This is a genomic window from Streptomyces sp. QH1-20 (assembly GCF_041283565.1).
GTDB classification, from domain to species: Bacteria; Actinomycetota; Actinomycetes; order Streptomycetales; family Streptomycetaceae; genus Streptomyces; species Streptomyces syringius.
This window is the reverse complement of the sequence record NZ_CP166299.1, coordinates 7,602,496-7,717,838: the sequence shown is the minus strand read 5'-3', so window position 1 is coordinate 7,717,838 and position 115,343 is coordinate 7,602,496. Positions and strand designations below refer to the sequence as shown.

The window sequence follows — 115,343 nt, the reverse complement described above, 5'->3', positions numbered from 1 at the left end:
GTCCACGTGCGGTGTCGGCTCGTCGACGTGCAGGGTGGGCGGCAGGACACCCCGGTCCATGGCCATGACCATCTTGATCACACCGGCCACGCCGGCCGCGGCGGCGGTGTGGCCGACATTGGACTTCAGCGACCCCAGCCACAACGGGCTGTGGGCCGACCGGCCCTGGCCGTACGTGTCCAGCAGGGCCTCGGCCTCGATGGGGTCACCGAGGGTGGTGCCCGTGCCGTGCGCCTCTACGGCGTCCACATCGCGGGCGGTGAGCCCGGCGGTGGCCAGGGCCTGCCGGATCACGCGCCGCTGGGCGAGCCCGTTGGGCGCGGAGAGGCCGTTGCTCGCCCCGTCCTGGTTGGTCGCGGTGCCGCGGACCAGCGCCAGGACCGGGTGTCCGAGGCGGCGGGCCTCCGACAGCGGTTCCACGAGGATCGCCCCGACGCCCTCGCCCCAGCCGGTGCCGTCGGCCGACCCGGCGAACGCCTTGCAGCGCCCGTCCGGTGCCAGCCCGCCCTGCTGGCTGAACTCCACGAACGCCCCCGGGGTGGACAGGACGGTGGCTCCCGCCACCAGGGCGGCCGTGCAGTCGCCCTGCCGCAGGGCCTGGACGGCCAGGTGGAGGGCGACCAAGGACGACGAACACGCGGTGTCGACCGTCACGGCCGGCCCTTCGAGGCCGAACGTGTAGGCCAGCCGGCCCGAGGCGACACTGGTGGAGGTCCCGGTCATGAGGTGACCGGCGGTGTCCTCGGGGGACGCGGTCAGCAGCGGCAGGTAGTCCTGGCCGGCGATGCCCACGAACACACCGGTCCGGCTGCCCCGGACCGTCTCCGGCGACATCCTCGCCCGCTCGAACACCTCCCATGCCACCTCGAGGAGGAGGCGCTGCTGCGGGTCCATCGCCAGGGCCTCCCGCGGGCTGATCCCGAACAGGAGGGGGTCGAACTGGTCGGCGTCGCGCAGGAAGGCGCCCCGGCGGACGTACGTCCGCCCCGGCCGGCCCGGCTCCGGGTCGTAGAGGCCCTCGACGTCCCAGCCGCGGTTGGCCGGGAAGGACGAGGTCGCGTCCCGTCCCGAGACGAGGAGGTCCCACAGCTGCTCGGGGGAGGCCACGTCGCCCGCGTACCGGCAGCCCATCGCGACGATCGCGATCGGCTCGTCGGTGACGGGCACCGCCCGCACCGGTTCCGCGGCCTGGTCCTGAGTGCCGTCCTGAGTGCCCGTCAGCCGGGACAGCAGGAGCGCGGAGAGCTTCTCGGGGGTCGGGTGGTCGAAGGCCGCGGCCGGGGAGAGACGGACACCGGTGGCGGTGGCGAGCCGGTTGCGCAGCTCCATCGCCGTCATCGAGACGAACCCCAGATCGGTGAAGGCCCGGGTGGCCTCGACCTCCGCCGCGGAGGCCAGGTTCAGTACCACGGCGGCGTGCTCGCACACCGTCTCCAGTACCACCCGTCGCTGTTCGGGCGCGGGGAGTTCCGCCAAGTGCTGGCGGAAGGGGGTGGACGCGCTGTCGTCGTCCTCCCGCGCCGGAGTGTCGGCGGCCGCGTCCAGCCAGTACCGCCGCCGCTGGAAGGCGTGGGTCGGGAGGTCCACCAGCCGGCGGTGCGGTCCGAGGTGAGAGGACCAGTCGACGCGCACACCGCGCACATGGGCTTCGGAGACGGAGGTCAGGAAGCGCCGGAGGTGTCCCTCCTCGCGCCGCAACGAGGTCAGCACCACGCCGTCCGTGGCGGCGTCGTCCAGGATCTGCTCCACCGACACCGCGAGCACCGGGTGCGGGCTCATCTCCACGTACGTGCGGTGTCCGGACGCGAGGAGCGCGCGCACGGTGGGGTCGAAGCGGACCGTCTCCCGCAGGTTCCGGTACCAGTAGGCGGCGTCGAGCCCCGAGGTGTCGGCCACGGCGCCGGTGACGGTCGAGAAGAAGGGGATCCGGGCCGCCCGCGGCGTGATCGGGGCGAGCAGCGACGCCAGTTCGGCCTCCAGCGTCTCGACCTGGGCCGAGTGGGAGGCGTAGTCGACCGCGACGCGCAGCGCCCGTACCCCTTCGTCCTCGGCGAGGGCCAGCAGCTCGTCCAGCGCCTCGGGGTCGCCCGAGACCACGACGGAGGAGGGGCCGTTGACCGCGGCGACGGCGAGACGGGTCCCCCACGCCTGGAGCCAGTCCCGTGCCCGGTCCACGGGGAGGGCGAGGAAGGCCATGCCACCGCGACCGGAGAGGCGCTCGGCCACCAGGCGGGACCGCAGTGCCACGATCCGCGCGCCGTCCTCGATCGACAGCGCGCCCGCGACGCACGCGGCGGCGATCTCGCCCTGGGAGTGGCCCACCACGGCGCCGGGTTCGACGCCGTAGGACTGCCACAGCGCGGCCAGCGAGACCATCATGGCCCACAGCGCGGGCTGCACCACGTCGACGCGGTCCAGTGAGGCGGCGCCGTCGGCGCCGCACACGACGTCGACGAGCGAGAAGTCGACAAGGGGGTCCACCGCCGCGGCGCACTCGTTCAACCGGTCGCGGAAGACCGCCGCGTCGCGGTACAGCTCCGCGGCCATGCCCACCCACTGGGCTCCCTGGCCGGGGAAGACGAACACCGGCTTCCCCGGGTCCGTCGCGACGCCCTCCACCACCTCGGGGGCGACGCGCCCCTCGGCCAGGGCGTCGAGGCCGGTGACGTAACCGTCCAGGTCGCCGGCCAGCACGACGGCGCGGTGGTCGAACAGGGTCCGCGACGTCAGCAGGGAATGGCCGACGTCGAGCGGTGAGAGTTCCAAGCGGTCGCGCACGTGGTCGCGCAGCCGGGCCGCCTGCTCCCTCAGCCCCCGGTCGGTCCTCGCGGAGACCGTCCACGGCACCGGCCCGGCCGGCTCGGTGCCGGGGGCAACGTCGGGGGCGTCCTGTTCCGTCTGCTCCGGCTGCTCGGCCTGTTCCAGGATCAGGTGGGCGTTGGTGCCGCTGATCCCGAACGAGGACACGCCGGCGCGGCGCGGACGGCCGGTCTCGGGCCAGTCACGGTTGCCGGTCAGCAGCTCCACCGCGCCGGCGGACCAGTCCACGTGCGGGGTGGGTTCGTCGACGTGCAGGGTGGACGGCAGGACGCCGTTGCGCAGCGCCATGACCATCTTGATCACACCGGCGACGCCCGCGGCGGCCTGGGTGTGGCCGATGTTCGACTTCAGCGACCCGAGCCACAGGGGTTGGCCGGCCGGCCGGTCCTGGCCGTAGGTGGCCAGCAGCGCCTGGGCCTCGATGGGGTCGCCCAAGGTGGTCCCGGTGCCGTGGGCCTCGACGGCGTCCACGTCGGACAGGGCGAGCCCCGCGTTCGCCAGGGCGGCGCGGATCACGCGTTGCTGTGCCGGGCCGTTCGGTGCGGTCAGCCCGTTGGACGCGCCGTCCTGGTTCACCGCGGAACCACGGATGACGGCCAGCACCGGATGCCCGTTGCGCCGCGCGTCGGACAGCCGCTCCAACAGCACCAGACCGACGCCCTCGCCCCACCCGGTACCGTCCGCCGCCGCGGCGAACGCCTTGCAACGGCCGTCCGCCGCCATCCCGCGCTGCCGGCTGAACTCGACGAACATGCCCGGTGTCGCCATCACCGCCGCGCCGCCGGCCAGGGCGAGGCCGCACTCGCCGGCGCGCAGGGACTGCACGGCCTGGTGCAGCGCCACCAGCGAGGAGGAGCAGGCGGTGTCCACGGTGACCGCCGGGCCTTCGAGCCCGAAGGTGTAGGCCAGCCGTCCGGACATCACGCTGGCGAGGTAACCCGTCGAGTAGCCCTCGAAGTTCTCCCGGGCGCCGCGGACCAGGAACGCGTACTCCTGGCTGCTGGTGCCGACGAAGACGCCGGTCCGGCTGCCGCGCAGGGAGGACGGGGTGATGCCGGCGCGCTCGAAGGTCTCCCAGGAGACCTCCAGCAGCAGACGTTGCTGGGGGTCCAGGGCCAGCGCCTCACGCGGCCCCACCCCGAACAGACCCGCGTCGAAGGACGCCACGTCGGCGAGGAAGCCGCCCTCCCGCGCGTAGGTCTTCCCGAGCCGGTCCGGGTCCGGGTCGTAGAGGCCGTCCACGTCCCAGCCGCGGTCCTCGGGGAAGGGCGCTATCGCGTCCTGCCCGGAGACGACCAGGCGCCACAGGTCCTCCGGCGACCGGACACCTCCCGGTAGCGAACAGCCCATCGCCACCAGCGCGATCGGTTCTCCGGCGGCGTCCTCCAGCTCCCGCAGGCGGCCCCGCGTCTCGTGCAGGTCGGCGGTCACCCGCTTGAGGAGGTAGCGAATCTTGTCGTCGGTCACCATCTGAAACCACCTTGCCGAGAATCGACCGATGTCCGGTCAGGAGATGCCAAGTTCCTTGCCGATGAAGTCGATGAGTTCGTCGTCGTCTGCCGAGTCGAGCTCATCCGCGACGGTGGTTCCGCCGGTCCCGCTGTGCTGTGTGCCGGCTTGCTCGCCCCACTTCGCGGCGAGGAGGCGCAGCCGGGCCGCCACCCGCTCCCGCTCGGTGTCGTCCAGCTCCGTCGCGGCGAGGCCCGCCGCCCAGTCGTCGAGCCGGGCGAGGAAGGGGTCGGCCGGCGCGCCCAGCTCTGCGAGGAGCACCGCTTCGATGTGGTCCGTCATCACGACCGGTGTCGGGTAGTCGAAGACCAGGGTGGCCGACAGCGTCAGACCCGTCGCGGTGGTGAGGCGGTTGCGCAGTTCCACCGCGGTGAGCGAGTCGAACCCCAGGTCCTTGAACGAGCGCTGGGGGTCCACGGCCTCCGGCGTCGCGTGCCCGAGGACGACAGCCACCTGCTCGCACACCGTCGCGAGTACGGCCTGGCGCCGTTCCTCGGGTGCGAGGAGGCCCACGCGGCCCCGTAGCGCGTCCGCCGCCGGGGGCGGTCCCGCGTCCGCCGCGGGGACGTGGACCAGATCGCGCAGCAGCGCGGGGAGGGCCCCGCTCCCGGCTGCGGACCGGAGGGCCTTCTTGTCGAGCCGCATCGGCAGGGACACCGCACGGTCGGCGGCGAGGGCCGCGTCGAGGAGCGCCAGGCCGTCATCGGTGGACAGGCCGACGACGCCGGAGCGGCTCATCCGCTCCCGGTCGGTGCGGCCCAGTTCCGCCGCCATCCCGCCGTCGCCGGTCCACGGCCCCCAGGCCAGGGAGGTGCCGGGCAGGCCGGCGCTCCGGCGGTGCCCGGCCAGCGCGTCGAGGAAGGTGTTGGCAGCCGCGTAGTTGGCCTGGCCGGCGGTGCCGAGGGTGCCCGCGGCGGAGGAGAAGACGACGAACGCGGACAGCTCGCGGTCCCGCGTCAGTTCGTGGAGGTTCCAGGCACCGTCGACCTTGGGCCGGAACACCGTGTCGATCCGCTCCGGTGTCATCGACTCCAGGACGCCGTCGTCCACTACGCCCGCCGCGTGCACCACGGCGCTCAAGGGACGCTCCTCCGGTATCGACGCGAGCAGCTCTGCCACGGCGGCCCGGTCGGCCACGTCGCACGCCACGGCCGTGACCGTCGTCGCGCCGGACGCGGTCAGCTCGGCCGTCAGCTCGGCCACGCCGTCGGCGTCCGGTCCGCGGCGGCCGGCCAGGACGAGATGCCGGACGCCGTGGGCGCGGACCAGGTGCCGGGCCACCTGGGCGCCGATCGCCCCGGTGGCTCCGGTGATCAGGACGGTCCCCGTGGAGTCCCACGCGGGGGGCATGGTGAGGACGATCTTGCCGATGTGCCGGGCCTGGGCCAGGAACCGGAAGGCCTCGGGTGCCTGCCGGACGTCCCACGACGTCACCGGGACGGGTTGCAGTTCGCCCTGCTCGAACAGCGCGAGGAGGTCGGCCAGCATCCGGGCGATGCGCTCGGGGCCGGCGTCCATCAGGTCGAACGCGCTGTAGGCGACCCCGTCGTAGCCGGCCGCGACCTCGCCGGGCTCGCGGATGTCGGTCTTGCCCATCTCGACGAACCGGCCGCCCGGCCGCAGCAGCCTCAGCGACGCGTCGACCAGATCCTTCGTCAGGGAGTTCAGTACGACGTCGATACCGCGGCCCCCGCTCGTCGCGCGGAAGCGCTCCTCGAACCCGCTGTCGCGCGAGGAGGCGAGGTGCTCGTCGTCGACTCCCCCGGCGCGCACGGTGTCCCACTTGGCGGGGCTCGCCGTCGCGAACACCTCCGCCCCCAGGTGCCGTGCGAGCTGCACGGCGGCCATGCCGACGCCGCCGGCCGCCGCGTGGACGAGCACCGTCTCCCCCGGCCGGACACCGGCCAGGTCAACCAGGCCGTAGTAGGCCGTGAGGAACACGACGGGGACGGAGGCGGCCTGGGTGAAGGACCACCCTTGGGGCATCGGGGCGAGCGTGCGGTGGTCGGCGACCGCGACCGGACCGAGGCAGGCGGCGGCCAGTCCGAACACCCGGTCGCCGGGGGCGAGACCGGTCACGTCCGGCCCCACCTCGGTGACCACGCCCGCGACCTCGCCGCCCAGCGCCCGCCGGTCGGGCACCATGCCCAGGGCCATGACGACATCACGGAAGTTCAGCCCGGCCGCGCGCACCGCGACCCGCACCTGACCGGGTGCCAGCGGGGCGGCGGCCTCCGGGGACGGTGCGAGGACCAGGTCGTCCACCGTGCCCCCGCCGGCCAGGTCCACCCGCCACTCCCGTACCCCCGGCGGGGGCAGCAGGGTCCCCTGCGCCATCCCCCGGGCCAGCCTCGGCACGAGCACCCGCCCGGCGCGGAGGGCGAGCTGGGGTTCGCTCCCGTTCGCCGCCGCCGGGAGGGCGGCCGTCGAGTCGGGGTGGGCGTCCAGGTCGACGAGCACGAGGCGCCCCGGGTGCTCCGACTGTGCGGAGCGCACCAGCCCCCAGAGCGTGGCGGCGGCCAGGTCGGTGGTCTCCTCCCCGGCGGCGGACATCGCGCCACGGGTCACCACCACCAGCCGCGCGGCGAGCAGTCGCGGGTCCGCGAGCCAGGTCCGGAGCACGTCCAGCACCCGCCCGCACAGGGCCCGCGCGTCGTCGGCGCCGTCGCCGCGGCACGGCAGGAACACCAGGTCCGGCACGGGCTCACCGGCGTCGATCGCCGCGAGGAGCGCACCGGGGTCCGCGAACGCCGGGGCCGTGAGCCGGCCCGCCAGGTCCTCGTCCCCGAGCACGGCGCAGCGGGCGGCGGTGGCCGCTGCCGCGGGGGCGGCCGTGGGCGGCGCCCAGTCGATGTGGAACAGCGCGTCATGGGTGGGCGCGGGCCGGAGGCGGTCGGCGGAGACGGGACGGGTGATCAGCTCCCCGACCGACGCCACCGGGGCACCGCGTTCGTCCCACAGGGCGAGGGACACACCGTCCGCGCCGGACGGGGTCAGCCGGGCGCGCAGCGCCGGTGCGCCGCTGCCGTGGAAGGACACCTCGCGCCACGCGAACGGAACCCGCAGCGGAGGCTGCTCACCGTCCTCCCCGTCGAGGAGGGCGGTGTGCAGCGCGGCGTCGAGCAGCGCCGGGTGGACGCCGTAGCGGGTGGCTCCGGCGCGCGCCTCCTCGGGGAGCGCCACCTCGGCGAACACCTCGTCGCCGAGCCGCCAGGCCCGGTGGAGCCCGCGGAACACGGGACCGTAGTCGAGGCCGGAGGCGGCTTGGCGCTCGTAGAACCCGTCGAGCGCGACCGGGCGCGCCCCCGGGGGCGGCCATGTCCCGCCGTGGCCGGCGGGCACGGTGGCGGCCTCGGGCGCGAGCACGCCGCGGGCGTGGCACACCCAGGGTTCGTCCCCGTCGGCGCCGTCGGGCCGGGAGTAGACGCCCACCGGGCGGTGGCCCTGCTCCCCCGCGGGTCCCACCCGTACCTGGAGGTGGACGGCGCCCCGGTCGGGTACGGCCAGCGGTGCCTCCTGGGTCAGCTCCACGAGCCGGTGGCAGCCGACCTCGCCACCGGCGCGGACGGCCATCTCGACGACGGCGGTGCCCGGCACGAGTGCGGCGCCGAGCACGACATGGTCCGTGAGCCAGGCCTCGGTCCGCCGTGACAGCCGCCCGGTCAGGGCGAGTCCCTGGGAGTCCGCGAGGTCCAGGGACGCGCCGAGCAGCGGATGTCCGAGCCCGGTGAGGCCGGCGGCGGTCACATCGGCGTCCGCGCCGGCCCGGCCCCAGGGGTAGCTGCGGCGCTGGAAGGCGTAGGTGGGCAGGTCCACCCGACGGGCCCCGGTGTCCGCGAAGAGGCGGGTCCACTCGACCCGGACGCCGTGGACGAACGCCTCGGCCACGGCCGCGAGCACGGTGTCGGTCTCGGGCCGCCCGCGCCGCGCCACCGGGACGAGCACGGCGCCGGCGCCGTCCGGTTCCTCGGCGAGGCAGTCCTGGGCCATGGCCGTCAGGACCCCGGACGGCCCCACCTCCAGGAAGGTGTTCACCCCTTCCGCCAGGAGCCGGCGCATCCCGTCGCGGAAACGCACCGCCGCGCGGGCGTGGCGGACCCAGTACTCCGGGGAGCACAGCTGGTCCGTGGTCGCGATGTCCCCGGTGACGTTCGAGACGATCGGGATCCGGGGCGGGTGGAAGGTGAGTCGCTCCGCGACCCGGCCGAACTCCGCCAGCATCCCGTCCATCTGCGGGGAGTGGAAGGCGTGGCTGACCCGGAGCCGTTTGGTGCGTCGGCCTTCGCTCTCCCAGTGCGCGGCGCATTCCAGCACGGCGTGCTCGGCGCCCGACACCACCACCGACTCCGGTCCGTTGACCGCGGCGACGGACAGCTCGTGGGCACGCTCCTCCACCCACGGCCGGATCTCCGCCTCGCTCGCCCGCACCGAGACCATCGCGCCGGTGCCGGGCAGCTCCTGCATCAGCCGGCCGCGGGCGGCGACGAGGGCGCACGCGTCCTCCAGGGACAGGACACCGGCGACGTGCGCGGCCGTCAGCTCCCCGACGGAGTGGCCGAGCAGGAGGTCGGGGGTGAGCCCCCAGTGCTCGAGCAGGCGGAACAGGGCCACCTCGTAGGCGAACAGTGCGGCCTGGGTGTACGCGGTCTGCTCCAGGAGTCCGGCTTCCGGCGTTCCCTCGGCGGCGTACAGGACCTCCCGCAGCGGTCGGTCCAGAAGCGGGTCCAGGTGCCCGCACACCGTCTCCAGCGCCTCGGCGAACACCGGGTACGCGGCGGCCGGCTCACGCCCCATGCCCGGGCGTTGGCTGCCCTGGCCGGAGAAGAGGAACGCGGTCCGGCCGTCGGCCACCGCGCCGCGCACGACGCCGGGGGCGGGGCGGTCTTCGGCGAGTGCCGTCAGTCCCGCGAGGAGACCGTCCCGGTCGGCCGCCCACACCACGGCCCGCTGGTCGAGGGCCGCGCGGGAGGTCGCCAGCGACCAGCCGACGTCCACCGGCCGTAGTTCCGGGCGGCCTCGGAGCTCGGCCGTCAGCCGCTCCGCCTGGTCCCGCAGGGCCCCCTCGCCCCGGGCCGAGAGCACCCACGGCACCCGCTCGGGTGTGACGACCGGGCCGGCTTGGCCGGTGTCCGCGTGGTCGTCCTGGGGTGCCTGTTCCAGGATCACGTGCGCGTTGGTCCCGCTGATGCCGAACGACGACACTCCCGCCCGGCGCGGGCGGCCGGTCTCGGGCCAGTCGCGGTTCTCCGTCAGCAACCGGACCGCGCCGGCGTCCCAGTCCACGTGCGCGGAGGGCTCGTCGACGTGCAGGGTCTTCGGGAGGGCCCCGTTGCGCAGTGCCATGACCATTTTGATCAGACCGGCGACGCCCGCCGCGCCCTGGGTGTGCCCCAGGTTCGACTTGATCGAGCCCAGCCACAGCGGCCGGTCCGCCGGCCGGTCCTGGCCGTAGGTCGCCAACAGGGCCTGGGCCTCGACCGGGTCGCCCAGCCCGGTCCCCGTGCCGTGCGCCTCCACGGCGTCGACCTCGTCCGCCGACAGGCGGGCGGCGGCCAGGGCGGCGCGGATCACGCGTTGCTGTGAGGGGCCGTTCGGTGCGGTCAGCCCGTTGGACGCGCCGTCCTGGTTCACCGCGGAACCACGGATGACGGCCAGCACCGGATGCCCGTTGCGCCGCGCGTCGGACAGCCGCTCCAACAGCACCAGACCGACGCCCTCGCCGAAGCCGGTGCCGTCCGCCGCGGCCGCGAACGCCTTGCAGCGGCCGTCCGGCGCCAGGCCGCGCTGGCGGCTGAACTCGGTGAAGACTCCCGGCGTCGTCATGACCGTGGCACCGCCGGCCAGGGCCATGTCGCACTCGCGCTGCCGCAGCGCCTGGACGGCCTGGTGCACCGCCACCAGGGACGCCGAACACGCGGTGTCCACGGTGACGGCGGGGCCTTCGAGGCCGAAGACGTAGGCGAGGCGCCCCGACAGCACGCTCGCGGCGTTGCCCGTCATGTGATAGCCCTCGGTGCCCTCGGTCACCCCGATGCCGCCACTGCCGGCCACGAACAGGGATCCGACGAAGACCCCGACGGGCCGGCTCCGCAGGGAGCCGGGGTCCACCCCCGCCCGCTCGAAGGTCTCCCACGCGGTCTCCAGCAGCAGCCGCTGCTGGGGGTCCATCGCGGCCGCCTCGCGCGGGCTGATCCCGAACAGGTCCGCGTCGAACTCCGCGGCACGGTCGAGGAAACCCCCTTCGAGGGCGTAGGTCCGCCCGGGGCGGTCGGGGTCCGGGTCGAAGAGGTCATCGGCGTCCCAGCCCCGGTCGGTGGGGAAGGCCGAGATCGCGTCGGTCCCGGTCGCCACCAGCCGCCACAGCTCCTCCGGCGACGACACCCCGCCGGGGTAATGACATCCCATCGACACGACCGCGATCGGCTCCCGGCCCGCCGCCTGTGCGGTACGGAGGCGCTCACGGGTCTCCAACAGCTCGGCGGTGAGGCGCTTGAGGTAGTCGAGCGTCTTGGTGTCATCGGTCATGTCGAACGTGCTGCCCTTCACAAGGAGATTCAGGACCTCTTGAGCTCACCGTCGATGGCGTCGGACCCTTCGTGGTCCGTGATCGACGCGGGTGCCGTCATCCGGCGGTGGTGCCCCCGAAACGCAGCGGCAGGGTGTCGGGCCCGGCGACGCCGAGCGCGGTCCGCCAGCTGATCGGGCCGGTGAGCCGGGGCGGGTCCAGACGGGCGGGCAGCACCGCGAGGGCCTCGGCGAGTTCCACGCGGGCCAGCGCCGTGCCCAGGCAGAAGTGCGGGCCGCCGCCGAACGCCAGGGTGGGTGCCTCGCGCTTGACGGTGATGTCGAAGGTGTCGCCGTCGGCGTAGACCCGGGGGTCGCGCTGCGCCGAGTGCGCGCACATGAAGACGGGGGTTCCCGTGGGGATGCGCACGCCGTGGACGTCGAAGTCCTCGGCGGCGGTCCGGGTGGCCGTCACGGGCAGCGTGGGGCTCCAGCGCAGGACCTCCTCGACCGCCTGCGGGGCCAGCTCGGGCCGCTCCCGGAGCAGCATCCACTGCTCGGGGTGCTGGGCGAAGGCGACCATGGCGAGGGCCAGTTGGTGGTTGGTGGTCTCGTATCCGGCGACGAGCACGGTCGCGACCAGGGTGCGGACCTCGTAGTCGTCAAGGACGCCCTCCTGGTGGGCGCGCAGGATGTCGGAGGTGAGGTCGCTGCCCGGGTTCGCCCTCAGCTTCTCGATCGCGGCCTCGAGGTAGTCGAACATGCGGATGAGGCCCTGCTCCACCTGGGTGAGCATGGTCCGGTCGTCGGAGAGCGCGAGTCCGAGGTTGGCGTCCATGGACAGCCGGCCGACGGTGTCGTAGTCGTCCAGCGGGAAGCCGAGCAACTGGCACATGACCATCGCCGGCAGCGGGTGGGCGAACGCCTGCACGAAGTCGCACTCTTCCGAGGCGGAGAGCCGGTCGGCCAGCCGCTCCACGGTGGCCCGGACGAAGGGCTGCGTCTCGATGATCCTGCGGGGGGTGAAGGGGTGGGTCGCCAGCCCGCGCAGCCGGCGGTGGTCCGCGCCGTCCAGGCTCTGCAGGAAGTCACGCATGAAGTCGCGCGCCGGCCCCTCGGGGGTCCCCACCATCTCCACGAGGCCCCGGAAGCCCGAGACCAGCCGCGGATCGCGGGCCAGGTCCTTGGCCTCGGCGTACCGCAGCACCAGCAGCGCCAGCGGGGTGCGGGCGACCCAGGAGCGTTCCCGGGCCTCGGCCACCTCGGGAGAGTCCCAGGCGAACCCCGGGTCGGTGAAGTCCAGAAAGGGCAGATCCGACCAAGACGGCTCGGTGTGTGCGGTGGTCGACATGTTCGATCCTTCCCTCGGCTTACGGGCGCGCTGCCGCCCCGCATGCTGTTCAGAGAAACGTGACGCGGTCTGGTGGCCCACGTGGTGCGTGAGCGCGTGATTCATGAGGGGGACGGCCGGTTACGGGGCATCGGCCCGCCCGCTCGCGGCGTCCAGCAGTCCGTGCGCCCGCACCAGTGCCTGTCCCTTGAGGAGCACTTCGTCGAACTCCTCGTGCGGGTCCGAGTCGAGGACGATGGCGCCGCCGGCACCGATCACCGTGCCGGTGCCGGTGGTCACCGCGGTGCGGATCACGATGTTGAGGTCCGCGCCGCCGCTGAGCCCGAAGTAGCCGATGGTGCCCGAGTAGATGCCCCGGCCCTCCTGCTCCAGCCGGTCGATGATGGCCATCGTCCGGACCTTCGGGGCGCCCGTCATCGACCCGCCGGGGAAGCACGCCCGGACGCAGGCGACCGGGTCCACGTCGTGCCGGAGGCGGCCGCGGATCGTGGTGACCAGCTGATGCACCGTCGCGTAGGACTCGGTCACCATGTAGGCGGGGACCTCGACCGAGCCCACCTCGCACACCCGGCCCAGGTCGTTGCGCAACAGGTCGACGATCATGAGGTTCTCGGCCCTGGTCTTGGCCGATGCCGTCAGCGACCGGCGGAGCGCCTCGTCACTGGCCGGGTCCTCGCCCCGGGGCGCCGTCCCCTTGATCGGTTTGCTCTCCGCGACCCCGTCCCGGTCGATCCGCAGGAACCGTTCCGGGGAGGAGCACACGACGCTGACGTCACCGTGGCGCAGGAAGGCGCCGTAGGGAGCCGGGTTGAGGCGGCGCAGCAGGAGATGGTAGCCGAGCGGGTCCGGCAGGGCGGGCAGCCGGATCCGGTTGGTCAGACATATCTCGTAGCTCTCCCCGCTGTTCAGCTCGTCGAGACAGTCCCCGATGTCCTTGACGTACTCGGCGCGGGCACGGGCGAGCTCTCCCCCCTCCGACGGTGCCGTGGCAGCGGCGTCGGGCGTGCCGGCCGGTGCGGAAACCGGCAGGGAGCGTGCGCGCAGTGCCGTCTCCTCCACCCAGGCGCGGGCACGGTCCAGGGCATCGGCCCCAATCGCGCTCACGGCCACGACATAGGTCTTCTCTTCGAGGTGGTCCACCGCGATCAGCCGGTCGGCGAAGGTCCACACGGCGTCCGGTGTCTCGGCCGTGTGGACGTTCGGGCTGCCGCACTCGGCCTTGAGCTCGTAGCCGAAGTAGCCGACGTAGCCGCCGTTGAGGTCGAAGGGGAGGTCCGGCGTGCTGAGCCGGCGGGCCCGGAGCCTCTGTTGAAGCACGTCGAAGATGGTGCCCGGCTCGGTCCGCTCCCCGGTGGAGTCGCGGACCACCACCGCGTTCTCCCCCGTCCGGTAGGTAAGGGTCTCGGCGAGGGGGCCGCAGTCGTCACCGAGGAAGGAGAACCGGGCCCCGCCGGTGCCCGGCGCGCTGCTGTCGAGCCAGAAGGCGTTCGTGCTCGTGGAGTACAGGGCGGTGAACAGCGCCGCGGTGTCCACGGCCCGGTCGATGACCTCGACGACCGGCCGGAGTTCCGGATCGGTGGCGGGTGCGTGGTCCCGCGACAGGGGATGGTGCTTCTGCTGTGACGGCGCGGGGGCGTAGTCGCCTCCGACGAGCTCCGCGAAGTTGCGGAGCAGTTGGGCGCCCCACTCGCTCGCGATGGACTCGGGGTGGAACTGCACCCCCCAGCGGGGCAGGGTGCGGTGCCGCAGCGCCATGACGGTGCCGTCCTCCGCCCAGGCGGTGGCCTGGAGGTCCTCCGGCAGCGGCTCGGTGACCCGCAGCGAGTGGTAGCGCACCGCGACGAAGTTCTGGGGCAGGCCCTCGAACAGGTCCCGGCCGCCGTGCCGGACCTTCGCCAGGTGACCGTGGCGGGGCGTGCCCTGCGCCACCTGCGCGCCGTGGTGATGGGCGATCGCCTGGTGGCCCAGGCACACCCCGAGGACCGGCACGTCCTTCCAGCGGTCCAGCACCTCCTGGCAGAAGCCGAGGTCGGCCGGGTGCTGGGGGCGGCCCGGGCCGGGCGAGATCACGACGCAGTCGAACATGGCCGGGTCGAGTTCCGGCCAGGACGGGTCGTCGTTGAGGACGACCGTCGGTTCCTTGCCGTACACCTCGGCGAGGAGCTGGAAGAGGTTGTAGGTGTAGGAGTCGTAGTTGTCGATCAACAGCACACGCATCGAGCGCCTCCCTGTCGGGTGCGGGCGGGGTCGGCTACTCGCCGAGCTGGTCGTCGATGAAGTCGAAGACTTCCTCCAGGGAGGCCGCCGAGCGGAGTTGCTCGATGGCCTCCTCGCCCCTGCTCTGCTCCGGGCCGGGGTCCGGAGCGACCGCGTCCGCCGCGGCTCCGCCCTCGGCGGCCCGCGCCGACGGCGCGTCCGGCAGGAGCAGCGTGCGCAGATACCCGCGGAGCGCGTCGGGGGTGGGGTGGTCGAAGACCAGCGTGGCCGGCAGGCGCAGCCCCGTGGCGCCGTTGAGCCGGTTGCGCAGTTGCAGGGCGCGCAGGGAGTCGAATCCGATCTCGACGAACGCGCGCCGCTCGCCGACGGTCCGCGGGTCGTCGTATCCGAGGACGGCCGCGACGTGGCCGCGGACCAGCGTCAGCAACTGGGCGTCCTGTTCGGCCTCCGGAAGGCGGGCGAGCCGGGCGGCCAGGTCGTCGCCGCCGGCGGGCTCCTCCGCTGCGCGGACGGTGGCGCGCCGGACCGGGGTGCGGGCGAGTCCGCGCAGCAGGGGCGGGATGTTCTCGGTGTCGCCGCCGCCGAGGGCCGCGGTGTCCAGGTGCAGGGGGAAGACGACGGGGGCGTCGGTGGCGCGGGCGAGGTCGAAGAGGGCGAGGCCCTGGTCGTCGGAGAGCGGCCGGACACCGGACCGGGCGATCCGCCGCAGGTCCGTCTCGCCCAGTCCTCCCGTCAGCCCCGACTTGGCTCCCCACAGTCCCCAGCCCATCGACACGCCCGGTGCGCCCGTGCCGCGGCGGTGCTCCACCAGCGCGTCGACGAACGCGTTCGCCGCCGCGTAACCGCCTTGTCCGGCGTTGCCCAGCACACTGGACACCGACGAGAAGACGAAGAGCGGCACCTCGGATCCGGCCGTGAGCTCGTGCAGGTGCCAGGCCGCGTCCACCTTCGGGCGCAGCACACGGTCGACGCGCTCGGGTGTCAGCGATCCCAGCACACCGTCGTCCAGGACGCCGGCCATGTGCACCACGGCCGTCAGCGGGTGCTCCGCCGGGATCGACGCCAACGCGCCTTCCAGTACCGCGCGGTCCGCCGCGTCTCCCGTGACGATCCGCAGCTCGGCGCCTTCGGCCCGCAGCTCGTCCACGAAGGCGGCCACTCCCTCGCCGGAGGCCCCCGAGCGGGAGACGGCCACGACGTGCCGGACGCCGTGCGAGACCACCACGTGCCGGACCAGCATGCGGCCCAGCACCCCGAGGCCGCCGGTCACCAGCACCGTCCCGTCGGCGCGCCAGAGCGGAGCGCCCTGGGCGGCCGCCGTCGGGACCCGCGCCAGATGGGGGGTCAGGAAGGAGCCGTCGCGCACCGCGATCCGCGCCTCGCCGCTGTCGATGGCCAGGGGGAGGGCGGGCAGGGACGCCTCGAGGGCGTCGAGGTCCACCAGGGTGATGCGGTCGGGGTTCTCGGACTGCGCCGAGGCCACCAGCCCCCAGACCGCGGCGAGGGCGGGGTCGGGCACGGAACCGGGCGTGGGTGCGACCGCGCCGCGCGTGAGCACCACGAGGCGGGAGCCCGCCAGCCGCTCGTCGGCCAGCCAGTCCTGCACGGCGGCCAGTACCCGGTGGACGGCCCGGTGGGCCGCGGTGGCCAGGTCGGTGTCGCCGGCCGCCGCGGGCTGTGCGAGGAGGACGACGTCGGGCGCGCAACCGTCGGCGTCGAGGCTCGCCCGCAGGGCCGCGAGCGTGGTGTGCCGCTCGTACCGGATGCCCCGCGGGGCGAGGGCGCGCTCCGCGTCGGCGGCTTCGGTGTCGATCCAGGCCCAGCGCGCCGTGTCGGTGGTGCGGGGTTCGGGCCGCGTCGCCGGCCGCCACTCCAGGCGGAGCAGCGAGGTGCCGGCGGAGGCCGCGGCCCGGTGCAGAGCCTCGACGGTCACCGGGCGCATCCCGAGGGTCGCGACGGACAGCACCGGGCGTCCGGTGGGGTCCGTGGCGGTGAGGGACAGCGCGTCGGGTCCGGTGAAGCGGATCCGGGCCCGCAGCCGGTCGGCGCCGGTGGCGTGCAGGGCGACGCCGCTCCAGGAGAACGGCAGCCGGGTCACGGCGTCGTCCGGGGCCACGGCGGGCAGTCCGACGAACGCGGCGGCGTGCAGCGCGGCGTCGAACAGGGCGGGGTGCAGTCCGTAGGGGGTGGAGTCGCCGCCGCTCTCCGGGAGCTCGACCTCCACGTAGATGTCCTCGTCGAGACGCCAGCAGCGCTTGAGTCCCTGGAAGGCGCCACCGTAGTGCAGTCCGGTCTTGGCCAGTTGGCGGTAGCAGTCGTCGAGTTCGACTTCCTCGGCGCCGGTGGGCGGCCAGGATTGCGGGAGGTCGCCGGTGGGGTGGTCACCGCGCGCCAGGGTGCCGTCGGCGTGCCGGGTCCACGGCTCGTCGGCGGGGGCGTCGCTCGCCCGGGAGTGCAGGGTGACGCTGCGCCGTCCGGACTCGTCCGGTCCGCCGAGCATCAGCTGGACCCGGACCGTGTCCTGTTCCGGCAGGATCAGCGGAGCCTGGAGGACCAGCTCCTCGAGCACCTCGCAGCCCGTCAGTCCGCCGGCGTGCAGCGCCATTTCCACGAGTGCCGTGCCGGGCACGACGAGGACGTCGGCGACGCCGTGGTCGGCGAGCCAGGGGTGGGACCGCGCGGACAGGCTTCCGGTGAACAGCATCCCGCCGGTTCCGTCCGCCAGCGGGACGGCGGCGCCCAGCAGGGGGTGGTCGACGCCGTCCAGGCCGGCCGCGGCCATGTCCGCCTGCGGCGGGGCCGCGTCCTCCAGCCAGTAGCGGCGCCGTTGGAAGGCGTAGGTCGGCAGGTCCACCGGGCGGGGGGCGGTGTGGTCGAACGCCGGTGACCAGTCGACGGTGATCCCGTGGACGTGGGCCTCGCCGACCGCGGTCAGCAGCCGTGCCATGCCGCCCTCGTTGCGCCGCAGCGATTCGAGGGTCAGGACGCCGTCGGCGTCCACGTCGTCGGCGGTCTCCTGGATGCCGACGGTGAGCACGGGGTGCGGGCTCATCTCGGCGAAGCCGGTGTGGCCGTCGGCGAGCAGCCGGCGGACGGTGCGGTCGAACTGGACGGTCTCGCGGAGGTTGGTCACCCAGTACTCGGCGCCCAGGACCGTGGTGTCGATGGGCTCGCCGGACACCGTCGAGTAGAACGGCACGCTCGCCTGCCGCGGCCGGATTCCGGCGAGCTCCGCCAGCAGGGTTTCGCGGATCTCCTCGACCTGCGCCGAGTGCGAGGCGTAGTCCACCGGTATCCGCCGGGTGCGCACACCGTCGGCGGTGAACGCCGCCATGGCCTCCTCCAGCGCCACGGGGTCGCCGGAGATGACGACGGACCGCGGTCCGTTGACCGCCGCGACCGACACGGCGCCGCCCCACGGCTCGATGCTGCGGAGCACCTGGTCGACGGGGGCGGCGACCGAGACCATGCCGCCCCGCCCCGACAGCACCCGGATGGCGCGGCTGCGCACGGCCACGATGCGGGCCGCGTCGTCCAGGGAGAGCGCTCCGGCGACGTGGGCGGCCGCCATCTCGCCCTGCGAGTGCCCGATGACCGCGGAGGGCTCCACCCCGAAGGACCGCCACAGCGCGGCGAGGGAGACCATCACGGCGAACAGCGCCGGTTGGACGACGTCGACGCGGTCCAGGGACGGGGCGCCGGACTTGCCCTGCAGGGCCTTCGTCAGTGACCAGTCGGTGTGCGGGGCGAGGCTGTCGGCGCAGGCTTCGATCGACTCCCGGAACACCCGTGAGGTGCACATGAGTTCGGCCGCCATGCCCGGCCACTGGGACCCCTGCCCCGGGAACACGAAGGCGAGGCGGTCACGGGTCGTGGCGGAGCCCGACGCCACGTGGTGGTCGGCGTCGCCGGGCTCGCCGTCGGCGAGGCCGGCCAGGCGCGCCATGGCCTCGGCCCGGTCCCCGGCGACCACGACGGCCCGGTCCGGCAGCGCCGCCCGCGTGGTCGCCAAGGAGTACGCGACGTCGGCGTCGGATGTCTCGGGGTGCGCCTCCAGGAACTCGTGGATCCGCCGGGCCTGGGCCCGCAGGCCCGCCGCTCCGCGCCCCGAGACCAGCCACGGCAGGGGACGGACGTCGCCGTCCTCGTCGGCCGTGGGGAGGGACTCGGGCGACGGTTCGGCCTCCGGCTCCGCCTGCTCCAGGATGAAGTGGGAGTTCGTCCCGCCCACCCCGAACGAGGAGACGCCCGCCCGGCGCGGCCGGTCGGTCTCCGGCCAGGGCCTGGCCTCGGTCAGCAGCCGCACCGCGCCGGAGGACCAGTCCACCATGGGGGTCGGCTCGCTGATGTGCAGGCTGCGCGGCAGCGTCCCGTGCCGGAGCGCCATCACCATCTTGATGACACCCGAGACGCCGGCCGCGGCCTGGGTGTGGCCGATGTTGGACTTCAGCGATCCCAGCCACAGCGGCCGGTCCGCCGGCCGGTCCCGGCCGTAGGTGGCCAGCAGTGCCTGGGCCTCGATGGGGTCGCCCAGCCGGGTGCCGGCGCCGTGGGCGTCCACGACGTCCACGTCCGCCGTGGACAGGCCCGCGTTGGCGAGCGCCTGACGGATCACCTGCTGCTGGGCCGGGCCGTTCGGTGCCGTCAGACCGTTCGACGCGCCGTCCTGGTTGACCGCCGATCCGCGCAGCACGGCGAGCACGCGGTGACCGTTGCGCCGCGCGTCGGACAGCCGCTCCAGCGCGAGCACGCCCACGCCCTCCGACCAGCTGCTGCCGGCGGCGTCCGCCGAGAACGACCGGGCCCGTCCGTCCGGTGCCAGACCGCGCTGTCGGCTGAACTCGACATAGCCCCAGGGCGTGGACATCACGGTGGCGCCGCCGGCCAGGGCGAGCGTGCACTCGCCCTTGCGCAGCGACTCGGCCGCGAGGTGGATCGCCACGAGGGAGGACGAACAGGCGGTGTCGACGGTGACCGCGGGGCCTTCGAAGCCGAAGGTGTAGGCGAGGCGGCCCGAGGCCACGCTGGGCATGCTGCCCACGACGCGGTAGCCCTCGGCGCTCGGCGGTACCTGCCGGATCCGGGCTCCGTACTCGCTGTACATGAGGCCGACGAACACACCGGTCCGGCTGCCGCGCAGCGTGGTCGGGTCGAGCCGGGCCCCTTCGATCGCCTCCCACGCGGTCTCCAGCAGCAGCCGGTGCTGGGGGTCGATCGTCACCGCCTCGCCCGGGCTGATCGCGAAGAAGTCCGCGTCGAAGTCGGCCGCGTCGTAGAGGAAACCGGCGTGCCGGGTGACCGTCGTGCCCAGGTGGTCGGGGTCCGGGTGGTACTCGACGTCCCAGCCCCGGTCCTCGGGGAACTCGGAGATCGCGTCCGTCTCGGAGCGCACGAGCTCCCACAGGTCGTCCGGTGAGCGCACCCCGCCGGGCAGCCGGCAGCCCATGCCGACGATCGCGATCGGCTCGTCCACGGCCGCACCGCCCGGACCGGTGGCGGGTTCGGGGGCGGCACCCCCGCCGGCCAGCAGGCCGCTGATGTGCCCGGCGAGCGCGTGCGGGGTCGGGTAGTCGAAGACGACGGTGGCGGGGAGCGTGATGCCCGTCTCCTCGCACAGCCGCTCCCGCAGCGCCGCGGCGGCGCGTCCACGGATCCCCTGCTCACCGAAGGCCCGGTGGGCGTCGAGCGACCCCGGGCCGGTGCCGTTCGCGGCGGTGGAGACGTGGGTGCGGATCAGGTCCATCAGCAGACGGTGTCGCTCCGCCTCGCCGGCGGTCGCCAGCCGCTGGTGAAGCGGCCGGTCGCCTCCCTTGTGCAGCTCCATCATCGCTTCCTTCCTGACAGGGTGAGGCGGCCGTGTACGTGTGCTGCTGCGCGGCGCGAAGCCGGTTCTCCACCGCCGTGCCGTGGGGAACCGGGGGCCGGGGGCGTGGGTGTCAACGCGGCGTTACCGCCCCGGGCGACCACTCGGGGCGCTCCGGGAAGTCGAAGTCGACCTCGTCGGCCAGCTCCAGTTGTTCGACCATCCGCCGGGCGCCGGAGAAGTCGCGGACGAGGCGCTTTCCGCCGGTCGTCGCCCGCAGGTCCGCCACGATCTCGTCCGCGCCGCGAATCCCCGCGGCGGTGAGTTCCAGCCGCAGTGTGGCGAGGTCCTGCTCGGCGAACGCCTCCAGGGCCAGCGGCAGACACCGGACGAGGGTGCGGCGCTGCTCGGCGTTCATCCGGGCGTACAGCTCCCGGACGACCTCGATGACGATCGAGCCGTGCGCCGTCTCGTCCCGCAGGTGCAAGGTGGTGATCAAGGAGTGCATGGGCTGGATCGTGACGTCCCGGGCGAGCAGGGCCAGCAGGGCGTTGATGCAGGTCTCGGCCACCGCGCCCCAGACCAGGACGGCGATGTCCCGCTCCCACTTCTCCGGCATCTCCGCCAGGGTGCGGCGCAGCCGTCGGTAGGTGACGAGTTCGAGCTGGGCCGGCCGTTCGCGCACCCGGCGCAGTTCCCGGGTGCGGTCGATGGCGAGCATGTGCATGTAGGTGTGGAAGCTTTCGTCCACGAGGGACTGCTGCATGCTCTTGCGTATCAGGGGGGCGTCGCTTCCGGGGAACACCCCGTGCATGACGACGTCGAAGGCGGGCTCGGCGACGAGTTGCTCGGTGGCGATGACGCGCTCGTTGTAGCCGATCCACAGGCCCGTCAGCACCCGCTGCCGCTGTTGCGGTTCGGCGGCGAGGAAGAGGGGGTGCTCGGCGAACGGCACGATCTCCAGTGGGTAGTCCGGCACCAGCGGGTCGTAGGGAGCCGGCTCCTCCAGGACCTCCGCCTTGTTCGTCACCGCCGCCCGTCGCGGCCAGGCGCGCACCAGCCCGCGCAGGGTGGCGCTGCCGATGCTGTCCTCCTCGGCCCATCCTCGGGCGGCCCAGGTGGTCACCGAGCCCGGCTCCTCGTCTCGCATCATCTCTCCCGACCTCGTCGCCCGTGAACCACCGCGGGCCCCATGGGGAACCAGCCGCCCCCGGTACGTCCGGGGCCCGTCCGGTCAGTGGTGCGTGAGTGGCCGGACGGGTGGCTGGATGGGTGGGCACCCCGCAGTGCCGTCGCATCGTCGCCGACCGCTCTTGATGGTTTCTTGAACACAACTTGGCTGCGGCAGATCGAGGCTTTCTGGATGAGGACCGGGAGTGCCAATATGGGCGACCGACGCGATGACGCGGCCTCGGACGACCGGAGCGTCCGCCGCGCAGGGGGCGCACCTCGCCCCGTCGACTCGCCCTCTCTCCCGGTACTTCCGTCGGAGGACACCTGATGTTCGTTCCGCTCACCCTGGCCGACTTCCTCGACCGCGCCGAGGCGACCGCCGCCGACCGCACCTCTCTGGTCGACGAGCCGCACCAGCCGGCCGCCGTGCTGCCCACCGCCACGTACGGCGAGACGTCGCGGCGCGTGCGGGCCTGGCAGGCCGGCCTGGACGCCCTGGGGATCGGCGAGGGCGAGCGGGTCGCCGTCGTCACCGCCAACTCGGCCCGGCTGCTGGAGTTGCTCTACGCGGTCCCGGCGAGCGGCCGGATCTGCGTGCCGGTGAACTACCGGCTCACCCCCGAGGAGATCTCCTACATCCTGCGCCAGTGCGACGCCTCGGTCGTGTTCGTCGATCCCGACGTCGAGGCGGTGCTGGGCTCGGTCGACGTGCCGAAGCGGTTCGTCCTCGGGGAGCAGACCGAAACGGAGGTCATGCGGTTCGACGTCGCCCCCCGCCCCTGGTCACGACCGGACGAGAACGCGGTCGCGACCATCAACTACACCTCGGGCACCTCCGCCCGCCCCAAGGGCGTCGCGCTGACCCACCGCAGCATCTGGCTCAACGCGATGACCTTCGGCGTCCACGCCCGGATATGGGAGGGGGACGTCTATCTCCACACCCTTCCCACCTTCCACTGCAACGGCTGGGGCGTGCCCTTCCTCCTCGCCGGGCTGGGCGCGAAGCAGGTGCTGCTGCGCCGGATCGACGGGGCGGAGATCCTGCGCCGGGTCGAGGAGCACGGGGTGACCCTCGCGTTCGGCGCTCCCGCCGTGTGGGACTCGGTGATCCAGGCGGCACGGGACTGGCCCGGGGAGATCCCCGGGCGCGGGCGGATGCGCGTGGTCTGCGCGGGCGCCCCCGTCAGCGAGCGGCTGGTCTCCCAGGTGGAGAACGAACTGGGCTGGGAGTTCCTCCAGGTCTACGGCCTGACCGAGACGACGCTGCTCACCTTCAACCGGCGTCTGCCGGACGCCCCCGGCTCCGGGGGGCTGACGAGGGCGGGCGCGCCCGCCCTCGGTGTGCGGCTGCGGACCGGGGAGCGGGGCGAGGTGCTGGCCCGCTCGAACATGGTGCTGGACAGCTACTGGCGGGACGAGCAGGCCGACGCGGCCGCGGTGGAGGACGGCTGGTTCCGCACCGGCGATGTGGGGTCCTTCGACGGCGAGGGGCACCTGGTGCTGTCCGACCGGGTGAAGGACGTCATCGTCACGGGCGGGGAGAGCGTGTCCTCGGTGGAAGTGGAGGACTGTCTCCTGGGCCATCCCGCGGTCGCCGAGGTGGCCGTCATCGGGGTGCCGGACGAGCGGTGGGGCGAGACCGTCAAGGCGCTGGTCGTGCCCGCCGCCGGAGTCCGTGCCACCGAGGAGGAGATCATCTCCTACTGCAAACAGCGGCTGGCCCGGTACAAGGCGCCCACCTCGGTGGACTTCCGCGAGACCCTGCCCCGCACCAGCAACGGCAAGGTCCAGAAGGGCCGGCTCAGGGAGCCCTACTGGGCCGGCCACGACCGGCGGATCCACTGAGGGCGCATCCGGTGCCCGCGGGCCGGACGACCGGCGACGCGACGGGGCGGCGGTTCCCGACGGGCGCCGTCAGCGTTGCAGACAGGCCTGCCCGACGGACTCGTCACGCAGGATCCGGGCGAACAACGCCCTGAGCTCCCGGCCGGGGTCCACTCCCAGTTCCTGGGCCACGGTCCTGCGGATGCGGTTGTACACCGCCACCGCCTCCGCCTGCCGGTCCACCTCGCACAGGGCGACCATCAGCAGCCACCCCAACCGTTCGCGGGTGGGAAACTTCGCGCTGAGTGCGGCCAGCTCGGCGACGGCGGTGACGTAGTCCTGCCCCCAGGCCAACTCGGCTTCCCACAGGGCCTCCAGCGTCGCGAGGCGCAGTTCCTCCAAACGCGCCGCCTCGCACACGGCGGGCTCGTAGTCACCGAGGTCGGCGTAGGGCGCACCGCGCCACAGGTCCAGGGACGCCCTGAGGATCCGGCTCGCCTCCGGGTAGCGGCCCTCGCGCAGAAGCTGCCGTCCTTCGCGCAGCAGGCACTCGAAGCGGCGGGCGTCCACCCGCTCCGCCTCGACGGCGAGCAGATACCCCTGCGGCTCCCGCCGCAGGATCCGGTTCCGCCCCCAGGGCGGGCAGCCCGGCTCCAGTTGACGGCGGAGGTGGGAGACATAGCTGTGGAGACTGGCGACCGCGTTGCCCGGGGGGCCCGCCGGCCATATGGCCTCGGTGAGCCGATCCGTTCCCACCACCTGCCCGGGAGCCAGCAACAGCGCCGACAGCACGGCGCGTTGCCGGGCCGGTCCCAGCGGGAGGGGGCCCTCGGTCGACGAAACCGACAGCGGTCCGAGAATGTTGAAGGATAAGTCGGCCGGCAAATTCACAACGGTTTTCACAAGGGTCACGTACTCTCCTGAAACACTGGTTGTCAATGGCCATGGGTTTGTCCCCGCGCTGAACGGCCCCTTGGCCGCGAGGACGCGAACGGTCGCGGCCGCGTCAGGCACCAGGAGGGCGATCACGGGCCGCTGCCCGCGATATCCATGCATGGCATATGAGCCATTTGTAGATCATGGCGGGATGCTTGCACACCACTTTCTATCCGTCCAGCGCCCCACAGTGGACTAGCAAAAATCCCAGCGCCGGCACCACTCGCTATAGGCCATGCCGCCCGCATGACGGGTGATCACGATGTTTAGATTCTGGATTCCGGCATTGACCTCGGCATTTCCCGCGAGTGGATAATGCCGTGGGCCCGTCCGCGACCGGGAACGGTCTCCTGAGGGGTGCGCGCATCTCGGCCATTCACACGGACGAAGAGAGCGCCCCGACCCGCCCGGTCAGACGTAGTCCTCCAGCCGGGCCAGCGCCATGCCCTGCTCGGTGACCTCGCGCAGGACCAGCCGGAGCATGTCCGTCATGGTCCCGCCCCACTGCCGGGGTCCGTTGAAGTGGGTCAGGATGATGTCTCCGGGGTGCAGCTTGGCGTCCCCCCTGCGGTACTCCAGCCGGTTCGGAAACGCCTCCTCGCTCCACAGGGGAGCGACGCGGACCCCGCATTCGCGGGCGATCTCCAGCGTGTCACGGTCGAATTCGCCGAACGGCGGTCGGAAGAGGGCCGGGCGGGTGCCGAACTCGCTCTGGACGACGTCCTGCTGTCCGCAGATCTCCGCGTACTGCTCCTCGGGATCCAGCCGGGTCAGCAGCGGGTGGGTGAGCGTGTGGTTGTGGATGGCGTGCCCGCGCGCGTGCAGATCACGGAAGTAGGCGTAGTCGCCACGGATGGCGGAGTCGGTGACAAAGGCACTGAACGGCACCCCGAGTTCGCTCGCCATCGACGCGAACTGCGGGTCCTTCTCCGTACCGTCGTCGATCGTCAGGAAGACGACCTTGTCGGTGGTGGGCACCCGGGTGATCGCGGGGATCAGGCCCGGCCCCCGGAACATCCCGCTCGGGGTCTGAAGTACCGGCTTGACCGCGGGCCGGGGCGGCGCGGCGAGCGGTGGCCGGTCCAGCCCCCACTTCGCCGCGGCGACGATCCGCTGTTGGGGGGTCAGCAGCCCGCCGGCGTTGGCCGCCAGTCCCCCGGGCCCGCCGTCCTCGGATGCGAGGGTACGCAGGTCGATCGTGGAGCAGATGGCTCCCGCCACTATCAGAAGCAGCACGGTGACCAGCCGCGAGGGGCGGCGGCGTGGCGTCCCCTGGTGCGCGGGCGAGGGTGATATGCGGTCCATATTTTCGGATCCTGACACCACACCAGTGCCCCTGCCTCCCAGGGCACCCATCAGGACGACACCCCAGGTTGCGCGAGCCCACCGGGGCCGCGGAAGGCCACATGACCCGCGTTTCCCTTCTCCGAACGAAGTGGTATGACCCAGGCATGTCCGCCCAAGGAACCCGAAAGCCCGCCGGAACAGCACTCCTCGTCCCGTTCCTCGCCGGGCTCCTCGGGCTGGTGGGACTCGTCGGACTGGTGGGCCCCGGCCACGCCGCCCCGTCGGCGGCCCGCACCGGGGCCGGCGACCCCGCCGTCGTGACCACCACGAACGGTCCGGTGCGCGGCACGGTCACCGTCCGGGGCCGGTCGTTCCTCGGCATTCCCTTCGCGGCCCCGCCGGTCGGGCGGCTGCGGTGGCGGCCTCCGGCCCCGCCCGCGCCCTGGGCGGAGGTACGGGACGCGACCCGCTACACCGAGGGCTGCGCCCGACGGCCCCGAGCGCTGCTGGGCGACGCCGGCACGACGAACGAGGACTGCCTCCATCTGCAGGTGTTCACCCCGCCCGCGGGCGGTACGGGCAAGCCGGTCCTGGTGTGGTTCCACGGGGGTTCGTTCATCTCCGGATCGGCGGCGTCCTACGAGGCCGCCGAGCTCGCGCGGGCCGGGGACATGGTCGTGGTCACCGCGAACTACCGGCTGGGCCCCTTCGGCTACCTCGCGCACACCGCGCTGACCGCCGAGTCCCCGGCGGCCGGCTCGGGGAACTACGGGCTCCTGGACCAGGGGGCGGCGCTGCGCTGGGCCGGGGAGAACGCCGCCGCGTTCGGCGGCGACCGGGCGAGGGTCACGGTGGCGGGCCAGTCCGCCGGGGGCTTGAGCGTGTGCGCCCATCTGGTGTCCCCACCCTCACGCGGGCTGTTCGCGCGGGCCGTCGTCCAGAGCGCCCCGTGCGCGCTGCGCATCCGTGACGCCACGGCCGCCGAGTCCGCCGGGCGGACCTTCGCGGCGGGGGCCGGCTGCCCGGGAGCGGCCGCATCGGTTCCGGCGTGCCTGCGCGGGAAGTCCGTCACCGACATCCTCGCCGCTCCGGACGCGGGCAGTCCCACCGCGTGGTCCCCGGTCTCCGGCACCCCGGTGCTTCCCACCGCGCCGGCCGATGCCATCGCGGCGGGTGACCACGCCGGGGTGCCGGTGCTGATCGGTGACACCCTCGACGAGGGCACGATCACCTCGGCGGTCCTGGAGTCGGAGGGCACCGAGCTGAACGCCGTCTCCTACCCCGTTCTGCTCGCCGCCCTCTTCGGTGTCGACGCCGTCCGTGTCGCCGCGCGCTATCCGGCCCCGGCGTACGGCGGTGACCACCGGCTCGCCTTCGCGGCGGTCTTCCGCGACGCCGTCTTCGCGTGCCCGACCCGGACGACCGCCCGCTGGTTCGCCGCCGCGACACCGGGGCGTACGTATGCCTACGAGTTCGCCGACCGCACCGCCCCCAACCTCTACACGCTGAACCCGGACTTCCCGCTGGGGGCCTACCACGGTGCCGAGGTTCCCTACCTCTTCACCTACCGCCGGGGCGGTGTGGAGCTCGACCCGGCCCAGCGCCGTCTCTCCCGGGCGATGACGTCGTACTGGAGCCGTTTCGCCGCCACCGGCGACCCGGGCGGCGGGGCGGCACCGCCCTGGCCGGCCACCACCGCCACCTCCTACCTGCCGCTTTCGCTCGCCCCCGACGCCATCACGCCGCGCCGTGACTTCGCCTTGGCCCACCAGTGCGACTTCTGGGACGGGCTCCCCCGGCCCGCCGCCCGCCCGGTGCCGTGACCGGGCCGGGGACCGCACCGCGGCCCGCGCCTCGGCCGGGCGGGATCGTCACGGCAGCGTATGTTCGCCCGAGCGAGTGATATATCGCTGCCCGGTGACGGCGAACGGCAGCCCTCACCCACCCGACGCGCGACGATGCCCGGGCGGGGCCCTTCGGGACGGGCCCCGCTCCGACCGTTCCCCTTGCGTGGAGGTGCCGTGTACACCACCGAGCTAGCCGCCAAGACCCTCGAACCCACCGCCGTGGAAGACCAGTTGGCCGAGGACTACGCCAGCGTCCTCGACGTCGTCTCCCGCCTCGAGCAGGCTCTGCGGGACGGCGCGTGGCGCGGCGTCCGCGACGAACTCGACCAGCTCGTCAGCGCCGCCGAGGACATGTGGTCCACCCTGTCCGACCCCGACCTCGATCAGGGCGAGGACCACTTGGACGTCGGCCGTCCGTTCATGACCCCGACGGCGGACGCCGCGACGGTGCGACAGCTGATCGCCGTGTATGCCCAGCCGCACGCGGTCGGCCGGATGCTCTACCCGACGAGCCTCATCGCCGATCCGCAGCTGCGCGGCGCGGTGGAGAACGAGAGTGAGCAGGGCCCCCGGCAGGCGGCGGACGAGGCGGCCGCCCCACGGCTGCTGGAATCGGCCGCCTACCCGGTCTGACCTGCGGGCAGGCTTCTGCGGTGGGCTCCTCGCAGCGACCTGTCCGGCAGGGCCCCGATCGGCCTCCCACGGGTCCGACGGGGCTGCGCGGCAGCCGGACCAGCGCCCCTTCGGCCGTCCCTGCCGACGGGGCTCCACCGGCGTCCGGATCGGCGGGACGCCCCGCGGGGCATGGGCGGGGCCGTAGCCGCCACCCCGTCGGAAGGCAAGGTGTGACACCGTCGGTCGCCGGATCCTGAACATGCGACCGGCACATGTCAAGCCAACTCGTGTACGGCCCTCAGCGGCGCACCATCCGTTCCACCAGCCCCGGAAGCCATATCCCCCCTCGTGGGGTTGGCCGGTCCTGATCGGTGGGTACAGACGGACGGTGCGTTCCTTCTTACGCTCACCGGCCATGAGCAGATCCGTGCTGAGCCGACTCAGCCTTTCCGCGACACTTGCCCTGGTCATCGGCCTTGCCGGCCTGAGCCAGTCGGCCACCGCCGCCGAGCCCCCGGCCCTGACCGTCACCGCCGACAAGCAATCGGCGACGCCGGGTTCGTCGGTCACGCTGACCATGACGTTCACCAACGTCCAGACCACCGATGTGCAGTTCGTCTACCAGACGATCCACCCGACGTACGACACCACCAAGGGCGGGCTGAAGTACGCGTTCACCTCCTGCACCGAGGAGGGCAAGCCGTGTGACGCCACCCGGCCGCTGAACTACACCGTGCCGATCGCGCCCGGCGCCACCCGCACCGTCAAGCTGACGTACCAGGTCGCCGCCGACTCGACCTGTGGCGCCAACAAGGCGATCGGCTTCTACTCGTACCTCTACTACGAGTTCGCGGCAGGCCAGAGCACGAAGGACGGGATATTCCCGACCGGGCTCACGAACGTGCCGTGCGCGACGAACCCCACCCCGGCAGGGGCCGGCCACCAGTGATCCGGTAGGTCGCCGCCGGGTCGGAGACGACCCGGCCGGCTGCCGGGCCGAAGACCTGGAAGACCTACGTCAGGTCGAAGGGGTCGAAGGGGTGGCCCTCCCAGATGCGCCGGGACCGCTCCTGCGGGTAGGGCGCCGTGCGCACCTCCGCGTCGAGCAGCCGGGTCGACCGCCGGTTCGCTGTGTGGCGCGGCCACCCGGGGTCGCCGTGCCGGGCGAACGCCGCCCACGCACCCCGGATCTCCTCCGCGAGAGCGAGCGCCTCGGCGGATGGTCCTCCCTCGCCGATCAGTAGCCGGCCCGCCGGGCTGTCGAAGGTGCCGAACAGCAACGGGACGTCGACGGCGTGGCTCGCGCCGAGGGCACCGCCCATCGCCGGTGAGGGCCAGCACAGTTCGTACAGATGCGATGTGCCGCCCGCGGCCGCGTGCGCCTCGGCCAGATGCAGCGAGGGCATCCGGAAGAGCATGTCCGAGTACACCAGCTCGAACAGCTCCTCCGCGCCGGCGTCCGGAAAGGCGCTGCGGTACGCGCGCTCCGCGTCGGACCCGGGGCGGAGGGTCCGCAGGGCGGTCGCCGCGTCCTCCTCGGTGATCTTCCCGGAGCGTCCGCTCGTGACCAGGAAGAGCCGGAACTCGTCACGGGTGTGGCCGGTCAGCAGGGCGACATCGTTCGCACGGCCGTCCGCGAGCGCCCGCCAGGGCACGTCCGGCAGCGCCTCGCCGTCCACCACCGGTGCGAACGGCGCACCCACACTCGCGACGCGGCCCCACCGTCCGGCGTGCGAGGGGAGTTCGCTCATGAGCACGTCGACCTCGTCGGCCAGCCGCTGCGGGTCGACGGCCGAGAGCGCGGCCGCGGTGGGCGGCATACCGAGCCGGGCGGCCAGCGCCGCCGCGATGTCCTCCGCGAGGGCGGGGGTGCAGTAGAGCCACGGGACGCTCTGCGCGATCGCCCGCCCGAAGAGACCCGCGGCCGACGGCATGGCCAGCAGTGTCGCGATCGACCCGGCCCCGGCCGACTGCCCGCAGACGGTGACCCGGCCGGGGTCGCCCCCGAAGCCGGCGATGTTCTCCCGCACCCAGCGCAGGGCCGCGATCTGGTCGAGCAGACCACGGTTGGCCGGGGCTCCGGAGAGCTGGGCGAAGCCTTCCGCGCCCACCCGGTAGTTGAACGTCACGATGACCAGCCCCGTACGGGCGAGCAGCGCCGCGTCGTACAGCGGATCGCCGGCGGTGCCGGAGAGATAGGCACCGCCCTGGAACCACACCAGCACCGGCAGCCGGGCCGCGCCCGGGTCCGGTGACCATACGTTGACGGTGAGCCAGTCCGCGCCGGTCGCACTCCCGGGCGGTCGGGCCGGGCCGGACTGGGGCGGCGGCGGGCCGAACTCGGCGGCTTCCCGCACCCCGTCCCAGGGGCGCGGCGGCCGCGGTGCGGCGAAGCGCAGGGCGCCGATCGGTGGCTGTGCGAAGGGAATGCCGCGGAAGACCGCGAGATCCTCCGCCCATCGCCCGCGCACCGTGCCACTGGCGGTACATACCTTGGGACCGTTGTCGTCGCTCATCGGCAGCTCCCCGGGAGAACGGCTGTACGAGGCCAGGGCCCCGCCCGGATGCCCACGGTACAACCCCGCAGGGCGGCGCGGTCGTGCGGGGTGCCGGACGCGGCGCTCCGCGCTCCACCTGACGCTTCGTCAATATTCCTACACACCAAGCTCGTTCGTCATACAGGCATCGTCCGACCGCGGTCGGCACCGCATCGCCTTCCCTCGCCTGCGACCTGTGTTGACCGCCCGCCGACGCGTCAACGCTCTTCCGGGAAGGACCCGCAGGGGGCCGTCGGCCGTCAGCTTCGTGATGCGCACCGCCCCTCTTCTGTGAAGTCACATGCGTTCTTGCGAGATTTATGGGGAAGCTAACAGCCAACAGCGGCCCCTTAGGCTTCCGCGCAGCGGACACACGAAGGCACCCGCAGTGGTCCGGCAGAGAGAGGACGAATACGTGGCAGCCACATTCGGTACGCACGACGGCATCGAGACGACCCTCGAGTTGTTGCGAACAGAGCTTCCCCAACTGGAGAAGCACCAGCAGACCCTGGAGACGGACCTGGCAGTGGTCACCGAGCGGCTGGAGTCGGTCCGGCTGGCCCTGCGCAGTCTCGAGGCACTGGCACCCGCCCCGCTGGCGCGGGCGGCGACGGCGGTGCCGGCAGTGCCCTCCGGTTCCGCCGATTCCGTCGGGGAGCAGGGCTCCGAAGCCGCACAGGCTCCCGCGCCCGTCGCCCCGCCGCGGCAGGCCACGGAGGAGAAGCCGCAGGCCACGCGTGGGAAGAAGGCCACCGGCGAGACGAAGCCGGCCGCGGGCAAGGCGACCGCCGGGCGCAAGCGCGCGGCGTCCGCCGCCGAGGGCAAGGTCCCCCGCCCGCGCGCGGCGAAGAAGACCGTCGCCGCGAAGAAGCAGCCGGCGAAGAAGACCGCCGTGGTGAAGAAGGAGGCCAAGGCCACCGCGCCGAAGGAGGTCCCGGCCGGTGCGGGGAAGGCCGCGCAGGCGGCGCAGGCGGAGCAGCCGAAGAAGCGGGCCAGTGGCTTGACCAAGGACGTCGTGGCGCATCTGGCCAAGGCCGGCGCCCCGGTCAAGGCCCGTGAAGTCAACCTGGCGCTCGGCCGCGATGACACCAATGGCAGCATCAACGCCGTCCGCACCTCACTCGAACGGCTGGTGAAGGCGGGCCAGGCACACCGTCCCGGACGTGGTTTGTACCAGGCGACGACCGGCTGACAGCGGCGCAGCCGAGGCCCGGGCCGACCGACACATCGGTGGCCCGGGCCTCGGCGCGTCCGGGGCCCCGCCGTTAGGACTTCGGACCGGGGAAGCGGCGGTCCTCGGCGGAGCCTCTTCGGTGCCTGGCCCACGGCACCGCGCACAGGGCCGCGAGCGCGGCGAGGACGCCGAGCGTCTTCATGACGGAAAAGGTGAAGCCAACGCGTGCAGTCAGGTCCCGGTCCCGGCGCGTCGGCCGACGGGGCCGCAGGGGAACACGGCCCGTACGACGGTGCCGTCGGCTGTGCTCGTCAGCGTGAACCGGCCGCCGAGCTCCTCGGAGCGCTCCGCCATCGACCGCAGTCCGACGCCCGGGCCGCGCTCGGGCTCGTGCTCGGGGATCCCGACGCCGTCGTCGCGGATCTCCATGGTGACGGCCTCCGACGTCACCCCCACCGAGGCGTGGGCGTGGTCGGCCCGGGAGTGCCGTACGACGTTGTTGAGGGCCTCGGCGGCGATGCGGTAGACCGCGACCTCCACGGCGGCCGGGAGCTTGGGGAAGGGGTCGGGTTCGAGGACCACGGTGATGCGCAGCCGCCGTCCGGCGAGGTGCTCGCCCAGTTGCCGCAGGGCCCGGGGCAGGTCCGCGCCGTCCAGGGCGGCGGGCGCCAGGCCGTCGGTGATGTGCCGCAGTTCGTCGATCGCCCGCCCGATGCCCGTCGATACGGCCCGCAGCGGCTCCGAGGCCCGCAGGTCGGTCTTTATGGCCGAGTGGACGGCGTCGACCTGCAGCCGGAGTCCGGAGAGTGCCGGGCCGAGGCCGTCGTGCAGGTCGTGCCGCAGCCGTCTGCGTTCCTCTTCGCGCGCCATGACGATTTTCTCGCGGCTGGTCTGGAGGTCCTTGTACAGCCGCAAGGAGGCGATCGCCGGGGCGCCTTGGTCGGCGAGGATCTGTACGGCTTCACGGTCCTGGTGGTCGAGGACGAGCTCCCCGGGGCGGGGCGGAACGAGCAGATACCCGATGTCGTCGCCTTGGTAGACGAGGTGGAAGGCCTCGCTCCCGGGGCCGGTCTCGCCGAGTCCCGCCAGTTCGCGCGGGCCGCCCCGGGTGACGACCACGAGCCGGGCGCCGGGCAGCTTCAGGGTGTGGACCACGGTGTCGCACAGCAGCCGGGGCGCGTCGTCGGGGTGGGGCGCCGTGCCCAGCCGGTCGGCCAGCTCGCGGACCGCTTGATACGGCTGGGCGCGTTCGCCGTAGTAGTAGTGCTCGGCCACGCGGGTGGCCCAACGGACGGTGGGGCGCAGCAGGGCGCCCACGATCAGGGCGAGCAGGGCCAGCAGCTGTGCCTCGGCGGTCAGGGATCCCGGTGAGAGGTAGGAGAGGAAGGCGCCGCCCGCGGCGTAGACCAGGAACATCACGAAGGTCAGCAGGAGGGCCGTCAGCACGCGGCGGGCGGCCCGGTCGAGGGCCCAGGTGCGGTCCCGGACGTGGACATAGCCGAGGGCCACGGGCCACAGGACGGCCGGGACGTAGAAGGCGGCGAGTTTGAACTCGTAGGCGATGTCGGCGTGGAGGTGGAGGTAGCCCGCGGCGACCCACAGGAGGTACGGCACGACGAGGATCCAGTAGGTGCGCCGGCCCTTGGGGGTGCGGCGCCAGCGGACCGCCATGACGACCAGGCCCGCGGCGAGCATCAGGGAGGGGACCCAGGCGTCGGCGGTGTCCATCCAGGGGGTGAGCCACCCCTCGACGCGCGCCCAGCCGCCGTGGTCCAGCGGGGTGGGCCGGTTGTACCAGGTCGAACCGGGCAGGGCGAATTCGTAGTACTGCTGGAGGACGCTCCAGACGCTGACGAGCACCACACACGGCATGCCCCATCGCCGGGGCAGGCGTCCGTCGGGCAGCCAGAGCGGCATGCCGTAGACGACGAGGCCGAAGGTGGAGAGCGCGATCACCTGGACGACGATCACGGCGGTGTAGGTCACCGAGTCGACGTGGGCCAGGACGTCCACGACGGAGATCGCCTGCCCCAGGGCCAGGACGCAGCCGGAGACGAGCAGGAGCCGGCCCACCGCCCGGCCGGAGCGGCGGGCGACGAAGGCCATGCCGTTCAGGGCCAGTCCGAGCGCGACGAACACGTTGACGGAGGCGTAGCCGGTGCGGACGTCCTGGAGCCGGGGATGGCCGAGGTGGGTCAGTGTCACGACGACCCATACGATCCCGGACACCATGGTGAGCACGCTCACCGCGTAGGCGGGCAGCATGCCGGGGCCCGAGCTCGGTTGCTTCCGCGTCGTGTGGTCCGTGGGCATCGTGGCCCTCCTCGCCGCGTGTGGCACCGGTCTTCGATCCTCGTGTGCGGGTGGTCCCCGGCGCACGGTGCTCCTGTCCCGTTCCGGCCCCGGCCGCGGCAGGCGGGGAGTCAGTCCTCGTCGCCCAGCCCCACGTCCCTGGCCCTGGCGACGGCTTCGGCACGGGAGGTGACCTGGAGTTTCTCGAAGACGTGCGTGACGTGGTTGCGCACGGTCTTCTCCGAGAGCACCAGCTCGCGGGCGATGTGCCGGTTGTCGAGGCCCCGGGCGATCAGTTCGAGCACCTCGGACTCACGGGAGGTGAGGGCGGGGAAGAGCATTTCCGCGTCGCGGCGCCGGCTGCCGGAGAGCAGTTCGGTGAGGTGGCCGGCGATGTCCGAGCCGAATACGGCACCGCCCGCGGCGACGGTGCGCACCGCGTGCTGGACCTCATCGGCGCCCGCGCCCTTCACCAGATAGCCGCGGGCCCCCGCCTGGAGGGCTGCGAGCAGACTGCCGTCGTCGTCGGACATGGTGAGCATCAGGACGGGAAGTCCGGGGTGGAGTTCGGCGAGCTGACGTGTGGCTTCGATACCGGAGGCGTCCGGCAGGGAGAGGTCCATGACGACGACGTCGGGACGGTGCCGGGCCACGGCGTCCGGTACTTCGCCGACGGTCTCGGCCTCGGCGACGACGACGGCCCCGCCGGCGATCTCCAGGGCGACCTTGAGCCCCGCGCGGAAGAGTGGATGATCATCGACGATCAGGACGCGGGGCACAGACCTGTCTTGTTCACTCACGAATCGACGCTATCAGCTTGTTTTGAACGCCTATGTCCTTTTCTGCTGCGTCACGATCGTCTCGCACTCGTACGGCCGCGCCGTCACACTGCGTCGGCTGTCACCCCCCCCCGTCGGCTCCCAGCCTGCGCCGTATCGCCCGCACCAGCTCGTTCACCCCCGGGTCCCTGAGGAGCCCGTAGTGGTCGGCTGCCAGGTCGACGAACCGCGGGGCGGCCGACGCGTACCCGCTGGTGTTCTCGATGAAGGAGTAGTCGTCTCCGGCGGCCCTGAAGACCGTCACCGGGGCGTCGATCCTCCGCTCGGTCAACTCGTCGAAGCTGTACTTGAATTCATAGGTACGGCGCACGACCTCGACGATCCGCTTGATCAGTGCCTGGTCGAGGTCCGCGAACCGGGCGCCGATGAAGGAGAGGAAGCTCTCCTCGTCCTCGGTGGCCCGCAGGCAGTCCTCGAGTGCCGGGCCGGTGGCGCGGCCCGCGAAGACCGAGAAGAGGATCGCCACGAACGCCTTGTTGCGGTACGTGGGCTCACCGCCGTGCGCGGACTCGTACTCCGCGCGGAACTTCGGTGACCCCGGCGCTATCAGGAAGAGGTTCTCCACCCGGTCACCGGCCTGTTCGAGCCGGTAGGCGGTCTCGAAGGCGACCCGCGCGCCGAAGGAGTAGCCCCACAGCGTGTACGGACCCTCCGGCTGGATCCGCTTGACGGCCGTGACGTCCGCCGCCGCCATCTCCTTGATGGTGGGGTACGGGGTCTCGCCCTCGTTGATTCCGTGCGACTGGACCCCGTAGAAGGGCCGGTCGATGTCCACGGCCGCGGCCAGCGGTCGCAGGTTCATCGCGTAGCCGCCGAGACCGGGCCAGCAGTGGACGGGGGGCTTGTTGCCCTCGCCCCACAGCCGCACCAGACGTGAGGTGGCCGCCGAGGACACGGAGGAAGCACCGTCGACCCGCCGGGCGAGCTCCTCGACGGTCGGGTGTTCGAACAGGATCTGCAACGGCAGCGCGCTCGCGCATTCCTTGTTGAGTGTGTTGATGAGCGCGACCGCCATCAGCGAATTGCCTCCGGACTCGAAGAAGTCGTCCCGTACGGAGACCGCGTCCCGCTTCATGACCTTCCGCCAGATACGGCTGATCCGCTCCTCGGTCTTCGTCCGCGGCGCGACGAAGGGGCGTGTCGCGGCCTCCGCGTTCACCTTCTCCGACGCGGCCAACGCCTTGACGTCGATCTTCCCGTTGGCGGTGAGCGGCAGCCGGTCCATGACGACGACCCTGTTCGGCAGCATGTAGTCGGGAAGGAAATTGATCAGATCGTCCTTGATGAGCTCGGCCGGACCCTTCATATGGACGAGGTCCTCCTTCATGCCTTCGCTGCGCGTCTGCTCCTCGCTCACCCGGCCGCCGACGAAGAAGTAGGACGCCCCCGTGTCCAGCCCGAGATCCGTCAGGATGGCCTCCATGCGCCGCGCCGACGGCAGATCGTCGCCGCTCCTGGAGCTGTACCCCGAGGACATGAACCCGAGGCCGATGTCGTTCATCTGCAGACGCTGGAGCTTCCTGCCGAGATCGATGTAGCCGCGCCAGCCCCGGCGGTCCCTGTTGACCACGGTGATGCCGAGGGCCGACCGCTCATGGACCCGCTGGTTGATGGCGATGACGTGCTTCTTCTGGACGATCTCGTCCGAGATCCGCTCCAGGTCGCCGTCCCGGTACCGGTACAGCCCCGTCGGCATGTCGGCCACCTTGCCGGGATGGGTCTGGACGTAGATCTCCAGGGAATCCTCGTCCGCCCGCGTCGCGCCGTACGGGACGACCTCGAACGTGCCCAGAGCGTAGTCCTCATCCGCGCAGTCGAGACCGTCCTTCACGGCGGGGATACGGCCCAGGGCCCTGACGTCCAGCCCGTACGCGGGGAGGACCTCCTCGAACAGGCCGATCATGTGGCCGGTCTCGATTTCGAGGACCTCTTCGATGTTGTTCTTGTAGACCGGTTCGATCGCCGACTTCCTCCCCACGAAGTGGAGCTGCACCCGCGCCGTTCCCGTACCGTCCGTTTCGCGCATCAGCACCAGCCGGTGGTGCACGGGGTGGTAGTAGTAACAGCCAGGCCGCACGCCGCCCACCCCGTTCAGCTCGAGGTACAGCTGGGTGGCGTACAGCGAACCGGGGGACGCGTAGCCGTACTTCGGCAGCAGCCGCTCCGCGCTCAGGTACTGGCCGAACCACCGCAGGATCTCGCCCCATTCGGCGAGGGTCAGGCCGGCTGGGTCCCGGGGGGCCGCGGCCGTGCCGCCACCGCCCAGAAGCCGCAGGATGTCGGCCTTCTCGACGTCGCCGCCCTCGAAGAACCGGTAGGTCTTGCGGGCGAACACCTTCCGCCGCTGCTCGGGCGTCGGTACCGCACCGGGCAGGTCGACCGCCGTCCTGCCCCGCAGGTCCGCCGCGTCCCGGCAGCCGCCGTTCGCCAGCTGGGCCTTCACCTGCAGTCTGCTCGCCTTCGACTGGTGGTGGGCGCCGTGCCGCCCCTGGTCCATGAGCGCCGCTTCCTTCGGGCTGAGCTCGATGCAGGCGATCAGATTCTGGAATCCGGTGCGGGGGTCGTCCTTGACGACGACGGCGGCGTTCTTGACCCAGTCGTGGTTCTCGATCGCCAATCTGATCTCGTCCAGCTCGACCCTGAACCCCCGCAGCTTCACCTGGTTGTCCGCCCGGCCCGCGAACTGGACCGTGCCGTCGGCGTTGCGGTACGCCAGGTCCCCGGTCCGGTACAGCCTGGCTCCGGGCTCGTCGGTGCGGAACGGGTCGTCGATGAACCTCTGAGCGGTCAGCTCCGGCCGGTGCAGATAACCGCGCGCGAGCTGGGCTCCGCCGATGTACAGCTCACCGGTCTCCCCCGCGGCCACCGGGGCCCGGTGGGCGTCGAGGATGCGGTAGTGGGTGTGGTGCACGGGGGTGCCGATCGGGATCATGTGCGAGCCGCCGTCGACACAATCGCGGTCGACGGTGAAGGCCGAGGTGTTGATGGTGCATTCGGTCGGCCCGTACAGATTGACCAGATCGCACTTCGGGAACGTCTCGAGGCACTGCCGGGCGAGGTTCTTGGACAGGGCCTCGCCACCGCTGAAGATCTGGGTGAGCGAGGTGAGCCGCGCGAACCCGTCGGTGTCCAGCAGTGCCTGGAGCAGCGTCGGTACGCATTGGAGTGTCGTCACCCGGTGCGTGCCGATGGCCTCGATCAGCCCCTCGGGGTCCCGGTACACACCCGGGCGGCCCATGACGACCTCGCTGCCGCAGCTCGGCGCCAGGATCTCCCACTGCGCCGCGTCGAAACTCATCGGCGTCTTCTGCAGGACGACCGCGTCCCGGTCCAGATTGCAGACGGCCTTCATCCACCGCATCTGGTTGACGATGGCACGGTGTTCGATCATCACCCCCTTCGGCTTCCCCGTGCTGCCCGAGGTGTAGATGACGTACGCCAGGTCGTGCGGGCGCGGGCCGGTGCCGAGGGCGCGGCGCGCGGCCCCGGCCGCGGGGGATCCCGCGAACTCCAGCACGTCCGGCAGGGTGACGATCGTCGTGCCCTTGGGCGCCAGCTCCGCCAGCCCGGGTGTGAGCTTCTCCTGGGCGACGATGACCTCGACCCGGGCGTCTTCGATCATGTACCGCAGCCGTGCCTCGGGATACTCCGGTGACAGCGGCAGATAGGCGCCTCCGGCGAGCAGGATTCCCCAGGCGCCCGCCATCAGTTCGATCGACGGCTCGACGAATATCCCGACCCGGTCGTCGGGGGCGACACCGAGATGTCGCAGGTATGCCGCGAGGTCCGTGCTTCGCTCCGCGAGCTCGCGATAGGTCAGGCGCTCCTCCTCGTCGACAACCGCCGTCCGGTGGGGGTGCGCCTCCACCGCCTCCTGGAAGAGGTCGGTGAGGCACTGGTCACGGGATGTCTGTGTGGTCGGCACGACCGTCTCCTCGGGTGGGGTGCCGCGGGGGCACCGAATCGGGATGACTTTCCTGATCCACACTGGGTGTCCCGATGTCCCGGCCACATGAGAGGAGGGTCGCGCCGCGGTCCCACATCCCGTCACGGGCGACCGGGACCGGCGGCCGTCGCCAGGTCCCGGCGGGCCGGGGAGCCCTCGGTGGCGGTCCCGGTTGCCTCGGCGGCTCCGGTCGTACGCGACGTTCCCGCACCCCGGCCGGCGATCGCGTCGAGCCCCGCGCGCAGGAGGTCCTCGCCGATCTCGGTGGCCAGGTGACCGCTCTCGATGTGCGGCTCCCCCAGCCGGTCGAGGAGCACCAGCGCCGGACGGCCCGGTGAGGCGGTGCGGCGCAGCACCCCCAGGACGTCGTCGGCGGTGACCATGGCGGGCAGCTCCATGGGGACGCCCCACCGGGCCACCAGCTCCCGGTGCGCCCGCTCGCCCTCCTCGTCCAGCAGCCCCGAGAGCCTGGCCACGCGGGCGGCGACGAGCATGCCGAGGGCAGTGGCCTCGCCGTACCGGGGCGCGTCGGCGCCGAGCCCCCGCAGCGCGTCCGCCACGGTGCGCCCGTAGTGGAAGGCCATGGCGGGACCCCGCTCCAGCGGGTCGTAGATCATGAGCGTGGCCCGCACTTCCAGGGACAGGGCGATGAACGACGCCAGGGTCTCCAGGTCGTACCGGGCGTCGGGGCGCAGCCGGTCGGCCACCCGGTCGTGGAAGGCGGGGCTGACGGCAAGGACGTTCCGGACGAGCGCGCTCAGTCCGGAGCGGACGGCGTCGGGGGTGAGCGTCGTCAGGAAGTCCAGCTGGACGCGGACGAGGACCGGCGCGGGGCGGGGGCCGGCGGGGCCGACGAGGGAGAGCGCCGAGTCCGACATCGCCCGCAGGGTGGTCGGCAGATACACCAGACGGGGGCGGCCCCCGGTACGGGCGGCCAGTCGGCCGGCGGCGTCGATGACGCGGGTGCCGCCCAGGGCGACAATCACCGAGCCGGGTGTGAGGGCCGTGCCGTCGGGGACGTCCTGGCCGGTCAGCCACCGCACGCAGGTGGGGGCGGCCGTGCCGAGGTGGTGCAGGACACGGGCGATGTGCGCCCGGGGCAGCGTGCGCTCCGTCACGATCACGAAGGCGTCGGGGGCCGGCTCGGCCGCGATCCGCGCCAGTTCGGACCAGGAGTCGTCCCCGTGGAGCACCTGGACCGGGAATCCCGCGGAACCGGCGACGAGGTACCTGTCGAGGGCGATCGGTGAAGCGAAGACAGACATGAGGGGCTCGTTCGTTGAGCTGAATCGGATGGATACCCCTCACGATCAGCCGCTCGAAGGCCCGGGGGCATGAGGCCCCGGCCCCGTCCGTGCCCCGAACATATCCCTGGGGGCCGGGTTCGGCGGGCGGGCCCCGGTGGGTGGCCCGCCCGCCGGCGCTCAGGAGGTGGCGGCGCCCATGTAGTCGGCCCAGATCCGGGGCGGGAAGACATTGCCCCGCTCCGACTTCTCACCGCCGACGTCCGACATGGGCAGCAGCTGCGGCTGGCTCGGCTTGGTGCGGAACATGGCCACGGCGGTGGACAGCTCCTTGGTGTATCCGACGAACCACGCGGACTTCAGCCGGTCCTGGTCGCCGGTGCGGCCCGCCGCGAAGGGGCCGATGCTCCTGGTGGTGTTCACGTCGAGAGCGTCGGCGCTCTTGGCCCCGGCCTCGCGCAGCACGTCGGAGACGTCGTTCACCACGTCCTCGTCGAGCGCGCGCTGGGCCCGTGTCTGCTGGAAGCCCTCGACCGGCTTGCCGTCCTTGAGCAGCCTGGTCACGGAGTACGGGTCGTTCTGCACGCCCTGGTTGGCGAAGGTGCCGTAGGCCCCCGCCATCCGGATGGCACTCGGCGTCGAGGTGCCGATGGGGAAGGTGCGCTCCAGCGGCGCCATGCTGTCCTTCAGCAGTCCGACGCGGACGGCGGTGTCGCGTACCTGCTCCAGCCCCACATCGCGGCCGAGCTGGACGAAGGTGGCGTTGCCCCCGGTGACCGAGGCCTGGCGCAGGGTGGGATGTGCCTCGTCGGGACCCTCGACGCCCGGGTTACCGGGGCCGGGCGGCTGGGTGGGCCGGGCGGCCGGGAAGACGTCCGAGGACTGCTGCAGGGTGCCGTCCTTGCCGTAGTAGCTGTCGAGGGAGATCCGCTGCCGGCCGTCCTCGCCCGATCCGGCGCGCGCGCCGTTCTTCAGGGCCGCGGCGAGGACGAACGGCTTGAACGCGGATCCGACGGGCACGCCGGAGGTGTCGGCGTTGTTGGTGAAGTGCTTGGTGGCGTCGGAGCCGCCGTAGAGGGCGACGATGGCACCGTCCGAGGGCCGTACCGACGCGGCGCCGACCTGCACATCGGTGTCGGAGTCGCGCTTCTTCGGATCGATGTCGCGCTTCAGGACGCCTTCCACCGACGACTGCAGCTGCCGTGTCTTCTTCTTGTCGAAGGTGGTGTGGATGCGGTAGCCGCCGTGGGCGAGGTCCTGGTCGGTGAGCTGGGTGCGCTGCTTGATGTTCTTGTTGGCGACGTCGACGAGATAGCCGATCTGGCCGTTCAGGCTGGTGGAGGTGGACTGCTTGCGCGGCTCGGGGAAGGTCCGGTACTTGTTCCGCTCCGACCGGTCCATGAGCCCGGCCCGGACCTGCCGGTCGAGGATCCACTTCCAACGGTCCTCGGCGCGCTCGTGGTTCTTCTCCCCGAGCGAGGGGTCGTATTGCTCGGCGCCCTTCAACAGCGCTGCCAGCAGGGCGCTCTGGCTGGGGTTCAGCTTCTTGGCCGGGATGCCGTAGTAGGCCTGGGAGGCGGCCTCGATGCCGTACGCGCCGCGGCCGAACCAGCTGGTGTTGAGATAGCCCTGGAGGATCTCGTCCTTGCTCTTCTTCCGGTCCACCTTCAGCGAGATGACGAACTCCTTGACCTTCCGCGTGATCGTCTGCTCCTGCGAGAGGTAGGTGTTCTTCACATACTGCTGGGTGATGGTGGAACCACCCTGGGTCTCCTTGCCCTGCGCGGTGCTGAAGAAGGCACGCAGGATGCCCTTGAAGGACACACCGGAGTCGCTGTAGAAGCTCTCGTTCTCCGCCGCTATCACCGCGTTCTGGGCGGACTTCGGGACGTCCGCCAGCCGGATGATGTTGCGGTTGACCGCGCCCAGGCTCACCATCTGCGTGCCGTCGGCCCAGTAATAGGCATTGGCCTCCTGACGGGCCGCCACGTTCTCGTCGGGGATCTGCACGCTGGTGTAGACGTAGGCGAACAGCGCGCACAGGCAGGCGAGGCAGAGGGTGAAGGTGCCCAGGAGCTGGCGCCACGACGGAAGCCAACGACGGAAACCTCGTCTGCCGCGACGCGGGTAGTCGATGAAGCGCCGTCGCCTGTGCGTGCCCGCGGCCTTACGGCGGGGCAGGCGAGGCTTGTACCGGTCTATGCCCATGGTCCTATCGCTCCTCGACGAGGCAGCTCTCCTGCCTTGCATCGGTTCGTCCTGTGCCGTGAGTCGGTTCGTCGACTCAGACGATCACGAGCCCTACCCGGTTGGCCTGCTTGTATGAGCGTTTGATGACAGTCGTCGGGGAACGGCCCGTCGCCACCGGGAAGGGCTTCACCACCGGGGCCGTCCCACATGACGAACAGTCGGTCAGCCGAGTCGATACAAAGGTTCCGGGCGGGGCCACTTGATCCCCCGCAGTGCCCAGCGGCACCGCGTCCCAGGGCAATCGGACTCCCGACCGCCCCCCAGCCAAGGACCTTGAACCGTGCATAGACCCCACATATGCAGCCTGGCCATCGCCGTCGCCCTGGCGGCGACGGTGACCCTCACGGCGGGAACGGCCCTCGCGGCCCCGCACGACCACCGGACCCCCGCCCCCTCTCCCACCACCTTCCGCCCTCCCGCTCGCGTCGGTCGTCGACGCGGCTCGCACGGCCGCGTACGCTCACGCCTCGGCGACCGGCGTCGGCGAGCGCGACGGCCTGAAGGCAAAGGAGACGCTGGTCGACGAGAAGGCCGAGCTGGTCGTCGACGCCCGCGACGGAAAAACCGTACTCGCCTACCGGGTGGAGGTTTCGCGGAGCCGTACCACCGAGGTCGGCGGCGCCCGGACCGCGGCCGTCGACGCCCAGTACGGCATCACGAGCACCCTGGGCTACTACAAGAACGCCTTCTGCCGGAACGGCATCAAGGGCGACGGCACCGGGGCGAAGGCCCTGGTGCACTACGGCGAGAAGGTCGACAACGCCTTCTGGAGCCCCAGCGCTCAGACCATGCTCTACGGCGACGGCGGCCAGCTCTTCAAGAACCCGCTGGTCGTACTGGACGTCACCGCGCCCGAGCTCACCCACGGAGTGGTCAGCGCGACCGCGGACCTCCAGCCCACCGCGGGCAACGCCGGCAACCCGCCGAACTACCTCGTCGGCGAGAAGCTCGGTCTGAAGACCGGCTTCCTGCGCCGCCTGGACAAGCCGTCACTGGGCTTCGAGGGCGTCGTCCTCGACTACTGGAAGAAGGAGGCGTACGACACCGAGTCGCACCGCGGGTCCGGCATCTCCTCGCACGCCTACTACCTCCTGGCCGAGGGCAGCGGTCAGAAGAAGATCGGTGACGTGACCTACGACTCGCCGACCTTCGACGGCACCGCCGTGGCCGGCATCGGCCGGGACAAGGCATCGGCGATCTTCTACCGGGCGCTCACCCGGTACATGGTCTCCACCACCGACTTCCACGACGCCCGTACCGCGACCCTGAAGGCGGCCGAGGACATCCACGGCGCCGACAGCGTCGAACACAAGGCGGTCGACCGGGCCTGGGCCGCCGTCAACGTCACCGCGGACAACACACCGTCCGGCTCCCCCGCCGGGACACCCGCCGAGGACTGACCGGCACCCCGAAGCCTCCGTGGGTGCCCGCTGCGGGCACCCACGGAGGTACGTGACGTCACGGCCGGGCCCGGGGGCGGTGACGTCAGGGCTCGGGGTGCCAGGCCGGGCCGTCGGTGTTCGGGCGGACCCGTCCGAACACCACGTCGGCGAAGTGCACCCCGAAGCCGATCGTGTCCGGCCGTGCGAGCTCGGCCACCAGGCGACGGCGGTGGACGGCGGACTCCAGCGGGTCGTGGTCGGGGCCGGCCGACCAGTCGGGGTGGTCGATCTGCACCGAGGTGTGCATCGCGTCGCCGAACGCGATGAGGCGCCGGCCGCCCGAAGTGATCGTGTAGGCCGTGTGACCGGGGGTGTGACCGGGCGTCAGAAGAGCCCGCACGCCGGGGAAGATCTCCTCGCCGTCGACGACGGTACGGACCTGGGGCTCCAGCGTGGTCAGCATCTCCTGCGTCACCCCGTGGGCGGCGTTGGGGCGGCGGTGGGCCCACTCGGCCTCCGAGAACAGATACCGTGCGCCGGCGAAGGCGATCCGGTCCGTCCCCGGCACGGGGAGGCACGCCCAGCCGAGGTGATCGGTGTGCAGATGGGTGAACGCCACCGCTTCGATCTCCTCCGGCTCGCGGCCGAGGGCGGCGAGATGGTCGAGCAGTTCACCGCCGTGGATGGCGCCGATGAACGGGTGCTCGGGATCGGCCGGCCAGGCCTGGGGCCCGAAGCCCGCGTCGATCAGCAGGGCCCGCTCGCCGTGCTCGACGAGCAGCCCGCCGATGCTGGCCACCAGATTGCCCGTGGCGTCGAGGTACTCGGGGTGGGCCGCCCAGTACTCCTCGGTCGAGTCCGCCAGCCAGCCGAGCGGCTTGAGCGCGACCGCCCCGTCCGGAACGTAGCTGATCTTCAGCTCGCCCAGCTCGAAGGACCTGATCCCCGACACCCGGCTCAACCGCCGATGGCTTTCCGGCTCGCCCTGCGAGGCATCGGTTATACGGGCGGATGAGGGACGCGTCATGACCGCGGTCTCCTTCTCGTGACGGGCACCGCTCCGCGCGGCGCTACCCAAGAAACTTACAACTAGAATCATTCAAGTTGCAATGGTGAAAGCTTGATGCAACTGAGTAGAATGGCGGGCATGACCAATGACCTCGTGCCCGGGGACCCAATGGTCGGTGCAGAGCCGCGCGCCGCCGCAGAGCGGGAGTTGTGCGGGCTGGTGGGCGGACTGGCCCGTCAGCTCGAGTCGCACGTGCGGGAGCGCGCGGCGCAACTGGGTCTGACCGCCCCCCAGGCGACCGCCCTGCGTGAGCTGACCGGCCCGATGACCATGCGTGAACTCGCCGACCGAATGAGCTGTGAGCCCTCCAACGCCACCTTCGTCGTCGACCGGCTGGAGAAACTGGCCCTGGTCGAACGCCGCCCCCACCCCACGGACCGCCGCGCCAAGCAATTGGCCCTGACCGGCGACGGCACCGCCCTGCGCAACCGGCTCCTGGAACTCCTGACCCACCACTCCCCACTGGCCGCCCTCAGCCCCCAGGAACAGCGCACCTTCCACGCCCTGCTGCTCCGGACGAGAAAGAGGTAGCGGGAGGGGCGGCCGAGTGCGGCCGTGGACGGCTTCGCGAAGGCGACGCGTTTACGTCTATCGCGTTGACAGCCGTGCCGGGCCACCGCGATAGTCTCCACCGCGCCCGCCACTCACGTCATGACGGGCCCTCAGGCAACCGGTCCAGCACTCGTACACGCACGTGATCGGCAGTGATCGAGAGGCGCCGGCCCGTACGGGCCGGCGACCCCACCCCGCCCGGCGGGAGATCCCGGAGGATCGCACATGCGTCGGAGATTCCTGACCGTATCCGCAGCGGCCGTGGCCGTGGCCGCCATGGTCTGGGCACCGCAGGCACAGGCCGCCGGCCCGGCGGCGGGCGGTGCCGTCGCCGCCTACGGCCAGCAGCAGATCAACCTCAAGCAGAACGGCTGGGGGGACGCACAAAGCTGCGTCGTCCACTCCAAGTCCACCGTCCGCTGCTTCAGGACTCACGCCGAGGCGGACAAGTGTCCTGTGACGTCGAAAACTGCGGATTGAAGCTTACTTTGTGGGGAAGCGTGCGGGCTGAAGACCTACCTTGCGGTGAGGGGTTGGGGTAGCTGGTCATGGTGCGTGCGTTAGATGTCATGCCGGGCGGTTCTGCCGGGCCGCCGGTGGCCGGGTTCGAGGTCGCGTACATCGCCCCGGACGGGATGGAGTTACGGCGCCCGCTGCCGGAGGTCTGGGCGGTGCCGTTCGAGCACGCCCTTCCCGTACGCGCCTTCGCGTCGTACCGCCGACAGCGCAACCTGCCGGGCCTGTGGTGGTCGGCGACGACGGGCGGGCATGTTGGGTACGAGTCCTGGCTGTAGCGCGACCACATCATGCTGCTGGACTTCGACCCGGCGGTGGTGGGCGTCTCCTCGCAGCCGTTCTGGCTGTTCTGGACAGCGGCGAAAGGCCGGCCGGTCTCGCACGTGCCGGACTACTTCGCCCGTCGCGACGACGGGACGGCCATGGTCATCGACTGCCGCCCGGCCGAACGCCGCGGCCCGCGGGACGTGGTGAAGTTCGAGGCGACGGCGGCGGCCTGCGCCGAGGTGGGGTGGGAGTTCCGGCTGGTGGGCGCCCCGGACCCGGTCGTGGTCCGCAACGTCCGGTGGCTGGCGGGCTACCGGCACCCCCGGCACCGGATGGAGCCGGCCGCCTCGCGGCTGCGGGAGGTGTTCGCCGAGCCGCTGCCGCTGATGGACGGGGCCGCGGCGGCGGGTGAGCCGCTGGCGGTGCTGCCGGTGCTGTTCCACCTGCTGTGGTCGCACGAACTGGCGGTGGACGTGTCGGTGCCCCTGCACGGCGGCTCGCTGGTCTCGCCCGGGGCAGGCCGGTGACCGCGGGCGGGGGCTCGGGGCTGCGGCCGGGCGACTGGGTCACCTTCGACGACGGCGAGCATCAGGTGGTGGCGCTGGCCGGAACGGCAGTGCGGCTGCGGTCCGCTGCCGGGACGGAATCGGTGGTGCTGGCCTCCTATCTGATGGCGGCGCCGGACTTCGCTGTTACCGGCGCCGAGCCGCTGCCGGAGATGGAGCCGTTCGGTCTGCTGGAGACGCTGCCGGAGCCGGCGCGGGCGGCGGCGGTCGAGTGGCAGCGGCATGTGGTGGAGGTGGAGACCGGGCTGCCGCCCGGCGCCGAGCCGGGAACACCCGCGCGGGACGAGTACGACCCGGCGACGCGGTCGTTGACCGAGCGGATGCGGGCGAAGGCGGCCGAGCTGGACGTGAGCCTGCGGACGGTGGAGGGCAAGCGGTCGCGCTACCTCAAGCAGGGGCTTTGGGGGCTGGTGGATCAGCGACGACGCGCCGGTGGGAGGCGACGGGCCGGGCGGATGCCCGGCTGGTGGCGGCGATCCGCGAAGTGCTCGACCGCGAGACGAACGTCTCGACCGGCACCCGCTCGCGGCTGATCCGCCGCGTGGTCAAAACGGTGGAGGCCGCGCACGGCGAGGGGGTGGTGCCGTTGCCGAGTACGCGCACCCTCTACAAGCTCATCGACGCGCTCGCCACGGGCCGGCACGCCTTCGGGTCGGCGGTCACGCGGCGGCAGACGGCGAACCGGCCGACGGGGCCGTTCACGCCGACGTTCGCCGACCGGCCCGGGGAACAGGTGCAGATCGACTCCACCCCGCTGGACGTGATGGTGGTCCTGGACTCGGGGGTGACCGCGCGGGCGGATCTGACGATCGCGGTCGATGTCGCCACCCGCACGATCTGCGCGGCGACGCTGCGGCCAGTGGGCACCAAAGCGGTGGACGCCTCGCTCCTCCTGGCGCGCATGCTGGTCCCCGAGCCGATGCGGCCGGGCTGGTCCGCGTCGCTGCGGATGGCGGCCTCGCGGATGCCGCACCGGCAGATGCTCGGCATCGACGCGCGGATGGAGCAGGTCGCCGCGAAGCCAGTGATCGTGCCGGACACCGTGGTCATCGACGGCGGGAAGGTGTTCATCTCCGACACCTTCCTGCGGGCCTGCGAACGCCTCGGCATCTCCGTCCAGCGGGCGCGTCCGCGCACGCCGACGGACAAGGCGATCGTGGAGGCGACGTTCTCCGCGATCAACACCCTGTTCGCCCAGCACCTGGCCGGATACACCGGCCGGGACGTAACCCGCCGCGGCGAGAGAGTCGAGCAGGCCGCCGTCTGGACTATCCCCGAACTCCAGGATTTGCTGGAGGAATGGCTTCTGGCCGGGTGGCAGATGCGACCGCACGACGCCCTGCGCGACCCGTTCCGCCCGGGGAAGGCGATGTCGCCGAACGACAAGTACGCCTCCCTGGTCGCGGCGGCCCGCTACCTGCCGCTGGTGCTGCGCGGCCAGGACTACCTGGAGCTGCTGCCGGTGGCCTGGCGGGCGATCAACGACTACGGCATCCGCATCGGCCACCGCACCTACGACGCGCCCGAGCTGGGGCCGTGGCGGCGCCAGCACTCCGGCCACACGGCCAAGAAGGGCCTCTGGGAGGTGCACTACGACCCCTATGACCTCGCCCGCGTCTTCGTCCGCACCACCGGCGGCTGGATCACCACGCCCTGGGTCCACCTGCCGCTGGTGAATGCCCCCTTCGCGGACTTCACCTGGGACCACGCCCGGCGCCTGGCCGCCGCGGCGGGTCTGGACGACGCGAACGAGGCCGACGTCGCGCGCGTCCTGGACGCCCTGCTGACCCGGGCCGAGAACGGACCGGACATCCGCACCGCGCGCGTCATCGGCCGCACCCGCACCGCCGCAGCCCTCCCGGCACCCGCAGCGGCACCCGAGATCGAGAACACGCCCGACCCCGAGCCCGACTCCGCGCCCTCGGAGGTGGTGCCCTTCGGGGTCTTCGACGCCCACGCCGAAGCTGAAAGGTGGCTATGAGCACGCCCGCGACCGCACCGCCGCAGACGGACACCGACGAACAGGCGCCGCCGGACTCCCCGCTGACGACCAAGGAAGGCTGGCGCCGCTACGTCGAACACGAGACCATCCCGCCCAAGCTGCTGCCCGCCGCCGAGCGGGCCGCGCTGACCGGACGGGAGCGGGCCCGGGCGGAGGACCGGCGGCGGGAGTACCACGCGGACCTGCCGCTGGTGAACACCCCGACGATCCGGAAGGTGATCTCCACCGCCCGGCTGCTGATCCAGCTCAACCGCCACCAGGTCTCCGCCCGCCGCGGCGTGATCCTCTCCGGCGCCTCCGGCACGGGCAAGACGACCGCTCTCACCCAGCTGGGCCGCGCGCACGAGCTGGCCACCCGCAAGCGCCACCCGCACGACCGGTCCCGGCTGCCGGTCGTCTATGTCACCGTTCCGCCGGCGGCCACCCCGAAGATGCTCGCGATGGAGTTCGCCCGGTTCTTCGGGCTGACCTTCCCGGCCCGGGCCACCCACACCGACGTCGTCGACGCCGTCTGCGCCACCGCCGCGCACGTCCACGTCGACCTGGTCCTGGTGGACGAGCTGCACAACCTCAACCTCGGCTCCCGCTCCGGGGCGGAAGCATCCGATCAGCTGAAGTACTTCGCCGAGCGGCTGCCGGCCACGTTCGCCTACGCGGGCATCGACATCGAGAGCCAGGGCCTGTTCGCCGGCACGCGCGGCCGGCAGATCGCCGGACGGTTCGTCGTCATCCCCGCCGCCCCGTTCTCCTACGCCACCACCGGCGACAAGGACGCCTGGCGGGGCCTGATCGGCACGCTGGAATCCATGCTCCGCCTCCACGAGCACGCGCCGGGCACGCTCAGTGCGATGAGCGACTACCTCTTCCACCGCACCGGCGGCATGATCGGCAGCCTGTCGCAGCTCATCCGCGGCGCCGCCGTGCTGGCCATCGAGGACGGCAGCGAGGCCATCACCGAGGAGCTGCTGGAGATCGTCCCGATCGACTTCGCCGCCGCGCAGTCCGAACGGCTCACCGCTCAGGCCAAGGCGACCGGGCGGCGGAGGCGCGCGGCCTGATGCTCCGCACGCTCCCCGACCCCGTCCCGCCCGCCCGGCACGAGATCCCCCCGTCCTACATCAGCCGCCTGGCCACCCTGCACGGCCTGGACATCAACGGCCTGTGGTTACAGGTCACCCAGCCCGCCTATCCCGGAGCCGGCCGCCGCGTCGTCGTCCCCGAACGGCTCGCCGCGCTGACCGGCCGCAGCGTCCACGCCCTGGCCGGGGCCATGCCGGAACTGCGCGACCCGCCGCCGAACTGGGAGATGTTCCGCCACCAGCCGCAGACCGGCTGCCACCTCTGCGACGCCCGCCACCCCGGCGGCCGGGTGGTGCGGCTCCTGCCCCACCACACCTACGTCTGCCTGCGGCACGGCACCTGGATCGGCCCGCCCGACATCGACCATCCCGCCGTCGATCTCACCCGGCTCCCGGGCATCCTCGATGCACAGCGGCGCCACCTGCTCGCGCTGCGGCGCTACGGCTGGGCCGCCACCTACGACGCGGTGCTGACCGGCCTCATGCTCTGCGCACACATCTGGTCTCCGGAGGGGCGCCCGTCGCCCTTCGGCCGCCGGGACGTCTGGGACGACCGCCTCGATGTCCTGATCCCCTTCGACCGGGAGAAGCAGGACTACGTCGGCTTCAGCACCTCGCGGCTGTTCGCCGCGGTCTATCCCGAAGCCGTCGCCCTCGCACCGCTGATCGCCTCGCCCTACTGGCGTTGGCTGGCCGGTGGCACCGAAGCCGAGCAGGCCCGGTTCTTCGCGGAGGTCGCGGGTCGCGTCACCTACCCCTACCTCCCGCCCGACCGCGGCGGCGACGCCGTCGCGCACTGGGCCCTCGCAGACTCCTGGCGGCCGCCCAGCCGGCCCTTGACGACCTACGCACCCGGCCGCGTCCGCGGCATCCTTCCCGGCGTCGCCGCGAACCGTCTTGCCCGGCATGAGAAGAGCGCGTTGTGGTTCAGCCGGCTCCGCCGGAACCAGGGCCGCACGCTTCTCTTCCACGGCCACCTCAAGCCGGTCCTCCTGCGTGAGGGCGAACCGCAGTACGTGAAGTGGGAAGGCACCGTCTGGCACAGCACGCGCACCGACGACCAGATGAAGGAACAGGTCGCGAAAATGCGCCGCGTGGCTGGGTGAGATGGGCAGAGAAGTCAGGCAGGTCGAGGCGGTGGCTTCCCTCGCAGGGGCGGCGGTGAGGGGGCAGGTGGATCAGGCGTTGAGGTAGGTGAGGACGGCCTGCACGCGTCGGTGGGTGTCGTGGGTGAGGGGGAGGTCGAGTTTGGCGAGGAGGTTGGAGATGTGTTTTTCGACGGAGACGGGGGCGAGGACGAGGCGTTCGGCGATGGCGGAGTTGGACAGTCCCTGGGCCATGAGGGCGAGGACTTCGTGTTCACGGGGGGTCAGGCGGGCGAGGCCGGTGTCCTGGCTGTTGCGGGCGAAGATCTGGGCGACGACTTCGGGGTCGAGGGCGGTGCCGCCAGCGGCGACGCGGTCGAGGGCGTCGAGGAAGGCGTCGATGTCGGTGACGCGGTCCTTGAGGAGGTAGCCGACGCCGCCGCGGCCGTCGGCCAGCAGTTCGGCGGCGTAGGTGCGCTCGACGTACTGCGACAGGATGATCACGGGCAGGGTGGGGGTGTGGCGGGCGCGGACCTCGATGGCGGCGCGCAGTCCTTCGTCACGGAAGCCGGGCGGAAGGCGGACATCGATCAGGGCGAGGTCGGGCCGGTGGGTGTCCACGGCGGCGATCAGGTCGGGCCCGGAGTCAACGGCGGCCAGGACCTCGTGGCCGGTGGCGGTGAGCAGGCGGATGAGCCCTTCGCGCAGCAGGAGCAGGTCTTCGGCGATTACAAGGCGCATGGGATCTCCGCGTGCATGGTGGTGGGACCTCCGCTGGGGCTGGTGAGGGTGAAGGTGCCGTCGAGTGCTTCGATGCGGCGGCGCAGTCCCGTCAGGCCCGAGCCGTCCGGGTCGGCTCCGCCCTGCCCGTCGTCGGTGACCGTGACGGCCAGCGTGCCGTCGGGGCGGGTGTCGACGGTGACGGTGACGGTGGTGGCGTGGGCGTGTTTGGTGATGTTGGTGAGGGCTTCGGCGATCAGGAAGTAGGCGGCGGCCTCCAGCGCGGGTGCCAGGCGGTGGGGCAGGCGGATGTCGGCGGTGACGGGCAGCGGGTGGTCGGCGAAGAGGGCGGTCAGGGCACCGTCCAGGCCGCGGTCGGTGAGGATCGGGGGGTGGATGCCTCGTACGAGGTGGCGTAGTTCGTCCAGGGCGGTGTTGACGTCGGCGCGTGCTGCGGCGAGGTCGCTGCGGGCCTGGTCGGCGGCGGGTCCGAGGGCTTTGAGGCGCCGTTCGGCCAGGGCCAGGGTCATGCCGAGGGCGACGATGCGGGCCTGGGCGCCGTCGTGGAGGTCGCGTTCGATGCGGCGCAGTTCGGCGGCCTGGGCGTCGATGGCGCGGCTGCGGGTGCGGGCCAGGTGGTCGGTGCGTTCGCTCAGTCGCTGGGTGCGGCCGGGCTTGAGCAGTCCGGCCGCCAGGCGGGCCTGGCCGGCGGCCAGGGCGCGTACGAGCCACGCAGCGGCGGGCAGCAGGATCAGCGCGGCCAGCGCCGTCGTGGCCTGCCTTCCTGGTGTCGTGAGCGTCATGAATCCTGGGTCGCCGCGGCGTTCCGGCGGGAGGGCCCAGGCCCAAGCCGGCGAGGTGAGGGCCGCGAGGTCCACGGCGAGGACGACCACGGCGAGGACGGCACAGACCAGGGTCAGCGGGAAGAGGATCGTCATCCAGGCCGTGTCGCGCCAGGTGGCGGGGTGGGCGGCCCGTTGCCGGGCACGTCCGGCGACGGTGGCGGGCTCGGCGCCCGGGTAGGGAGTGGGGATTGGGGCGGGCAGGATGAGGGCGGCGCGGCGTCGTTCGAGTCCGGCGAGCCGGCGCACCGCGGTGGTCGCGGCGAGGAAGGCGGGGGCGCCCAGATGGGTGACGACCAGGACCGCGCAGCCGGTGGCCCCGGCCACGACGGTCACCAGGGCCCCGCTGCCTGCGGCCAGGCCCAGCAGCAGGTATTGCAGAGACCGGACGGTGCGCTGGAGCATGTCCCGCACTTTACGAACCCCCGGCTTCGTCCGAGCGGCATGGGGGTCGGCCGCCGCCTGGTGTGTTGGCTTCACTGCGCGCTCCGTCCACCATGGGCCGTCGCGGTGCGCAGGACCAGGCGGGTGGGCAGGGCTGCGGCGGCCAGACCGAGCGCGCCGGTACCGGCGAGGAGCCCGGTGTACCAGAGGGGGTCGACGATGATGCGCCAGTGGCCGTCCTGGGAGCTGCTGAACGTTCCCACGACTACTGCGGCGATCCCCGCACCGATCACGAGGCCGACGGTGGTTGTGAGTACCGCTTCGCGTGCGGCCATCGCCCGTACCTGGCGGGCGGTGGCGCCCAGCAGTCGCAGAGCGGCGTACTCGCCGCGGCGGCCGAGGGCGGCCATGGCGAAGGTGTTGAGGACGGCGACGGCGGTGAAGATGAGGGAGATACCGGTCAGCAGGCGCAGCGCTGCCTGCTGGGAGGCGGTTTCGGCGTCCTGCCGACTGGTTGCTGCCTCGTCACCGCGCGCGGACAGCTGCGGAAACTGCGCCCGCAACTCCTTCACGGCCGCCGGACTAGGGTTCTGGCCGAGGTGCACGGCCGACACAAGGGGCCGGGGGGTGTGCGCGGCGGTGAGCGAGCCGGGCAGCAGCATGTCGCCGAACCCGGCGGACCGGCCGTACAGGGCCACCACCGGCCGCGAGAGGTGGGTGCCGTCCGGCAACCACAGCCCGACCGTGTCGCCCACCCGCCAGTGCTGGCTGCCGGCCAGGTCCGTACTGACCGCCACCCCCTCGGCGAGCCCGTCCAGGGAACCGCTGGTGACCTTCAGATCCAGCACACCGCCGCCGGTGCGGTACAGGCCCTGGGCGGGGTAATGCTGCGGCTTGCCGCCCTTGCGGACCATGACCTCGCTCGGCACGGTCGCATCCACATCCCGTACCCCCGGCATCCTGGCCGCCTCTTCGTAGGCGCCCAGCGGCAGGCCGGGGCCGTCGGCGGCGGTCAAGCTCTGGCGGGCGGAGGCGACCCGGGCGTGGGCGGCCTGGTCGGTGAGGTTGCTGAGCAGAGTGGAGTTGAGCAGCATGGTGGCGTTGAGAGCGAACAGCAGCGCCAGCGGCATCGCCGCCCCCGCGACTCGCAGCGGGAAGCGCCGGGTGTTGGCCGCGGCCAGACGGCCGGTCGCCCCTGGCAGGACACCGCCCAGCGCCGCACCCACCGCACGGACCAGCCAGGGTCCCAGGGCGGCGGCGGCACAGACCAGCAGCGCGCAGCCGATGAAGCCCATGCCCACACCGATCCCGCCGCGCATCGGCGTGAACACCAGCACGGCCACCGCACCGGCGACCAGTACCGCACCGGTCACCACGCGCCAGATGCCGCCGCTGGCCGGAGCCGCAGCCGCCTCCCGCATCGCCTCAGTCGGAGCGATCCGCGCCACCCGCCGACCGGCGAAGTACGCCGCCAGCCGCGCCACCCCCACCCCGCAACCGGCCGCGATCAGCAGCGGCAGTGCGCTGCCATGCACGTCAAGAGATGCGGGAACCGCGCCGGTGGCCACGAACCGCTCACCCATCCAGCCCGCCAGCCACGACCCGAGCGGAGTCCCCACCACGGCGGCGGCCACGCCCACCGCCCATGCCTCCAGGCCCATCAGCCGGCGCACCTGGCGCGGCGTGGCACCGAGCGTGCGCAGCAGCGCCAGCTCGCGCAGTCGCTGCCGGGCGGCGAAGGCGATGGTCCCGGCGATGACGAACAGGGCCGCGAACACGGTGATGCCGGCCATCGAGCCGAACACCCCGACCGCCCCGGTGTAGCTGACCAGCACAGCCGGTGCGTCGGCCTGTACCCGTTCGTCTCCGGTGAGCACTCGCACGTCCGGCCCGGCCGCCGACCGCACCTTGTCCAGCACTGTGCGGCTGTCGGCGTCCGGAGCAAAGCGCAGGGCGAGCGCGGTCGCATCGCCCGGCTGGGACAGCCGTTCCGCGTCCGAGGCGGAGAAGAACACCGCGCCTTGCGAGGAAAGCTGCGGCCCTCCGGGGGCGGCGACGGTGCCGGCGAGTCGGAACGAGGCGACCTTGTGCGGCAGGGCCATGTGCACGCGGCTCCCCACATGCACATCGGCATGCCGGGCCAAGCCCGCGTCGAGCACCACCTCGCCGTCCTGGGGTACGCGCCCGGCAAGAAGCCGGAAGGGGGTCAGGGAGGCGGAGGACCAGGCGTGGCCCATCACCGGCGCGGTCGCGTCCGAGCCGCCACCGACCGGTTTTCCGCGGGGTGTGAGCGGCTGGGCGTAGAACGACGTGTCCTCGGTGACCTGCGTGACTCCGGGCACGGTGGCCAGGCGGCCGGTCAGGCCATCGGGGAGCGCGGGCGCACCGGACAGCGGGCGGGTCTCGGTGTCGTCCCCGTCTTTCACGGACACCTGACGCGCGGCGCTGACCACGGCGTCAGCGGCGGTGTACCTGTCGGCTCCGGCCGGGGAGGACAGAGCGGAGAACAGCAGCGTGCCACAGGCGGCGACCAGCGCCACCGCCAGGGCTGTGCCGAGAAAGGTCCCGGCGAAGGACCACCAGCGGTGGCGCACGGTGGCAAGAGCGAGACGGATCATCGGGCACTCAGCTCCGTCATCACCGCGGCCACCTGCGCGGCCGAAACGTCGCTCATGGAGGAGTGGACCTGACCGTCGGCAAGGAACAGGACCTGGTCCGCCCAGGCAGCGGCAGCCGGGTCATGCGTGACCATCACCACCGTCTGCCCCAGCTCGTCCACCGCCTCCCGCAGCAGCGCCAATACCTCATGCCCGGCAGCCAGATCCAGCGCTCCGGTCGGCTCATCGGCGAACAGCACCTGCGGGCGTCCGGCCAGCGCCCGCGCGACCGCAACCCGCTGCTGCTGGCCGCCCGAGAGCTGATCCGGGCGAGCACTCTTGCGCCCGGACAACCCCACGCGTGCCAGCACTTCATCCGCCCAGCGCCGGTCCGGCCGCACCCCGGCCAGCCGCTGCGGCAGCAGCACGTTCTGCCACACCGACAACGCCGGAACCAGGTTGAACGACTGGAACACGAAACCCGCCTGGCGACGGCGCGCCCGCGTCAGGGCCGGCTCCCGCAGCGCACCGATGTCCTCCCCGGCCAGCCGGACACGCCCGGCACTGGGCCGTTCCAGACCAGCCGCGCAGTTCAGCAGCGTGGATTTCCCGGATCCGGAAGGACCCATCACCGCCGAGAACGTGCCCGCCGCCAACCGTGCGCTCACCCCCCGCAGCGCGGGCGTCCCGCCACCGCCGGGGTAGGTCTTCGACACGTCTTCCAGCTCGACCGCAGCGGCCACCGGATCACTCGCGAGGTACATGCTCTCAAGCCTCGCGAAAACGCAGCCGCACGCCCACATGGCCCACTCGTAACCTCAAGGTAGGGATAGCCCTACCTTGCAAGCAGGGCGGCTACGGACAGCGAACAAATGACCAGATGACCGCTGACGTCCGCGCGCCCGTGTTGTCAGGCACCGACACGGGAACCGCAAGATCGAATTTCACACGCCGTCCTTACCGCCTGCACTCCCCAGTTTCGTCCCGCAGGTAGTCGCTGTGCATGCCCGAAAGGTCGCATGACACCAGACAACAAGGCACTCGGCTACTCCCGGGCCACGGACCCGCTCGTCACCGGCGCCAAGGACCCCTCGATCCTGATCCCGGCGTGCGCCAGCGGGTGGACGTGCCTGTACGAGCACAGCAACGGCGGCGGGCGCCGACTGATCTTCAACGACTACTACTGGCACAACCTCAACGAGTACGGCTTCGACAACCAGACGTCCTCCTGGCGCAACAACCAGACGGACTCCTGGTCCTGGCTCGCCGGAGGCACCGGCGGCACCGGCGGCCAGATCAGCCTCTCCACCAAGTCCTACAGCGCCAACCTCGGCTCCTACAACGACTGGGCCAGCTCGGTCGCGGCCTGACGGCGGGCGGGCCCGGCGGCCCGTCTCCCACCGACCGTGTGGTGAGCGGGCCCTGCCGGGCCCGCTCACTGCCCTCACCCGGCGCGCTCCTCCACCGACAGGACCAGCGTGCGCTCGGCGGTCAGCCGCAGGATGCTGCCCTCGTGCGGATCGAGGTTCAGCCGGACGCCGTGATAGCGGGGCGTGGTGGCGGAGAACCGGAGATTGCCCGCGGTCATCTCCAGCATCCCCTTCAGGAAGGCCCTGACATCGGGGCGCTCCCCCAGCGGGCCGGCCAGGACCTTGTCGTGAGCCGTGTGGAGAGCCGCTTCGGCGGCGACCAGCTCCTCGCACAGGCGGTCGACGGCGCCCTGCAGACCGAGGCCCTCGCTCCGCCTGAGCACGGTGACGGCGTTGACCACCGGGCCACCGGAGAAGAGGTCGCGCCGGTAGGAGAACAGGTCGTTGACCAGGACGCCGAAGCGTCCGCTCGCCCGGCAGACGGCCGCCAGGTCGGCGTCCGCCCGACGCAGCCCGGCGACGTCCGTGGCGGTGGCGTACTCCACCAGGCCGAAGGCCGCCTCGGCCGCGGCGGTCAGCAGCCGGTCGGCGACATAGGTCTCCAGATCCGGGTCCTTCAGGGGCGCGTCGAGCCCGCGGACGCAGGCCTCGAACCATTCCTCGCACACCGATGTCAGCCGGGTGTACTGCTCGGGGGTCATCCGGCGCCGGACACCGTCGAGGACGTCGGCGTAGGCCGCGACCCAGGGCGAGGTGAGGTCCGGCTCGCCGTGGTGCGCGCGGACACAGGCGTCGACGGCCGAACGGATCAACTCACGGTGACCGCCGGTCTCGTCGCCGCCGCCGTTGCCCCTGTCGTCGCCGCCCCGGAGAGTGTCGAGGGTGTCGTCGACGGCGAAGAAGTAGGTGGTGAAGGCGGACAGATCGGCGAACCGTTCCACGGACGCCGAGGGGTAGGCCCACTCCGGGAACGAGACGACCGGCCGCAGGGAATACCGCAGGTCCTCGTCGGACAACGGCAGGAACGTCAGATGCCGGCCCGCCCACTCCAGCACCCGCGCGGAGACCTCGGCAGCCTGTGGATGCCGGGTGGCCACGAGATGGCGCCCCAGCGGGGGCAGACGGATGGTGACCGGTTCGGCCCGGGGCACCGTGGCGAGGGGCGGGCAGCGGTCCTGCCCCGGGGCTCTCGTCTCGATGATGTCGTCCATGTCTCCCTCATCTCCCGCCGGGTCGGCACAGATCCGACCTTGGCAGGCCGCCCCCGGCGCCGGGGCACTCCCGGTCCGGCGCGTCGCGGTGCGGCCGGGCGCACCCGCTCGCCGCCGGGCGGACGCCCGCCCGTCCGCTCCCTCCCGGATCACCGCCGGGCCGGCACCGTTGATCCGGCGTTGATCGAAGGTTGACGGGCCGCTCCTAGAGTCCGGCGTAACCGGTCCGGGCAGCGGCTGAGACGGTCGCGAAGCCGCCCGGGACACCGGACATCGGCAATGAGGAGGAGTTCCCATGGAGAACCTGTTCGATCTTGATGTGGAAGAGATCGCCGTGCCGTCCTTCGACGAGACCGGGGCCGCGGACGCGCTCGGCTTTGTCTCGTTCCCCACCCCGATCACCGGTCGGGTCTGCAACCCCGACACGGGCTGCATCTGCTAGTCCGCCCCCATGGCGCATGGGTGGGGTCGCCGGGTCGCTCCCGGCACCGGCACCTCACCCACAGCCGGGGAGCGGGGGTACGAGCGGCGGCGAAGGGGAGGCGAAGGTGTTGCGGGTGCCAGGCAGGGACAACGGGGACGGGGCCGCGGGGTTCGCCTGTGCCGACACCGTCCTTCTCCGGGCGGCCGTCCGCCCTCCGGGCGCCGAGGCGGGGAGCCCGGATCCGGGGGACCTGGCCCGGCTGCGGCAGGCCGCGGCCGACGATCTGTTCCATGAGGCCATCGCCCTGGCCAGCCCGTCCCTGGCCCGTGTCCTGGACAAGGCCGCGGCGGGGCAGCCCCTCTCCCCCAAGGAGACACGCCGGGCGGCCCGCGCGGTGACGCGCTATCAGCTGCGGATGAGCGGCCGGGCCACCCCCTTCGGCATCATGGCCGGAGTGACCACCGCCGGTTTCGGCCCCGTCCCCCGGGCACGCTGGGGCTCGGCACACACCAAGGCCGCCCGGGCGGACATGGGCTGGCTCTTCGACGTCGTCGCGCGTCTGGAACGCGACCCCGCCGTCCTGGCCCTCCTGGACGTCACCGCCAATGATCTGTGCACGGTCCGCGGCGACCGGCTCGTCCTGCCCTTCGTCCCGGCACAGGACCAGGGTGAGGGACCGCACCGGGACGGTACGGGCACCCAGGAGGTGTCGGTACGTCACACCGAGCCCGTGCGCCGCGCCTTCGAGCTGGCCGCGACCCCCGTCGCCTGGCCCGATCTGGTCAAACTGCTGGGCGAGGACCATCCCGGCGTGGCCACGGACACCGTGGCGCGGATGGCTGCCGAGCTCGTCCGCCTCGGCCTGCTGCTCACCGGACTGCGGCCGCCGCTGGACGACGGCGACCCGGTGGAGGACGTCCTCGGCCTGCTGGCCGGGCACAGCGATTCCCTCTCGCCCGACAGCCGCCGGATCGTCGACGAACTGATCGACATCCGGAGCGGGCTGGCGGCCTACGCCGCCGCACCCGTCGGCCGGGGCGGAGGGGCGCTGACGGCCGTGACGGACCGCATGCGCGCCCTTCGGCCCGCCGAGCGTCCGGTGCAGGTCGATCTGGCGCTGGACGCCGACGTCCGTCTGCCGGACGTCGTACGGGATGAAGCGGAACGCGCGGCGCGGGCACTGGTGGGCTTGTCCGCGGGCCGGCCGGAGCCCCGTCATTTACGCGACTTCCACGCGAGGTTCCTTCAGCGGTACGGCACGGGCAGATCGGTTCCGCTGCTGGAACTGCTCGACCCCGCGCGCGGGCTGGGCGCACCCGACGGGTACGGCGCCGCCCGCACACCCGGCGGCCGTCCGGGCGGTGGCGGCGACGAAGGGGTGGGCGCCCGCGACCGGCTGCTGCTGGCCTGGGCCCAGGAGGCGGCCATGGCCTCGCGGCGCGAGCTCCTGCTCGACGACGAACTACTGGCCGAACTCCGCGGAGCGACCGCCGGGCCCGCCCCGGAGGACGACCCCGGCCCGCCGCCGTCGTTCGACCTGCTGGCCGAGGTGCTGGCGGACTCCGTGCCGGCCATGGCCGAGGGCGAGTTCCGGCTGATCGTGGGCGGGGTGTCCGGGGTCGCGGGGGCGGTCGCCGGGCGGTTCGCCCATGTGCTGGGCGAGGCCGCCGAGGACTTCGGGCGCGTCCTGCGGTCCGTCCCGACCCGCAATCCGGCGGCCGTCCGCGCCCAGTTGGGCTTCTCGCCGCGCACGGGCAGGGCCGCGAACGTCTCCAAGGTCCCCGGGTGGCTCGATCACACCATCACCGTGTCCGCGTTCGCCGACCGCGGCTCCCCGCGTGCCCTGGGCCTCGCGGAGCTGGCCGTGGTGGCGGACCACCGGCGGCTGGCCCTGGTGTCGACCACGCTGGGACGCGAGGTCGTCCCCACGCTGCCGACCATGGTGCTGCCCCCGGGCAACGCCCCCGACGTGGCCCGTTTCCTGGAGGAGATCCAGCGTGGCGGCGAGGCCGCGTGGCCGGGGTGGGACTGGGGCACGGCCGCCGCCCTGCCCTTCCTGCCGCGCGTGCGCTACGGGCGGACCGTGCTGGCCCCGGCTCGCTGGCGGCCCGCCGATCCCGCGCTCGGCACGCCCACCACACCACCCGGCACCTGGCGGCGGCGGTTCGCCGCCTGGCGCGCCAGGGCGGGGGTGCCCGACGAGGTCGCCTCGGTGTACGCCGACCATCGCATCGCCCTCGATCTGACGGACCCGGGGCATCTGGAGTTGCTGCGGCACGAGTGGCAGCGCCGCCCCGGGGCGTTCCTCCAGGAGCTGCCCGCAGCGGGTGCGTACGGCCACGGCTGGTCCGCGGGGCGGCCCACCGAGGTCGCCTTCCCGCTCGTCCGGACCACCGCCGGCACGGACCGGCCGCCGGTCATCGGCCTGGTCCGTCCGCACCCGGTCCACGGCCCGGGGTCGCGGTGGCTCTACGCCAAGCTGTACTGCGCCGCCGAACACCAGGACACCCTGCTGGCCCGGCGGCTCCCCGGCCTGCTGAGCCGGCTGCCCGAGGGGGCGGACCGCTGGCACTTCCTCCGCTACAGCGACCCCGCGCCCCATCTGCGGCTGCGCTTCCACGGCACCCCGGAGGTCCTCGGCGGCCGGCTGCTGCCCCTCCTGGGGCGGTGGGCCGACGAGTTGCGGCGGCAGGGGTGGTGCGCGCGCATGGTGCTCGACACCTACGAACCCGAGTGGGAGCGCTACGGCGGGCCCGAAGTGATGGCGGACGCCGAGGCGGCCTTCGACGCGGACAGCCGGGCGTGTCTGGAGCAGGTGGCCCTGCTCCGCGAAGGCGCCCTGGACATCGACCCGCGGCTGCTGGCCGCGGCCAATTACCTGGACCTGGCCCACCGCTTCTTCCCCGGCACCGGCGGCCCCGGCCACCGTGAGGCGGCGTACCGGCTGGCGGCCGGCGCGGGCCCGCTCGGGCACCGGGCGGCGCCGACCGCCCTGCGGCAGGAGGCGCGGCGGCTCGTCGATCCGGACGGCCGGTGGACGGAGCTGGCCCGGCGGCCGGGCGGGGCGCAGGTGCTGCGCGCCTGGGAGCTGCGGGGCCCGGCCGTCGCCGCGTACGGGGCCCGGCTGCGCGGTCTCGGCGAGGCGGCGTGGGCCGAGGGCGACACGGTGCTGACGTCCCTGTTGCACATGCATCACAACCGGCTCGTGGGAACGGCCCGCAGTGCCGAGGAGGAGTCGCTCGCCCTGGCGCACCTGGCGGTACGGGCGCACATCGGCCGGGAGCGGGAGCGGGCATGAGCACACGGGACAGGGCGGCGGCCCTCTCCGCCGACATCGCCGGGCGGCTCGCCGACCCGGACCGCGTCCGGGCGCTGCTGCCGACCACCGAGGGGCCGTCGCGGACGCTCACCTTGAGCGACGGTGCGCCGGGCATCGCGCTGCTGCACCTGGAGCGCGGGCGGGTGGCGGACGGCGCCCTGGGCACCGCGCACCGGTGGCTGGCCGACGCGGTCGCCCACGCCAAGGACGCGTCGGGTGCCACCCCTCCGTCGGCTCCGGGGCTGTACCTGGGCATCCCCGCGCTGTCCTTCGCCATGTGCCGTGCCGAGCTGGTCTCCGGGCGCGGGGGCCGGGCCGCGGCGCGGCTCGCCGGACACGTCCGGGCGTTCGCCCAGGGGCTCGCCGCCTGGGAAGGACGGCGCCGCCCGCTCGGCGGGGAGTGCGTGAGCGTCGGGACGTACGACGTCATCTCGGGGCTGGCAGGTCTGGGCGCGCATCTGCTCGACGGCCGGCAGGACGGTGCCGAGGGCAATGGCGAGGCACTGGCGGAGGTCCTGACGGCACTGACGGGGCTGGCCGTGCCGCTGCGGCTCGACGGGCGTTCGCTGCCGGGCTGGTGGACCGCCCAGCACTCCGCCGGTTACGCGCCGACGGCCCCGGAGACCGGCCACGCCAACGTCGGCCTGGCGCACGGCGCGCCCGGCCCGCTGGCCCTGCTGGCCCTGGCCTGGCGGCACGGGGTGGTCGTGCCCGGGCAGGAGCGGGCCATCCGGGTGCTCGCCGAGTGGCTGATGGACATCGAGCGGCGGGACGAGGAGGGGGGTTGGTGGCCCCGCACGCTGGTCCTGGCGCCCGGCGGTGCCGTGACCGCCAACGAGAGCGCACCGGGCCGGGCGTCGTGGTGCTACGGAACCGTGGGGATCGCCAGGGCGCTGTATCTGGCGGGGAGCGCGCTGGACGTGCCCGAGTGGCGCCGCGCCGCGGTCGGCGCCTGGCACGCGGCGCTCTCGCGCGCCCGGCACGCCCAGGGCGGGCCGGCCGGGGCGGGGTTGACGGACGCGGGGCTGTGCCATGGCTGGGCCGGTGTCCTGCAGGCCACCTGGCGCATGGCGGACGACACCGGGGACCCGCGACTGCGCGCGTGGCTGCCGTGGCTCGCCGACCGCGTCCTGGAGCTGGCGGCCCCCGACCAACCCTTCGGTCTGCGGCCCCCGCTGCCGGACGCCGGCACCGTCAGCGACCCCGCGGGCTTCCTCACCGGCGCGGCGGGGGCGGCACTCGCGCTGCACACCTTCGCCACCGACACCGCCCCGGTGACCCGTTGGGACCGGGCGCTGCTGCTGGCGTGAGCCGGGTGCGCGGGGACGTGGGACGATCGGCGGGTGAACACGATCTGGGCCGCGGTGCGCCGGGCGCGCCGCCTCGGGCGAACGGCCGCGCCGGTCGCCGTGACCGCTCTTCTCGCCGCCTGCACCGCCTCCCCCTCGGCCGCGCCGACGACGGACGCGGCCCCTCCCGAGCCGTGCGTCGAGATCGGGGCAGGTCCCGTCGACGGTGCCATGGGACTGCGTTCGCTGACCCTGGAGATGGTCAACTGCGGTGCGCGGCCCTACACCGTGAAGGGCTCTCCGGTGGTCCGGGTCCTGGACGGCGACCGCGAGCGGATCGACGTCACGGTCACCGAGGGGCCCTCCTCCGTCACCACCACCGGCGACGCGACCCCGCCGGCGGTGACCCTGCGGCCCGGGGAGAAGGCCGTGGCAGCTCTGTTGTGGCGGAACACCGCGACGGATCCGGCAGGGGCCGCCGTGCGCGCCACGTACCTTCAGGTGGCCCCGGCCGACGGGGAGCCCTGGCAGACGGTGAAGCCGGCCTCCGGGATCGACCTGGGCACCACCGGCAAGGTCGGCGTCAGTCCGTGGAAGCCGCCGTCCCGGAGGTGAGGGACGGGCCGGGGCCCTCAGGAGAGGCCGTGGCCCGCCGGGCCTGTCCGCGCGGGGAGTTGACGCGTCGTCCGCGGGATGTGTGATCCAGATCATCGCCCCGGTGCCGGGGGAAGCGGGGCGGTCGTCGGCGTGCGCGTGGCATGATCATGCGGATCATTACCGGCGGGTACATCACCCGCCCGCAGCCGTGTGACGCAATCCGCGGGTGTCGATTCCCCGCGGCCTGCCCCCACCTCACGCTTCCGAGGATCCCATTTTGCGCAAGACCCACAGAAGTACCGCTTTACTGCCCGCTCTCGCCGCCGCGTCCCTGCTCGTCGCCGGGTGTTCGGCCGCCTCCCCCTCCCCCGCCGCGGCGGGTGGCGACGCGGAGCCGAAGGGCGGCGCCTCCCCGGCGGCGGCCCCCGCCCCGCAGCTCGCCGTCCAGGCGGCGCCGGCCCGTGCGGCCGGTGCCCCGAGCGCCGTGGCCCGTCCCTCCGGCGGCGGCCGTCAGGCACAGAAGTCCTCGCTGAAGATCGCCTCGTTCGACCGCAAGAGCGGACGGGCCGTCATCTCCGGTGCGTCGGACGCCCCGAAGAAGCCCACGGCGGGTCACACCTCGCCGACCGAGGCGGCACCCCCGAAGTCGGCCGTGGCCGTCGGTGACGTCATCGCGAGCGCGCCCGCCCCCGGCGCGCCCAACGGTGTGCTCGCCAAGGTCACCAAGGTGCTGGGGAAGACCGAGCAGGGCACCGAGGTCAATACGGCCCCGGCGACGCTCGGTGCCCTGCTGGGCGACGCCAAGGCCGACGGCAAGGTGCCCGTCGACCCGGCCGCCATGAAGGTCGAGCCGCTGCTGCGGGGGACGAAGGTCTCCTGGGCGAAGACGGGTGACGTCCGGTTCGGGCCCAAGGGCGGGAAGGTGCCGCTGGGCAGCCTGCGGATCGACGTCGGAGCCTCGGTCCCCACGGCCAAGGGCGCCCCGGTGTCCGCCGAGGCGTCGGTGGCGGGCTTCGTCCAGCTGGCCCCCGAGGTCGACTTCTCCTACAACGGCGGCGGGTTCGGCTCCGCGGGTTCACCCGGCACCGCGTCCCTGGGGCTCTCCGGTGACTGGTCCTCGCAGTGGGAGCTGAAGGGACAGGCCGCCGGGTCCACCAAGGACGGCAAGCCGCTGCGGCTGCCGTTCGCGAAGCTGCACGCCGCCCCCGTCATCCAGGTGGGTCCGGTACCGGTCGTCGTGAACGTCGACCTCACCTGCTACCTCCAGGTGGACGGTGACGGCCGGATCGGTGTCGACGTCAAGCAGAGCGTCAAGGGCGACTTCCGGGTCGGCGGCGACTACACCCGGGGCAAGGGCTGGAGCCCCGTCTCGAAGTCCGGTCTGAAGGCCACCCCGGTGGTCGCGACGGCGACCGCCGCGGGCCAGGTGAAGGCCACGCTCGGCGCCGAGGCGGCCGTCGGGCTGTACGGCATGGCGGGTGTCAACGCCGAACTCGCCCCGTATCTGCGGGCCGAGGCCGAGGGCAGCGCCACCGGCGCGAGCGACGGCACCGCCTCCGCCACCGGCAGGTGGGCGGCGTTCGGCGGGTTCGACCTGTCGGGCGCGCTCCAGGCGCAGCTGCGGATATTCGGCACGCCGATCTTCGAGAAGCGCATTCCCCTCGGTTCGCTGCACCGGGAGTGGAAGCTCGGAGGCGGCCAGGGATCGGTGTCCACGGCACCACGGGCCAAGGGGCACTGAGCCCCGGGGCCACCCCGACGATCGGGCCGGGTGCCCGGGAGGAGTTCGTCTCCTCCCGGGCACCCGGCCCGTGGGCGTCGCGGGGCACTTGGGGGTGGGCGCCGTGCCGTCACCAGGGGCCGAAGGGCACGAGGTCGGGGCCGACGCTGTGCCAGTCGTCACCGCCCTCGTGGACGCGGTGGAAGAGGTGCCCGCAGTACCAGACCACCACGTCCTGCCCGTCGGTGTTCTCGCCGTTGACATACGCGTCGAGCCCGTCGGAGTGGGCCCCGCCCTGCCTGCCGTAGCGGTCCTCGCTCGCGCGGTGGCGCAGCAGCCACAGATCGGAGGAGGAGAAGGCGTTGGCGACGCCGTCGTTCGCGCCGGGCAGCAGATGGTAGCCGCGCCGGCTGTCCCGGTCGAGGACGGCCCAACTGCGCCGGGAGGGCGGATTCTTCACCCTCTTGGTCTCGGTGCGGAAGGGGTGCCAGCCGGCTCCCCATCCCTCGTCGGCGGTGTAGGTGTTGTATTCCAGCAGCAGGTCGCGCCGGCTGTTGTCGATGTCGAAGTCGAACCGCCAGTAGGTGTGATGGCGGTGGTCGTAGTGGCACTGGAGACCCGCGCTGAAGAGCCGGGGCATCACCACACCGTGCTCCCAGAAGGTCCAGCGGTGCGTCAGCCGGTAGGCGCCGATGGTGTGGTACGACTCCACGCTCAGGGCGCGCCGCCCGGCGCCGGTGTAGGAGTAGACGCACACCCGGCTCCGGGGGCAACGGGTCGTCGGATGGGCGTTGTCGTAGTTGAGGGGGTCCTTGAACGGGCCGCAGGGCCCGTGGTACTGCACCCGCAGCGAGGGCAGGCTCGCCTTCGAGAACACCCGGTGCCCCCGGTACGCGGCGGCCAGGATCACGATGCCCTCTTCGTCGGGCGCGTCCGCCAGCCGCCAGTCGAAGACCCACAGCGGATTCGCGGCACCGGGCCACACGACATGCCCCGTCTCACTCATCGCCGTCACCCCCCGCGCCGAGCACCCGCTCCTCGCCGAGGTCCACGATGACCCGGACCCGCGGCAGCCGCTCGTCGGGCAGGCCGAACCCGACATAGGCCCGGCGGTGGCCGTAGTGCTCGTCGCCCTCGGCGACGTCGCTGGTGAGCAGCACCATGGGGACGCAGTCGGGCGTGGCCCGCCGGGCGACCTCGGGGTGGGTCCGGGCGAGCGTCACCGCACGCGCGATCTCGGCGTCCGACAGGCCGGGTTGGGCGGAGCTCTCCACCAGGCCGGCGACCGTGGGCGGCGCGCCGTCGTCGAGGGTGATCTCCAGGGTCCGCCCGCCCGTGTAGTCGTAGGCGAGGACGAGAATCGCGGGGGTGGCCCGGTGCTTGTCGTCGGTGAGGGCGCTCGCGCCGAGGAGGGCGTAGCGACGGCCGTCCAGCGCGGCGCGGACCCGGTCGTCCGTCGTCAGCACGGGCGAGACCCGGCTCAGCAGTTCCTCGCCGATGGGGGCGGCCGCGCGTTCGCAGACGACGGGCTCGGCCGGGCCCGGCTCCGGGCCGGGACCCGGGATGTCGCGGATCGCGGGTTCCACGGTGGCGGGGAACTCCGGCAGTCCAGGTCGGTCCGGTGGGGGTTCGAGACGGATATCTGGCATGGAACACCCTTCCCTCCCGGCGCCCGCTCCCGCGGCCGGGCGCGCAGCACCCCGATATGTTTTCCCCGCGCGTGCACCTGGCCACCGGGTGGGACGGGCGGGGTGAGGTGCGGTCCCCCGGCCGGGCTCCGGCGCGCGCCGAAGGCGCGCGGACCGGGGTGCGCGGGTGTCCCGGGGCGGAAGAGCAGACCTGTTGCCGCCGAGGGGCAAGGCTCAGACGCCCAGCCCCGCGTCGCGCGCCAGCAGCGCCGCCCGGACCCGGTTCTCGCAGCCGAGCTTGGCGAGGATCCGGCTGACGTACGTCTTCACGGTGGCCTCGCTCATATGGATCCGCCGGCCGGCGTCGGCGTTGGACAGCCCCTCGCCCAGCAGCGCCAGCACCTCGCGCTCCCGGTCGCTCAGCACCGCCACCCGCCGCCGTGCCTCCTCGGACCGGGACACGGCGGGGCCGGCGGCGAGGGCGTCCGCCACATGGCGGGTGGCCGCGGGCGAGAGGTACGCATCGCCCGCGGCGGCCGCCCGTACCGCCGCGATGAGTTCACCGGGGGCCGAGTCCTTCAGCAGGAAGCCCGCACCGCCGTGCCGCAGCGCCCGCAGGACGTTGTCCCGCTCGCCGAAGGTGGTCAGGATCAACGCCCGTACGCCGGGGGCCGTGCGCCCCAGTTCGGCGAGGGCGGAGAGGCCGTCCAGGACGGGCATCTGGATGTCCAGCAGCGCGACGTCCACCCGGTGCCGGAGCGCCAGCTCGACCGCCTCGCGCCCGTCCGCCGCCTCGGCGACGACCTCGATGTCGTCGGCGGACGTGAGGATCATCCTGATCCCCGCCCGGATGAGGGGCTCGTCGTCGGCGACGAGGACGCGTATCACCTGATCTCCAGCTGGGTCAGTTATGGACGTCGAACTCACGCTTCTCGACCAGTTTCCCGTCCTTGAAGCAGAACCGGTACACGGTGTCGGTGGACAGGCCCTTCGACGAATCGGTGGACAGCAGCGTAAGGCAGCCGGCGCCCGGGGGCTCGGGCGGCGCCTGGCGCTTGGCGTCGATGGTGAAGAACGACTTGCCCGAGGGCAGCTTCTCGCGGACCCGCTCCTCGGGGTCGCCGACGTGCACCGACGCGTAGACACTCGGGTCGATCATGGCCTTGTCGACCTCGTCCAGCAGCTTGCCCGCGCCGAACACCAAGGCCACCACGAGGCCGACCAGGATCAGTACCCCCGCCCCGCAGCCGATCAGACAGCCGTGGTTCCGTCGCGTCGACCCCATGATGTTCTTGAACTCCTCGCGCGGATCGGACCAGTCGATGACCGGTCCACCGTCGCCGGGAGCCTCGGCACCGGTCTGCTGCCGGAAGTCGTCCGCCGCGTCGCCGAAGGTCGTCTCCCGCGCCTCCCCCGTCTCGTACGGCAGCACCCCCGCGAGCCGGAAGCCCCCGGCGTCCACCGGCCCGGCGTGCACCATCCCGCCGACCAGCCGGGCCCGCTCCCGCAGCCCCATGAGCCCCTGCCCGCCGCTGACCGCCCCGGGCCACAGCCCGGTCTCCCCCGGTACCGGGCCGTTGGCGACCTCCACCACCAGCGAGTCGGGTTCGTAGCGCAGGCTGACGGTGATCGGCGCGCCGGGCGCGTGTTTGTACGCGTTGGTCAGGCCTTCCTGGGCGACGCGGTACGCGGCGTGGTCGGCGGCCGGCGCCAGCGGCCGTGGCTCCCCGGAGCGTTCGAGCCGCACCGGGGTGCCGGCCGCGGCCGCCGACTCGACCAGGGCCTCGATCCCGGCCACCACGCGGGAGGCCGCCTGGGCCGTCGGCTCCTCCGGCGCACCGCCGTCCTTGAGGATGCCGACCACTTCGCGCAGTTCGTGCATGGCGGCCACGGACGCCTCCCGCAGCACCGCGACCGCCTCACGCTGCCGGCCGGTCAGCTCCCGGTCCACCTCGAGGGCGCCGGTGTGCACGGCGATCAGGGCGAGCTGGTGGCCGAGGCTGTCGTGCATGTCCTGGGCGATGCGCTGGCGCTCGCGCATCCTGGCCTGCCCGGCGATCATCTGGCGCTCGCGCAGCAGCTGGGCGTTGCGCTCCTGCAGGGCGCGCAGCAGGGTGCGCCGCTGGGACCAGTAGCGGCTGGCGAGGCCCGGCACGACCACCGAGACCAGGAAGAAGAGGGTGGTGAGGACCAGGGTCGAGGGGGTGGGGGGACTCTCGATGAGGGAGAGTCCGACGCACAGCACACCGGACGCGGTGAACGTCACCAGTGCCCGCACCACGCCGTCGATCCGCCGCCCGGCGGACCAGGCGACCGGCATGAGCAGCAGCACGCCGCCCGGCGACACCCCGGCCAGGGCCCCCGAGGCGAGCAGGACGGGCGTGGGCAGCGCGCGCCGCAGCAGCGACAGGGCGGCAACGACGATCGCGACGGCGGCCGTCCTCGGCCAGCCGGCCCCGCTGAGGTCCTCCAGTCCCGCGGCGAGCAGCCCGAGCACCAGGGCCAGCGCGCTCTCCCCCACCAGCCGCCGCCGGGGCCACTGGTCCGGCTCCGTCACCCGTCGCCCCAGGCCACGGGCCCACGCTGTCGCTCTCATCCCCGCACCATAAGCAGCCCTGGCCGCCGCGGGCGTACATCCAAAGTCTCGACTTGGGCCGACCAAAGTCGAGACCGGCGAGGGAGGCGGCTTCGGCGGACCGCCGTCGGTCCGCCGAAGCCGCCTCCGGCCGGCTCAGCCCTGCCGGTCGTCGACGACGGCGCGCAGCTTGCCGCTGGTCGCCGTACGGGCGAAGTCGGCGCCGTCGACCGTCTCCACGACGAGGTCGAGCAGCCGGTCGTCGACGGCCGAGCGCAGTTCCTCGTAGCCCGCCAGGAGGGCCGTCCGCAGCTCCGCCGTGTCCGTGGCCTCGACGCGGACGGTGAGCCGTTCGCGGGCCTCGGTGCGGGTGAGCACCACCTGGAGCTCACCGCTGTAGCCGCGGTCCTGCTCGGCGATGGCCACCATGCGCCGGTAGTTGAGGAAGTACGACGCCACACGCATCACGTCGCCGCCCCGGCCGAGCAGCTCGAAGCGCGGCGACCTGTTGCCGCAGGCACACGGGCCGGGCAGGGCGCGGCCGAGGTCGCCGATGACGTACCGGCCCAGGTTCTGGCCCCGCCGGGCGTGGGTGGAGAACACCAGGCGGCCGATCTCGCCGGGCTCCACCGGCCGGTCGGCGTCGGTGTGCAGGATCTCCATGGTGTGCAGGTCGGCGTGCAGGTGGTGGACGCCGCCGGTGGACTCGGTGCACTGGTAGCCGAGCGGGCCGAGGTCGGTGGATCCGTAGGTGATGGAGCGGACCGTCTCGATGCCGAAGTCCTCGGTCAGGACGCGGCGCTGCTCGGCGGTGAAGTGCTCCCCGCCGTAGAAGATCTTGCGGATGCCGCCGTACGAGCGCAGCAGGTCCGCCTGGTCGTGGAGGAGCTGCCAGAGGTAGGAGGGCATGCCGAAGAGGGTGTCCACCTCGTGGGTGACGAGCATCTCGGCGGTGACCCGGTGGTCGGGGCCGGCCGCCATCGGCATCTGGGTGCCGCCCAGCCGTTCCAGGATGGAGAAGAAGCTGATGAAGCCGCCGTACATGCCGCCGCAGAAGAAGAGGTTGGCGGTGCGGTCGCGCGCCGGGTCGTAGCCGGCGGCGAGCAGGCCGCGGGCGGCGGCGCGCATCTGGGTGTCGTAGTCGTCGTAGCTGAACAGGGACAGGGCGGGCTTGCCGGTGCTGCCGCCGCTGCGGAAGTACAGCTCCGCGTCGCGCGGGTCGACGGCGTCGTTGAGCTTCTGGACGGCGGCCTTGTCGAGCAGCGGCCCGGTGGGCGGCGGGAAGGCGGCCGGCCGGGTCAGGTCGTCGAGGCAGGCCGTGGTGGCGAAGCGCTCGTCGGCCTGGACGGCCACGCGGCGGCTGTAGCGCTGGAGGGCGTAGACACCGTCGTGCGGCTCGCCGGAGTAGCCGCCGAGCATCCGGCCGAGCGGCGTGACACGGGTGGCCCCGGCGGCCAGGGCGAGGCGGGACAGCTCCGCGATGTCGGTGCGGTCACCGGCGATACCGGCGGTCTGCAGATAGCGCCGCATGGGGCGCAGGGTGCCGAGGAGCCTCTTGCGCGGCAGGGGCTTGACCCACACGCTGCGGTGCAGCGGGGAGGCGGTGAGGGCCGGCCGGGTGTCGGCCATGACGCGCCAGGAGCCGTCGGGGGCGGCGATGACGCGGGTCAGGTCCAGGTGCTCCTCGAGTCGGGCGATGAGCTCGGTGGTGGTGAGCTCGGCCTCCTCGGCGGGGCTCGTCGCGGTGTCGCGCTCGGCGGGCGGCATGCCGCCGAGGACGGCGGCGAAGCGCTCGGCGAAGGCGAACACCTCGTCATGGTCCTCGGTGTCGAGGTAGACGACCTGCGGGCTGGAGCACGCCTGCTGTTCGTGCAGGCAGACGTCCGTCGCCAGGGCGGCCAGGGCGGCCGGGTCCTGCCAGGCGTCCCGGGTGAGGTAGGCGAAGGAGATCTTGTGGCCCCACTCCACCAGGCGGCAGCCGGGCGGCACATGGGCCGCCACGCCCTCGACGGCGCTCTCGCCGCCCCACACCGCCACGGCGTCGGCGGGGGCGCACATCATGCTCAGCCAGTCCTGCCGGGAGGAGGAGAAGCGCAGCACGATGACGCGCTCGGCGATGGCGCCCGTGGGGTCCAGGGCGGCGAGCTCGGCGAGCAGGTGCTGGGCGAGGAGGGTGTCGGCGCTGCTGGTCTTGAGGACGTTGACGTTTCCGGCGAGGAGTCCTTCGACGAGGCTGAGCGGCGCGACGGTGGCGGCGTTGCCGGGGGCGATGTGCGCGACGAGACCGACGGGGGCCCAGGCCTCGTAGACGGTCTCCTTGGCGTCGGGGCGGTTCAGCCGCTGCGGGCTGGTGCCGCCGAGCTCGCGCCGGAGCTTCGTGGTCAGCTCCGGCCGGCTGAGGAAGGCGGCCAGTTCGGTGAGGACGGTGGTGTCCTCGCCCTCGGCCAGGTGCTTCGCCAGGCGGGCGTGGGTGGGGTGGGCCGCGTCGCGCAGGGCGGCCGCGAGCTGCTCGCAGGCGGCCAGGACGGTCTCGGTGTCCAGCGGCTCGGCCAGTGCCGCCTCGACCGTGGCGGACAGGCCGGCCAGCCGGCGGCCCGCTTCCTCGTCGTCGACGAACGTGCCCTGCCAGTAGTGGTGCTGCACGTTTTCGGTCATCACGACATGCCCTTCATCAGTTCGGCGGCGGCCACCGCACAGCTCTTGTTGCGGCTCACTCCGGCGCGGCCGTGCAGGGTGAACCAGGGGGTGTCCAGCTCGCAGCCGCACTCCTCGCCCGGGTGCAGCGTGGCGAGGTCGCCCATGACGACGCTCTGTGCCGGTACGGAGGTGATGTACGGCGAGACGAGGTGCAGATAGCCCGTCTCGCCGTACGGCAGCGGCTCGAGCGTGCGGGTGGAGCGGATGAACACCCGGGACCAGACGGGGACGTGCAGACGGTGGTGGTCGCACTCGATGTAGGGAATGCAGTGCTCGACCGAGCCGAAGGTGTCGCGGATCCGCTCGGAGGGGACCCCCAGTTGCTCGGTGATGCGCCCGTACAGCTCGTCCTTGCCGATCTGCTTCTCGGCGTGGCCCTTCCAGCCGCCGCCGAAGAGGATCAGCGAACCCTCGGGGAGCGTCAGGGGCGGCAGTCCCATGGCGCGCATCCGCTCCAGGGTGAACCAGAGGAACGCGGGGAAGCCCAGGATGCGGACGGGGACGTCGTCCTCGGCGTAGCGGCGCAGCGCGGCGACGACGCCGAAGGGGTCGAACTCGTGCCCGTTGCCGGTGTTGCGCAGGGCGTACTCGACGTGCCGGGCGGGCGCGAAGTCGCAGAGGTAGTTGTCGGTGAAGGAGGTGCCCAGCTTCAGGTCGGGTGCGGGCTGGTAGCTGAAGAGGAGGTAGTTGACCTCCTGGTCGGGGGTGATCCAGCCGTTGCGGTCGAAGATGCGGGCGACCATGCGCTGGGCGGAGCGGATGGTCCATTCGTCGAAGAACATCTGCGACTTCTGGCCGGTGGTGCCGGAGGAGGTCAGGTGCAGATGGACGTCGTCACGGGGGATGGACAGCACCTCGTGACGCTTGAAGAAGTTGGCGTGCACGAGCGGGGCGGTGAACTCCCCCGCCGGGGCGGTTTCCTCGGTGGCCTCGTGGAGCCTGCGGAAGAACGGGGAGCGGTCGCTGTGCCAGGCGTTGATCTCGGCCATGGCCGCGGTGAACAGCTCGTCCTCGGCGGGGCCGACGGCGTAGGGGTCGGTCAGGTCGCACAGTTCCTGGACCCGGGACAGCAGAGCCGGGTCGGGGACGTCGACGGGAGCGAGGTGGGGATTCATCGGATTCATGGGGCAACCTCGAGTGTGGGCAGGTAGGTCGACGCCCAGGCCGACACGTAGGCGTCCAGATAGGGCTGGAGCGGCTCGTCGACGGCCAGGCCGCGGAAGTCGATCTGCTCGGTGGTCCGGGTCATCACGACGTAGTCGGTGAAGCCGTCGCCTTCAGGGCGCATCGCCGGGTAGAGGGCGCTCGGGATGAAGCCCTGGGCGAGGCAGGCGGAGAGCAGGCCGTGCTGAGACAGCGGCAGCAGGGCCTCGACGTAGCCCGCGCCGGCGCGGGTGAGGGTCCGGGTGATGGGCTCCAGCCACGCGGCCGCGTCGGCCGGGCCGGGGTGCGCGGCGACGAGGGCGCAGTAGCCCCCGGTGCGGTTGAGGTAGGCGTACACCTCGAAGCGGCCGTCGTCGGGCATCAGCAGCACGTTGGGGGTGTGCAGCGGGTAGAACCACTGGGCGGCGTCGGGGAAGCGCTCGCGGAAGCGGCGGCGGACGAAGGCCGGTGCCTCGATCATCTCCAGCGGTGCCGCCGTCGGTTCGGCGGGCGCGGGGAGCGGGGCGGTGGCCTCGGTGCGGGCGTAGCTGATGCCGAGGCTGCGTTCGACGGTGCGCAGCAGGGGTGCCAGCGGTGCGGGCACCTCGGGCACGGGGAGCCGTCGGTCCAGGACCCCGGCGGAGTGACGCGCGTAGAGTGCGAGGCTTTCGCGGCTGTTGAGGGCGACGGCGTTGGGCAGGACGCCCAGGGGACGGAAGCCGTTGCGGGAGACCACGCGCTGCGGTCCGGTGCTGACGGTGCGGACGGTGGCGTACACCGAGTCCAGCCGCCCGGTGTCCAGCATCCGCGCGCACAGCGCCTCGGTCAGCGTCCCGGCCAGTCCGGCCGCCCGGTGGTCGGGGTGGACGGCGAGGCCCTCGAGCTTGCCGGTGCGGCTGCCGGCCTCGCCGCGGATGGCCGCCGATCCGGCCAGGCCGCCGGTCCGCGGGCAGCGGGCGACGAGCCAGAGGGAGTGCGGGTCCGCGATGAGGCGGGACATCTCGGCGGGGTCGGTGCCGAGCGCGACGGGGTAGTGCGGTCCGTAGACGGCGTAGTAGAGCTGGCGCAGATCGGCGATGTCGGCGGGGGTCGCCGTCTCGATCGTGGCGGTCATCGCGCTCCCCCCGCATCGGCCATCGGCCGGCTCTCACGGGCCGGCGCGTCCGCCGCGGCCTCGGTGTCGGTCGTGGTGGCGGGCTCGCGCAGCAGGGCCAGGGCGCAGGCCGCGGGGACGAGCCCGGCCGCCTGGATCAGGCACAGCGTCTGCGCGGAGAGATGGTCTCCGAGCAGGCCGAACAGCAGCGAGGCCACGGGGAACGTCGCGCCCAGCAGGGCCTGCATGACGGCGAAGAAGGCGGGCTTGTCGGAGGTGGGGACCAGCCGCTGGAACAGGGCCACGAAGCGGACCCCGATCACGCCCACGCACCAGCCGGCCACCGCGAGGCAGCCCGCGATGACGGGCCGTTCGGCGATCAGACCGGGCAGGGCGAGGGCGAGCGCCATCGTGCCCAGGCAGAGCGAGCCGACGACGGTGGGGCGGCCGGGCACCCGGGCGCCTGTGAAGGAGCCGATCAGGGTGCCCGCGCCGAGGGAGGCTTCGAGCAGGGCGACGGTGCCGCCACCGCCCTGGAGGGACGACCTGGTGTAGAGCGGGATGACGACGAAGACGGCGGTGGTGAAGAGATTGGCCGCGGCGAAGCAGACCAGGATCCTGCGGACGAAGGGCAGGTCGGCGAGGACCTGTCGGAGCGTACGCCGGGCTTCGGCGCCCTCGCCGGAGGCCTCCGCCGCCTCGGCGCCCTCGGTGGGCGAGGTGCGGAAGCGTGCGGTCGCGATGAGTGCCGCGGCGCACAGATAGGCGGTGGCGCAGCCGACCGCGAGTCCCGCCACCCCGGCACGGTCGACGATCAGGGCGCCGAGCAGGGCCCCGCCGAGGCTGGCCAGCGACTGGGTGGACAGCTCGAAGCCGGTCGCGGCCTCGATGTCCTCGTCGTCGACGAGTTCGGGCACGGAGGTGGTCAGACAGGGGTCGAAGAACGCCTGGCAGGTGGCGAGCGCCAGCGTCGCGGCGTACGCGGCGGCGAGCGGCAGATCGCTCGTGCCGGCCCAGACGGCGAGCGCCGCCGCGGTGGCACCGGCGGCACCGGCCGCCGTGCGCAGCAGGGAGCGGTGCGCGAAGCGGGCGATGGCCCGGGCGACCACGGGGGCGAGGGTCACGGCGGGCAGGGTGCTGACCGCCATGAACAGGCCCGAGGCGAGGCCGCGGCCGCTGCTCACGGCGTAGGCGACGAGCCACCAGGACACGCCGACCTGGAACATCCGCACCGCGGCCTGGGTGAGGACCTGGCCGAGCCATACGGTGCCGAACGCGCGATTGCGCAGCACGAGCGGCCTGGTGCGGCCGGTGTCGGTCGTCGGGGTGCTCATGCGGTCGGCCTCTCGTCGATGACGCGGACGAGCTTGCCCGAGCGGGAGTTGACGGCGAGGTCGCGGTGGCGCACCCACTCGACCGTCAGCGGGTGCACGAATCCGGCGTGCTCGCTGTCGGAGTACAGCGGCCGGGCCGTGTACAGCTCGGTGATGATCTCCTTGGCGAGGACCTCCAGCTCCGCCGGGTCGTCGTCGCCCGGTGCGGTGGCCAGGCGCAGGATCAGACCGTCGCGGCCGTCCCAGCGGCGGACCACGAGCTGGGAGCCCATGACGCGGCCCCGGGTGTCGGCGGCGGTGACGGCGGCCTGCGCGTCCTGCGAGTACAGCGAGACGGGTCCGACGCGGACGCCCTCCTCCGCGCGGCCGAGGATACGGAAGTGTCCCTCGGTCTCCGTCCATTCCGCGCGGTCGCCCGCGGGGTAGCGGATGATCGGCATGAGGCGGCGGAAGAGGCTGGTGACGACGACGCGGCCGGGCCGGTACGGCTCGGTGATCACTTCACCGGTGGTCTCGTCGAGGATCTCGACGACGGAGTGCGGGGTGAAGGCGCGGTGCAGCCGCGCGTCCGGTCCGGGCACGGGGCAGCCGAGGAGTCCGGCGTCGACGCTGGCGTAGCCGAGCGAGCGGGCCTCGGCGTTGGGGAAGGCGGCGGCCAGCAGTCGGCGCTGGTCGTCGAAGAGCGCCTCACCGCCGAAGAACAGCAGCTCCACGGCGGGGAGCTGACGGTCCATGGAGATCAGGTGCTCGGCGAGCCGGCACAGGGTGGTCGGGGTGCCGGCCACCACCTGTGCGGCGAAGTCATGGAGGGTGGGGATCGTCGACTCCAGCGGGGCGCCGCCGCCGATGGGCAGCCGGACGTTGTCGACCGGGGCGTGCGCGAGCGAGTCGAGGATGAACAGGAAGCTGGCGTACAGCTCCCCGGCGTAGAAGAGGTCCGCGACCCGGTGACCGGGGCGCAGGCCCGCGTCGAGCAGACCTTGGCCGAAAACAGTGACGAACTCCCGCCACTCCTCCCGGGTGTAGCAGGAGAACTTCGGCGCACCACTGGTACCGCCGGTCTTGAAGACGGTCGCTTCGGCGAGGGGCGCGGTCAATACGCGGTTGTGCTGGAGGGTGTTGGCTTGCCAGAACGCGCTCTGGTCCACGACGGGAAGGTCCGCGAGGCGGTCCGCGTCCGGCGGGAGGTCGGCGTAGAGCTCGGCGTAGAACGGCGAGTGGTGACGGGCGTGGCGTATGAGGTCCGAGAGCTGATGGACGGGCATGAAGGCCTTGTCTGGATGAATACGAGAAGGGCGGGAGTGCGCGGCAAGGCGGGTCTCAGAGCCCGCCACCTGTCTACGGGTGTTCGACGGGGAGCGTGACGGCGTCACACTTGACGCGCGGTCACAACCCCGGAACATCGAAGAAGATACCGCAAACTTTCCTTCGCTTCTTACACAGATGGCCTGAATTAGCAATGATTTAACGGTGTACGAACGAGAAGCGCCTGCTTCTGGAACCTCAGGGGGTCAGCGGGGTGACGACCACGAAGCGCAGCCCCGCCGACTGCAGGGGCAGGAACATCTGCGTGGTGACGAGGACCTCAGCGCCCTGATGGCACGGCAGGCGCAGCCGGAAGCGGCGGCCGTCGTGGTGTTCGGCAACCTCGTAGCCCTCCGCCCAGATCCGCCGGCAGACGGCGTCGGCGGCGAGGACCTCCCGCAGCAGCTCCTGGAGCTCGGTGTTGCCCTGGTCCTGGCAGCTCGCGACGCGCAGCGTGGCCAGATACACCCGCGCGCAGCTCTCCTCCCAGTCGAGCACCTGCTCGCGGGCCTCTCGCGAGGTGAGCCCCCAGCGCATCAGATTGGGGCGGGGCCCCTTGACCCAGGGGAACCATTCGGCCATGGGCGCGTTCGCCGCGACGATGTTCCAGGCGGCATCGGCGAGATAGGCCGGATGCGGTGCCTGGTGGTGCAGCAGCGAGAGCAGGGCCGGGTCCAGCGTGGTGTGCGCGGGCGGTGGCTCGGTGGGCGGCCGACGGCCCAGGACGCCGAGGAAGAGTGTGAGCGTCTCGGTCTCGTTCAGCCGCAGCGCCGCCGCGACGCGCAGCAGAAAGGCGTCGGAGAAATCGCGGTGGGCACCGGTTTCCAATGCCCGGTACCAGCCTTCGCTCACACCCGTCAGACGGGCCACGTCCGCCTGCGACAACCGTCCTCTCGACCGGTAGCCGGAGCCCCGCAACTCAGGTATGGAGGCACGGTCGACCCGGGCCCGCCAGGCGCGGAGCAGTCGGCTCATAGGCTCTTCACCGGACCAGGAAAAGCCCCGCGATCCCGTGACGCACCCTTGACTCTCCGTCATTCCGCTGCCCCCTCTTCACTCGCCGACGCAGATCAGGTTCTACATGATCAACATCAGAACACGCCAACATTTGGCAAGTAAAGGACAAGCGTGACGGCGAGCCCGGTAGTTGAGGCCAATACTTATTTGCTTTAGCAATCGAGCATAGAACCGTCACTGACACTCTCGGTACTGCGAGTGGCGGACGATCTGGTGCACACTCTGGCGGCACAGGGCACCGCCCGCCTCCCATCTGGGCCTCATGTCCGCAGGTGCGGACCGGTATGCGGGGCCCCGGGCGCAGTACGAAGCCGTACAGATCCGCGGAGGCACATCGGAATGCAATTCCAGGTTCTCGGGCCGTTGAGTATTACCGACGGTTGTGACAGTGTCGTGCTGCAGCCCTCGAAGCCGACGGTTCTGCTTGCCGCACTGTTGCTCCGCCATAACTCCGTGGTATCCACCGAGTTCCTGCAGAGCGCGATTTGGGGCGACGGTCAACCAGCCTCCGCAAAGGCGGCTCTGCAGAATTGCGTGCTGCGGCTGCGGCGCATCTTCGTCAAGTACGGCATAGCCAACGCGCTGATCGAGTCGGTCCCCGGCGGATATCGGATATCCATCGAAGCCGCGGCACTCGACCTCATGAGGTTTCGGCAACTGCTCCGATCCGCCGATGCCGCGCGGGATCCCGATACGGAACTCCGGGCACTGGGGGAGGCGCTCGCCCTCTGGCAGGGGCCGTTCCTCGCCAATGTGCCCTCCGATGTGCTGCGCCGGGACGAGATTCCGCATCTCGTGGAGGAGCGGCTACGCGCGGTGGAACGCGCCCGCGACATCGAACTGTCGATGGGACGGTGCCAGCAGGTCATCACGGAGCTGTGGACCGTGGCCCGGGCGTACCCGGCGCGCGAGCGGTTCCGGGAACAGCTCATCGAGGCCCTGTACCGGTCCGGTCGGCAGGCCGAGGCGCTGGCCGAATACCGTGCGGTCAAGGGATATTTGCGGGAGGAACTCGGCGTCAGTCCCGGCTCCTCGCTGCAGCGGCTGGAGCTGACCATTCTGCGGGGCGACGCCATCGGCCCGCCCGTCCCCGACGACCGCGGCGCGGCCAAGGACCCGGCCGATGCCGCCGCGGCAGCGGGCCTCCTGCCCGCCGAGGATCCGCCGACGCCGCCGGCGCCGCCGACGGCACGAGCCGCCCTGGCCGCACCGCCCCCGACGGCGCGGCCGATCGCGCCCGTCCCGCACTTCACCGGGCGGGCGGCCGAGACGGCTTCCCTCGTCACCCGGCTCACCACCGGCGCCTCCCGGCCCGTCACCGTGGTGCTCTCGGGCGCACCCGGCATCGGCAAGACCGCGCTCGCCCAGCACATCGCGCTGCTGACCAGCGACGCCTTCCCCGGTGGCCGGTTCCTGGTGCCGATGTCCCACCCCGACGGCACCCCCCGCTCCCCCGGCGAGATCGCGTCCGCACTCGCCCGGCCCGAGCACCACCGGGCCGACGACACGGCGGATCACTGCCGCAGGCGGCTGCTCGTGCTCGACGACGTCACCGGCGCGGACCAGGTACAGCCGCTGCTGCCGACCCGGCCGGGCGACGCGGTGCTCATCACCAGCGGGCTCGGGCTGGCCGGGCTGGTGGCCGCGCACGGCGGCTGGGCGCACCGGCTCGACACCCTCACCGAGGAGGAGTCCTGCCGGCTGCTGGCCGCCGTCCTGGGCACCGAACGGGCCGAGGCCGAGCCGGACGCGCTGCGACTGCTCGCGTCCGGGTGCGGGCACTTCCCGCTGGCCCTCACCATCATGGCGGCCCGGCTCCTCACCCGGCCGCGGCTACGGGTCGCGGACTGCGTGACCTGGCTGCGGGACGACCCGGTCACCCGGCTGTCCCTGGCCGGCGACCCGCGCCTGTCGGTGCCGAGGGTGTTCGCCACCGCGCTCGACCGGCTCGACCCGCTCCTCGCCGACGCGTTCGAGGCGATCGGCCGCGGCGATCGCCGACGGCTCACGGCCCGGCTGGGCGCCCGGCTGCTGGGCGTGGCGCCGCACGAAGCCGAGGAGACGCTGGAACGGCTGGTGGACGCCGGGTTGCTGGAGGAGGACCCGGCCGGTGAGTACCACATGCACGAGCTCCTCCGGGCGTTCGCGCGCACCCGGCCGGGCCGCGGCGACCTGACGGCCGTACCGGCGGCCACCGCCGCGGCTTCGCCCTGACCCGCCCCCGGCTGCCCCCGACTTTCCGCTCCCCTGCCCCTCAGTGCCCCTGTAGTGCCCCTGTAATGCCCCCGTAGCCGCCGACCACAGAGGTGTTCCACATGTCCGAAGCCTATGAGGCGATCGCCCGGACCCGGCCCCGCATCCGCCGGGACGTGCTCTTCACCGAGACCCCCGACGGGGTGCTGTTCCACAACGCGCACGGCGGGTTCCACCTCAACTCCCCCTCCGCCTACCGCTTCGCCACCCTGGTCGTCCCGCACCTCAGCGGTGAGAACCGCGTCGAGGACATCTGCCGGGGTCTCGGGGAGAAGCAGCGGGCCATGGTCGCCCGCCTGGTGACGACGCTCTACGAGCGGAAATTCGCCCGCGACGCCCCCGCCCCCGACGAGGCGGCGGCAGCGCTCGCCCCCGCGGTCGGCCGGCGTTTCGCCGCGCAGCTCGCCTACGTCGACCACTACGTCGACGACGCGCCCCGGCGCTTCGAGCGGTTCCGGAACACCCGGGTCGCGGTGCTCGGCGACGACCTCGTGGCCCGCTGGTGCGTGCTCGCTCTCGTCCGCAACGGCTGCGCGTCGATCGACGTCCTGCCCGGCGCCGACACCGAGGAGAACCGGTTCGAGGACGTCCGTGCCGAAGCGACGGCGCTGGCCGCCGAGGGCTGCCCGGTGGAGATCGGCGTCCTCGGTGCCGGCGACGCCGACGGCACCCTCGACTGGGCGGACCTCGCGGCGTACGACGCCGTCGTGGTCACCGGCGGGCCCGCCGGATCCCGGCGGCTGCTGCGGCTGTTGACGGCCGGTGTCCCCGAGGGCACGCGGCTGCTTCCCGCCTCCATGTTCGGCTCCCACGCGGTCGTCGGCCCGCTGATGGCATCCGGCACCACCGGCTGCTGGGCCTGCGCCGTGCTGCGGCTCGGCGCCAACGGCGACGCGGGCGCGGCGGCCGAGCTGTGGAGCGGGCTGGCCCTGCCCACCGCCGGGGCGCCGGTGGGCGACCTGCCCGGCCGGAGCCTGTCGGCGATGATCGGCAATCTCCTCGGGTACGAGATCTTCCGGCTCGCCACCGAGGCGCTGCCCGCCGAGACACGCGGGCAGGTCATCGTCCAGGACGCCGATTCCTTCGACGTCGTCGCGGAGCCTTTGCTGCCGCACCCGCGCTGTCCGTTCTGCGCCGGCCACGACGAGCGGCCCGAGGATCTCGCCCTGGAGGCCCTGCCGGGGCCGGGGCAGGCGCCCGCCACGGTGGAGGTCGACCCGGACGCGCTGCTCGCGGAGCTCAACGGCCGCCAGGTGCTGGTCCGCCCGCACACCGGGGTCTTCCACCGGTTCACCGACGAGCCCTGGACCCAGACCCCGCTGAAGGTCGGCAGCGTGAGCCTGTCCGTCGGCCACACCGCGCGGCGGCAGATCGCCGCGTTCGACATCCACACGGTGGCCGGCGCCCGGCTGAAGGCCCTGGACGCGGCCGCCGCCGTCTACACCGAGCACGTCGCCCCGCTGAGGGGCGTCCGCGCCACCGAGGACGTCACCGCCGCCGAGCTGGAGCACGCCCCCGACCCCGCCGCTTACTCCGTCGCCAGCGGCCTTCCCGTCGGCCCCGGCCAGGTGGCGCACTGGGTCCCCGCGACCTCCCTGCTCACCAAGGAGCGGACGCTCGTACCGGCCGGTGCCGTGCGCACCTTCGGGGCGTACAACCGCCACCGGCTGTACACCCCGACCTCCGCCGGTACGGGCGCGGGCCCGACGGCCGCCGCGGCGGCGGGCCGCGGGCTGCTGTCCGCTCTCGCCCACGACGCCCTGGGGCACGCCGTAGGCGGCTTCGGGCAGGTGACGCGGGTGGCGGCGGAGACCGTCGGGGACGACGCGGAGCTGGTCTTCCTCCTCGCCTCCGCCCGCAACCTCGGCATCGGTGTCGAACTGCTGGACCTCGGGGAGACGGTCCGCTCCTCGGCCCACGTCCTGCTGTGCCGCGCCGCCGACCCGCGCGGCGGGGCCGGGCTCTGGGCGATGGCCGGGGAACTCGGCTGGCGGGACGCGGCGGCCGCGGCGGTCCGCGATCTGCTCGGCCGCGCCCAGTTCGAGCGGGAGCTGCCCGAGGGCGAGTCGGCCGACACCGGAGATCCGCTGCTGGGGGACCTCGCCCCCGAGACCCTGGCCGTCACCGGGGAGAGCGCCGCCCGCGGCGCCGAGGGCACCTCGTACGCGACGGTGCTCACGCGGCTGCGGGCGGCGGGCCGGGACGCCCTGGCCGTGCACACCGGCCCGGCCGATCTGGCGGTCGGCGGCATCACCACGGCCCGGGTGCTGCTCACTTCAGGGGCGGCCCGTGCCTAGCGGTGGCGCCGCCGAAGCGCCCAGCCCCGCAGAGGCGTTCTGCCGGGCCCTGGGTGACGCCGTGCGGCGGGCGCTGCGGGGGCGGGCTGCCGGCCCGGCGCCGGTGGAGGTGTCGGCGCTGGGCGTGCGCGACGAGCTGACGGCCGGGCCGTCGGCGCCGTCCGACCCGGCGGCCGTGCCCGTGCAGCTCTACGGTCACCACGCGCTGGTCGGTCCGCTCCCCCGCCCCGGCGGCGAGCGGCGGCCCTGCGCCCGGTGTCTGGCCCGCCGTTGGCAGTCGGTGCGGCGGCGCTCGCTGCGGGACGCGCTGGAGCTCGGTTCCGGCACCCGGGCGGCGGGCGTCGCGCCCTACGCGACACCGTTCGCGGCCGACGCGATCGCCGCGCTGATCGTGGCCGCCCAGCAGGCCGGCCGGGACGGCGAGGGGCCCTTCGGCGTCGTCCATCTCGTGGACCTGGAGACGCTCCGGGTGACCCGCAGGCTGCTGGTGCCGGACGCGGAGTGCCCCGATTGCGGGCGACGCGTCCCCGACAGCCCACGGGCCGCGGCGGTGGAGCTGCGGCCGACGCCCAAGCACCGCCCCGGCTCGTTCCGGCTGCGGGGCATCGAGACGTACGACCTGCCGGCGGAGGCGTTCGCCAACCCGGTCTGCGGCGCGCTCGGCCCCGCCGTCGTGCACGACGTGGGCTCCGCGTCCACCGCAGCCACCGTCGGCTGCTTCGAGCTGCGCTCCGGCTCCTACCTCCGGGAGACGTTCTGGGGCGGCCACGCCGACTCCTACGCGCACAGCGAGCGCGTCGGGATCCTGGAGGGGCTCGAACGGGCCGCGGGCATGCGGGCCCGGGCCAAGGCGACCGGGGTGGTGGCGTCCTGGGAGTCGCTGGGCGGGACGGCGCTGGACCCGCGCGTGTGCGGCCTGTACGACCCGGGGTTCCACCGCGCCAACCCCCACCTGGTGCCCTACTCCCCGGACCGGCGCATTCCATGGGTATGGGGTCACTCCCTGCGGGACCGGCGCCCGGTGCTGGTGCCGGAGGTGCTGACGTACTACGGCACGCCCGGCCTGGAGAACCGCTTCGTGCAGGAGAGCTCCAACGGCTGTGCCTCGGGCGGCAGTCTCGCGGAGGCCGTCTACTTCGGGCTGATGGAGGTGATCGAGCGGGACGCCTTCCTGCTGGCCTGGTACGGCCGGGCGGCGCTCCCGGAGATCGACCCGCGCTCCAGCCGCGACCCCCGGACCCGGCAGATGGTCGACCGGCTGGAGATGTACGGGTACGAGGCGCGGTTCTTCGACACCCGGGTGACGTTCCCGATCCCGGTGGTGACCGCGGTCGCCGTCCGGCGGGACGGCGGGCCCGGCGCCCTGTGCTTCGGCGCGGGGGCGGGCCTGGACCCCGAGGCGGCGATCAGCGGCGGGCTCTGCGAGATCGCGACCGACGCCGTGAACCTACGCGGCAGGACCGAGCGCGACGCGGCGCGGCTGCGCGCGATGGCCGCCGATTTCGACAAGGTGCTGGCGCTGCACGACCATCCGCTCGTCTACGGGCTGCCGGAGATGGCTCACCACGCGTCGTTCCTGCTCGGTGCGGTGGGCGCGCCCCGGCAGCCGAAGCTCGCCGTCGCGGAGCTCTACGGTCCGGGGCGGCCCGTGCTGCCGGTCTCGGCCGATCTGGCGACCGATGTGGGCACCTGCGTCGACGCGGTGGCCGCGGCGGGCTTCGATGTGATCGTCGTCGACCAGACCCTGCCGGAGCAACGGGACCTGGGGCTGCACACGGTGAGCGTCCTCGTCCCCGGGCTGGTCCCCATCGACTTCGGCTGGCGGCGCCAGCGGGCGCTGCGGATGCCCCGGACGCGCACGGCCCTGTACGAGGCGGGGCTGCGCGAGCGGGAGCTGCTGCCCGGTGAGCTCAACCCCGCCCCGCACCCCTTCCCGTGACCCCGTACCACCGGCTCGTGACGACACCGTCCAGACAAGGAGTTCCCCGTGGGTTTCGCCCATGAATACGCGGCTGCGATCATGCAGCGCGGCCGGGTTCACATGGAACCCGTCAATTTCGTGCCCGACTGGTCGGACCGCCCGCGCAAGGGCAAGTTCTATCCGGGGGCCGCGTCCTTCCCGCTGCCGGAGGGGGACTGCCCGCCCACCGCGACCGTGCGGGCCGGAGTCCTGCCGGAGCATGCCGAGCGGGACGATCCGTTCACACTGCCGCTGCTCGGCGGCATGCTGCTGGACTCCTACGGCCGGGTGGGCCGCCGCCTCGGGGTCCAGGCCAACACCGATCTGCCGTCCCTGCCGTGCTACACGGATGCGAACTTCTCCCGCGGCACCGCTTCGGGAGGCGGCCTCTACCCCGTGACCGTCTACTGGGTGTCGGGTGCCGCCGGTCCTCTGACGCCGGGGGTGTACCACTACTCGACGACCCACCACGCGATGCAGCGCCTCCTGGCGGGCGACGTCAGTGCCGAGGTGCGCGAGGTGCTCGCGGACCCCGAACTCCCCGAGGAATACGACCAGTTCCTCGTCCTGGGGGTGAAGTTCTGGCAGAACTCCTTCAAGTACAACAGCTTCTCCATGCACGCGGTGAGCATGGACGTCGGCGCCGTCCTGCAGACCTGGCGCATCTGGGCGCGCGCCCGGGGGCTGCGGGTCGAGCCCGTCCTGTGGTTCGACGAGGAGCGGCTGGGCCGGCTGCTCGGGGTGTCGATCGAGGAGGAGGGCGTCTTCGCGGTCGTCCCGCTCCGCTGGGAGCGGACGCGCCCCGCACCTGCCCGTCCGGCGACGTTGCCCGGCGACGCCGTGTCCGTGCGCCGTCGGGACAGCGAGCGTTCCCGGCGGGTGCTGACCTTCGAGACCGTACAGCGGATCCAGGCGGCGACCGCCGAGAACGCCACGGCCCGCCCGGCCGCCGGTGCGCTGCTGCCCGCCGCGGTGGCGGCCGTACCCGGCGGGGAGCGCCTCGCCCTGCCTGCTCCGCGGCCGCCGGAGATGAGGGTGCGCGAGGCGCTGCGCGGGCGCCGCAGCAGCTTCGGCCGGTTCGACGCGCGGCGCCCGGTCGACGGCGAGGACCTTGCGGCCGCGCTGGCCGCCTGCGCGGCGGCGTCGCTCGACAGCGACGCCGGTGACGGTGCGGGCGGGGCGCGGCTGACCCGGTTGTACGTCTTCGTCAACCATGTGCGGTCCGTCGCCCCGGGCGCGTACGCCTACGACCCCGACACCGGGGAGCTGGTGCTGGTCAAGCCCGGTCCGCCGGGCGGCTTCCTCCAGCGCAACTACTTCCTGTCCAACTACAACCTGGAGCAGGCGGGGGCCGTCGTCGTCCCCGCCGTGCGCACCACGGCCGTGCTCGACGCGGTGGGTGACCGGGGGTACCGGCTGGTGAACGCCACGATCGGGGCGGTCGCCCAGACCTTCTACACCACCGCCACCGCGCTGGGGCTCGGCAGCGGCGTCGCGCTCGGCTTCGACAACCTCTCCTTCGTCGAGGAGCTGGGGCTCGCGGCGACCGGTGAGGCACCGCTGCTGGTCATGCTGATCGGCCACGAGCGGCCGGGCACGGCCGACTTCCGCTACGAGATCGCCTGACCCGGACAGGAGGAGAGAGACCGCCGTGACACCCCCCGCCGTGACATCCCCCGGCACCCCGACGGCCCGGGAAGCGGACACCGCGTCGTGGACGCTCCGCCGGCAGTTCATGCTCCGCGTCGCGGGGCTGCCCATCGATTCGGTGGCCGCCTTGCGCTGCCCCGACAGCAGCCGGTGGGCGGACCGTGTGCTGCACGAGGAGGACCGGCTGCTGGCCCGTGGCGCCGAACTCAGCGACCGGCTGCACCCCTTGGTCAAGGACACCCCCGACGACGGGGACCGCCGTGGACTGCTGGCCCTGCGCCGCCGGCTCTTCAACGGGCGCCCGCCCCAGGACGGCGACGCCGCCGTGGCCCTGGTGACCGGTGCCGACCCCGGCGGCACACTGGCGCGCGAGGTGGCCGACTGGCTGCGCGACGGGCGGCGGCTGGCGGAACTCCACGCCGCCGGCGGGCCCCTGCTGGCCGAGGAGGCCGCCCGGACACGGGCCGCGCTGCGGCACCTGATCGGCGAGGAGCGGCTGCGGCGGGGGCTGCTGCTCGCCTCGCCGACGCTGGAGGGCAGGCTCGACGCCTACGCGGCCCACGCCCCTGCGGCCCCGCCGGACAAACGGCTGCGCAAGGTCGAGCGCTCCGCTCTGGCCTATCTCTACCGGACCGCCTGCAAGACCAGCCCGTTCAGCACCTTCACCGCGGTGACCCCCGGCGAGCTGGTCACCGGCGGCGAGGAGATCACCCTCGTCCCCGAGGAGTGGCACAGCCATCCGCGGCTCAATGTGGTCGCCCTGGCCCGGCTGGCCGAGCTGATTGCCGCCGACCCCGGACGGCGGGCCGACCTCCCGGTCTCCCTCGCCTCGGGCTGGGAGCTCGACGACGACCGGATCCGCTATGTCCGGCGCCAGGTCACCACCGGCGACGACCAGGCGGCCGTCACCTTCGACGCGGCGGGTGACCAGTTGTTCTTCCTGCGCCGCAGCGGAACGCTGGAGCGGCTGCTCGACCTCTTCGCCCAGCGGCCCGCACCGCGCTACGGCGAGTTGGTGCGCCGGCTGAGCGACGACCAGGGCGCGGGCACCGAGGAGAGCGAGGCCTACGTCGCCGCGCTGCTGCAACTTGGCATGCTGCACATGCCCTCTCTGCGCACCGACGTCCACAGCGCCGACCCGCTGCGCTCCTTCCGTGACGCGCTGCGGGCCCTCGACCGCCCCTGGGCCGACCGCCTCGCGGACGCCCTGGCCCGGCCCCTCGCCTGCGTCGACGCCTATCCCACCGCCGGCCTCGCCCGCCGCCGGGAGCTGCTGGCGGAACTGCGGGACGCGCTGCGGACCATCCAGCGGGACCTGGGCGGGAACCACACACCCGCGTCCCCCGGGCTTCCGCAGACCCTTCTGTACGAGGACGTCACCGCCGGACACGCCGACGTGACCTGCGTGGCGCAGCCGTACGGCGCGCCCGGCCCGCTGGACGCACTGCGGGACGTCGAGCGGATCCTGCCCGCCTTCGACCTGACCCTGCCGCAGCGCATCACGCTGAAGGGTTTCTTCGTGGCCCGCTACGGCAGCGGCGGCCGGTGCACGGACCTCCTCAGGCTCGTCCACGACTTCCACGAGGACTTCTACGAGCAGTACCTGACATTCACCGCGCGCCGGAAGCCCTTCGACGAGGACGGTACGTACGTACCCGAGGCCAACTGGCTCGCGCTGCCGGGCATCACCGCCCTCGACCGCGCCCGCACCCGGTGGGTGGAGGGCATGCTCGGTGTGTGGGAGACCGCGCGGGACGCCGAGGAGGTCCGTCTCGACGCCGGCCTTCTCGACGCGGTCGCCACCGAGCTCGCGCCCGTGGCACCGGACTTCCTGCCGCAGAGCCATTTCGTCCAGCTGGTGCGGCGCGACGGTGATCCACTGGCGGTGCTCAACCAGTCCTACGGCGGGCTCGCGTTCCCCTTCAGCCGTTTCACGCACTGCTATCCGGAAGGCGGCGAGGGCGGTCTCACGGACCGGCTGCGGCGGGCCGCGGCCGCGACGGCACCCGAGGGTGCGGTGTTCGCGGAGATCACCGGCGGGGCGGTCACCAGCAATCTCAATCTGCACGGGCGGCTCACCGACTACGAGATCGTCTGCCCGGGCGAGACCGGCTCGGGGCCGAAGGACAGCCACATCCATCTGGACGACCTCTCGGTCGAGCACGACGCGGCCGCCGACCGCCTCGTCCTGGTGTCCCGGCGGCTGGGGTGCGAGGTCGTGCCGGTCTACCTCGGCTATCTCGTGCCGCTCGCACTGCCGGAGATCCCCCGCACCCTGCTGCTGCTCTCCCCCACCTCCATGGCCCCGCTCGACGTCTGGGGCGGGGTACCCACGGGCGCTGACGTATCGCGTCCGGGCGCCGTGACCCACCGGCCCCGGGTGCGGTACGGCGGCCTCGTCCTCAGCAGACGCAGCTGGACCACCGTGGCGGGGGCCCTGCCGCAGTGGTCCGCGCGGGTGGACGAGGCGCGGTGGTTCGTGGAATGGCGCCGGTGGCGGCGCGCGCACGGGGTGCCGCGCCGCGTGTTCGCCACGGTCTCGCGGACGGGCGGGGCCCGGGCGTCGTCCCCGGCGAAGCCGAGTTACGTGGACTTCGACAGCTATCTCTCCCTCACCGCCCTGGACGGCCTGCTCAAGGGCGACGAGCGGGACCGGGTGGTGTTCCGCGAGGCGCTGCCGGACGAGGACGAGCTGCACGTCGCCTCCGGTGCCGGCCGTCATGTGGCCGAGCTGGCCGTGGAGACCCTGCGCACCACCCGCAACGGGCCTGACAGAGCCCACAGAAAGGAACCGGTGCACTGAGATGCCCGAGACGACCACGGGCGAGTGGCAGGCCCTGCACATCCACTACGCCGCCAACCCACGACCCCTGCTGATCCATTGCATCAGCCCGCTCCTGACCGAACTGACCGCCGACGGACTGCTCGCGGGCCACTTCTTCATCAACTACTGGCTGGAGGGCCCGCACGTACGGCTGCGCCTGAGACCGGCGACCGCACAGGCCACGGACGAGGTCCTCGCCCGTGCCGAGCGGGCGGTCGGCCGCTTCCTGCGGGAACGTCCGGCGCTGTACGAGGTGGATTCCTCCGGCTTCCTCAACGAGTTCTACAACACGCTGTTCGAGCTGGAGTTCGCCGAGGAGGAGCGGGGCGGCTTCCTCGCCGCCGACGGCCGGATGCGGCTGCGCCCGAACAACAGCTTCAGCCGTGAGCCGTACGAGCCGGAGTACGGCAAGTACGGGGGCCCGGCCGGGGTGGAGCTCGCGGAGTGGCACTTCCGGCACTCCAGCGAGCTGGTCATCGAAGCGGTGCGCGAGATGAATCTGCATCTGCGCACGGTCCGACTGGGCACGGCGGCCCAGCTGATGATGGTGATGGCCGGTGTCTTCCTGCCCGACCGGGCGGAGCTGATCGACTACCTGGACCGCTATCACGCCTTCTGGCACAAGGCGTTCTCCGGCACCGACCTCATCGGCTCCGACGCCTACGACCGGGCGTACGCGTCCATGGGCCCGGGGCTCGGCCGACGCTTCGACGCGGTGCGCACGGCGGTGGGCGAAGGCGGGACGGCCCGGCTGCCGGGTTTCCTGAACGGCTGGGCCCGGCACTGCCGCGAACTGCGCGACCGCGCCACCGCCCTGACCACGGACGAAGGCCTGGTCTTCCGCTCCTGGGACGGCACCCGGGACGAGCGGATCACGGACCCCGCCCTGTCGCTGCCGCTGCTCCTGTCGCCGTACATGCACATGACCAACAACCGGCTGCATGTGACGATCCGCGACGAGGCCTATCTGTCCCACGTCCTGGGGCGGGCGCTGCGCGAGTGCGCGCCGCCCGCGGAGGCCGGCCGATGAGCGTGCCGGCGCAGCGGCAGCCGGCGCTCCGCCCCGAGGTGCTGCTCAGCCCGGCGATGCGGCGGGGGGCGGCACGCGTCCATGTGGTGAAGGACCCGGCGAGCGGGAAGTCCTTCGAGGTCGGGCCCAAGGAGTGCTTCCTGATGGCCCGGCTCGACGGGCAGCGCACCCTGGCCGGGATCGGCGAGGAGTACGCCCGGCACTTCGGGCGCGCGCTGGGCGAGGCGCACTGGCGGCGGCTGCTGGGGCTTTTGTGGGAGCGCGGTCTGCTGGTGGGGGCCGAGCCGATCGCCCCCGTGCCGGCGGAGCCGCCGCCCCGCCCGACGCCGTGGAAGGGCAAACTGCGGCTGGTCGCCGACGCCGGTGCCGCCACCGAGCGGCTGTACCGGGCGACCGGCTTCGCGTTGTCCGCCCGCTTCCTGCTGCCGGTGCTGGCGCTGGTCGGGGTCATGGAGACGACACTCGTCCTGCGCCTGGACGGGTTCGTCCGGGACACGGGCTGGCTGCTGAGCCGCCCGGTGCCGCTGCTCGCGGTGTTCAGCCTGCTGTGGGTGAGCACCGCGCTGCACGAATTGGCGCACGGGGTGGTCGCCCGGCATTTCGGGGGCACCGTCGGCGAGATCGGACTGCGCTGGCACCTGCCCATGGTCTTCATGTACTGCGAGGTCGGGAACTACCTGTATCTGCGCTCCCGGTGGGCACAGATGGCCACGGCCATGGCCGGCACCGTCATGAACCTTGTGTTCCTGCTGCCCTTCGCCGCGCTGTGGGCCGTGCTGCCCGCCGGGGACCCGGTGCGCGCCGCCGTGGCGGGCCTGCTGACCCTCGGTACGGCACAGGCCCTGGTCAATCTGGTGCCGCTGCCCCCGCTGGACGGTTACCGGATGCTCGCCCACGCGCTGGGCATGGCCGACTACGCGACCGAGAGCCGGCGCTTCCTGCGCCTGCTGTCCGCCCGTGTCCTGCGGCGCGGCCCGGGCGTCGGCGCGTACCCGCGCGGGGCCCGGATCGCCTACGCCGCGTACGGCGTGGGGTCGGTGGCGCTCGTCGGCGGCAGCGGCGTGGGGTTCGTGCTGCTGTGCCACCACTTCCTGGCGGACCGCTACGGCGTGCTCGCCGCCGTCGTACCCGCCCTGCTGGTCGCCGTGCTGGTCGCGGTGACCGGCCCCTGGGCCCGGCGCGGCAAGGCCCGCTGAACCACCTGCCCCCTCTACCTGTTTTCCCGAATCCCCCTGCGAGAAGTCGCTTGACCAGAGTTGAGGACCACATGACACAGGCAAGGCCGGACGAGCCCGCCATCGTGCTGGAGGACGTGCGCAAGCGGTACGGAGACGTCCAGGCGGTGGCCGGGATCTCACTCACCGTGGGGCGCGGCGAGTTCTTCGGTGTGCTCGGGCCCAACGGGGCGGGGAAGACGACGCTGATAGAGATCGTCGAAGGACTGCGCGAGGCGGACTCCGGCTCGGTGTCGGTCCTGGGCCTTCCGCCCTGGCCGCGGAACATGGCGCTGCTGCCGCGCCTGGGCGTGCAGACCCAGAGTTCGGCGTTCTTCACCCGCCTGACGGCCCGTGAGCATCTGTCGACGGTCGCCGCGCTGTACGGCGTCGGGCGGGAGGGTGTGGAGCGGACGCTGTCGCTCGTCGGTCTCCTCGGCCAGGCCGACATCCGTGTCGAGGTGCTCTCCGGCGGTCAGCGGCAGCGTCTGGCCATCGCCTCCGCGCTGGTGCACGGCCCCGAACTGATCTTCCTGGACGAGCCGACCGCCGCCCTCGACCCGCAGGCACGCCGTGATCTGTGGAAGGTGCTGCGCGCGCTGAAGGGCGAGGGCCGCACCATCGTCTACACCACACACCATCTGGACGAGGCCGAGGCGTTGTGCGACCGCGTGGCCATCGTCGTCGCGGGCTCCGTGGTCGCCCTGGACTCCCCCGGCCGGCTGGTCGGCGCGGCGCAGGCACCCACCCGGCTGCTGGTGCCCGCCGACCGCCTCACGGTGGAGCGGGCCGAGCGCATCGCGGGGGTGGACCGGGTCTGTGTGGAGGGCGACTCGGTCGTCCTCGAGACCCGCGCGGCCGGGCCCGTGCTGGCCGCCGTCGGTGAGGTCGCGGGCCTCGACGGGGTCCGGACCCGCACCGCCACCCTCGAGGACGTCTACCTCGAACTCACCGGATCGGAGCAGCACGCATGAGCGCGTACGGCGCACTGACCGCGGCCAGTTACCGGGCCTCGGTCCGCGACAGGACGACGGTCTTCTTCACCTTCGCCTTCCCCCTGATCTTCCTGGTGGTGTTCGGGCTGATCTTCCGGGGGCAGACCGTCGAGCAGAGCGGCCGCGGCTACATCGACTACATCGCGCCGGGCGTGCTGTCCTGGGGGGTGGGCAACGCGGCCGTGTTCGGTGTGGCGTTCACGCTCATGCAGTGGCGCAAGGACGATCTGCTGCGGCTCGTCCGGATGTCGCCGACCCCGCTGACCTCGGTGCTCGCGTCCCGCTATGTGGTGGCGCTGGTCATCGGCGTGGTCCAGGCGGCGCTGTTCATCGGGGTGGCCCTGCTGCCGGTGTTCGGGCTGCGGCTGGGCTCCACCTGGCCGCTGGCGCTGCCGGTCCTGGTGCTGGGCATCACCGCGTTCCTCGCCATCGGCATGGTGATCGGTTCCCGGGCGAACACACCGGAGGCGGTGGCGGCGGTCGCCAACTGCGTGATGGTGCCGATGGCCTTCCTGTCCGGGTCGTTCTTCCCGATCGACGCCATGCCCTCGTGGCTGCGGTCGCTCTCCCGGGTGCTGCCGCTGCGTTATCTCAACGACGGCATCTCGGCGGCGGTCTCCGGCCGTGCCGGTCTCGGCAGCACCGGCCTGGCCTGCGCGGGACTCGCCGTCTTCGCCCTGGTCTTCGGGCTGCTGGCCATGAGGACCTTCCGCTGGAGCAACGACACATGAGCACCGACACCTCTACCCACCAGCCACTGGAAGAGGCCGGGCGCCGTCTCCAGCGGGCCCTCACCGCACGCTTCGACACCCTCCCCCGGGACGCCGCCTCGCACCCGCCGGTCGTCGTCCCCCTCGGCGCGGCGGACGCGTTCCGCACGGAAGGAGACCCGTACGGCGCCGCCCGCGGCGGTGCGAACGTCCACCTCACCGCGCAGGCCGTGCTGATCGGGCCGTGGGGGGCGACGGACGCGGCCACCGCCGCGTGCGGCGGCTGTCTGGCCCGGCGCTGGCAGCGGCTGCGTTCCCGGTCCGAACGCGACGCGCTGGAGGTCGGCACCGCCCCGCACCCGGTGGGCGACTGGCCGGCCCTGCCGGACTTCGCCGTCGACGCGGTGTGGGCGCTGTACGAGGCGGTCCTGCACTCCGGCCGTCCGGCGGCGGCCGGGCGGCCGGCCGGTGACTGGCACACCGCCGCCGACCTCCCGCTGCCCCAGGTCACCCGGGTCGATCTGGCGACCCTGCGCGTCACGACGCTGCCGCTGCTGGCCGAGCCGCAGTGCCCGCACTGCCAGCCGCCCACCCCTGCCACCCCCGCCACGTCCGAGGCGGGCCGTGCGGGCCTGCGCTCACGGCCCAAGCCCGCCCCGGACCGCTACCGGCTGCGGCCTGCGAAGTCCTACGCGATGCCGACGGGCGCCCTGGCCAACCCGGTCTGCGGGGCACTGGGCGAGGGCACCTGGCTCAATGTGACCTCACCGACGACCGCGCCGGTGGCGGGCAGTGTCTTCGTCCGCACCTACGCGGGCCTGTCCGACGTCACCTGGAGCGGCCAGGCGAACTCCTTCGCGGCCAGCCGCGATCTGGCGTTCCTGGAGGGGCTCGAACGGTACGCGGGAATCCACCGGCGGCACGGCGGGCAGGTGGTGGAGGACTCCTACGACGCTCTGCGCGCCCACGGCGAACACGCCGTCGATCCGCGCGAGTGCGGTACGTACGCACCCCAGACCTACCGGGACGAGCCGATGGTGGCCCCCTTCGACCCGGCGCGGACGATCCCCTGGGTCCGGGGCCACTCGCTGCGCGACGAACGCCCGGTCTGGGTGCCCACCCGGCTGGTGCACTACGGCGCCGGACTCGCGTCGGACAATTTCGTCTTCGAGAGTTCCAACGGGTGCGCCACCGGCAGCTGTCTGGAGGAAGCGGTCCTGTTCGGGCTGCTGGAACTCATCGAGCGCGACGCGTTCCTGCTGGCCTGGTACGGCCGGGCCCGCCTCACCGAGATCGACCTGGACTCGTGCCGCGGCGAGGCAGTTCGCGCCATGACCGCCCGGGCCGCGCTCCAGGGGTACGACGTCCACGCCTTCGACAACCGGGTGGACCTGGCGGTGCCCGTCGTCACCGGACTCGCCGTGCGCCGGGACGGCGGCCCGGGAACGCTCTCCTTCGCCGCCGGCGCGCGGCTCGATCCGGAGGACGCCGTCGAGGCGGCCCTCTCCGAGGTCCTCAGCTACATCCCGCATCTGGACCGGCAGGTGGAGGAGGACCGCGAGGAGCTGGAGGCGATGGCGCGGGACTTCTCCCGGGTGCGGCACCTGACCCACCACGCCCGGCTGTTCGGCCTCCCCGAAATGGCCGTCCACGCCCGGGAGTACCTGGAGCCCGCGGCCGTACGGCCGCTCGGGGACGTCTACCGCGACTGGCAGCGGATCCGGCCGCGCTCGGGGGATCTGCGGGACGATGTGCTGCTGTGCCGGGACGAGCTGGTACGGGCGGGCTTCGATGTGATCGTCGTCGACCAGACCTCGCCCGAGCAGGAGCGGATGGGACTGACCACCGTCTCCACCGTCGTCCCCGGGCTGCTGCCGATCGACTTCGGCTGGTCCCGGCAGCGGGCGCCGCGCATGCCGCGCATGCGGTCCGCCTTCCGGCGTGCCGGATGGCGGTCGACCGATCTGACGGACGACGAACTCCGTAGGGTGCCGCACCCCTTCCCCTGAGGATCCCCCTGAGGAACGGCGAAACAGCCCCCTGCTGTCGCAGAGGGCTGTGCCGGGCGGCCACGATCCGATCGGTGAACCGATCAGGCGGAGCAGCTGGTGGTGCTCGTGGTGCTGGAGCAGGTGCTGGTGCTGCTGGAGCTGGTCGAACCGGCGAGGACGACCTCGCTCGCGTCCGAGTAGTCCGAGATCTCGAAGGTCTCGGACTCGAGCTCCAGGATCTCCTGGGCGAGCGAGGCGAGTTCGGTCTTCGGTGCCATGTCTTCTCCCGATACGTCGAGTCCGGCCGGCCACGGGCAGAGAGGCCCGGCCGGACGTGGTGTTGCCTTGCTCCGCCATCCCAGCAGGACGCGCTCGCCGGGCCCCCGGTGTTCCGCTCTCATTCCGCTCGCACGCGGGTACCACCGCCCGAGGTGCTTTCCTTCGATCCCCCCGAGGAACGCCATGACTCCTTCCTCCACGCCCTCCCCTGCCGACCGGGTCCGCCGGGTCCTACTGGGCCTCGACGACATCATGCTCGCGGCCACCACCCTGTGCCTCACGGTGCACGCCGACCCCGAGCTGTCCGGGTCGGAGGAGCGCACCGCGGGCCGCCTCGCCGCCTGGCTGACGGCGGACGGCTTCCGGGTGACCCCGGGCGTCGGGGGCCACGGGGTGGTCGGTGTGCTGCGCAACGGCGAGGGCCCGCGGGTCCTGGTGCGTGCCGAACTCGACGCGTTGCCGGTTGTGGAACGGACCGGCCTGCCGTACGCGAGCACAGTCCGCGCACCGGGCCCGGACGGCCGCGGTGTGCCGGTCATGCACGCGTGCGGGCACGATCTGCACCTCGCGGCGGCGGCCGGGGCGGCGAGGCTGCTGGCCCGTGCGACGCACCTGTGGCGGGGCACGCTCGTGGTCGTCGGCCAGCCCGCGGAAGAGACGCTCCAGGGGGCGCGGGCCATGCTCGAGGACGGTCTGTACGACCGTTTCGGGCGCCCCGACGCCGTACTCGCCCAGCACACCGCGCCGTTCCCGGCGGGCATGGTCGCCCACGGCACCGGGGCGCTGATGGCCGGCAGTCTCTCCTTCGACGTCGTCGTCCACGGCCGCGGCGGGCACGCCGCCACCCCGCACCTGACCGTGAACCCGGTGGCGACCGCGGCGGCCGCGGTCGGCGCGCTGCACGCTCTCGTCGCCACGGAGACCGACCCCGCCGACCGGGCCGTGCTCACCGTGTGCCGGCTGCAGGCGGGCGACAGCCGCAACGTGGTGCCCGACCGGGCCACGCTCGGCCTCACCGTGCGCGCCCACTCCCAAACCACCCTGGACTCCCTCGCCGAGGCCGTGCGCCGGACCGTCCACGCCGAATGCGCCGCGTCCGGCCGCGTCGATCCGCCCGAGATCACCCTCGTGTCCCGCTCGGCGCCCAACGTTCCCGATCCGTCGGCCACCGCGGCCGTCCGGGAGGCGCACCAGGCGCTCCTGGGCACCGGGCGGGTGGCGCTGTGGCCACCGTCGATGGCCACGGAGGACTTCCCGCTGTTCGGCGACGCGGGGCAGGGGATCCACGGGTTCACCGGCATACCGACGGTGTACTGGATGCTGGGGTCGGTCGGCGCCCGGCAGTGGCGGGCGGCCCCCGGCCGCACACCGGCGGACAAGCTGGCGGCCCTGCCCCCCAATCACTCGCCGGAGTTCGCCCCGGATGTGCGGAGCGCGTTGCCCACCGGTGTCTCCGCCATGGTCGCGGCGGCCCTGGACCGGCTGGGGAGCCGCTGAACCCGGGGGCGGGACCGGGCTCAGCGCCTGCCGCCGCCCGGGCCGAGCCAGGCCAGCGCGCCCGCCACCATGGCGGTCACTCCGGTGGTCAGGGTCGGTTCGATGACCGGCGCGAAGAACGGCGAGTGGTTCGCGGGCACGTCGCGGGTGGTCCCGGCGGCCTCGGCCTTGGCGTAGGTGTCGGGGTCGGTGCCGCCGAACTGCCAGAAGCACACCGGCACGTCGGCCGCCGTGCCGAACACACCGATGTCCTCGCCCCCGGGCAGCAGCCCCGGGTCGACCACCTTGTCCGCGCCGATCACGGCACCGATGGCGGTCATGGTCCGGTCCACCGCGTCCACGTCGTTGACCAGCGAGGGGAAGGTGCCGAGCGCAGTGATCTCCGGGTCCCGTACGGCGCCCGAGGCGGCGGACTCCTCCCGTACGGCCCGCTCCAGCGCATCCAGCGCGCGCTGCCGCATCGGGGCCGAGCAGGTGCGCAGGCTCACCTTCAACCGGGCCGCGACCGGGTCGCCGTCGTCCCGCTCGCCGCTCCCGAAGGCGTGAGGAGCGTCGTCGGCCGTGATCCGCACCGTGCCGGCGTCACTCATCTCCCGTTCCAGAACCGTCTGCAGCCGGTTCGCCGTGGCGCCCGCCGAGCCGGGGCCCGCGTCGGGCCCGTCCACACCGAACATGCGTATCCGCAGCACGTCGGTCGCGGCGTACGCCGTACCGGGGTGGCAGCCGACCGTGCCCGCGGGCAACCGTATGACGTGCTGCCCGAGGACCACGTCGGGCTTGCCGAACCGGGTGAAGAGGCCGTCGTCGACCATCGCCCGCGCGCCCTGGCCCATCTCCTCGGCGGGCTGGAAGACGGCCAGCACCGTGCCGGACCAGTGTTCGCGCCCCTCCGCCAGCAGTCGCATCGCGCCCAGCAGACAGGTGGTGTGCATGTCGTGGCCGCAGGCGTGCATGACGCCGCCGGAGGTGGACGCGTACGGCAGTCCGGTGCGTTCCTCCACCGGCAGCGCGTCGAAGTCCGCCCGCAGCAGTACCGTCGGCCCGGCGCCACCGCGCAGGACCGCCACCACACCGGTACGGCCGACGCCCTCGGTCATCTCGAACCCGTACGCCCGCGATCGGCGGGCGACCTCCGCGGCCGTGTGGTGCTCGGCGAAGGACAGTTCCGGGTGGGCGTGCAAGTCCCGGTACAGACCGGCCAGTTCACGGCGCCGTGCCTCGTCGAGGCCGGCCAGCACCCGCGTCGTTTCGTCTGACATGGCGCGACACCCTTCGATCCCTCCGATGCCCCTCCTTGCGGCACCAGCTTCACCCGAAGGGCGGTCACCCGCGACCGCTCGGGCCGATGTCGTGGAGCCGGTCATACCCCCGAGGCGGCGGCCGGGCCGGACGGCGCACGCGGTCCGGCGCGTCGACGCGGTGTAAGCCGTCTGTGGGCCGTCCGGGTGACGGGTCTCAGGTCAGCAGGTCCTCGAGCGCGGCGGCGAAGCCCGGCGGCAGGTTCATCTCGGCGCCGAGCGTGCGGCGGTACGTCGCGTCCTTCGTCGCGGTCAGCCCGTCCAGCCGCAGGGAGGGAAGGGCGGCCGGGCCCTCCGCCAGGTCGGCCTCCGCCCCGCCGATGACCGGCCCGCTGGGGACGGACCGGCCCGCTCTGAGCAGCGGCAGGCGCGGGCGGAGTTCGGCGCCCGTCGGCTCGATCTCGTCCAGGGCCAGCCGCCAGCGCGGCCCGGCCTCCCGGGCCGGGGCCGGGGCCCGGCGGGCCCGGTCGGCGGTGCCGGGCAGGTCCGCCAGCGCCTGGGTGAGGCGCCGGGCGGCCTCGGCGAGGGTGAGGGCTCCCACGACGGGGTCGGCCGACGCCTGCCGCAGATTCAGCGCCCGGCCGGCCGGCAGTCCCCGTACGCCGGTCTCCAGCTGCTCCTCCGGGGCCAGGTCGTCCATCAGCGCACGGGTGCCGTAGCGCGCGTGACCCGCGATCACGACCAGGCTCAGATCGCTGTCCCGGGCGTCGATCAGCGTGCTGTAGGCGTCGCCGCCGGCCTCGTCCACGACGATGACATCGGCCCGCGCGCCCGCCCGCAGCGACCCCAGGGCCCCTTCCCAGCGCAGCATGACGGCGGGGTTGCGGGTGGCCATGTCGACGAGGTCCCGGTCGGTGAAGACACCGCCGGCCGCCGCCGACGCGAGCCGGGCGGCCTTGAGCTCGCCGAGCAGCCCCTTGCTGCCGGACACCGTCCAGTCCGATCCCAGCGCGAGGCGCACTCCGGCCCGCCGGGCGGCGGCTATGTCGGCGGTACGGCCGTACAACAGCAGGTTCGACAGCGGTGACCAGACCATGGAAGCGCCGTGGTCGGCCAGTACGGGGAAGTCCTCGGCCAGCAGGCCGGTGCAGTGGATGCCGATCAGGTTCTCCGTGATGGCCCATGGGCCGTCATCCGGGAGCTTGAGGGCCAGGAAGTGGCCCCGGGCGTCGGTGTCCCTGCCCTCGGCGAGGTGCAGCAGCAGGCGGCGCCCCTGGTTCAGCCGTGCCAGGAACTTCCCGGCGTTCGCGGCCTCGACGTCGGCGATCCGGGTGGCCGCCTCCGGCAGGGCAGGGTCGTCCGTCGCCTCGACGTTGCGCACGATGCCCCGGTACATCCTGCTGGCACCGGCATTGGAGAACAGGCGGATTCCCTGGCTGGTGGTGGTGCCGTTGACGAGCGCTTTGGCCTCGACGTAGCGCACCACGGCGGGCATCAGCGCGACGTCCTCGCCCAGGACGCGCATCGGACCGGTGACGAGCCTGCCGTAGTCGGGATTCCGTCCCCCGCCCCACTCGGTGCGGTTCGGGTAGTTCTCGGGGACCTGCCACAGGGGCAGCACGTTGTAGGGCAGGTGGTTGTGCAGCTCGATCAGGCCGGGATAGATGCTGCCGCCGCTCGGGGTGACCGTGGTGTGCTCATGGCCTGGCGGAGGATCGGCGCCGACGGGTGCGACCTTGTCGATGACGCCCTGGTCGATGTAGACGACACCGTCGTCGATCACGTCGTGCCGGCCGTTCATCGTCACGACGCGGCCCCGCAACGCGAAACGCGGTCCCGCCAAAGGGTCCACCGGAGGCTCTACAGGTGGTGGCATCTGCTGGTCCCTCCGCCGTGCGTACAGGGAACAGTCCTGATATGAGGTAACAATTTTCCCATGGGCGCGGCCGCCGCGCCCGCCGCGGGACGCCCGCGGGCAGGGCGGGGCCCCGGCGGCAGGACAGGAAGAGGCACGATGCACGACTTCGACCCTGGCTGCGTCGAGGAGCCGTACGCCACGCTGGCGCGCGCTTTCCCCGGCACGGAGATCTATCCGCCGGACGACTTCCGTACCGAGTGGGGTCCCGTCTTCCATCGGGGGCGGCTGGACGGCACGGCCCGGGTGCTGGTCATCGGCCAGGCCCCCACCGCCCAAGAAGCCGTCGTCCGGCGGATCCTGGTCGGTACGGCGGGCCGGCGTCTCCAGGGCTTTCTCAACAAGCTCGGCATCGAGACCAGCTACGTCATGGTCAACACCTATCTGTACGGCGTCTACGGCCGGCAGGCGGGCGACGCCCACGCGAACGACCCGGACATCGCCCTGCACCGGCACGTGTGGTTCGACGCCCTGACGGCGAACAATCCCATCGAGGCCGTCGTCGCGCTGGGCCGGCTGGCGGACACCGCGTTCCGCACGTGGCGCGAGACCCCCTCGGGCCAGGCCTACGGGGGTGCCTACCAGCACATCCGGCATCCCACCTATCCCGACAGCGCCGCGTCCTCGGGGACGCCCCGGGCGGTCGCCATGGCGAAGATGCTGGCCAATTGGAACGCCGCGCTGGACGCGCTGCACCCGGTGGTCACGCCGGACAACCCGGAACCGCCGGCGCACTACGGCGAGGACCTCGACCCGGCGGATCTCGGCGAGATCCCCGAGGGGGACCTGCCCGCCGGTCTGCCGGCCTGGATGCGCGGCGGTGAGTCGTGGGCGAGCCGCCAGGGCGCGACGGCGGTGGAGAAGCGTGCCACGATCACGGTGCAGATCCCGCTGTCCCAGCGCCCGTTCTGACGCCCGCGCGGTGCTCGCCCGGCCCCGGTCCTCGCGCTCTCCCGGATGCGGAGTGCGAGGGCCGGGGCCGGATGGTGGCGCGGCGTTCAGCTCTCGGCCGGTGCCTCCTCGGCCTCGGGCGCGGCTTCCGCCACGGCCTCCTCGGCCTCCTCGGCCTCTTCCTCCACCGGCTCGGTCTGGGCGGCGACGATCTGGAGGACGGCGGCGTCCTCCTCGATGGCCAGGGAGCTGCCGCGCGGCAGCTCGATGTCCCCGGCCCGGATGGTGTGACCGGCCTCCAGGCCCTCGATGGACACCGTCACCCCCTCCGGGATGTGGGTGGCCTCGGCCTCGACGGGCAGGGCGTTCAGGATGTGCTCCAGCAGGTTGCCGCCCGGCGCCAGATCGCCCTCGGTGACCACCGGCACCTCGACGGTGACCTTCTCGCCCTTCTTCACGGCCAGGAAGTCCACGTGGACCAGGAAGCCGCGGATGGCCTCGCGCTGCACGGCCTTGGGGATGACCAGTTCGCTCTTGCCTGCGACGTCGAGTCTGAGCAGGACGTTCGGTGTCTTCAGGGCCATCATCAGCGAGTGGCTGTCGATCGCCACGTGCTTGGGGTCGGCGCCGTGCCCGTAGATGACGCCGGGGACCTTGTTGTCACGACGGGTGCGACGGGCGGCACCCTTGCCGAAGTCATTACGCAGCTCGGCGCTCAGCTTTACCTCAGCCATGACGCACTCCTCGTGTTCGGACTGTCCGGTGACCGTCACCCGGCCACGGCGGGCCTGGTACGAGGGGGTGCGCCGACAACGGTCGCCGCACCCCATGAGTACGGCCTCCCGCGCCGAGCAACGCCGCGAGTGTACCCAGCCGGGACACCGCATGATCCAACCGTGCTCCATCCGGCCGAACCGGCGCGTCGGAGCGGTCGGCGGCCCCGCCGGCCGCGCTCCTCGCCGCCGCGTTCACCGCCGGGCGCCGGGCGGGCCGGCGGCCTCGCGGTGCTCCGGCGGGCCGGCCAGGGCGTGGAACTCCTCGAAGGGGGCCAGCCGGTCCGCCAGCGGCGCCGCGTCCCCGCTCCAGGACAGTTCGCCCATCACGTCGGCGACGGCGCGCGCGAGAGCCCGGGAGGCGAGCGTCGGATACAGCGTCAGCGCATAGCCCAGCTGCTGGAGTTCGGCGGCGGTCGCCGGGGGCATGACGCCGGGGCTCGCGTCCGCCATCGCCGGGATGCCGCGACGGGCGGTGATCTCCTCGGTGATCCGGCGCATCTGGTGGGTCGAGGCGGGGTTCGCGACGCAGATCGCGTCGGCGCCCGCGTCGACGCAGGCGTGGGCTCGGTCGAGGGCCTCGTCGATGCCGTGGGCCGCCAGGGCGTCCGTCCGCGCCATGATCAGCAGGTCCGGGTCCCGGCGGGCGGCGACGGCGGCCTCGATCCTGCCGATCAGCTCCGCCGCCGGCACGACCGTGTCGTCCTCCGCCTCCCCCACCGCCCCGCCCGCCGTCCGGCCGCGCTGCCGCCGCGCGGGCCGGTCCGCCAGGAACAGGCCCGCGGCGCCCGCGCTCTCGTACTGCCGTACCGTCCACGCCACGTGGGTGGCGTCGCCGTACCCGTCGTCGGCGTCCGCGAAGACGGGGACGCCGACGGCGTCGACGGTCCGCCAGACGACGTCCGCCATCTCCCGGGCGCTGAGCAGCCGCGCGTCGGGGCGGCCCAGCAGTGCCGCCGCGCTCGCGGCCCCGCCCACGCCGACGGCCTGGAATCCGGCGCGCTCGATGATGCGGGCGCACAGCGGATCGTGCGCGATCGGCACCATGAGCATCTTCGGGTCGGCGAGGTGGGCGCGGAAGCGCTGCCGGTTGTTCATCGGTGTCTCCTGACTCGCTGCCCCCAGTGTGAGCGCGCATCGACGCCCCGGCCACGCGGTGGCTCCGCCCCTGCCTGCGTGCGCAGGCGGGCCAGGGCGTCCGCCAGGCCGGTCAGCCATCCGCGGGTGTCGACGAGCAGCAGCGCCGCCGGGCCGCCCGCTTCCCGTGGCCGGTCCGCCGCCGCCCCGTCCGTCGTCGGCAGTGGGCCGGGAGGGCTCGCCGTGCGGATCTCCTCGGCCCGGCGCTCGGCGGCCGTGGCCACGGCCTCGGCCAGATCGGTCAGCCGGGCGGCGGCGTCCGGCCACACGGCGAGCACCCCCGCGGGGCCGCGGGCCGCCAGCGGCTCACCGCCGTGCGTCAAGTGGTAGCCGACGGACAGGGCGGCTTCCCACTGGGCGTCCACTTCCCGTGAGGGGCGGCGCTCCGTGACGAACTGGACGTACGTCTCCTCCGCGCGGCGCATCGCGCGGTGCGTCGGCCGGTGCCCGGCCGGCGCCCGTGACGGGGCGTCACCGGAGCGGAGCCGGGCGACGGTGGTACGACAGCAGTCGGCGCCCTCGGTGAGGAAGTCCGCGACGGCGCGGCGCAGTTCGCCGTGGCCGCCGCGGGGCCAGGCCAGCGCACTCACCACCGCGCCGAGCGCGCCGCCGACGACGACGTCGAGGAGCCGTACGGCGGACAGGTGCCAGCTGGGCACGGCCAGTTGGGTGAAGAGCAGCAGGAAGGCGAGCGTGAACATGGCCTGCGTCCAGGCCGTGCCGAGCAGCGGGCCGACGGTGAAGCCGACGAGCGTCACGACGGGGAGCGCGGCCGCGTAGAAGGCGGGCACATCGCCGACGAGGAGCAGCAGCAGCGCCGCGGCGGCCGCCCCGGCGACCGTGCCGAGGAAGGCGGGGCGCAGCGCGGCCTCGGTGCCCACGGCCCAGGTGCGCATCAAGCTGAGGGTGGCGAGCAGCACCCAGAATCCGTGGGACATGCCGAGGGACCCGGCCAGCAGGCGGGCGCAGGCCATGGCCACGGCGACCCGCAGGGCGTTCTGGAGGTGCACCGAGCGCGGCGTCAGGTGGCAGTCCAGCCGTCGCCGCCACAGGGTGGAGCGGGGTGTTGCGGCGTACCCGAAGGGCCCGTCGCGGTCCGCGACGGAGAGCCGGTCGCCGAGGGCGATCCGGGTGGCGGTGGTGGCCCTCCGGGCGGCCTCCGCGGTCTCCCGGACGACGGTGTCCCGGCGCATCCGTGCGGCCGGGGTGCGGGGCAGCTCCGCCGCACGGATGACGTCGAACGCGGCGGCCCCGTCGGCGATCCGGTCGGTGACCACGCCGGGCGTGCCCTCGCGCAGGCCCCGGGCGGCGGACCGCAGCGCCGCCGTGGTGTGCCGCAGCAGGGTCGCGGCGGCGGGTGCGGTGCCGTCGGCCCCGGACTCCCCGGACGCCCGGGACAAGCGGTCCATCCGGTCCCGGATCTGCCACACGGCGACGCGGGTGTCGTGGAACGCGTGGTCGCGCGCCGATGAGGAGGTCGGGCGTTCGGCCGGGGGGACCCGTGAGGGCCGGGCCGACTCGAAGACCCGGCGGGCGGCGGCGCGCCGCTCCCCCGGGTCCGTACGCGTCGTGCCCGGGCCGGTGAGGGTGTCGGCGACGGCCGACGTGTAGTCGGCGCAGGCCGCCACGGCGTCGGCGAGGACGGCCCGGTAGGGGCGGGGCGCCGGGTCGGGGCACAGCACGCGTTCGGCACAGGCGGTGAGCAGGATGCCGAGGGCCAGCCCGGCCAGCCGGGAGCCCAGGGTCTGCGGCGCGTAGGGCGGGAAGCAGGGCAGGACGTAGAAGAGCTGGAGGGCGATGCCCACCCCGGCCAGGCGGGGGCTCGCCACGCCGAGGAAGGTGACGAGGAAGCCCACCACGAACATGCCGCAGGCGGCGGCCCAGGTGTGGGCGGCGAGCAGGGTCCCGGCGGTGACCAGGGCCATGGCGGCCGGGGCCACGGCCAGCAGGGCGCGGGCCCGGCTCGGTGGCGGCCCGGGGACGTCGCTCAGCATGACGAGGGGCAGCGCGCCGAACATGGCGTAGATGGCCATGGTGGCGTCGCCGACCACATAGAGGCAGAGGTAGAACCCGGTGCCCCCGGCCACGGTCAGCCGCGTCGCCCGGCGCAGCGCGCGCGGCCCGTCCGGCTGCCGCAGCACCCAGCCGACCGGCCCTTTCACCGGTGCGGGCCGCTGGTGGCGCGCGGGGGCCGGGCGGTGGTGCGAGGCATGGTGCGTGCTCCCTACGCCGGGCGGGCGGGCGTCAGCGGCTCTCGTCCAGGCCGGTCCGGGCGCTGATCCGTGCGTGTGCGCGCGCCAGCGGGGCGGGGGTCCACCAGTTGGCGCGCCCCGCCACGGTCAGACAGGCCGGTACGAGAACCCCCCGTACCAGGACCGCGTCGACGAGCACGGCGACCGCGAGGCCGGTGCCCAGCAGCTTCAGCAGGGTCACCCCGGAGGTGGCGAGGGCGCCGGTGACGACGGCCACGGCGAGGGCGCCCGTGGTCACCAGCCGGCCCGTCCGCGCGACGCCCTCCACCACGGCCTGCCGGTTGTCGCCGGTCAGGGCGTAGTGCTCCTTCACCCGCGACAACAGGAAGATCTCGTAGTCGATCGCCAGCCCGAACGCGATGACGAACATCAGCAGCGGCATCGTCATGTCGAGCGTCCCGGTGACGGTGAACTCCCCCACCGCCTCGCGCAGATGGCCGTCCTGGAAGACGTGGACCATCAGCCCGAAGCTCGTGCCGAGGCTGAGTGCCCCGACCACCAGCGCCTTCACCGGCAGCAGCACGCTGCCGGTGAGCAGGAAGAGCATCGCCCATGTGGTGACGGCGACGATCCCGGCCGCGAGCGGCAGCCGGTCGCGCACCGCGTCCCGGGTGTCGAAGAGGTAGGCCGCGCGCCCGGTGACGAGCCGTTCGCCAGGGGCGGGCAGCGATCGCAGCCGCTGCACCAGGTCCCGTCCGGCACGCGATTGGGGGTCCTCGGGGCCGGTCACGGTCAGCACCGCGCCCGGCCCGGGCGGTGCCGCCACCCGCACCCGGTCTGCTCTCGTGGCCCTGCCGGGTCCGCCGTCGACGCCCGCCCAGAGGGCCCCGCCCGTCGGCGCGGGCACTTCGGCGACGCGTGCGACGGACGGCAGTGCCGCCACCCGGCGTTGATACGCCGACAGGGCCGCCCGGTCGCGTACGACGTCGACGTCCGGGAGCACGACGGTCAGATTCCGTTCGGTGCGGGAGGTGAAGCCCTCGCGGATGGCCTGGGACGTCCGGTGCGCCTCGGTGTGCGCGGGCAGCACCCGTTCGTCCGACAGCCCGAAGTGCACGTGCGCGAAGGGCGAGGCGAACAGCAGGAGGACCAGTGCGCAGCCCCCGCCGTAGTACAGCGGGCGCCGGGTGACGACCCGGGCGACGGTCCGCCAGGCCGGGCTGTCGGCCCGTGGCGCCCGCGGGCGGGCACGGTGCCGGCCGCGCGGCACGGCGAGCGGGTCGCAGCGGTCGACGCGGGTGCCGAGGAGGTTCAGGACGGGCGGGACGAGCAGCACGGCGGTGGCCGCGGCGAGCAGGGCCACCGCCATTCCGGCGCAGGCCATGGACCGCAGGAACGGCAGGGGCAGCACCAGCAGCGCCGCCATGGACAGCGCCACGGTGCAGGCGGAGACAGCCACGGTGTGCCCCGCCCGGCGCGCGGTCCGTTGGACGGCGACGGCCACGGGCTTGCCGGTGCGCAGTTCCTCGCGGTAGCGGGTGACGAGGAACAGCCCGTAGTCCACGGCGAGTCCGAAGCCGAGCGCGGTGGCGAGGTTCATGGCGAAGACCGACACCGGCATGGCGTAGGTGAGCAGCCGCAGCAGCGCGACCGTGCCGACGACGGCCACCGCGCCGATCACGAGGGGGACGAGCGCGGCCACGAGGGAACGCAGCGCGAGCACGAGGATGAGCAAGGTGAGGGGGGCGGCGACGAATTCGGCGCGCACCAGGTCGCGCTGGCTGACGCGCCCGGCCTCCACGCTGACCCAGGCGGGTCCGGTCGCCTGGACGCTCAGGGCCCCGTGGCGGCCGGTGAGTTCGGGCACCAGCGCTCCGGCAGTGCGCGCCGCGTCGCGGTCCGCGCCCGTGAGGTCCGCCGTGACCAGCGCCAGTGTGCCGTCATCGGACCGCAGTGCCGCACCGGCCGCGTCGCCCGACCAGGGGGAGCGCACCCCGCCGACGCCGGTCGCGCGCGCCAGCCGCAGGGTCAGTTGCCGCCCTTCCGCCCGGGCCCGGGCGGTGTCGAGGCCGCCCTCGGCCCGTACGAGCAGCACGAGGTCGGGGCTGCCGCCGCCGAAGCGGTCGGCCAGCAGCCGGTTGGCGCGTTCGGACTCGGTGCCGGACGCGGTGTAGCCGCCGTTGGCCAGCCGCTCGTGGGTGCCGAGGCCGGCCACGCCGAGCAGCAGGGTCACCACGAACACGAGGGCGGGCACGAGCCAGGCGCGGCCGCGCCCGGTGCGCCCGGCGGGGGCGGCGCGGCCCGCGGCCCCGGGCCCCGTGTCGCTCGGGCGGCTCGGGGCCGGGGCGGTGTCGAGGTCCTGGGAGCTCACGCGGCCCGGAAGAACAGCACGGCGTTCTGGCCGCCGAAGCCGAACGAGTCGCTGATCGCCGCCTCCATGCGGTGCGGCCGCGGCTTCTTCGTCACCACGTCCAGGTCCATGCCGTCGTCCAGCCGGTCCAGGTTGGCGGTCGGCAGGACGAGCTGTCGCTCCAGCGACATCACCGTGCAGGCCGCGTCGATCGCGCCCGCCGCCCCGAGCGAGTGCCCGATGGCGCCCTTGACGGACGTCACGGGCGGGGGCGTGCGGAACACCTTCGACAGCATGGTGGCCTCCACGCGGTCGTTCAGGGGCGTGGACGTGCCGTGCGCGTTGACGTGGTGCACCTCCGACACGTCCGCGCGGGCGTCGGCGAGCGCGGCGAGCACCGCGCGCCGGGCGCCGGCGCCCTCCGGATCCGGGCGGGTGGGGTGGAAGCCGTCGCTGGAGGCCCCGTAGCCCGAGACGTAGCCGCGGATGCGCGCGCCGCGGGCGCGGGCGTACTCCGGCCGTTCCAGGACGAGGACGGCCGCCGCCTCGCTCAGGACGAATCCGTCGCGGTCCGCGTCGAACGGCCGTGACGCGCCCGCCGGGTCCTGGCGGTTCTCCGACAGGGCCCCCATCCGGTAGAAGGCGGCCGAGCCCATGGTGCTGCGCGCGCAGTCGGTGCCGCCGGCGATCGCGATGTCGCAGGCCCCGGTCCGCAGCAGGTCGCGGGCGGTGCCGATGGCGGTGGTGCCGGCCGCGCAGGCCGTCGAGGTGGTGAGGCAGGGGCCCAGCGCCTGGAGGTCGGTGGACACCTCGCCCGCGACCATGTTGGGCAGCGAACGCAGCAGGGCGGTCGGCGAGATGGCCTGCACGCGCCCTTCGGCCAGGTTGCGGTACTCGACGTCCCAGCGGTCGCCGCCGTTGCTGGCACAGCCGAGGACGACGGCCACCCGGGGGCCGTCCCAGGTGTCGGTGTCCAGCGCCGCGTCGGCGACCGCCTCGCGGGCGGCGACCATCGCCAGGTGGATGAACCGGTCGTTGCGCCAGGTGATCCGCTTGCCGAGCAGGGCTCCACCGTCGAAGTCGTGGGCCCCGCAGGAGAAGTCGACCGGCAGGCCGGCCAGCAACGGGTCCCGGGCGCCGAATCCCACTCCCTCGCACAGTCCGTCCCAGGTGGCCTCCCGGCCCAGCCCCGCCGGCGTCACCATGCCGATCCCGGTGACGGCCGCGTCCGAGGCGCTCACCGCGCGGGCCCCGCCATCGCCACCGGCTGGTCCCCGGCCGGGGCGGCGGCCCGCCCCCGGTCGGGGCGGCTCGCCACGAGCCCGTCGAGGTACGCGGCGGCCTCGCCGACGGTGGCGTTGCCGTGTTCCTCGGGCAGGGTCACGTGCAGCCGGTCCTCGAGCATGGTGATCAGTTCGACCCTGGCCAGCGAGTCGACTTCGAGCTGCTCGAACGTGGCGTCCGGGGTGATCTCCTCCTCGGGGATGCCGAAGTGCTCCGTGAGCAGACGGGCCATCAGGTCATACGCGGGTTCCATCGATCGCTCTCCTCGATCGGAGCCGGACACCGGACCACGGCGCGCTTGACGTATCAACTATCTGATGCCATAGCGCTATATTCCGGCTATTTGTCCGACGCAGCGTCACCCGCGGGAGCGCCGCCGGTCCACCGACACGCGCGCCGTCGGCAGGGGTATCACCCGTACTGCCGACGGACGGCGTGTGTCCGCGTACCGTCCGGCGCTCAGCCCCGGGGTGAGGCCGGCACCGCGGCCAGGTGTCCGCGCAGGGCCTTGATGACGGCGGGGGCCTGGCTGCTGAGGTAGAAGTGCCCGCCGGGGTGGACCTGCATGTCGAACGCGCCGGTGGTGTGCCCCTTCCAGTCCTCGGCCTCGTCGAGGGAGGTCCTGGGGTCGTCGTCGCCCACCATGACGGTGACCGGGCAGCGCACCGACGCGCCCGGCTCGCTGCGGTAGGTCTCCACCGCGCGGTAGTCGGCGCGGATGGCGGGCAGGACCATCCGCAGCATCTCCTCGTCGCCGAGCACCCGGGTGTCCGTACCGCTCATCTCGCGCAGCTCGGCGACGATGCCGTCGTCGTCGCGCCGGTGGACGTTCTCGTCGCGGTAGCGGGAGGGCGCGCGGCGCCCCGAGGCGACCAGCCGGGCGGGGCCCTGGCCGTCGCGTTCCATGCGGCGGGCCACCTCGAACGCCACCAGGGCGCCCATGCTGTGCCCGAAGAACACCACCGGCCGGTCCAGCCAGCCGGCGAGCGCGGTGTGGACCTGTTCGGCGAGTGTCGCGATGTCGTCCACGCAGGGCTCCCGGCGGCGGTCCTGCCGCCCGGGGTACTGGATCGCCAGGACGTCGGCGTCCGGCGTCAGCGCCGAGGCGACGGGCAGGTAGAAGCTCGCGGAACCGCCCGCGTGCGGGAAGCAGACCAGACGCACGGGTGCGTCCGGGGCGGGACGGAAGTTCCGGCACCACAGCGTGTCGTCCACGGGTATCTCAGCCATGCTCGTCCTTCGTCTCGTTCATTTTCGGCGCGATGCCACTATCCGTGCGGCGGCCGAGCGGGCACAAGACCGCACCGCACCGGGCAGGGATTCTCTGGGCGTTTCCCTTGCTCTTCGGCTGCCCTTCCGCGCTTACCGCGGGTTCACCCACGGACGACAGCTCGGCCACGGCGGAGAACCACCGGCCATTTCTGGCCCGAAAGTTCCGCCGCGGCCGAGCTGTTTCGGCCGCTTGGCCGCTCGGTCGACGTCAATCCTTTATGGGTGTCACTTGATGAATTCCTCGACAACCTTCGGCGGCCAGGTGCCCACATTGAGCACCCCCATGGAGTAGGCCCGCGAGACCAGGGCGGCCCGGTTGGGCACCTTGAGCTTCCGGAGCAATCCGGTCACGTGGTACTCGACGCCCTGCCGGCTGAGGTAGAGCCGGGAGGCGAGCGGGACCGTGGAGATCCCGGCGGCTATGCCCTCGAGGATGCGTGCGTCTATCTCGGTGAGAATCTTCTTCCGGTTGGTGACCACCCCGGCGTCGTCGGATCCCTGGGTCTGGGGCATCAGCACCAGGATCGACGCGTCCTCGGGCGTACCACCGCGAACGGCGATGGCCGTCAGTGGGCTGGCGAAGGCCGAGTCCTCCTGCCGCACCCCGACCACATGGGTGGCGAAGCGCTGCCGCTTGCCCTCGACCAGCCGTGAGAACTGGCGCATCAGCGGCTGCTGCACGCTCGGGTGCACCAGCTCCTGGAAGCTGCGCCCGCACACGTCCGCCGAGGAGGCGCCGAACTGGCGGAAGAACTCCTGATTCGCCTGTCGGATCGTCAGGGTCGGATCGAGGGAGGCCATACACAGACCCGGCTGGTCGAACTGCGGCTGGTTGACCCCGGGGTCGTCCGGGTATCCGCGAGTAACGCCCGGTACCAAGTCTGCAAGTAAGGAATTAGCCACGAGCCTGCCAATCTTTCAGGTTCCGCAGAGCGTTCGGAACCACGCGCTAGAAATGCGTCAGAAAACCGATACCCGGGCCTCGTTCGGAATGCCCTGGACTGCCCGGCTCCGGAACCGCACAGTAGAGAGATTCAAGGAGGCGCGTCAACGTCATCCGGGCCCGTACGGCTAAGCCTGCGGTTTGTGCTTCCGAAAGGGTTCGGTTGGTTCGGTCCAATGCCGGTGTTTCGGTGGTTCGGTACGGTCCGCCGGCAGCGCGCGGGGGCGGAGGCGTGCCCCCGCTGGTCGGCGCCGGGCGCGAGCACGGGTTCCACGGGCCGCCCGGTTCGGCGAAACACTAAGGACATCCTTGGACATCCGCCCGCATGGTTGACGTCCCGGGGCGGTCGCTGGTCTTCTACGCCCGGCACGGCCGACCCCCCTCGTCTCGAAGATCAGGACTCGACGCATGGACATAGTGGGTAACGGATTCCTCGCCGGGAGTCTGCGACCGATGGCCCAACGCCACCCGGGGACCGTAGCGCTCGCGGCCGGGGTCTCCTGGGCCTCGGGGACCTCCGACGCCGACTTCGCCCGTGAGGCCGCGCTGGTGCGGGAGACCGCGCTGCGCTGCAAGGCCGACGGGCGGCGGCTGCTGTTCTTCTCGACGTCCGCGACGGGGATGTACGGGGCGGCGGAGGGGCCCGGGCGGGAGGACCGGCCCGTGGTGCCCTGCTCCCCTTACGGCGCGCACAAACTCGCCCTCGAGGAGCAGGTGCGCGCCACGGGTGCCGACCATCTGATTCTGCGCCTGAGTCATCTGGTGGGCCCGGGCCAGCCACCGCACCAGCTACTGCCCACCCTGGTACGGCAGTTGCGGGGCGGCGTGGTCCACGTCCACCGGGCCGCCGCCCGCGATCTGATCGATGTGACCGACACGGTGACCGTGATCGACCGGCTGCTGGCGCTGGACCTGACGGCCGAGACGGTCAACGTCGCCTCCGGTGTCTCCGTCCCGGTCGATCAGATCGTCGACCACCTGGAGCGGAGTCTCGGCCTGACGGCCCGCCGCGAGTACCAGGAGACGGGCAGTCGTCACACCGTCTCCATCGACAAGCTGCGGGCCCTCGTCCCCGAGGTGGACCGGCTGGGCTTCGGCCCGGACTACTACCGCCGCGTCCTCGACGTGTTCAGCTGGGGGTTCCGGGGCGATGCGGTCACGACACGGCTCTGAGGTCAGGGCCGCTTCGCGAGCAGGTTGAACACGCTGCCGCCGACGAAGACCGGTGCCTGCGACACCGTGACCTCGAAGCCGAGGCCGGCCAGCTCGGCGACGATTCTGCCGAGCCGGCCGTCGATGTCGTGCACTTCGAGGAGCACCCGCTGGATCCGCGGCCAGAGCCCGGCGTCGATGCCGCGCAGCACCTCGAGTTCGCCGCGCTCGACGTCGATCTTCAGCAGACCGATCCGCTCGATGCCGTGCTCCTCCACGACGGCGGTCACCGTGGTCACGTCGACGGTCACCGTCTGCTTCTCGCCGAAGGCACTGAGCATCAGCTCCCGGGCATCCCCGGGTACCTCGGTGTTGTCGACGAACGCCGTGAAGTTGCGCAGGTCGTCCTCCGGATCGGCGTGCAGGGTCGACGTGGAGGAGTTGAAGGGGTGGAAGGTGAGCTCCGCGGTGCCCGCCTCGCCGCCCACCGCCTGGGGGAACGCGGTGCCGGTCGGGACGTGCCGGGTGACGTTGTCCGCCAGGCAGGCGTAGGTGACCGGGGCGGGCTCGAAGGACAGGATGCGGGCGCCGGGGGCCTGTTCGGCGAAGCGCATCGAAGCCAGGCCGATGTGCGCGCCGATGTCGAGGATCACATCATCGGGGCCCAGTCCGGCGGACGCGCGCGCGTACGGGGAGTCCCCGGCGATCTCCCCCCAGAGCGTGGCCGTCTCCATGGGGTGGATGCCCAGGACGGACCGGCCGTCGGGGAGGTCGCACTCGACGGCGGACTGGCCGGGCCGGCCGGGCTGCTCGGACATCAACGGGGCTCCTTGTGAGGGCGGGTGTGCGGCCGTTCGGCCGCACACCGGGTGACGGGGTCGGGGTGGGTGTGGATCGAGGGCGGACGGGGTCAGAGGAGTCGCCCGAGCCCGGCCACGACCTCGGCAGGGGTGGGCATCTCCCGCATGGCTTCCCGCAGTTCCCACGCCCCCTTGGCGTAGCCGGGCTCCGACAGCAGCTCCTCGAGCGCACCCCGCAGGCGCACCGGGTCGTTCTGTCCCGCGGCGTCGTCGATCATGATGCCCGCGCCGGTCGCGACCAGCTGGTCGGCGTGCCCGAACTGGTCTGCCATCTGAGGCAGTACGAGGTGCGGGAGCCCGGCGTGCACGGTGGTCAGGACCGTGCCCGAACCCCCGTGGTGGACGACCGCGTCGCAGGTCTCCACGAGCAGGTGCAGCGGCACCGGGTCGGTCATGCGTACATTGCCCGGCACGGCCCCGATCTCGTCGCGGAACGCTTCGGGGACCGTGGCGATGGCTTCGACGTCCCCCAGTCCGTCGAAGGCACGCAACAGGGCGCGCATGAAGGGCACACCGTTGAGCGCGAGCGTACGCGTCCCCAGGGAGACCGCGACACGCCGCTTCCCCGGGGCCGACGGCCGCTCCTCACGGAGCCAGGAGGGCACCTCGCCGCTGCCGTTGAAGGGCACGTAGCGGATGGGGAGGGCCTTTTGCAGTCCGGGCAGTTGCAGGTCCGGGGGGCAGGGGTCGAGCTGGATGCCGGGGTCGGGCAGCTCGTCGAGGCCCAGGGCCCGGCAGGAGTCCCGCAGCGCGCCCCGTGCGGCCGCGCGCACCGGCTCGGACACCGCGTCGACACCGAACCGGTGGTGCAGGACCGGGACGCCCAGCAGCCCACCCACCACGAGGGAGTTGAACTCCATCGGGTCGGCCACGATCAGGTCGGGGCGGTACCCGCGGGCGAACTCCAGGTAGGCGGGCAGTACGCGGTCGCTGTGGTCCTTCCAGACCGGGGGGAAGTACTCCAGGTGCGCGGGGTCGAGCCGGCCCCACAGCTCGATGGGGCGCTTACCCGGCACCAGCATGCTGTGGAAGACCTCCTCCATGCCGAACCGGTCGCCGATGCTCACGGCGTTCAGCCCGGCCTGCCGGGCGACGCCCATCACGTCCGGCTGCCCGACGACGAGGAGCTCGTGGCCCGCGGCGCGCAGGGCCCAGGCCAGCGGCACCAGGGGCATGAGGTGGGTGACGACGGGGCTCGGGATGACCAGGATCCGCAGGGGGGCTCCTCGGTCCACTGTGGTCACTTCGCTTCCTCCTGCGGCTTGGATGCCTTCCACCATCCGGGGTTGTCCCGGTACCAGCCGACCGTGTCGGCGAGACCGCGCTCGAAGGGGGTCAGCGGGACGTATCCCAGCTCGTCCCGGATCTTGTCCTCCGCGATGGAGTAGCGCAGGTCGTGTCCCTTGCGGTCGGCGACGTGGCGGACCATGGACTCGTCGGCGCCGCACAGCTCCAGCAGCCGTCGGGTGATCTCGACGTTGGTGTATTCGTTGCCGCCGCCGATGTTGTAGACCTCACCGGACCGCCCGCTGGTGAGGACGAGCTGGATGCCCCGGCAGTGGTCGTCGACGTGCAGCCACTCTCGGATGTTGCGGCCGTCCCCGTAGAGGGGCACGGTCCGGCCCTCCAGCAGATTGGTGATGAACAGCGGGATGAGCTTCTCGGGGTGCTGGTACGGCCCGTAGTTGTTGGAGCAGCGGGTGATCGACAGGTCCAGGCCGTGTGTCTTCCAGTACGAGCGCGCCACCAGGTCGGAGGCCGCCTTGGAGGCCGCGTACGGGGTGTTGGGTTCCAGCGGCCACTCCTCGGTCCAGGAGCCCTCGGCGATGGAACCGTACACCTCGTCGGTGGAGACGTGCACGACGCGCTGGACGCCGCTGCGCAGACACGCTTCGAGGAGGTTCTGGGTGCCGCAGACGTTCGTCCGGATGAATTCCGCGGCGGCCGTCAGCGAGCGGTCGACGTGGGACTCGGCGGCGAAGTGCACCACGGCGTCGTGCCCGGGCAGCAGATCGAGCAGGAGCGGCAGGTCGTTGATGTCGCCGCGGACGAACGTCATGCGGGGGTGCGTGGCGGGCAGGTTGTCGCGGTTGCCCGCGTAGGTCAGCTTGTCCAGGACGGTGACGTGGGCGTCCTCGTAGCCGGGGTAGCCGCCGTCCAGGAGCGTACGGACGTACGTCGAGCCGATGAAACCGGCCGCGCCGGTGACCAGGAGCCTCATGCCACCACCTCGACGTGGGCGTGGCAGCCGACGACGATGCGGTGGCGGTCCGCGCCCACCTCGGTGGCGTCGACGGTGGCCGAACGGCCGATCAATGAGCCGTGCAGACCGCGTACATGGGTCACCATGGCACCTTCCAAGGTGATGGAGTAGTCGATTCGGGTGTGGCGCAGTACGCAGTCACGGCCGAGGGCCGTGTACGGGCCGACGCGGCTGTCCTCCACGAGGGTGCCCGCGCCGACGATCGCCGGGCCCTCTATCCGGGACCGGACGACGCGGGCACCGGCCTCGACGATCACGGGGCCGGTCAGTTCGCTGGCGTCGTCGACCTCCCCCGCGACGGAGTGCTCGATGCCGTCGAGGACCTTCCGGTTGCACTCCAGTACGTCCTCGACGCGACCGGTGTCCTTCCAGTACCCGTGGTACTCACGGGCCCGTACGTCGGCGCCGGCGGTCACGAGCCA

At 72.9% G+C, this 115,343-nt stretch carries 76 protein-coding genes and 2 pseudogenes (2 of these 78 only partly in view); 33 read left to right on the top strand and 45 right to left on the bottom strand.

What is annotated here, in order from left to right; all coding sequences use genetic code 11:
• The 6 genes and pseudogenes from AB8O64_RS33920 to AB8O64_RS33895 form a co-directional block, all read right to left on the bottom strand.
• Nucleotides 1–4,287 (bottom strand): annotated as a pseudogene (locus AB8O64_RS33920) (type I polyketide synthase); its annotated part reaches 2,523 nt to the left of the window's first position; the annotation flags it as partial.
• A gap of 39 nt (nucleotides 4,288–4,326) precedes the next feature.
• Nucleotides 4,327–10,755 (bottom strand): annotated as a pseudogene (locus tag AB8O64_RS33915) (type I polyketide synthase); the annotation flags it as partial.
• 196 nt (nucleotides 10,756–10,951) lie between these two features.
• Nucleotides 10,952–12,184: a cytochrome P450 gene (locus AB8O64_RS33910; RefSeq protein ID WP_370423498.1), complete on the bottom strand. Its 1,233-nt coding sequence runs from the start codon at nucleotides 12,182–12,184 to the stop codon at nucleotides 10,952–10,954.
• Between the two features lie 120 nt (nucleotides 12,185–12,304).
• The gene (gene pabB, locus AB8O64_RS33905; RefSeq protein WP_370423497.1) at nucleotides 12,305–14,401 is read right to left on the bottom strand and encodes an aminodeoxychorismate synthase component I; all 2,097 of its coding nucleotides are present in this window, start codon (nucleotides 14,399–14,401) and stop codon (nucleotides 12,305–12,307) included.
• Between the two features lie 34 nt (nucleotides 14,402–14,435).
• On the bottom strand, nucleotides 14,436–20,225 hold the full coding sequence (locus tag AB8O64_RS33900) for a type I polyketide synthase (RefSeq protein ID WP_370423496.1): 5,790 nt from the start codon (nucleotides 20,223–20,225) through the stop codon (nucleotides 14,436–14,438).
• A 112-nt stretch (nucleotides 20,226–20,337) separates the two neighbouring features.
• On the bottom strand, nucleotides 20,338–21,357 hold the full coding sequence (locus AB8O64_RS33895; protein WP_370423495.1) for a 4-aminobenzoate N-oxygenase: 1,020 nt from the start codon (nucleotides 21,355–21,357) through the stop codon (nucleotides 20,338–20,340).
• A 347-nt stretch (nucleotides 21,358–21,704) separates the two neighbouring features.
• Here AB8O64_RS33895 and AB8O64_RS33890 point away from each other — a divergent pair, with 347 nt between their 5' ends.
• Nucleotides 21,705–23,222 carry an AMP-binding protein gene (locus tag AB8O64_RS33890; RefSeq protein WP_370423494.1) on the top strand — a complete coding sequence of 506 codons (1,518 nt, stop codon included), beginning with the start codon at nucleotides 21,705–21,707 and terminating at the stop codon, nucleotides 23,220–23,222.
• 69 nt (nucleotides 23,223–23,291) lie between these two features.
• On the opposite strand, the gene AB8O64_RS33885 is transcribed toward AB8O64_RS33890, so the two are convergent.
• Entirely contained in the window at nucleotides 23,292–24,086 is a 795-nt protein-coding gene (locus AB8O64_RS33885; RefSeq protein WP_356450696.1) for a BTAD domain-containing putative transcriptional regulator, read from the bottom strand.
• Between the two features lie 462 nt (nucleotides 24,087–24,548).
• Nucleotides 24,549–25,442, bottom strand: a complete 894-nt coding sequence (locus tag AB8O64_RS33880) for a polysaccharide deacetylase family protein (RefSeq protein WP_370423493.1) — start codon at nucleotides 25,440–25,442, stop codon at nucleotides 24,549–24,551.
• 146 nt (nucleotides 25,443–25,588) lie between these two features.
• Here AB8O64_RS33880 and AB8O64_RS33875 point away from each other — a divergent pair, with 146 nt between their 5' ends.
• The 3 genes from AB8O64_RS33875 (at nucleotide 25,589) to AB8O64_RS33865 (ending at nucleotide 28,835) form a co-directional block, all read left to right on the top strand.
• A complete protein-coding gene (locus AB8O64_RS33875; protein WP_370423492.1) occupies nucleotides 25,589–27,247 on the top strand; it encodes a carboxylesterase/lipase family protein in 1,659 nt (552 codons plus the stop codon).
• Nucleotides 27,248–27,445: 198 nt separating this feature from the next.
• On the top strand, nucleotides 27,446–27,904 hold the full coding sequence (locus AB8O64_RS33870; protein WP_361932321.1) for a hypothetical protein: 459 nt from the start codon (nucleotides 27,446–27,448) through the stop codon (nucleotides 27,902–27,904).
• A 397-nt stretch (nucleotides 27,905–28,301) separates the two neighbouring features.
• Entirely contained in the window at nucleotides 28,302–28,835 is a 534-nt protein-coding gene (locus tag AB8O64_RS33865) for a hypothetical protein (RefSeq protein WP_356450703.1), read from the top strand.
• Between the two features lie 64 nt (nucleotides 28,836–28,899).
• On the opposite strand, the gene AB8O64_RS33860 is transcribed toward AB8O64_RS33865, so the two are convergent.
• Nucleotides 28,900–30,402: a carboxylesterase/lipase family protein gene (locus AB8O64_RS33860; RefSeq protein ID WP_370423491.1), complete on the bottom strand. Its 1,503-nt coding sequence runs from the start codon at nucleotides 30,400–30,402 to the stop codon at nucleotides 28,900–28,902.
• Between the two features lie 436 nt (nucleotides 30,403–30,838).
• On the opposite strand from AB8O64_RS33860, the gene AB8O64_RS33855 reads away from it, so the two are divergent.
• Entirely contained in the window at nucleotides 30,839–31,615 is a 777-nt protein-coding gene (locus tag AB8O64_RS33855; RefSeq protein WP_370423490.1) for a hypothetical protein, read from the top strand.
• A 213-nt stretch (nucleotides 31,616–31,828) separates the two neighbouring features.
• Here AB8O64_RS33855 and AB8O64_RS33850 read toward each other — a convergent pair whose 3' ends face one another.
• The 5 genes from AB8O64_RS33850 to AB8O64_RS33830 form a co-directional block, all read right to left on the bottom strand.
• Nucleotides 31,829–33,910, bottom strand: a complete 2,082-nt coding sequence (locus AB8O64_RS33850; protein WP_370423489.1) for a sensor histidine kinase — start codon at nucleotides 33,908–33,910, stop codon at nucleotides 31,829–31,831.
• A gap of 110 nt (nucleotides 33,911–34,020) precedes the next feature.
• On the bottom strand, nucleotides 34,021–34,689 hold the full coding sequence (locus tag AB8O64_RS33845; protein WP_370423488.1) for a response regulator: 669 nt from the start codon (nucleotides 34,687–34,689) through the stop codon (nucleotides 34,021–34,023).
• A 100-nt stretch (nucleotides 34,690–34,789) separates the two neighbouring features.
• The gene (locus tag AB8O64_RS33840; RefSeq protein ID WP_370423487.1) at nucleotides 34,790–38,653 is read right to left on the bottom strand and encodes an amino acid adenylation domain-containing protein; all 3,864 of its coding nucleotides are present in this window, start codon (nucleotides 38,651–38,653) and stop codon (nucleotides 34,790–34,792) included.
• 122 nt (nucleotides 38,654–38,775) lie between these two features.
• Nucleotides 38,776–39,939, bottom strand: a complete 1,164-nt coding sequence (locus AB8O64_RS33835; protein ID WP_370423486.1) for a hypothetical protein — start codon at nucleotides 39,937–39,939, stop codon at nucleotides 38,776–38,778.
• A 159-nt stretch (nucleotides 39,940–40,098) separates the two neighbouring features.
• Nucleotides 40,099–42,126: a transglycosylase domain-containing protein gene (locus AB8O64_RS33830; RefSeq protein WP_370423485.1), complete on the bottom strand. Its 2,028-nt coding sequence runs from the start codon at nucleotides 42,124–42,126 to the stop codon at nucleotides 40,099–40,101.
• Nucleotides 42,127–42,749: 623 nt separating this feature from the next.
• Here AB8O64_RS33830 and AB8O64_RS33825 point away from each other — a divergent pair.
• Entirely contained in the window at nucleotides 42,750–43,568 is an 819-nt protein-coding gene (locus tag AB8O64_RS33825; protein WP_370423484.1) for a M4 family metallopeptidase, read from the top strand.
• 85 nt (nucleotides 43,569–43,653) lie between these two features.
• Here the strand turns inward: AB8O64_RS33825 and AB8O64_RS33820 are convergent, their stop codons facing one another.
• Entirely contained in the window at nucleotides 43,654–44,577 is a 924-nt protein-coding gene (locus tag AB8O64_RS33820; protein ID WP_370423483.1) for an MBL fold metallo-hydrolase, read from the bottom strand.
• A 120-nt stretch (nucleotides 44,578–44,697) separates the two neighbouring features.
• On the opposite strand from AB8O64_RS33820, the gene AB8O64_RS33815 reads away from it, so the two are divergent.
• The 8 genes from AB8O64_RS33815 (at nucleotide 44,698) to AB8O64_RS33780 (ending at nucleotide 50,707) form a co-directional block, all read left to right on the top strand.
• Entirely contained in the window at nucleotides 44,698–45,150 is a 453-nt protein-coding gene (locus AB8O64_RS33815; RefSeq protein WP_229822751.1) for a MarR family winged helix-turn-helix transcriptional regulator, read from the top strand.
• A 246-nt stretch (nucleotides 45,151–45,396) separates the two neighbouring features.
• The gene (locus AB8O64_RS33810) at nucleotides 45,397–45,651 is read left to right on the top strand and encodes a twin-arginine translocation signal domain-containing protein (RefSeq protein ID WP_370423482.1); all 255 of its coding nucleotides are present in this window, start codon (nucleotides 45,397–45,399) and stop codon (nucleotides 45,649–45,651) included.
• An 89-nt stretch (nucleotides 45,652–45,740) separates the two neighbouring features.
• Nucleotides 45,741–45,965, top strand: a complete 225-nt coding sequence (locus AB8O64_RS33805) for a hypothetical protein (RefSeq protein WP_370423481.1) — start codon at nucleotides 45,741–45,743, stop codon at nucleotides 45,963–45,965.
• Between the two features lie 12 nt (nucleotides 45,966–45,977).
• Nucleotides 45,978–46,481, top strand: coding sequence for a TnsA-like heteromeric transposase endonuclease subunit (locus tag AB8O64_RS33800; protein WP_370423480.1), 504 nt, complete (start codon nucleotides 45,978–45,980; stop codon nucleotides 46,479–46,481).
• A complete protein-coding gene (locus AB8O64_RS33795) occupies nucleotides 46,478–47,053 on the top strand; it encodes a hypothetical protein (protein ID WP_370423479.1) in 576 nt (191 codons plus the stop codon). The genes AB8O64_RS33800 and AB8O64_RS33795 overlap by 4 nt, the downstream gene beginning before the upstream one ends.
• A complete protein-coding gene (locus tag AB8O64_RS33790; RefSeq protein ID WP_370423478.1) occupies nucleotides 46,987–48,501 on the top strand; it encodes a Mu transposase C-terminal domain-containing protein in 1,515 nt (504 codons plus the stop codon). Before AB8O64_RS33795 ends, AB8O64_RS33790 begins: the two co-directional genes overlap by 67 nt.
• Nucleotides 48,498–49,580 (top strand): TniB family NTP-binding protein, encoded by a 1,083-nt coding sequence (locus tag AB8O64_RS33785; protein WP_370423477.1) that lies wholly within the window; start codon nucleotides 48,498–48,500, stop codon nucleotides 49,578–49,580. Before AB8O64_RS33790 ends, AB8O64_RS33785 begins: the two co-directional genes overlap by 4 nt.
• Nucleotides 49,580–50,707 carry a hypothetical protein gene (locus AB8O64_RS33780; RefSeq protein ID WP_370423476.1) on the top strand — a complete coding sequence of 376 codons (1,128 nt, stop codon included), beginning with the start codon at nucleotides 49,580–49,582 and terminating at the stop codon, nucleotides 50,705–50,707. Before AB8O64_RS33785 ends, AB8O64_RS33780 begins: the two co-directional genes overlap by 1 nt.
• 72 nt (nucleotides 50,708–50,779) lie before the next feature.
• Here the strand turns inward: AB8O64_RS33780 and AB8O64_RS33775 are convergent, their stop codons facing one another.
• From AB8O64_RS33775 to AB8O64_RS33760, 4 genes are all read right to left on the bottom strand, one after another.
• Complete coding sequence (locus AB8O64_RS33775; protein WP_370423475.1) at nucleotides 50,780–51,427, bottom strand: response regulator; 648 nt, start codon at nucleotides 51,425–51,427, stop codon at nucleotides 50,780–50,782.
• Complete coding sequence (locus tag AB8O64_RS33770; protein ID WP_370423474.1) at nucleotides 51,415–52,653, bottom strand: sensor histidine kinase; 1,239 nt, start codon at nucleotides 52,651–52,653, stop codon at nucleotides 51,415–51,417. The genes AB8O64_RS33775 and AB8O64_RS33770 overlap by 13 nt, the downstream gene beginning before the upstream one ends.
• Before the next feature lie 71 nt (nucleotides 52,654–52,724).
• Nucleotides 52,725–55,250: an ABC transporter permease gene (locus AB8O64_RS33765; protein ID WP_370423473.1), complete on the bottom strand. Its 2,526-nt coding sequence runs from the start codon at nucleotides 55,248–55,250 to the stop codon at nucleotides 52,725–52,727.
• On the bottom strand, nucleotides 55,247–55,993 hold the full coding sequence (locus AB8O64_RS33760; protein ID WP_370423472.1) for an ABC transporter ATP-binding protein: 747 nt from the start codon (nucleotides 55,991–55,993) through the stop codon (nucleotides 55,247–55,249). Before AB8O64_RS33760 ends, AB8O64_RS33765 begins: the two co-directional genes overlap by 4 nt.
• A gap of 255 nt (nucleotides 55,994–56,248) precedes the next feature.
• Here AB8O64_RS33760 and AB8O64_RS33755 point away from each other — a divergent pair, with 255 nt between their 5' ends.
• Complete coding sequence (locus AB8O64_RS33755) at nucleotides 56,249–56,599, top strand: peptidase inhibitor family I36 protein (RefSeq protein ID WP_370423471.1); 351 nt, start codon at nucleotides 56,249–56,251, stop codon at nucleotides 56,597–56,599.
• A gap of 74 nt (nucleotides 56,600–56,673) precedes the next feature.
• Here AB8O64_RS33755 and AB8O64_RS33750 read toward each other — a convergent pair whose 3' ends face one another.
• Nucleotides 56,674–57,810, bottom strand: a complete 1,137-nt coding sequence (locus AB8O64_RS33750) for a hypothetical protein (RefSeq protein ID WP_370423470.1) — start codon at nucleotides 57,808–57,810, stop codon at nucleotides 56,674–56,676.
• A 295-nt stretch (nucleotides 57,811–58,105) separates the two neighbouring features.
• On the opposite strand from AB8O64_RS33750, the gene AB8O64_RS33745 reads away from it, so the two are divergent.
• The 5 genes from AB8O64_RS33745 to AB8O64_RS33725 all read left to right on the top strand — a co-directional run bounded on the left by AB8O64_RS33745 (nucleotide 58,106) and on the right by AB8O64_RS33725 (nucleotide 65,180).
• Complete coding sequence (locus tag AB8O64_RS33745; protein WP_184731863.1) at nucleotides 58,106–58,252, top strand: hypothetical protein; 147 nt, start codon at nucleotides 58,106–58,108, stop codon at nucleotides 58,250–58,252.
• Between the two features lie 115 nt (nucleotides 58,253–58,367).
• Nucleotides 58,368–61,532, top strand: coding sequence for a lantibiotic dehydratase (locus AB8O64_RS33740; protein ID WP_370423469.1), 3,165 nt, complete (start codon nucleotides 58,368–58,370; stop codon nucleotides 61,530–61,532).
• Entirely contained in the window at nucleotides 61,529–62,863 is a 1,335-nt protein-coding gene (locus tag AB8O64_RS33735; protein WP_370423468.1) for a lanthionine synthetase C family protein, read from the top strand. The genes AB8O64_RS33740 and AB8O64_RS33735 overlap by 4 nt, the downstream gene beginning before the upstream one ends.
• Nucleotides 62,864–62,896: 33 nt before the next feature.
• Entirely contained in the window at nucleotides 62,897–63,457 is a 561-nt protein-coding gene (locus AB8O64_RS33730; RefSeq protein ID WP_370423467.1) for a DUF4232 domain-containing protein, read from the top strand.
• A gap of 259 nt (nucleotides 63,458–63,716) precedes the next feature.
• Nucleotides 63,717–65,180: a hypothetical protein gene (locus tag AB8O64_RS33725; RefSeq protein WP_370423466.1), complete on the top strand. Its 1,464-nt coding sequence runs from the start codon at nucleotides 63,717–63,719 to the stop codon at nucleotides 65,178–65,180.
• 109 nt (nucleotides 65,181–65,289) lie between these two features.
• Here the strand turns inward: AB8O64_RS33725 and AB8O64_RS33720 are convergent, their stop codons facing one another.
• The 10 genes from AB8O64_RS33720 to AB8O64_RS33675 all read right to left on the bottom strand — a co-directional run bounded on the left by AB8O64_RS33720 (nucleotide 65,290) and on the right by AB8O64_RS33675 (nucleotide 77,909).
• A complete protein-coding gene (locus AB8O64_RS33720) occupies nucleotides 65,290–66,165 on the bottom strand; it encodes a hypothetical protein (protein ID WP_370423465.1) in 876 nt (291 codons plus the stop codon).
• A complete protein-coding gene (locus AB8O64_RS33715; RefSeq protein ID WP_370423464.1) occupies nucleotides 66,158–66,808 on the bottom strand; it encodes a hypothetical protein in 651 nt (216 codons plus the stop codon). The genes AB8O64_RS33720 and AB8O64_RS33715 overlap by 8 nt, the downstream gene beginning before the upstream one ends.
• Nucleotides 66,809–67,021: 213 nt before the next feature.
• Entirely contained in the window at nucleotides 67,022–67,675 is a 654-nt protein-coding gene (locus tag AB8O64_RS33710; RefSeq protein WP_370423463.1) for a response regulator, read from the bottom strand.
• Nucleotides 67,676–67,691: 16 nt separating this feature from the next.
• Nucleotides 67,692–69,383 carry a sensor histidine kinase gene (locus AB8O64_RS33705; RefSeq protein WP_370423462.1) on the bottom strand — a complete coding sequence of 564 codons (1,692 nt, stop codon included), beginning with the start codon at nucleotides 69,381–69,383 and terminating at the stop codon, nucleotides 67,692–67,694.
• Nucleotides 69,384–69,518: 135 nt separating this feature from the next.
• Entirely contained in the window at nucleotides 69,519–72,017 is a 2,499-nt protein-coding gene (locus AB8O64_RS33700; protein WP_370423461.1) for an aldehyde dehydrogenase family protein, read from the bottom strand.
• Nucleotides 72,017–73,174, bottom strand: coding sequence for an acyl-protein synthase (locus AB8O64_RS33695; protein WP_370424053.1), 1,158 nt, complete (start codon nucleotides 73,172–73,174; stop codon nucleotides 72,017–72,019). Before AB8O64_RS33695 ends, AB8O64_RS33700 begins: the two co-directional genes overlap by 1 nt.
• A 5-nt stretch (nucleotides 73,175–73,179) precedes the next feature.
• Nucleotides 73,180–74,316 carry a GNAT family N-acetyltransferase gene (locus tag AB8O64_RS33690; protein WP_370423460.1) on the bottom strand — a complete coding sequence of 379 codons (1,137 nt, stop codon included), beginning with the start codon at nucleotides 74,314–74,316 and terminating at the stop codon, nucleotides 73,180–73,182.
• Nucleotides 74,313–75,629, bottom strand: coding sequence for an MFS transporter (locus tag AB8O64_RS33685; RefSeq protein WP_370423459.1), 1,317 nt, complete (start codon nucleotides 75,627–75,629; stop codon nucleotides 74,313–74,315). The genes AB8O64_RS33690 and AB8O64_RS33685 overlap by 4 nt, the downstream gene beginning before the upstream one ends.
• A complete protein-coding gene (locus tag AB8O64_RS33680; protein WP_370423458.1) occupies nucleotides 75,626–76,894 on the bottom strand; it encodes a phenylacetate--CoA ligase family protein in 1,269 nt (422 codons plus the stop codon). Before AB8O64_RS33680 ends, AB8O64_RS33685 begins: the two co-directional genes overlap by 4 nt.
• A 238-nt stretch (nucleotides 76,895–77,132) precedes the next feature.
• Nucleotides 77,133–77,909 carry a helix-turn-helix transcriptional regulator gene (locus AB8O64_RS33675; protein WP_370423457.1) on the bottom strand — a complete coding sequence of 259 codons (777 nt, stop codon included), beginning with the start codon at nucleotides 77,907–77,909 and terminating at the stop codon, nucleotides 77,133–77,135.
• Between the two features lie 381 nt (nucleotides 77,910–78,290).
• On the opposite strand from AB8O64_RS33675, the gene AB8O64_RS33670 reads away from it, so the two are divergent.
• The 10 genes from AB8O64_RS33670 to AB8O64_RS33625 all read left to right on the top strand — a co-directional run bounded on the left by AB8O64_RS33670 (nucleotide 78,291) and on the right by AB8O64_RS33625 (nucleotide 94,893).
• Nucleotides 78,291–80,165 (top strand): BTAD domain-containing putative transcriptional regulator, encoded by a 1,875-nt coding sequence (locus AB8O64_RS33670; protein WP_370423456.1) that lies wholly within the window; start codon nucleotides 78,291–78,293, stop codon nucleotides 80,163–80,165.
• Nucleotides 80,166–80,266: 101 nt separating this feature from the next.
• Nucleotides 80,267–82,501, top strand: coding sequence for a TOMM precursor leader peptide-binding protein (locus AB8O64_RS33665; RefSeq protein ID WP_370423455.1), 2,235 nt, complete (start codon nucleotides 80,267–80,269; stop codon nucleotides 82,499–82,501).
• Complete coding sequence (locus AB8O64_RS33660; protein WP_370423454.1) at nucleotides 82,494–84,440, top strand: TOMM precursor leader peptide-binding protein; 1,947 nt, start codon at nucleotides 82,494–82,496, stop codon at nucleotides 84,438–84,440. The genes AB8O64_RS33665 and AB8O64_RS33660 overlap by 8 nt, the downstream gene beginning before the upstream one ends.
• A 48-nt stretch (nucleotides 84,441–84,488) precedes the next feature.
• The gene (locus tag AB8O64_RS33655) at nucleotides 84,489–86,087 is read left to right on the top strand and encodes a SagB family peptide dehydrogenase (protein ID WP_370423453.1); all 1,599 of its coding nucleotides are present in this window, start codon (nucleotides 84,489–84,491) and stop codon (nucleotides 86,085–86,087) included.
• Between the two features lie 109 nt (nucleotides 86,088–86,196).
• Nucleotides 86,197–88,914 carry a lantibiotic dehydratase gene (locus tag AB8O64_RS33650; RefSeq protein ID WP_370424052.1) on the top strand — a complete coding sequence of 906 codons (2,718 nt, stop codon included), beginning with the start codon at nucleotides 86,197–86,199 and terminating at the stop codon, nucleotides 88,912–88,914.
• A 1-nt stretch (nucleotide 88,915) separates the two neighbouring features.
• Nucleotides 88,916–89,965: a lantibiotic dehydratase C-terminal domain-containing protein gene (locus AB8O64_RS33645; protein WP_370423452.1), complete on the top strand. Its 1,050-nt coding sequence runs from the start codon at nucleotides 88,916–88,918 to the stop codon at nucleotides 89,963–89,965.
• Nucleotides 89,962–91,161 carry a peptidase M50 gene (locus tag AB8O64_RS33640; protein ID WP_370423451.1) on the top strand — a complete coding sequence of 400 codons (1,200 nt, stop codon included), beginning with the start codon at nucleotides 89,962–89,964 and terminating at the stop codon, nucleotides 91,159–91,161. Before AB8O64_RS33645 ends, AB8O64_RS33640 begins: the two co-directional genes overlap by 4 nt.
• Before the next feature lie 71 nt (nucleotides 91,162–91,232).
• A complete protein-coding gene (locus AB8O64_RS33635; RefSeq protein WP_370423450.1) occupies nucleotides 91,233–92,153 on the top strand; it encodes an ABC transporter ATP-binding protein in 921 nt (306 codons plus the stop codon).
• Entirely contained in the window at nucleotides 92,150–92,905 is a 756-nt protein-coding gene (locus AB8O64_RS33630) for an ABC transporter permease (RefSeq protein ID WP_370423449.1), read from the top strand. Before AB8O64_RS33635 ends, AB8O64_RS33630 begins: the two co-directional genes overlap by 4 nt.
• Nucleotides 92,902–94,893 carry a TOMM precursor leader peptide-binding protein gene (locus AB8O64_RS33625; protein ID WP_370423448.1) on the top strand — a complete coding sequence of 664 codons (1,992 nt, stop codon included), beginning with the start codon at nucleotides 92,902–92,904 and terminating at the stop codon, nucleotides 94,891–94,893. Before AB8O64_RS33630 ends, AB8O64_RS33625 begins: the two co-directional genes overlap by 4 nt.
• A gap of 83 nt (nucleotides 94,894–94,976) precedes the next feature.
• Here the strand turns inward: AB8O64_RS33625 and AB8O64_RS33620 are convergent, their stop codons facing one another.
• Complete coding sequence (locus AB8O64_RS33620; RefSeq protein ID WP_130880361.1) at nucleotides 94,977–95,153, bottom strand: thiazolylpeptide-type bacteriocin; 177 nt, start codon at nucleotides 95,151–95,153, stop codon at nucleotides 94,977–94,979.
• Between the two features lie 184 nt (nucleotides 95,154–95,337).
• On the opposite strand from AB8O64_RS33620, the gene AB8O64_RS33615 reads away from it, so the two are divergent.
• Nucleotides 95,338–96,651 carry an amidohydrolase gene (locus AB8O64_RS33615; RefSeq protein ID WP_370423447.1) on the top strand — a complete coding sequence of 438 codons (1,314 nt, stop codon included), beginning with the start codon at nucleotides 95,338–95,340 and terminating at the stop codon, nucleotides 96,649–96,651.
• Between the two features lie 20 nt (nucleotides 96,652–96,671).
• On the opposite strand, the gene AB8O64_RS33610 is transcribed toward AB8O64_RS33615, so the two are convergent.
• Together AB8O64_RS33610 and AB8O64_RS33605 are read right to left on the bottom strand one after the other, a co-directional pair.
• Entirely contained in the window at nucleotides 96,672–97,910 is a 1,239-nt protein-coding gene (locus tag AB8O64_RS33610; protein ID WP_370423446.1) for an amidohydrolase, read from the bottom strand.
• Between the two features lie 196 nt (nucleotides 97,911–98,106).
• Nucleotides 98,107–99,690 (bottom strand): amidohydrolase family protein, encoded by a 1,584-nt coding sequence (locus AB8O64_RS33605; RefSeq protein ID WP_370424051.1) that lies wholly within the window; start codon nucleotides 99,688–99,690, stop codon nucleotides 98,107–98,109.
• 213 nt (nucleotides 99,691–99,903) lie between these two features.
• Here AB8O64_RS33605 and AB8O64_RS33600 point away from each other — a divergent pair, with 213 nt between their 5' ends.
• Nucleotides 99,904–100,716, top strand: a complete 813-nt coding sequence (locus AB8O64_RS33600) for a uracil-DNA glycosylase family protein (protein WP_370423445.1) — start codon at nucleotides 99,904–99,906, stop codon at nucleotides 100,714–100,716.
• A gap of 86 nt (nucleotides 100,717–100,802) precedes the next feature.
• Here AB8O64_RS33600 and AB8O64_RS33595 read toward each other — a convergent pair whose 3' ends face one another.
• The 8 genes from AB8O64_RS33595 to AB8O64_RS33560 all read right to left on the bottom strand — a co-directional run bounded on the left by AB8O64_RS33595 (nucleotide 100,803) and on the right by AB8O64_RS33560 (nucleotide 110,582).
• A complete protein-coding gene (locus AB8O64_RS33595; RefSeq protein WP_370423444.1) occupies nucleotides 100,803–101,429 on the bottom strand; it encodes a 50S ribosomal protein L25/general stress protein Ctc in 627 nt (208 codons plus the stop codon).
• Nucleotides 101,430–101,663: 234 nt separating this feature from the next.
• The gene (locus AB8O64_RS33590; protein ID WP_370423443.1) at nucleotides 101,664–102,566 is read right to left on the bottom strand and encodes an oxaloacetate decarboxylase; all 903 of its coding nucleotides are present in this window, start codon (nucleotides 102,564–102,566) and stop codon (nucleotides 101,664–101,666) included.
• Nucleotides 102,563–104,746 carry an FUSC family protein gene (locus tag AB8O64_RS33585; protein WP_370423442.1) on the bottom strand — a complete coding sequence of 728 codons (2,184 nt, stop codon included), beginning with the start codon at nucleotides 104,744–104,746 and terminating at the stop codon, nucleotides 102,563–102,565. Before AB8O64_RS33585 ends, AB8O64_RS33590 begins: the two co-directional genes overlap by 4 nt.
• A gap of 103 nt (nucleotides 104,747–104,849) precedes the next feature.
• On the bottom strand, nucleotides 104,850–107,168 hold the full coding sequence (locus AB8O64_RS33580; RefSeq protein ID WP_370423441.1) for an MMPL family transporter: 2,319 nt from the start codon (nucleotides 107,166–107,168) through the stop codon (nucleotides 104,850–104,852).
• On the bottom strand, nucleotides 107,165–108,388 hold the full coding sequence (locus AB8O64_RS33575; RefSeq protein ID WP_370423440.1) for a beta-ketoacyl synthase: 1,224 nt from the start codon (nucleotides 108,386–108,388) through the stop codon (nucleotides 107,165–107,167). Before AB8O64_RS33575 ends, AB8O64_RS33580 begins: the two co-directional genes overlap by 4 nt.
• The gene (locus tag AB8O64_RS33570) at nucleotides 108,385–108,684 is read right to left on the bottom strand and encodes an acyl carrier protein (protein ID WP_370423439.1); all 300 of its coding nucleotides are present in this window, start codon (nucleotides 108,682–108,684) and stop codon (nucleotides 108,385–108,387) included. The genes AB8O64_RS33575 and AB8O64_RS33570 overlap by 4 nt, the downstream gene beginning before the upstream one ends.
• Nucleotides 108,685–108,890: 206 nt before the next feature.
• Nucleotides 108,891–109,661, bottom strand: a complete 771-nt coding sequence (locus AB8O64_RS33565; protein WP_356457866.1) for an alpha/beta fold hydrolase — start codon at nucleotides 109,659–109,661, stop codon at nucleotides 108,891–108,893.
• A gap of 267 nt (nucleotides 109,662–109,928) precedes the next feature.
• Nucleotides 109,929–110,582: a PAS domain-containing protein gene (locus AB8O64_RS33560; RefSeq protein WP_362211324.1), complete on the bottom strand. Its 654-nt coding sequence runs from the start codon at nucleotides 110,580–110,582 to the stop codon at nucleotides 109,929–109,931.
• 472 nt (nucleotides 110,583–111,054) lie between these two features.
• Here AB8O64_RS33560 and AB8O64_RS33555 point away from each other — a divergent pair, with 472 nt between their 5' ends.
• Entirely contained in the window at nucleotides 111,055–111,819 is a 765-nt protein-coding gene (locus tag AB8O64_RS33555; RefSeq protein WP_370423438.1) for an NAD-dependent epimerase/dehydratase family protein, read from the top strand.
• Nucleotides 111,820–111,821: 2 nt separating this feature from the next.
• On the opposite strand, the gene AB8O64_RS33550 is transcribed toward AB8O64_RS33555, so the two are convergent.
• The 4 genes from AB8O64_RS33550 to AB8O64_RS33535 form a co-directional block, all read right to left on the bottom strand.
• Complete coding sequence (locus AB8O64_RS33550; RefSeq protein ID WP_356457862.1) at nucleotides 111,822–112,616, bottom strand: FkbM family methyltransferase; 795 nt, start codon at nucleotides 112,614–112,616, stop codon at nucleotides 111,822–111,824.
• Between the two features lie 92 nt (nucleotides 112,617–112,708).
• Nucleotides 112,709–113,902, bottom strand: coding sequence for a nucleotide disphospho-sugar-binding domain-containing protein (locus AB8O64_RS33545; RefSeq protein ID WP_370423437.1), 1,194 nt, complete (start codon nucleotides 113,900–113,902; stop codon nucleotides 112,709–112,711).
• Nucleotides 113,899–114,879, bottom strand: a complete 981-nt coding sequence (gene rfbB, locus AB8O64_RS33540; RefSeq protein WP_370423436.1) for a dTDP-glucose 4,6-dehydratase — start codon at nucleotides 114,877–114,879, stop codon at nucleotides 113,899–113,901. Before rfbB ends, AB8O64_RS33545 begins: the two co-directional genes overlap by 4 nt.
• Nucleotides 114,876–115,343, bottom strand: partial view of a glucose-1-phosphate thymidylyltransferase gene (locus AB8O64_RS33535; RefSeq protein WP_370423435.1) — the 3' end only. It continues 600 nt past the right edge of the window; the window shows 468 of its 1,068 coding nt (coding positions 601–1,068); its start codon lies beyond the right edge, outside the window — the gene reads right to left on this strand; the stop codon is at nucleotides 114,876–114,878. The genes rfbB and AB8O64_RS33535 overlap by 4 nt, the downstream gene beginning before the upstream one ends.

Coding starts and splice junctions, on each gene's coding strand:
- AB8O64_RS33605 (WP_370424051.1), bottom strand. CDS start 99,690: ATGAACGGCCGGCACGACGTGATCGACGACGGTGTCGTCTACATCGAC.
- AB8O64_RS33830 (WP_370423485.1), bottom strand. CDS start 42,126: ATGGGCATAGACCGGTACAAGCCTCGCCTGCCCCGCCGTAAGGCCGCG.
- AB8O64_RS33570 (WP_370423439.1), bottom strand. CDS start 108,684: ATGGAACCCGCGTATGACCTGATGGCCCGTCTGCTCACGGAGCACTTC.
- AB8O64_RS33765 (WP_370423473.1), bottom strand. CDS start 55,250: ATGATCCGTCTCGCTCTTGCCACCGTGCGCCACCGCTGGTGGTCCTTC.
- AB8O64_RS33900 (WP_370423496.1), bottom strand. CDS start 20,225: ATGGAGCTGCACAAGGGAGGCGACCGGCCGCTTCACCAGCGGCTGGCG.
- AB8O64_RS33620 (WP_130880361.1), bottom strand. CDS start 95,153: ATGGCACCGAAGACCGAACTCGCCTCGCTCGCCCAGGAGATCCTGGAG.
- AB8O64_RS33550 (WP_356457862.1), bottom strand. CDS start 112,616: ATGTCCGAGCAGCCCGGCCGGCCCGGCCAGTCCGCCGTCGAGTGCGAC.
- AB8O64_RS33565 (WP_356457866.1), bottom strand. CDS start 109,661: ATGGCTGAGATACCCGTGGACGACACGCTGTGGTGCCGGAACTTCCGT.
- AB8O64_RS33700 (WP_370423461.1), bottom strand. CDS start 72,017: ATGACCGAAAACGTGCAGCACCACTACTGGCAGGGCACGTTCGTCGAC.
- AB8O64_RS33650 (WP_370424052.1), top strand. CDS start 86,197: ATGCTCCGCGTCGCGGGGCTGCCCATCGATTCGGTGGCCGCCTTGCGC.
- AB8O64_RS33850 (WP_370423489.1), bottom strand. CDS start 33,910: ATGCCCACGGACCACACGACGCGGAAGCAACCGAGCTCGGGCCCCGGC.
- AB8O64_RS33640 (WP_370423451.1), top strand. CDS start 89,962: ATGAGCGTGCCGGCGCAGCGGCAGCCGGCGCTCCGCCCCGAGGTGCTG.
- AB8O64_RS33720 (WP_370423465.1), bottom strand. CDS start 66,165: ATGAGTGAGACGGGGCATGTCGTGTGGCCCGGTGCCGCGAATCCGCTG.
- AB8O64_RS33630 (WP_370423449.1), top strand. CDS start 92,150: ATGAGCGCGTACGGCGCACTGACCGCGGCCAGTTACCGGGCCTCGGTC.
- pabB (WP_370423497.1), bottom strand. CDS start 14,401: ATGCGTGTGCTGTTGATCGACAACTACGACTCCTACACCTACAACCTC.
- rfbB (WP_370423436.1), bottom strand. CDS start 114,879: ATGAGGCTCCTGGTCACCGGCGCGGCCGGTTTCATCGGCTCGACGTAC.
- AB8O64_RS33665 (WP_370423455.1), top strand. CDS start 80,267: ATGTCCGAAGCCTATGAGGCGATCGCCCGGACCCGGCCCCGCATCCGC.
- AB8O64_RS33875 (WP_370423492.1), top strand. CDS start 25,589: ATGTCCGCCCAAGGAACCCGAAAGCCCGCCGGAACAGCACTCCTCGTC.
- AB8O64_RS33685 (WP_370423459.1), bottom strand. CDS start 75,629: ATGAGCACCCCGACGACCGACACCGGCCGCACCAGGCCGCTCGTGCTG.
- AB8O64_RS33805 (WP_370423481.1), top strand. CDS start 45,741: ATGCCGGGCGGTTCTGCCGGGCCGCCGGTGGCCGGGTTCGAGGTCGCG.
- AB8O64_RS33615 (WP_370423447.1), top strand. CDS start 95,338: ATGACTCCTTCCTCCACGCCCTCCCCTGCCGACCGGGTCCGCCGGGTC.
- AB8O64_RS33625 (WP_370423448.1), top strand. CDS start 92,902: ATGAGCACCGACACCTCTACCCACCAGCCACTGGAAGAGGCCGGGCGC.
- AB8O64_RS33780 (WP_370423476.1), top strand. CDS start 49,580: ATGCTCCGCACGCTCCCCGACCCCGTCCCGCCCGCCCGGCACGAGATC.
- AB8O64_RS33600 (WP_370423445.1), top strand. CDS start 99,904: ATGCACGACTTCGACCCTGGCTGCGTCGAGGAGCCGTACGCCACGCTG.
- AB8O64_RS33595 (WP_370423444.1), bottom strand. CDS start 101,429: ATGGCTGAGGTAAAGCTGAGCGCCGAGCTGCGTAATGACTTCGGCAAG.
- AB8O64_RS33775 (WP_370423475.1), bottom strand. CDS start 51,427: ATGCGCCTTGTAATCGCCGAAGACCTGCTCCTGCTGCGCGAAGGGCTC.
- AB8O64_RS33895 (WP_370423495.1), bottom strand. CDS start 21,357: ATGATGCGAGACGAGGAGCCGGGCTCGGTGACCACCTGGGCCGCCCGA.
- AB8O64_RS33610 (WP_370423446.1), bottom strand. CDS start 97,910: ATGTCAGACGAAACGACGCGGGTGCTGGCCGGCCTCGACGAGGCACGG.
- AB8O64_RS33800 (WP_370423480.1), top strand. CDS start 45,978: ATGCTGCTGGACTTCGACCCGGCGGTGGTGGGCGTCTCCTCGCAGCCG.
- AB8O64_RS33860 (WP_370423491.1), bottom strand. CDS start 30,402: ATGAGCGACGACAACGGTCCCAAGGTATGTACCGCCAGTGGCACGGTG.
- AB8O64_RS33745 (WP_184731863.1), top strand. CDS start 58,106: ATGGAGAACCTGTTCGATCTTGATGTGGAAGAGATCGCCGTGCCGTCC.
- AB8O64_RS33645 (WP_370423452.1), top strand. CDS start 88,916: ATGCCCGAGACGACCACGGGCGAGTGGCAGGCCCTGCACATCCACTAC.
- AB8O64_RS33635 (WP_370423450.1), top strand. CDS start 91,233: ATGACACAGGCAAGGCCGGACGAGCCCGCCATCGTGCTGGAGGACGTG.
- AB8O64_RS33760 (WP_370423472.1), bottom strand. CDS start 55,993: ATGTACCTCGCGAGTGATCCGGTGGCCGCTGCGGTCGAGCTGGAAGAC.
- AB8O64_RS33555 (WP_370423438.1), top strand. CDS start 111,055: ATGGACATAGTGGGTAACGGATTCCTCGCCGGGAGTCTGCGACCGATG.
- AB8O64_RS33770 (WP_370423474.1), bottom strand. CDS start 52,653: ATGCTCCAGCGCACCGTCCGGTCTCTGCAATACCTGCTGCTGGGCCTG.
- AB8O64_RS33690 (WP_370423460.1), bottom strand. CDS start 74,316: ATGACCGCCACGATCGAGACGGCGACCCCCGCCGACATCGCCGATCTG.
- AB8O64_RS33880 (WP_370423493.1), bottom strand. CDS start 25,442: ATGGACCGCATATCACCCTCGCCCGCGCACCAGGGGACGCCACGCCGC.
- AB8O64_RS33670 (WP_370423456.1), top strand. CDS start 78,291: ATGCAATTCCAGGTTCTCGGGCCGTTGAGTATTACCGACGGTTGTGAC.
- AB8O64_RS33750 (WP_370423470.1), bottom strand. CDS start 57,810: ATGGACGACATCATCGAGACGAGAGCCCCGGGGCAGGACCGCTGCCCG.
- AB8O64_RS33590 (WP_370423443.1), bottom strand. CDS start 102,566: ATGAACAACCGGCAGCGCTTCCGCGCCCACCTCGCCGACCCGAAGATG.
- AB8O64_RS33755 (WP_370423471.1), top strand. CDS start 56,249: ATGACACCAGACAACAAGGCACTCGGCTACTCCCGGGCCACGGACCCG.
- AB8O64_RS33820 (WP_370423483.1), bottom strand. CDS start 44,577: ATGACGCGTCCCTCATCCGCCCGTATAACCGATGCCTCGCAGGGCGAG.
- AB8O64_RS33695 (WP_370424053.1), bottom strand. CDS start 73,174: ATGAATCCCCACCTCGCTCCCGTCGACGTCCCCGACCCGGCTCTGCTG.
- AB8O64_RS33890 (WP_370423494.1), top strand. CDS start 21,705: ATGTTCGTTCCGCTCACCCTGGCCGACTTCCTCGACCGCGCCGAGGCG.
- AB8O64_RS33715 (WP_370423464.1), bottom strand. CDS start 66,808: ATGCCAGATATCCGTCTCGAACCCCCACCGGACCGACCTGGACTGCCG.
- AB8O64_RS33815 (WP_229822751.1), top strand. CDS start 44,698: ATGACCAATGACCTCGTGCCCGGGGACCCAATGGTCGGTGCAGAGCCG.
- AB8O64_RS33810 (WP_370423482.1), top strand. CDS start 45,397: ATGCGTCGGAGATTCCTGACCGTATCCGCAGCGGCCGTGGCCGTGGCC.
- AB8O64_RS33835 (WP_370423486.1), bottom strand. CDS start 39,939: ATGTCTGTCTTCGCTTCACCGATCGCCCTCGACAGGTACCTCGTCGCC.
- AB8O64_RS33785 (WP_370423477.1), top strand. CDS start 48,498: ATGAGCACGCCCGCGACCGCACCGCCGCAGACGGACACCGACGAACAG.
- AB8O64_RS33680 (WP_370423458.1), bottom strand. CDS start 76,894: ATGCCCGTCCATCAGCTCTCGGACCTCATACGCCACGCCCGTCACCAC.
- AB8O64_RS33865 (WP_356450703.1), top strand. CDS start 28,302: ATGAGCAGATCCGTGCTGAGCCGACTCAGCCTTTCCGCGACACTTGCC.
- AB8O64_RS33910 (WP_370423498.1), bottom strand. CDS start 12,184: ATGTCGACCACCGCACACACCGAGCCGTCTTGGTCGGATCTGCCCTTT.
- AB8O64_RS33735 (WP_370423468.1), top strand. CDS start 61,529: ATGAGCACACGGGACAGGGCGGCGGCCCTCTCCGCCGACATCGCCGGG.
- AB8O64_RS33675 (WP_370423457.1), bottom strand. CDS start 77,909: ATGAGCCGACTGCTCCGCGCCTGGCGGGCCCGGGTCGACCGTGCCTCC.
- AB8O64_RS33705 (WP_370423462.1), bottom strand. CDS start 69,383: ATGAGAGCGACAGCGTGGGCCCGTGGCCTGGGGCGACGGGTGACGGAG.